100 protein-coding genes, 8 pseudogenes and 1 other annotated feature (2 of these 109 only partly in view) are annotated in these 115343 nt (G+C 32.8%); of the genes and pseudogenes, 52 read left to right on the top strand and 56 right to left on the bottom strand.

Features of this window, described 5'->3' with window-relative positions:
- Positions 1–494, top strand: the 3' portion of a protein-coding gene (locus tag MKY90_RS13545; protein WP_341091555.1) for an energy-coupling factor transporter transmembrane component T family protein. It extends 307 nt beyond the left edge of the window; only the last 494 of its 801 coding nucleotides appear in the window; its start codon lies beyond the left edge, outside the window; the stop codon is at positions 492–494.
- Between the two features lie 135 nt (positions 495–629).
- Positions 630–728 carry a YjcZ family sporulation protein gene (locus MKY90_RS13540; protein WP_000007808.1) on the top strand — a complete coding sequence of 33 codons (99 nt, stop codon included), beginning with the start codon at positions 630–632 and terminating at the stop codon, positions 726–728.
- Between the two features lie 99 nt (positions 729–827).
- On the opposite strand, the gene MKY90_RS13535 is transcribed toward MKY90_RS13540, so the two are convergent.
- Complete coding sequence (locus tag MKY90_RS13535) at positions 828–2147, bottom strand: sensor histidine kinase (RefSeq protein WP_341091553.1); 1320 nt, start codon at positions 2145–2147, stop codon at positions 828–830.
- A 46-nt stretch (positions 2148–2193) separates the two neighbouring features.
- Positions 2194–3076 (bottom strand): annotated as a pseudogene (locus tag MKY90_RS13530) (serine/threonine-protein kinase).
- 126 nt (positions 3077–3202) lie between these two features.
- On the opposite strand from MKY90_RS13530, the gene MKY90_RS13525 reads away from it, so the two are divergent.
- The 16 genes and pseudogenes from MKY90_RS13525 to MKY90_RS13450 all read left to right on the top strand — a co-directional run bounded on the left by MKY90_RS13525 (position 3203) and on the right by MKY90_RS13450 (position 18936).
- Positions 3203–3721 carry a GrpB family protein gene (locus MKY90_RS13525; protein ID WP_215599615.1) on the top strand — a complete coding sequence of 173 codons (519 nt, stop codon included), beginning with the start codon at positions 3203–3205 and terminating at the stop codon, positions 3719–3721.
- A 109-nt stretch (positions 3722–3830) separates the two neighbouring features.
- The gene (locus MKY90_RS13520; RefSeq protein WP_341091550.1) at positions 3831–4361 is read left to right on the top strand and encodes a hypothetical protein; all 531 of its coding nucleotides are present in this window, start codon (positions 3831–3833) and stop codon (positions 4359–4361) included.
- Positions 4362–4373: 12 nt separating this feature from the next.
- Positions 4374–5048, top strand: coding sequence for a response regulator transcription factor (locus MKY90_RS13515; RefSeq protein ID WP_002032425.1), 675 nt, complete (start codon positions 4374–4376; stop codon positions 5046–5048).
- Positions 5045–6463, top strand: a complete 1419-nt coding sequence (locus tag MKY90_RS13510) for a HAMP domain-containing histidine kinase (RefSeq protein ID WP_016101886.1) — start codon at positions 5045–5047, stop codon at positions 6461–6463. Before MKY90_RS13515 ends, MKY90_RS13510 begins: the two co-directional genes overlap by 4 nt.
- 147 nt (positions 6464–6610) lie before the next feature.
- Complete coding sequence (locus tag MKY90_RS13505) at positions 6611–7600, top strand: zinc-binding dehydrogenase (protein ID WP_002032421.1); 990 nt, start codon at positions 6611–6613, stop codon at positions 7598–7600.
- A gap of 273 nt (positions 7601–7873) precedes the next feature.
- Positions 7874–8473, top strand: coding sequence for an undecaprenyl-diphosphatase (locus MKY90_RS13500; protein ID WP_341091548.1), 600 nt, complete (start codon positions 7874–7876; stop codon positions 8471–8473).
- 237 nt (positions 8474–8710) lie between these two features.
- Positions 8711–10849: a penicillin-binding protein gene (locus MKY90_RS13495; protein WP_341091546.1), complete on the top strand. Its 2139-nt coding sequence runs from the start codon at positions 8711–8713 to the stop codon at positions 10847–10849.
- Between the two features lie 190 nt (positions 10850–11039).
- Positions 11040–11297, top strand: a binding site (T-box leader).
- 65 nt (positions 11298–11362) lie between these two features.
- Complete coding sequence (locus MKY90_RS13490; RefSeq protein WP_341091545.1) at positions 11363–12601, top strand: MFS transporter; 1239 nt, start codon at positions 11363–11365, stop codon at positions 12599–12601.
- 155 nt (positions 12602–12756) lie between these two features.
- Positions 12757–12918 (top strand): annotated as a pseudogene (locus tag MKY90_RS13485) (penicillin-binding protein); the annotation flags it as partial.
- Between the two features lie 68 nt (positions 12919–12986).
- A pseudogene (locus tag MKY90_RS13480) lies at positions 12987–13112 on the top strand (GNAT family N-acetyltransferase); the annotation flags it as partial.
- 121 nt (positions 13113–13233) lie between these two features.
- Positions 13234–13866, top strand: coding sequence for a VanZ family protein (locus MKY90_RS13475; RefSeq protein WP_078185854.1), 633 nt, complete (start codon positions 13234–13236; stop codon positions 13864–13866).
- 211 nt (positions 13867–14077) lie between these two features.
- Positions 14078–14545, top strand: coding sequence for a DUF1453 family protein (locus MKY90_RS13470; protein WP_215599620.1), 468 nt, complete (start codon positions 14078–14080; stop codon positions 14543–14545).
- A 79-nt stretch (positions 14546–14624) separates the two neighbouring features.
- On the top strand, positions 14625–15131 hold the full coding sequence (locus tag MKY90_RS13465; RefSeq protein WP_002141972.1) for a DUF3189 family protein: 507 nt from the start codon (positions 14625–14627) through the stop codon (positions 15129–15131).
- Between the two features lie 192 nt (positions 15132–15323).
- Positions 15324–16130 carry a DegV family protein gene (locus tag MKY90_RS13460; RefSeq protein WP_002141971.1) on the top strand — a complete coding sequence of 269 codons (807 nt, stop codon included), beginning with the start codon at positions 15324–15326 and terminating at the stop codon, positions 16128–16130.
- Between the two features lie 164 nt (positions 16131–16294).
- A complete protein-coding gene (locus MKY90_RS13455; RefSeq protein WP_087996206.1) occupies positions 16295–17518 on the top strand; it encodes a methyltransferase domain-containing protein in 1224 nt (407 codons plus the stop codon).
- Positions 17519–17631: 113 nt separating this feature from the next.
- Positions 17632–18936 carry an MFS transporter gene (locus MKY90_RS13450; RefSeq protein WP_078214393.1) on the top strand — a complete coding sequence of 435 codons (1305 nt, stop codon included), beginning with the start codon at positions 17632–17634 and terminating at the stop codon, positions 18934–18936.
- A gap of 50 nt (positions 18937–18986) precedes the next feature.
- Here the strand turns inward: MKY90_RS13450 and MKY90_RS13445 are convergent, their stop codons facing one another.
- Positions 18987–19685, bottom strand: a complete 699-nt coding sequence (locus MKY90_RS13445; protein WP_215599621.1) for a hypothetical protein — start codon at positions 19683–19685, stop codon at positions 18987–18989.
- 505 nt (positions 19686–20190) lie between these two features.
- Here MKY90_RS13445 and MKY90_RS13440 point away from each other — a divergent pair.
- Both MKY90_RS13440 and MKY90_RS13435 read left to right on the top strand, forming a co-directional pair.
- Positions 20191–20991 carry a GNAT family N-acetyltransferase gene (locus MKY90_RS13440; RefSeq protein ID WP_341091540.1) on the top strand — a complete coding sequence of 267 codons (801 nt, stop codon included), beginning with the start codon at positions 20191–20193 and terminating at the stop codon, positions 20989–20991.
- A gap of 46 nt (positions 20992–21037) precedes the next feature.
- Positions 21038–21913 (top strand): glycerophosphodiester phosphodiesterase, encoded by an 876-nt coding sequence (locus MKY90_RS13435; RefSeq protein ID WP_215599622.1) that lies wholly within the window; start codon positions 21038–21040, stop codon positions 21911–21913.
- 146 nt (positions 21914–22059) lie between these two features.
- Here MKY90_RS13435 and MKY90_RS13430 read toward each other — a convergent pair whose 3' ends face one another.
- Positions 22060–22527: a DUF2306 domain-containing protein gene (locus tag MKY90_RS13430; RefSeq protein WP_098168263.1), complete on the bottom strand. Its 468-nt coding sequence runs from the start codon at positions 22525–22527 to the stop codon at positions 22060–22062.
- A gap of 175 nt (positions 22528–22702) precedes the next feature.
- Here MKY90_RS13430 and MKY90_RS13425 point away from each other — a divergent pair, with 175 nt between their 5' ends.
- Positions 22703–23233, top strand: coding sequence for a DUF4269 domain-containing protein (locus MKY90_RS13425; RefSeq protein WP_215599623.1), 531 nt, complete (start codon positions 22703–22705; stop codon positions 23231–23233).
- A 45-nt stretch (positions 23234–23278) separates the two neighbouring features.
- Here the strand turns inward: MKY90_RS13425 and pdxR (MKY90_RS13420) are convergent, their stop codons facing one another.
- Positions 23279–24712 (bottom strand): MocR-like pyridoxine biosynthesis transcription factor PdxR, encoded by a 1434-nt coding sequence (pdxR, locus tag MKY90_RS13420; RefSeq protein ID WP_215599624.1) that lies wholly within the window; start codon positions 24710–24712, stop codon positions 23279–23281.
- Positions 24713–24864: 152 nt separating this feature from the next.
- Between pdxR (MKY90_RS13420) and MKY90_RS13415 the strand changes: the two genes are divergently transcribed.
- The 15 genes and pseudogenes from MKY90_RS13415 (at position 24865) to MKY90_RS13345 (ending at position 35521) form a co-directional block, all read left to right on the top strand.
- Entirely contained in the window at positions 24865–25776 is a 912-nt protein-coding gene (locus MKY90_RS13415; RefSeq protein WP_078214396.1) for a DMT family transporter, read from the top strand.
- 283 nt (positions 25777–26059) lie between these two features.
- Positions 26060–26983: a nucleoside hydrolase gene (locus MKY90_RS13410; RefSeq protein ID WP_002127616.1), complete on the top strand. Its 924-nt coding sequence runs from the start codon at positions 26060–26062 to the stop codon at positions 26981–26983.
- A 77-nt stretch (positions 26984–27060) separates the two neighbouring features.
- Positions 27061–27525, top strand: a complete 465-nt coding sequence (locus tag MKY90_RS13405; protein ID WP_002168287.1) for a GNAT family N-acetyltransferase — start codon at positions 27061–27063, stop codon at positions 27523–27525.
- A gap of 183 nt (positions 27526–27708) precedes the next feature.
- Complete coding sequence (locus tag MKY90_RS13400) at positions 27709–28278, top strand: DUF4256 domain-containing protein (protein ID WP_000665071.1); 570 nt, start codon at positions 27709–27711, stop codon at positions 28276–28278.
- A gap of 235 nt (positions 28279–28513) precedes the next feature.
- Positions 28514–28615: pseudogene (locus MKY90_RS13395) on the top strand (cytochrome C biogenesis protein); the annotation flags it as partial.
- A 35-nt stretch (positions 28616–28650) separates the two neighbouring features.
- Complete coding sequence (locus MKY90_RS13390; RefSeq protein ID WP_002032390.1) at positions 28651–29097, top strand: NUDIX domain-containing protein; 447 nt, start codon at positions 28651–28653, stop codon at positions 29095–29097.
- A gap of 199 nt (positions 29098–29296) precedes the next feature.
- Positions 29297–29572 (top strand): heterocycloanthracin/sonorensin family bacteriocin, encoded by a 276-nt coding sequence (locus tag MKY90_RS13385; protein WP_002032388.1) that lies wholly within the window; start codon positions 29297–29299, stop codon positions 29570–29572.
- Between the two features lie 113 nt (positions 29573–29685).
- Positions 29686–30714 carry a serine hydrolase domain-containing protein gene (locus MKY90_RS13380; RefSeq protein ID WP_098168260.1) on the top strand — a complete coding sequence of 343 codons (1029 nt, stop codon included), beginning with the start codon at positions 29686–29688 and terminating at the stop codon, positions 30712–30714.
- A gap of 31 nt (positions 30715–30745) precedes the next feature.
- Entirely contained in the window at positions 30746–30889 is a 144-nt protein-coding gene (locus tag MKY90_RS13375) for a hypothetical protein (protein WP_002013225.1), read from the top strand.
- A gap of 278 nt (positions 30890–31167) precedes the next feature.
- A complete protein-coding gene (locus MKY90_RS13370; RefSeq protein ID WP_002032385.1) occupies positions 31168–32376 on the top strand; it encodes an L-lactate MFS transporter in 1209 nt (402 codons plus the stop codon).
- A gap of 179 nt (positions 32377–32555) precedes the next feature.
- Positions 32556–32975 carry a GNAT family N-acetyltransferase gene (locus MKY90_RS13365; protein WP_215599626.1) on the top strand — a complete coding sequence of 140 codons (420 nt, stop codon included), beginning with the start codon at positions 32556–32558 and terminating at the stop codon, positions 32973–32975.
- 180 nt (positions 32976–33155) lie between these two features.
- A complete protein-coding gene (locus tag MKY90_RS13360; RefSeq protein WP_002085308.1) occupies positions 33156–33599 on the top strand; it encodes an NUDIX hydrolase in 444 nt (147 codons plus the stop codon).
- Positions 33600–33629: 30 nt separating this feature from the next.
- Positions 33630–34760 carry a DNA polymerase III subunit beta gene (gene dnaN, locus MKY90_RS13355; protein WP_341091533.1) on the top strand — a complete coding sequence of 377 codons (1131 nt, stop codon included), beginning with the start codon at positions 33630–33632 and terminating at the stop codon, positions 34758–34760.
- A gap of 22 nt (positions 34761–34782) precedes the next feature.
- On the top strand, positions 34783–35280 hold the full coding sequence (locus MKY90_RS13350) for an NUDIX hydrolase (RefSeq protein WP_098168257.1): 498 nt from the start codon (positions 34783–34785) through the stop codon (positions 35278–35280).
- Positions 35281–35389: 109 nt separating this feature from the next.
- Positions 35390–35521 (top strand): hypothetical protein, encoded by a 132-nt coding sequence (locus MKY90_RS13345; RefSeq protein ID WP_265325026.1) that lies wholly within the window; start codon positions 35390–35392, stop codon positions 35519–35521.
- Positions 35522–35579: 58 nt separating this feature from the next.
- On the opposite strand, the gene MKY90_RS13340 is transcribed toward MKY90_RS13345, so the two are convergent.
- Positions 35580–36542: an MBL fold metallo-hydrolase gene (locus tag MKY90_RS13340; protein ID WP_078185844.1), complete on the bottom strand. Its 963-nt coding sequence runs from the start codon at positions 36540–36542 to the stop codon at positions 35580–35582.
- Between the two features lie 629 nt (positions 36543–37171).
- On the opposite strand from MKY90_RS13340, the pseudogene MKY90_RS13335 reads away from it, so the two are divergent.
- Both MKY90_RS13335 and MKY90_RS13330 read left to right on the top strand, forming a co-directional pair.
- Positions 37172–38013: pseudogene (locus tag MKY90_RS13335) on the top strand (hypothetical protein).
- 140 nt (positions 38014–38153) lie between these two features.
- Positions 38154–38549, top strand: a complete 396-nt coding sequence (locus MKY90_RS13330) for a RidA family protein (protein WP_215599628.1) — start codon at positions 38154–38156, stop codon at positions 38547–38549.
- A 710-nt stretch (positions 38550–39259) separates the two neighbouring features.
- On the opposite strand, the gene MKY90_RS13325 is transcribed toward MKY90_RS13330, so the two are convergent.
- The 6 genes and pseudogenes from MKY90_RS13325 to MKY90_RS13300 form a co-directional block, all read right to left on the bottom strand.
- Positions 39260–40075 carry a YwqG family protein gene (locus MKY90_RS13325; RefSeq protein ID WP_078179059.1) on the bottom strand — a complete coding sequence of 272 codons (816 nt, stop codon included), beginning with the start codon at positions 40073–40075 and terminating at the stop codon, positions 39260–39262.
- Positions 40076–40153: 78 nt separating this feature from the next.
- Entirely contained in the window at positions 40154–40561 is a 408-nt protein-coding gene (locus MKY90_RS13320) for a DnaJ family domain-containing protein (RefSeq protein ID WP_050000460.1), read from the bottom strand.
- A gap of 78 nt (positions 40562–40639) precedes the next feature.
- A pseudogene (locus tag MKY90_RS13315) lies at positions 40640–41415 on the bottom strand (alpha/beta hydrolase).
- Positions 41416–41502: 87 nt separating this feature from the next.
- The gene (locus tag MKY90_RS13310; protein WP_078179061.1) at positions 41503–41865 is read right to left on the bottom strand and encodes a hypothetical protein; all 363 of its coding nucleotides are present in this window, start codon (positions 41863–41865) and stop codon (positions 41503–41505) included.
- A 270-nt stretch (positions 41866–42135) separates the two neighbouring features.
- Entirely contained in the window at positions 42136–42507 is a 372-nt protein-coding gene (locus MKY90_RS13305; RefSeq protein ID WP_078179062.1) for a YxiJ-like family protein, read from the bottom strand.
- 12 nt (positions 42508–42519) lie between these two features.
- Entirely contained in the window at positions 42520–43371 is an 852-nt protein-coding gene (locus MKY90_RS13300) for a patatin-like phospholipase family protein (protein ID WP_078179063.1), read from the bottom strand.
- Positions 43372–43550: 179 nt separating this feature from the next.
- Here MKY90_RS13300 and MKY90_RS13295 point away from each other — a divergent pair, with 179 nt between their 5' ends.
- Entirely contained in the window at positions 43551–43928 is a 378-nt protein-coding gene (locus tag MKY90_RS13295; protein ID WP_002065713.1) for a PH domain-containing protein, read from the top strand.
- A 121-nt stretch (positions 43929–44049) separates the two neighbouring features.
- On the opposite strand, the gene MKY90_RS13290 is transcribed toward MKY90_RS13295, so the two are convergent.
- The 5 genes from MKY90_RS13290 to MKY90_RS13270 form a co-directional block, all read right to left on the bottom strand.
- Positions 44050–44574 carry a GNAT family N-acetyltransferase gene (locus MKY90_RS13290; protein WP_445661549.1) on the bottom strand — a complete coding sequence of 175 codons (525 nt, stop codon included), beginning with the start codon at positions 44572–44574 and terminating at the stop codon, positions 44050–44052.
- Positions 44514–45035 carry a YfiT family bacillithiol transferase gene (locus tag MKY90_RS13285; protein ID WP_002013255.1) on the bottom strand — a complete coding sequence of 174 codons (522 nt, stop codon included), beginning with the start codon at positions 45033–45035 and terminating at the stop codon, positions 44514–44516. The genes MKY90_RS13290 and MKY90_RS13285 overlap by 61 nt, the downstream gene beginning before the upstream one ends.
- 23 nt (positions 45036–45058) lie before the next feature.
- Complete coding sequence (locus MKY90_RS13280; protein ID WP_050000463.1) at positions 45059–45580, bottom strand: GNAT family N-acetyltransferase; 522 nt, start codon at positions 45578–45580, stop codon at positions 45059–45061.
- A gap of 63 nt (positions 45581–45643) precedes the next feature.
- Positions 45644–46966, bottom strand: a complete 1323-nt coding sequence (locus MKY90_RS13275) for an FAD-dependent oxidoreductase (protein ID WP_002013257.1) — start codon at positions 46964–46966, stop codon at positions 45644–45646.
- 80 nt (positions 46967–47046) lie between these two features.
- Complete coding sequence (locus MKY90_RS13270; protein ID WP_002013258.1) at positions 47047–47826, bottom strand: undecaprenyl-diphosphate phosphatase; 780 nt, start codon at positions 47824–47826, stop codon at positions 47047–47049.
- 159 nt (positions 47827–47985) lie between these two features.
- Here MKY90_RS13270 and MKY90_RS13265 point away from each other — a divergent pair, with 159 nt between their 5' ends.
- Positions 47986–48192, top strand: coding sequence for a hypothetical protein (locus MKY90_RS13265; protein ID WP_016127054.1), 207 nt, complete (start codon positions 47986–47988; stop codon positions 48190–48192).
- A 126-nt stretch (positions 48193–48318) separates the two neighbouring features.
- Here the strand turns inward: MKY90_RS13265 and MKY90_RS13260 are convergent, their stop codons facing one another.
- The 8 genes from MKY90_RS13260 to MKY90_RS13225 all read right to left on the bottom strand — a co-directional run bounded on the left by MKY90_RS13260 (position 48319) and on the right by MKY90_RS13225 (position 58969).
- Positions 48319–48699, bottom strand: coding sequence for a nucleotide excision repair endonuclease (locus MKY90_RS13260; RefSeq protein WP_002013261.1), 381 nt, complete (start codon positions 48697–48699; stop codon positions 48319–48321).
- 77 nt (positions 48700–48776) lie between these two features.
- A complete protein-coding gene (locus MKY90_RS13255; RefSeq protein ID WP_016127053.1) occupies positions 48777–49340 on the bottom strand; it encodes a GNAT family N-acetyltransferase in 564 nt (187 codons plus the stop codon).
- Between the two features lie 68 nt (positions 49341–49408).
- Positions 49409–49981: a hypothetical protein gene (locus tag MKY90_RS13250; RefSeq protein ID WP_016127052.1), complete on the bottom strand. Its 573-nt coding sequence runs from the start codon at positions 49979–49981 to the stop codon at positions 49409–49411.
- 197 nt (positions 49982–50178) lie between these two features.
- Positions 50179–51609, bottom strand: coding sequence for a PQQ-dependent sugar dehydrogenase (locus MKY90_RS13245; RefSeq protein ID WP_016127051.1), 1431 nt, complete (start codon positions 51607–51609; stop codon positions 50179–50181).
- A 91-nt stretch (positions 51610–51700) separates the two neighbouring features.
- Positions 51701–53419, bottom strand: coding sequence for an alpha-keto acid decarboxylase family protein (locus MKY90_RS13240; protein WP_341091526.1), 1719 nt, complete (start codon positions 53417–53419; stop codon positions 51701–51703).
- A 744-nt stretch (positions 53420–54163) separates the two neighbouring features.
- Positions 54164–54358 (bottom strand): hypothetical protein, encoded by a 195-nt coding sequence (locus MKY90_RS13235; RefSeq protein WP_002099904.1) that lies wholly within the window; start codon positions 54356–54358, stop codon positions 54164–54166.
- Between the two features lie 493 nt (positions 54359–54851).
- Positions 54852–56726, bottom strand: a complete 1875-nt coding sequence (locus MKY90_RS13230; protein ID WP_002165711.1) for an ABC transporter ATP-binding protein — start codon at positions 56724–56726, stop codon at positions 54852–54854.
- Positions 56723–58969, bottom strand: a complete 2247-nt coding sequence (locus MKY90_RS13225) for an ABC transporter ATP-binding protein (protein WP_078422418.1) — start codon at positions 58967–58969, stop codon at positions 56723–56725. Before MKY90_RS13225 ends, MKY90_RS13230 begins: the two co-directional genes overlap by 4 nt.
- A 368-nt stretch (positions 58970–59337) precedes the next feature.
- Between MKY90_RS13225 and pssA the strand changes: the two genes are divergently transcribed.
- On the top strand, positions 59338–59829 hold the full coding sequence (gene pssA / locus MKY90_RS13220; RefSeq protein ID WP_002085344.1) for a CDP-diacylglycerol--serine O-phosphatidyltransferase: 492 nt from the start codon (positions 59338–59340) through the stop codon (positions 59827–59829).
- A 446-nt stretch (positions 59830–60275) separates the two neighbouring features.
- On the opposite strand, the gene MKY90_RS13215 is transcribed toward pssA, so the two are convergent.
- The 5 genes from MKY90_RS13215 to MKY90_RS13195 form a co-directional block, all read right to left on the bottom strand.
- Complete coding sequence (locus tag MKY90_RS13215; RefSeq protein WP_002168304.1) at positions 60276–61391, bottom strand: NAD(P)/FAD-dependent oxidoreductase; 1116 nt, start codon at positions 61389–61391, stop codon at positions 60276–60278.
- A gap of 126 nt (positions 61392–61517) precedes the next feature.
- Positions 61518–62171: a YdeI/OmpD-associated family protein gene (locus tag MKY90_RS13210; RefSeq protein ID WP_002085348.1), complete on the bottom strand. Its 654-nt coding sequence runs from the start codon at positions 62169–62171 to the stop codon at positions 61518–61520.
- 331 nt (positions 62172–62502) lie between these two features.
- On the bottom strand, positions 62503–63270 hold the full coding sequence (locus MKY90_RS13205) for an arylamine N-acetyltransferase family protein (protein WP_016127048.1): 768 nt from the start codon (positions 63268–63270) through the stop codon (positions 62503–62505).
- Positions 63271–63460: 190 nt separating this feature from the next.
- Positions 63461–63829 (bottom strand): DUF4180 domain-containing protein, encoded by a 369-nt coding sequence (locus tag MKY90_RS13200; RefSeq protein ID WP_002127579.1) that lies wholly within the window; start codon positions 63827–63829, stop codon positions 63461–63463.
- Positions 63830–64000: 171 nt separating this feature from the next.
- Entirely contained in the window at positions 64001–64678 is a 678-nt protein-coding gene (locus MKY90_RS13195; protein ID WP_002168307.1) for an HAD family hydrolase, read from the bottom strand.
- 463 nt (positions 64679–65141) lie between these two features.
- On the opposite strand from MKY90_RS13195, the gene MKY90_RS13190 reads away from it, so the two are divergent.
- Both MKY90_RS13190 and MKY90_RS13185 read left to right on the top strand, forming a co-directional pair.
- On the top strand, positions 65142–65807 hold the full coding sequence (locus MKY90_RS13190; RefSeq protein ID WP_000800741.1) for a response regulator transcription factor: 666 nt from the start codon (positions 65142–65144) through the stop codon (positions 65805–65807).
- Entirely contained in the window at positions 65800–67272 is a 1473-nt protein-coding gene (locus MKY90_RS13185) for a sensor histidine kinase (RefSeq protein ID WP_002168308.1), read from the top strand. The genes MKY90_RS13190 and MKY90_RS13185 overlap by 8 nt, the downstream gene beginning before the upstream one ends.
- Before the next feature lie 68 nt (positions 67273–67340).
- Here the strand turns inward: MKY90_RS13185 and MKY90_RS13180 are convergent, their stop codons facing one another.
- The gene (locus tag MKY90_RS13180; RefSeq protein WP_341093255.1) at positions 67341–68633 is read right to left on the bottom strand and encodes a hypothetical protein; all 1293 of its coding nucleotides are present in this window, start codon (positions 68631–68633) and stop codon (positions 67341–67343) included.
- 469 nt (positions 68634–69102) lie between these two features.
- On the opposite strand from MKY90_RS13180, the gene bla reads away from it, so the two are divergent.
- Positions 69103–70038, top strand: a complete 936-nt coding sequence (gene bla, locus MKY90_RS13175) for a class A beta-lactamase (RefSeq protein WP_341091522.1) — start codon at positions 69103–69105, stop codon at positions 70036–70038.
- A gap of 229 nt (positions 70039–70267) precedes the next feature.
- Here bla and MKY90_RS13170 read toward each other — a convergent pair whose 3' ends face one another.
- The 5 genes from MKY90_RS13170 to MKY90_RS13150 form a co-directional block, all read right to left on the bottom strand.
- A complete protein-coding gene (locus tag MKY90_RS13170; RefSeq protein ID WP_000739710.1) occupies positions 70268–71428 on the bottom strand; it encodes a Ger(x)C family spore germination protein in 1161 nt (386 codons plus the stop codon).
- Entirely contained in the window at positions 71415–72893 is a 1479-nt protein-coding gene (locus MKY90_RS13165) for a spore germination protein (protein WP_078203277.1), read from the bottom strand. The genes MKY90_RS13170 and MKY90_RS13165 overlap by 14 nt, the downstream gene beginning before the upstream one ends.
- Before the next feature lie 56 nt (positions 72894–72949).
- Positions 72950–74029, bottom strand: a complete 1080-nt coding sequence (locus tag MKY90_RS13160; protein ID WP_033706854.1) for an endospore germination permease — start codon at positions 74027–74029, stop codon at positions 72950–72952.
- A gap of 441 nt (positions 74030–74470) precedes the next feature.
- A complete protein-coding gene (locus MKY90_RS13155; protein WP_003189466.1) occupies positions 74471–75148 on the bottom strand; it encodes an ABC transporter ATP-binding protein in 678 nt (225 codons plus the stop codon).
- A gap of 11 nt (positions 75149–75159) precedes the next feature.
- Complete coding sequence (locus MKY90_RS13150; protein ID WP_341091521.1) at positions 75160–76590, bottom strand: ABC transporter permease; 1431 nt, start codon at positions 76588–76590, stop codon at positions 75160–75162.
- A gap of 513 nt (positions 76591–77103) precedes the next feature.
- On the opposite strand from MKY90_RS13150, the gene MKY90_RS13145 reads away from it, so the two are divergent.
- The 3 genes from MKY90_RS13145 (at position 77104) to MKY90_RS13135 (ending at position 80767) form a co-directional block, all read left to right on the top strand.
- Complete coding sequence (locus MKY90_RS13145) at positions 77104–77565, top strand: GNAT family N-acetyltransferase (RefSeq protein WP_002032325.1); 462 nt, start codon at positions 77104–77106, stop codon at positions 77563–77565.
- A gap of 394 nt (positions 77566–77959) precedes the next feature.
- Positions 77960–78961 carry an alpha/beta hydrolase gene (locus MKY90_RS13140; RefSeq protein WP_050000471.1) on the top strand — a complete coding sequence of 334 codons (1002 nt, stop codon included), beginning with the start codon at positions 77960–77962 and terminating at the stop codon, positions 78959–78961.
- An 849-nt stretch (positions 78962–79810) separates the two neighbouring features.
- Complete coding sequence (locus MKY90_RS13135) at positions 79811–80767, top strand: alpha/beta hydrolase (protein WP_002127565.1); 957 nt, start codon at positions 79811–79813, stop codon at positions 80765–80767.
- 88 nt (positions 80768–80855) lie between these two features.
- On the opposite strand, the gene MKY90_RS13130 is transcribed toward MKY90_RS13135, so the two are convergent.
- The 7 genes from MKY90_RS13130 to MKY90_RS13100 form a co-directional block, all read right to left on the bottom strand.
- Positions 80856–82310, bottom strand: a complete 1455-nt coding sequence (locus tag MKY90_RS13130) for a pyridoxal phosphate-dependent decarboxylase family protein (protein ID WP_002127563.1) — start codon at positions 82308–82310, stop codon at positions 80856–80858.
- Positions 82311–82365: 55 nt separating this feature from the next.
- Positions 82366–89376, bottom strand: coding sequence for an amino acid adenylation domain-containing protein (locus tag MKY90_RS13125; protein WP_341091519.1), 7011 nt, complete (start codon positions 89374–89376; stop codon positions 82366–82368).
- A gap of 32 nt (positions 89377–89408) precedes the next feature.
- Positions 89409–90386: a SagB/ThcOx family dehydrogenase gene (locus tag MKY90_RS13120; RefSeq protein ID WP_016101928.1), complete on the bottom strand. Its 978-nt coding sequence runs from the start codon at positions 90384–90386 to the stop codon at positions 89409–89411.
- A gap of 870 nt (positions 90387–91256) precedes the next feature.
- Entirely contained in the window at positions 91257–93827 is a 2571-nt protein-coding gene (gene pulA, locus MKY90_RS13115; RefSeq protein ID WP_002127557.1) for a type I pullulanase, read from the bottom strand.
- Positions 93828–94343: 516 nt separating this feature from the next.
- On the bottom strand, positions 94344–96047 hold the full coding sequence (locus tag MKY90_RS13110; RefSeq protein ID WP_016127039.1) for a M4 family metallopeptidase: 1704 nt from the start codon (positions 96045–96047) through the stop codon (positions 94344–94346).
- Between the two features lie 686 nt (positions 96048–96733).
- Complete coding sequence (locus tag MKY90_RS13105; protein WP_002032306.1) at positions 96734–98680, bottom strand: bifunctional metallophosphatase/5'-nucleotidase; 1947 nt, start codon at positions 98678–98680, stop codon at positions 96734–96736.
- Positions 98681–99236: 556 nt separating this feature from the next.
- Positions 99237–99752, bottom strand: a complete 516-nt coding sequence (locus MKY90_RS13100; protein ID WP_078179238.1) for a DinB family protein — start codon at positions 99750–99752, stop codon at positions 99237–99239.
- A gap of 536 nt (positions 99753–100288) precedes the next feature.
- Between MKY90_RS13100 and secY the strand changes: the two genes are divergently transcribed.
- A complete protein-coding gene (gene secY / locus MKY90_RS13095) occupies positions 100289–101593 on the top strand; it encodes a preprotein translocase subunit SecY (protein ID WP_002069884.1) in 1305 nt (434 codons plus the stop codon).
- 98 nt (positions 101594–101691) lie between these two features.
- Here secY and MKY90_RS13090 read toward each other — a convergent pair whose 3' ends face one another.
- The 4 genes from MKY90_RS13090 to MKY90_RS13075 all read right to left on the bottom strand — a co-directional run bounded on the left by MKY90_RS13090 (position 101692) and on the right by MKY90_RS13075 (position 105073).
- Positions 101692–101922 carry a hypothetical protein gene (locus MKY90_RS13090; protein ID WP_016101932.1) on the bottom strand — a complete coding sequence of 77 codons (231 nt, stop codon included), beginning with the start codon at positions 101920–101922 and terminating at the stop codon, positions 101692–101694.
- A 162-nt stretch (positions 101923–102084) separates the two neighbouring features.
- Positions 102085–102750: a TetR/AcrR family transcriptional regulator gene (locus tag MKY90_RS13085; RefSeq protein WP_341091516.1), complete on the bottom strand. Its 666-nt coding sequence runs from the start codon at positions 102748–102750 to the stop codon at positions 102085–102087.
- Between the two features lie 24 nt (positions 102751–102774).
- A complete protein-coding gene (locus MKY90_RS13080) occupies positions 102775–103938 on the bottom strand; it encodes an FAD-dependent oxidoreductase (RefSeq protein WP_016101933.1) in 1164 nt (387 codons plus the stop codon).
- 217 nt (positions 103939–104155) lie between these two features.
- Entirely contained in the window at positions 104156–105073 is a 918-nt protein-coding gene (locus MKY90_RS13075; protein WP_016101934.1) for a DMT family transporter, read from the bottom strand.
- A 148-nt stretch (positions 105074–105221) separates the two neighbouring features.
- Here MKY90_RS13075 and pdxR (MKY90_RS13070) point away from each other — a divergent pair, with 148 nt between their 5' ends.
- Complete coding sequence (gene pdxR, locus MKY90_RS13070; RefSeq protein ID WP_016127035.1) at positions 105222–106661, top strand: MocR-like pyridoxine biosynthesis transcription factor PdxR; 1440 nt, start codon at positions 105222–105224, stop codon at positions 106659–106661.
- 348 nt (positions 106662–107009) lie between these two features.
- On the opposite strand, the gene MKY90_RS13065 is transcribed toward pdxR (MKY90_RS13070), so the two are convergent.
- The 4 genes and pseudogenes from MKY90_RS13065 to MKY90_RS13050 form a co-directional block, all read right to left on the bottom strand.
- Positions 107010–107432: a DUF3995 domain-containing protein gene (locus tag MKY90_RS13065; RefSeq protein ID WP_002136501.1), complete on the bottom strand. Its 423-nt coding sequence runs from the start codon at positions 107430–107432 to the stop codon at positions 107010–107012.
- Between the two features lie 158 nt (positions 107433–107590).
- Positions 107591–108124 (bottom strand): TetR/AcrR family transcriptional regulator, encoded by a 534-nt coding sequence (locus MKY90_RS13060; RefSeq protein ID WP_002013313.1) that lies wholly within the window; start codon positions 108122–108124, stop codon positions 107591–107593.
- A gap of 228 nt (positions 108125–108352) precedes the next feature.
- Entirely contained in the window at positions 108353–108850 is a 498-nt protein-coding gene (locus tag MKY90_RS13055; protein ID WP_002085380.1) for a DUF421 domain-containing protein, read from the bottom strand.
- A pseudogene (locus MKY90_RS13050) lies at positions 108834–109106 on the bottom strand (hypothetical protein). The gene MKY90_RS13055 and the pseudogene MKY90_RS13050 overlap by 17 nt, the downstream one beginning before the upstream one ends.
- A gap of 127 nt (positions 109107–109233) precedes the next feature.
- On the opposite strand from MKY90_RS13050, the pseudogene MKY90_RS13045 reads away from it, so the two are divergent.
- Positions 109234–109481, top strand: a pseudogene (locus MKY90_RS13045) (hypothetical protein).
- A gap of 35 nt (positions 109482–109516) precedes the next feature.
- Here the strand turns inward: MKY90_RS13045 and MKY90_RS13040 are convergent.
- Positions 109517–109720, bottom strand: coding sequence for a hypothetical protein (locus MKY90_RS13040; RefSeq protein ID WP_000290880.1), 204 nt, complete (start codon positions 109718–109720; stop codon positions 109517–109519).
- A gap of 397 nt (positions 109721–110117) precedes the next feature.
- Between MKY90_RS13040 and MKY90_RS13035 the strand changes: the two genes are divergently transcribed.
- Positions 110118–110771 (top strand): CPBP family intramembrane glutamic endopeptidase, encoded by a 654-nt coding sequence (locus tag MKY90_RS13035; RefSeq protein ID WP_033729412.1) that lies wholly within the window; start codon positions 110118–110120, stop codon positions 110769–110771.
- Between the two features lie 82 nt (positions 110772–110853).
- Here MKY90_RS13035 and MKY90_RS13030 read toward each other — a convergent pair whose 3' ends face one another.
- From MKY90_RS13030 to MKY90_RS13015, 4 genes are all read right to left on the bottom strand, one after another.
- Positions 110854–111732 (bottom strand): SDR family oxidoreductase, encoded by an 879-nt coding sequence (locus MKY90_RS13030; protein ID WP_002168316.1) that lies wholly within the window; start codon positions 111730–111732, stop codon positions 110854–110856.
- Between the two features lie 142 nt (positions 111733–111874).
- Positions 111875–112636: a glycosyltransferase gene (locus MKY90_RS13025; protein ID WP_050000476.1), complete on the bottom strand. Its 762-nt coding sequence runs from the start codon at positions 112634–112636 to the stop codon at positions 111875–111877.
- 256 nt (positions 112637–112892) lie between these two features.
- Positions 112893–113309 (bottom strand): VOC family protein, encoded by a 417-nt coding sequence (locus MKY90_RS13020; RefSeq protein ID WP_050000477.1) that lies wholly within the window; start codon positions 113307–113309, stop codon positions 112893–112895.
- 242 nt (positions 113310–113551) lie between these two features.
- The gene (locus MKY90_RS13015; RefSeq protein ID WP_215599639.1) at positions 113552–114922 is read right to left on the bottom strand and encodes an aminotransferase-like domain-containing protein; all 1371 of its coding nucleotides are present in this window, start codon (positions 114920–114922) and stop codon (positions 113552–113554) included.
- 124 nt (positions 114923–115046) lie between these two features.
- On the opposite strand from MKY90_RS13015, the gene MKY90_RS13010 reads away from it, so the two are divergent.
- Positions 115047–115343, top strand: the 5' portion of a protein-coding gene (locus tag MKY90_RS13010) for a DMT family transporter (RefSeq protein WP_078179127.1). It continues 642 nt past the right edge of the window; the window shows 297 of its 939 coding nt (coding positions 1–297); it begins with the start codon at positions 115047–115049; the stop codon falls past the right edge of the window.

The raw sequence follows: 115343 nt of genomic DNA, 5'->3' as shown, positions 1-115343 counted from the left end.
CTTTATTTTATGCAGCTACACTTTCATTGAAATATTTTACGTTATTACCATTTACACTTCTTTTTATTTATACAACCCATCCAAGTGAATTTGTAAGCAGCTTAAATAAATTTGCTATTCCTTATAAAATTACATATGCAATAAATATTGCACTGCGTTATATACCAAGTATTCAATCTGAATATATAATCATTAGACACGCGCAGGAAGCAAGAGGCGTACCTTTTGAAAAAGGAGAAGCGAGCTTGTGGATTCGTATGAAAAACCGTGTTTTAATTTTTTGGCCACTTATTATTCATTCATTAGAAAGGATTGATACTGTTTCAAATGCAATGGATTTAAGAGGTTTTGGAAAAAAGGATAAACGAACGTGGTACTATGCAAAAAACGCACAAAAGGAGGATTACATCACACTTTTTGTTTGTATTATCATTTTGATTATTGCAGTTTACTTAAAGCTGAATGTATTCCAAAGCTTCTGGTACCCATTTTAAAGCACTCTCAATAGAGTGCTTTTACTAATTTTTATGAAGACATGCTCAAAAAAGGGAGATATACATAATGTATAATACGAACCAGTTAAAATGATCAACTACCTATCAGTTTTCAAACCAAAAGGAGGAAAAAATATGAGTTTCGGCGGTTCTTGTGGTTTTGGTGGAGGTTTCGCTTTATTAGTTGTGTTATTTATTTTATTAATTATTGTTGGATGTAGCTGTTGGAGCTAAGGGTACTAATTTCTAATTAGTCTCTTCTAAATGTAAATTAAAAAAACATAGCAGATACTTTTTGTATCGAAATAAAAAAGGAGCCATTATGCTCCTTTTTTATTTATTATGCAACGTGCTCTCATTATTATATTTTGGGAATGTAATAGTTAAAGTAGTTCCTTTATTAACGATACTTCGGATTTTTAAACTGCCTCGCATCGTTTCAATAATTTTAACAGCAACCATCGTTCCTAAACCCGTACCTTTCGTTTTTGTACTAAAATATGGTTCGCCAAATCGATTAATTTGCTCTTGCGACATTCCAACTCCACTATCTTGAATCCTTATTATGACCTTATTATTGCTAACAGTTGCAGAAATAATTAGATTACCGCCACATGGCATTGCTTCTATACTGTTTTTTATTAAATTTAAAAAACATTGATGGAAGTGCTGTGTATTACCAATAATTGTTCCCTCTGAGAACTCTTTTGTAATATTAATAGTATTCATGTTACAAAAAGGCAACATCATATTAATAACTCGATTTAACTCGTGCTCCACTGAAATATGATCTAGTTTTTCTGAAGCCGGTTTGGCAAAAGTTAAGTAATCATCAATAATTGCTTGTGCACGATTTAACTCTTCAAGAATATGTTCAATATACTCATCTTTGGATTGTTGAGTTATATTAGGTGTTTTTAAAAGTTGTGTAAATCCTTTTACAACAGTCAATGGATTCCTTACTTCATGTGAAATACTTGCAGCGAGTTGGCTGACAATCTCCATTTTTTCAACTTTTATTAATTTTGATCGCATAAATATTGCATCTTTTAAAACCTCATTAAAATAGACCATAAATAATATTAAAATAGTTGGTAATAGAATGAAATAAATAATGTACAAATTATTCACTTCAAAATCTGATAGAGTTAAAACAATTACTGTTGTAAATATTGCAAGGAAAAAAGTTAAAAACATAGATGAAGTTACTTTTATTTTCCTATTGTATGTATTAAATTTTGAGGATGCGAATGCTGTAATTATTAACATCGTTCCATAAACAATGATTGTTAACAGGCTAAAACCATAAAACATAAAACGTATTATTAATAAAATCATGAGTAATGCAATACCGACTGGAAATCCACCATAAAGTGTACCAATTAAAAAGGGGATTTGTCTTAAATCGTGAATATAATTTTCATCCATATAGATGGGATACCGCATACATAAAATTAGTGGGATACTCGTACAAAGAATGATAAGTAGTTTCTTATATTTCTTCCCGAAGTACCCACTATCATAAATAAAATAAAAAACAAATATACTGCTTAAAATATAAAGAAGATTATTTAAAACATTTTGATTAATGTAAACAAAGTTCATAATACATGCCCCGTTATCCTGAATTTCAATCCCATATTTATTATACATTATAAAAGTACAAGTTTTACATGTACTTTTACAATGTATTTAGTTTTTATAGATTTTCAGTGTTATAGGCTTTTAACCATGCATTATTAAAATCTTCCATTGACGCATAGCGCTCACTACGATTTTCATTTACAGCACGGTATGCTACTTCATATAAGCCTGCACTAGCTTCCCATTTCATAAAGGAACGATCTTGCCCGCCACCTAATAGTGCGAAAGCCATAGCCCCCATATTAAATACATTAGTTTTCCCGTCTATCATAGCATTAAGTTGAAACTCTTCAGGTGACATAAAACGAGATGACCCCCACATTCGTCCCATCTTATTTACATACGGTTTGTTACTGTATAAATCTATATCACAAATTTTTGTTTCATTAGTTTTAAAGTTGTACAAAATACTACCGTCATAAAAATCAATAGCTACATAGTTTTTGTGTTCAACGTAAGTATGGAAATTAAAAATAGAATTTAATGAAACTAGCCTATTTTTAACGGATAATTTTTTATATTTATAAAATGGTGAGTTAGGATCATTATATTTTGCTGGGGGTGGGGAAACTCCAGTGCGGGTGGAGACATTCACCGTCAAACCAATCAAAAATTAAAACATATCCATGTTGTACAGGGTAGTGATCAATTAAACTTATAAGAGAAACGTGTTTTAATTCATTGTATATAGTAACTGAGCTTTTTAATCTTTGTATAGCTTCATTTGTAGAAGCATTATATGCGAGTGTTTGTGCCCCTGCATATTTTATAAAGTTCTTTTTCCCATTCTTTTCAACACCAAAACTTATATTACCGGAATCTTGTTGGTCAAAAACCGCAAATACTGTACCTAGTTTTGTAAGCCAATCAAAATTATGATGTTTTTTTAGTTGGAATGTTATAGTATCTAACTGGATTTTAACTGGAATATCTTTCATAATTCACCTCAAATTTAATATAATTAAGTTGTCCATTACAGTATTCGACATATTTTGTGAAACCCCTATATTTATAAACTTAAATTTTATAAATATAATAATATATAGTTATAAGGAGGAAAGCAAATGGATGGAAAAATCATAATTAAACCGTACCAACAATATTGGCATACAGAGTTTTTAAATGAAAAAAATAAACTTGTGCCGTTACTCCATGAAGAAATTATTGCTATTGAACATATAGGAAGCACAGCCGTAGAAGGGTTAGGGGCTAAACCTCTTATTGATATGATGATCGGCGTAACAAATTTACAAATTACCGAAAATTGGAGGGAAGCCCTAGAAGAAATTGGCTATGAATATGTTCCTAAAAACACACCTAATTGGCGTTTTTTTAGAAAAGGTAAATGGAGAGCTGGTACCCACCATTTACATGTTTATATTTATAATAACGAGGAATGGAGGAACAACCTTTTATTTCGAGACTTTCTAATAAATCATGAGTGGGCACGTGAAGAATATAGAGTATTAAAAGAGATGCTTGCTGCTGCATATCCTTTTGATCGTGTTTCATATACAAATGCAAAAGCACCGTTTATTTGCAACATATTAGAATTGGCCAAAAAGGAGATAAATAAAATATAAGTAGTTTGCAGATTCTCATTTTATTTTAATCTTTCTCTCATGTTATTCTCTCTTTTACTTGATACACTGCTGATTATAGAGCTTTTGAGTCAAAAGGAGATTATATAAAATGGAGAAAATACTTAGAAATAAATATTTCCATATATATGTTAAAATAATCGGTATTACTATTATTGTTTGTAGTGTAGAGTTGCTATTTATTAATGTTTTGTACGGGAATGTATTAAATGTACAATGGCTAAATAAGAAATTAGGTTCTTTAGGTGAATACGGGGTAATTATAGCTGCATCATTATGGTTCTTACGTCATATAGGGTTATTTTTAAAGAAGAAACATATTCACAGATTTAAAATAATTAAAGAGCTATATCTTTTTATAAAACATTTTCACGTATTAATTGGATACGCTGTAATAGCTGTTGCGACTACTCACGGTGTTTACTTTTTAATAAAAGGAAGTCGGCATATTATGCTAGTATACAGTGGTATATTTTCTCTTTTAACCTTAATAGCATTAGGGATTGCGGGATTTGTTTTACAACAAACTAATAAGAAAACGAAATTGATAATGTATCGAAAAACACATCAAATCGTTGCAATTATATTCGGAATAGAATTACTTATTCATTTAATCGTATAGGAGGAAGTATCGTTGCAACATATACTAATTATTGAGGATGAGGAAAGCTTAGCAGATTTTTTAGAATTAGAATTAAAGTATGAAGGATATATAGTAGATATACAACTTGATGGAAGAAAGGGATTAGAAGCAGCACTTGAAAAGAATTACGATCTCATATTACTTGATTTAATGTTACCAGGATTAAACGGACTGGAAGTATGTCGTCGACTAAGAGCAACTAAAAGTACACCTATTATTATGTTGACTGCTCGTGATAGTATTATGGACCGTGTGACAGGGTTAGATAGTGGAGCTGATGATTATCTTCCAAAACCGTTTGCAATTGAAGAACTTTTAGCACGTATGAGAGTGATTTTTAGGAGAGAAGAAAATACAGAGCAAAAGCACGCATCATTTCTTTCGTTTAAAGATCTACAGCTTCAGATTGAATCTCGAACTATAACTAAAGGAAATGAAGAAATTGAACTTACAAATAAAGAATTCGAGCTACTGCTTATGTTTATGAAAAATATTAATCGAGTTCTTACCCGTGATATTTTACTGGACCAAGTATGGGGATATGATGCAATGGTTGAGACAAATATAGTCGATGTGTATGTTCGTTATTTACGTAATAAGTTACATAGTGTGGATAAGGAGGAGTATATCCAAACAGTTCGCGGTGCTGGATATATAATGAAATGATAAAAAACATTGTGCACCGAATTCGAAATTTACCTATAAAGTGGAAATTAACACTTTGGTCCACTACACTAGTATTCATTTTGTTTATTTTGTATAGCACGTTACAATTCATTGTAATTAATAAGTGGACTATAGATTATGAACAGAAACAAATAAACAGACAATTGACAGAAATAGCGGCATATTTTCAAGATAAAAACGAAACGCTCTCGAGCAAAACATTTGAAAATAGTAAAGAATTTCTAAATAATATGATTGATAAACATCAAATGATTCGTATTATCGGAAATGATGGAAAGCCCATTGTTACTGTTTCTCGAGATTTTAATGAAGCTTGGATAAAACCAAAACAGGTTACCCAAGATGAATCCTTAATAAAAAGACATATAGAAGATCGAATTTTAGTTGAGCGCATACCAATTCAAACAAAAAAATTCACGGGAACTATTGAACTTACGAAAAACTTAGAGACATTTGATCATTTATTAAAAATTATCTTAGTGGTAATGGTCTTTGCAGGGATATGTGGATTAGTGTTTAGTTTTTTAGGCGGAATACTTATAACGAAAAAGCTTTTATCAAGTGTTCAAAACATAACGGATACGATGAAGCGTATTAAGAAAAACGGACTAAATGAAAGAGTTCCAGTACGAGAAAATAATGATGAACTCGCAAAATTATCGATTCTTTTTAATGAAATGATGGATGAAGTGGAAACTTCTTTTACACAGCAAAAACAGTTTGTAGAAGACGCATCGCATGAATTAAGAACACCATTAACAATTATTCAAGGGCACTTATCAATGCTGAATCGATGGGGGAAAAATGATCCAGCTATATTGGATAAATCTCTTCAATCCAGTTTAAAAGAAGTAGATCGATTAAATAAATTAGTTTCAGAATTGCTAGAGCTATCAAGGGCTGAATCAGAACAGATACATCCAATAGCAGCTGAACGAGTCCATGTTAATAGCGTATTAAAACAAGTTACACAAAACTTTGCAGTACTGCAAACTGACTTTCAATTTGATATGAAATTGGATGCAGATGAAGCGTATGTTTCAATACCATCATCTTACTTAGAACAAATAATTATTATTGTAATGGATAATGCAGTGAAATATACAAAAGGAGCTAATAAGTATATTTGCATTGAATCAAGTATGCGGTCAGGAAAAATTAAAATCCGCATAATAGATCATGGAACAGGAATACCTGAAGCTGATTTACCATTTGTTCTTAACCGTTTTTATAGAGTTGATAAAGCGAGAAGCCGAAAACAAGGTGGAAATGGGCTAGGTTTATCAATTGCAAAAAGGCTTGTAGAAAAATATAACGGAGCTATTCAATTAGAGAGTAAAGAAAACGAAGGAACAATTGTTACAATTACATTTCCGGATACTACACATGAATAGTTAAAGGTAAAAAATTCTTTTTGAAAATACTCTTTAAAAGGAGGAATACATTTTGTATTTCCTCCTTTTTTGATGCTTAGTAATCAAATTATTTTATTTATTTCGATATTTAAAGTACATTGAAAGGATTAAGGGGGAGAATAATTAATGAAAGCTATTGTACATCAACATAAAAAAGGGTTAGAAGGTTTAGAATATAAATTATCACCGGAGATAACTCCTAATGTGGGGGAAGTTAAAGTGAAATTAAGAGCAGCAGGTTTAAATCATCGTGATTTATTTATAATGAATAATAGAAAAGAAATGGAACTACCATTAGTTTTAGGGTCAGATGGTGCAGGTATTGTTATAGAACTAGGAGAAGGAGTTTCAAATATTTCACTACATACCGAGGTTATTATTAACCCTAGTATTGGATGGAATAATACTCATGAAATACCAGAGTTACCTGAAGTACTAGGTGGACCAGCCGATGGAACGTTTGCTGAATATGTTATTGTACCAGCAGAAAATGTAGTGGAAAAGCCATCATATCTTACGTGGGAAGAATCTGGCGTTTTATCTTTATCGGCATTAACTGCATATAGAGCGCTTTTTACAAAAGGTAGATTAAAACCTGAAGAACATGTCCTAATTCCGGGAATCGGCGGTGGTGTAGCTACTTATGCTATGTTATTTGCTAAAGCAATTGGAGCAAAGGTGAGTGTTACTTCAAGGATAGAGGGAAAAAGAAAGGCTGCTGAAAAATATGGTGCAGACTTTTCTTTTAATAGTTCTGGTAATTGGGAAGAGTGCCTACATGGAGAAAAAGTGGATTTAATTATAGATAGTATAGGTCCGGCGACTTTCTTGAAATATTTTGATATATTAAAACCAAATGGAAGAATCGTTAACTTTGGTGCAAGTTCAGGAGATAAAATCGAATTACCGTTACGAGCATTATTTTATAATCAAATTGATATTATGGGAACATCAATGGGAAGCCGTGAAGAATTTAATGAGATGGTTCATTTTATAGAGAAACATAATATTAAACCAATTATTGATAAAGTATATCCATTAGAAGAAGCAATCCAAGCTTTAAATCGAATGCAGCAAGGAGAACAATTCGGTAATATTGCCCTTCGTATGGAATAAGAATATGATTTCGTAACTAATATATTTAAATGAATATGTTATGTATTATATTCATGCATAGAGTGTTCACCATACTATTTAAAATGGTTTACAACCTTTATACATATTTAGCTCGTGTAAATAGTTACGCCATTGTCAAATGAATAGTAGCAAAATGAGAATTAGATGAGAAAAGTTTAAGTCCATTTTCATATTGATGTTGTATACTGTGTAAATCAAGAACACTTGTATCTTTATTTAAAGTACAATGAGTAATAATAAGGAGAGAGTAATATGAATTACACAGTATTTCAATGGATTAATAACTTTGCTGGATCATCCAAGCTATTAGATACGCTAATGATCGCTATTACAAATAGTGCTGCATATGTAGCAATACTATTTATGCTTATCCTATGGTTCAATAATGGAAAGAAAGAGAATGCAATTAGAAAACAATATACAGTGTTATATACGGCACTTTCAGTTAGTATTGCATTATTAGTAAATGTTCTTATACATGCGGTATATTACCATCCGCGTCCTTTTATAACACATCATGTAAATCAATTAGTACCGCATGCAGCAGATTCATCATTTGTAAGTGATCATTCTGTACTCGTATTTTCGATTGCTTTCGTATTTATTCTTAGAGGAGAAAAACTTAAATATATCGCGTTAATATGGGCAATATTAGTCGGTGTATCACGCATGTACGTAGGCGTTCATTATCCTCTAGATATACTTGGTGCTGCGTTCTTAACATTTATTACAAGTGGATTAGTAATGCAAAGTGCACGTATATTTGAACCGTTAGTTCGTTTTATTTTCAAAATGTATGCACTAGTAGCAAAACGAGTTCCTTTTTTAGCGAAATATAACCATATAGCTTAATAAAAAGAACCTACAAAAAGTAGGTTCTTTTTATTTGAAAATTCTTAAATTTCACTTACCGTATTTTATATTAAAAAACATAGAATTAATAAAAAACAAATAGCAACAGAACTGGTTTTCTTATTGTTATAGAGGAATTAGTAAAAAAACTTCGAAAAATATAGTATCTACTATATTAAAGAACATATTTAGTAGCGCATCTTCGCATTAATGCATTGTAAAGGAAAGGAGATTAGTATGCATAAACTTCAAACGAATAAAGGCGCTCGATATATGATGATTGCTTTTATTGTTTTGTTTCTTACTATGCTTTTACGTATATTTTATATTCAAGCAGTAGGAGTCGTGCATAATGTTAATGTAAAGGATCTTGCGAAGGAACAACAAAACAAAAATGGAGTTTTAGAGGCAAATCGCGGGACAATTTATGATCAAAACGGTAAAGTATTAGTCCAAGACTCAACGACATATCGCATCGTTGTAAACCTAAAAGGAAAAGATAAATTAAAAGATAAAGAAGACACCGCACAACGTTTAGCAGATGCGCTTGAAGTTGATAAAGAGGAGATCATGAAAAATTTTCACGAAGGACGTACGCAAGTTGAAATTGGTAAAATTGGACGTAACTTATCTAGAGAAGCGAAGGAAGAGATTAATAATTTGAAAATACCAGGTGTATCTTTCACAACAGAAAAAGCCAGAGTATACCCAAATGAAGATTTCGCCTCGTATATACTTGGTTTTGCAAGACCAGACGATAAAGGTAATGCGGTGGGGAAGTTTGGGCTTGAAGAAAGTTTGGATAAATATTTGCGCTCTACAAATGGTAATGTTTCATATGTAGGTTCAAGAAAAGGAATCCCACTTACAAATGATATAGGAAAAGTAGAACCTGCTAAAAATGGAAATAACGTATACCTTACGCTTGATAAACAAATTAATAGTTTTTTAGAAGACGCGATGAATAAAGCGGCGCAACACTATGACCCTTCTATGTTAGTAGGAATTATTGCAGATCCAAAAACAGGTAAGATTTTAGCAATGTCTAGTAAGCCTAGTTATAATCCTAACAAGGGAGACATTGAATATTTTTTAAACGATCCAATTGCGAATGCATTCGAACCAGGGTCTACAATGAAAGTTTTTACATTAGCTTCTGCAATTAATGAAGGTGTATATAACGGGAAAGAATATTTCCAATCAGGAAAATACGCAGTTGGTTCAGCAGAGATTAAAGATCATAATGGCGGCTATGGATGGGGCTCAATTACATTTGATGAAGGGTTTGAACGGTCATCGAACGTTGCTTTTTCTATTTTAGAAGACCAGTTACTGAAACCAAATAAATTCAAGCAATATATGAATAAATTTGGTTTCAATCAAAAAACAGGGATAGATTTACCTGGAGAAAGTAAAAATACATTATTGTTAAATACTCAAATTCAACAAGTTACTACTTCTTTCGGCCAAGGCTCAACTGTAACTCCTATTCAAATCGTACAAGCGGCCACAGCTATAGCAAATGACGGGAAAATGATGCAACCTTATATTGTTGATAAGGTTGTAAATCCAACAAATAAACAAGTTATTATGGAAAATCAACCTAAAGAAATAGGGAATCCGATTAAAAAAGAAACTGCAGAAGAGGTAAGGAACTTAATGGAGCGAGTTATTACTTCATCAAAAGGAACGGGAACGATGTATAAAATTGATGGCTATCCGATTGGTGGTAAAACAGGGACAGCGCAAATTCCGAATCCTGAAAATGGACGATATATGGAAGGGAAAGATAATTATATTTTTTCATTCTTAGGAATGGCTCCAATTGATGATCCACAATTAGTCGTATATTTAGCCATTAAGCAACCTAAATTAAAGGGGAATGAATACGGTGCTCAGCCTCTTGCTGAAATTTTTAAACCAGTTATGAAAAATAGTCTAGAATATTTAAAAGTGAAACCATATACAGAAAAGCAAATGGCAGATGCAACAAAGCAATCTGAAATAAAAGTACAAAATTATGTAAATCAAACGATGGATACTGTAAAAAACATTGCAGAAAAAGAGAAACTTCAGCCGGTATTATTAGGAGAAGGAAAGATAATAAAACAATATCCACAGACTGGCGAGGTAATGAGTGAAGGAGATCGTATATTTCTAGTAGGAAATAATATAAAAATGCCTAACCTAAAAGGTTGGTCAATGCGTGATGTTATGTATTTCTCTAAGTTGTTGAAATTAGATTTAAAAACAACAGGTACAGGGTATGTAACGAGTCAAAGCATTGAAAAGGGACAATATATACAAGAAGGTGATACTTTAAAACTAGATTTGGAACCTCCTCTAGAACCATTAGCAGAAGCGAGTACAAATTAATATCGAATTTTGTAAGAGTCTATAGTATAATAGGCTCTTTTTGTTAGAGTTACATGCAATTTCACGTACCGTATTTTTTAATAAATAAAAAATCAAGTTACAAAATTATAAAGGCTGCTCACTTTTAAAAAAACTGATTATTCTTTTTAATCATTTACAATATAAAACCTATGTGATAATATGGAAAAAACCAAATGCAGTGAAGAGAATAGTAAATAAAATGAATTTTTCACAGAGAGCTCCATTTAGCTGAAAAGGAGCAAAAATTCTTTATTGAATCAAGCCTCTGAGCAGCACATCGGAACCTTTTAAAAGTGGATGGTGTGACGGGAGCTCCCGTTATAGAGCTAAGGTATAAGCATGAAAATAGTGCAGTACCTGATAAGGTTAATATGGCGACATATTAACAAACTAGGGTGGCACCGCGATGATAAATCTCGTCCCTAAGACTTTAAGTCTTGGGGGTGGGATTTTTTTATTGTTTTAAAACAATTTAGAAAGTGGGTGCCTAAAGTGAAAAAATTACTTAAAGATTGGAAATATCCTTTATTACTATTGTCCGGAGTTGGTATCGCGAATTTAGGTGCATGGATTTATTTAATCGCACTGAATGTACTTGTCTATAATATGGGTGGCTCAGCCTTAGCTGTCGCTACTTTATATGTGATAAAACCATTAGCCACTTTATTTACAAACGCTTGGTCAGGAAGTATGATAGATCGTTTAAATAAACGAAAGTTAATGATTCACCTCGATATATATCGAGTAGTATTTATCGCTATTTTACCCTTGGTTCCATCCCTTTGGATTATCTATCTCTTAGTATTTTTTATAAGCATGGCCAGTGCGATTTATGAACCAACTGCTATGACATATATGACGAAATTAATTCCAGTAGAGCAAAGACAACGTTTCAACTCACTACGTAGTTTAATAGGATCTGGTGCATTTTTAATTGGTCCAGCAGTAGCGGGGATATTATTAATAACTGGTACACCAGAGTTTGCTATATATATGAATGCTATAGCATTTCTGTTATCAGGGTTCATTACATTACTTTTACCTAATCTTGATAAAAAAGACGATTCTAATACATCCAATGATAAATTTTCACTAACTGTATTAAAGAAAGATTGGAACATAGTTTTAAATTTTAGTAAAAAATCTATGTATATTGTTTGTGTTTACTTCTTATTTCAAGGGATGATGGTTTTAGCTACCGCTATAGATTCACTTGAACTATCGTTTGCGAAAGAAGTTTTATTGTTAACAGATAGTGAGTATGGCTTCCTAGTTAGTATCGCTGGAGCGGGTTTTATTTTAGGAGCCATAACAAATACAATTTTATCAAAAAAATTAGCACCTTCATTTCTAATTGGGATAGGATCATTATTCATTGCAATCGGATATTTGATTTATGCTTTTTCAAGTGAGTTTTTAATAGCTGCTATCGGATTCTTTATTCTATCTTTCTCTATGGCATATGCAAATACAGGATTTTACACATTTTATCAAAATAACGTTCCGGTTCATATGATGGGACGAATCGGGAGTATATACGGGCTCATTATAGCTGTTTTAACAATTTTTATAACGATTCTGTTCGGCGTTGCAACTCAATTCACTTCTATGCAACTTGTGGTCATTGTAGGAGTACTGGTAATGCTACTTATTACTATCATATTGTGCGTGTTTACCTTATTACCATCGCAGTCTAAGATATATTCCGCTGAATCAATAAAATCGAAATAGTTACCTTGATTTTTATTTGAAACTAAAGGGTGGGTGAATAGGAGGTTTCTTTACCCTATATATGGAAAAATAATAAGGGGAAAGAACAATACCAATAAACAAGGGTGGTTATTATGATAAAAACAAAAGATCAAATAGAGAAAATTGTAAAATAAATACATCAGAATATAGATTTTTCTGGGGTAGTCTTAATAAAAAAAGATGATGATATTATCTATGAAAATTCATTTGGATATGCTAACCGAAGTGAATGTATAAACAATACACTACAAACAAGGTTTGGAATTGCCTCAGGATGCAAATTATTTACTGCTATCATAAAGGGGCAGGACCTGAAAAACTAATGGTAGAGATAGAAGGAGCTTTTTAATTACATGGATATAAAATTAGTGCATATAAAAAAGAAGACGAAATAGGCTAGGTACGTTGCCGTGCGTTATCTTTTTTAGATACAGCATATTATGACAATGTACTTAGAGAGAAAGAAAAATATGAAAATCCCGCAATTGAAGGCTTTTCTTTAATGAATTTACAATAATATAAAGATGCATTATTCCGTATGACAAAACCATCCTGCGAAAAGTCCTATAGAATAGAAGCGAATAATTAAGATAAAGGGATGTGTTAGCGATTTGCATATGATTAACGGTAGTTTATTTATTATTTTTGGGGTTATCTGTTATTTATTTGTCCGAAGTATATTAATTGGGTTCAAAAATAAAAAGCATGTGAATTGGTGGAAAGAATTAATTAGTTTTCTATTTGCAGTATACATTTGTATGGTTGTTGCAGTAACCTTATTCCCTTTACCAATCGGGTTTCCTTCTAGTGTTGAAAATCTTAATCGGTCAGTCAATATTATTCCTTTTGCATCAATTATTAAAGATATCGGTCAAATAGGGAGTGCTTATGATGGTGATGTCCTATTTATGATTGGTCTAATCGTAAGAAATGTAGGCGGGAATGTTTTATTATTAATGCCTTTAGGGTTTTTAGCACCACTTATATGGAATAAATTCAAAAAAGTTAAAAATACTATTTTATTAGGTTTTATCATATCGGTTAGTATAGAATTGTTACAATTAATCGAGTCATTAGTTAGTGGAGGGGGACGTATTACCGATATTGATGATGTAATCTGTAACGTTCTAGGTTCTATAATTGGATATTCCATTTATAAAATCACTTTAAAATTAGCTGCTACATTTAACATTCAAGTATTAGATAAAACTAACTCTAAAGGTGTAGAATTTATTGATAAATAAAAGTTTAAACCAGTTTAGGAATGTACTAATAAATCTACTAAAGACGTATGAGTAAAAAGTACGTCTTTTTACTTTTATAAATTATGCTTAAGGCTGATGGGAGATCACATTCCATATTATACAAATTAAAGTAGCTATCGTATTTCAAGTATGATATGAACAGAGACGAATATAATTTTCAAAGGTAAACAAGTATATAGGAGGACTCTAAATGGATATTCTATTTGTTATTCTACTTGTTATTCTTATAATTGTATTAATTCAAGGTAAGGAATACAAAGTGAATATTAATCGTATTTGGCTCATTCCGGCTTTGCTGTGCTTTGTAACAATCCAGTCCATTATTCATATGGGACAATTTAATATATTGCAAGGACTTCTCTTCGTTGCAATGCTTGGAATTGGATTGGGTCTTGGAGTTATTAGGGGAAAAGCTTTAACATTTCGATTAGATAGTGAAACAGGTCATGTATTACGAAAAGGAAATTGGTTAAGTACAATTATTCTCCTTGTTATTTTAGGTGCAAAGGTTTTGATTAAGCAAAGTATGTTTCCTGGCAGTACTCACCACACATTAATGGTTGTAACGAATGCCTTTTTATGTATTACATTAGGTACCGTAATTAGTAGACGCTATTATATTTGGAAAAAATATAATGAATTAACACAAAAAGCGTAAATACATTCGTCCCTTGTTTAACAACGCTGTGAACGGTAATACTAAATAATATTGAACTTTTACAACAAGGGATGATAATATGATATTCATTTACACAGATTTCGGTGGAACGCATTCAACTGCACTCGCTGCAGCTTATCATTTAAATAAATTACCAACAGATCGTAAGTTAACGAAAGAAGAAATATTAAATGTAGATTACTTTAATAAATTGAAAACAGAGGATATGGGAAAGATTATTTTTCATGGACAAGATGAATATGAAAATCCTGTATATACAATTGGGTGCGGGGCATCCAAAGTCGTTGTACCTGCGATGAAGCATTTAGGAGAGATTCTGCAAAAACATTATCATAGCCATGAAAAGATTATCTTTTCTAATACATCACCAACAGTTCCTTTACCAATGACTTTCGGTGGTCTGTTTTCTAGAAGGTTCCACATCGACTTTATCGGCGTACCATTACTCGTATGGGGAGCAAAACTTAGCTGTGATAACATACAAAGGCTTGTTAATTATACGAAAGAAGCTGGCCGATTGACGAATGATTATGTTGTAATTTTAGATAACGAAACATTTAAGTAATGTTAAAAGAAGGCCGGGAAATTTTGTGGTTTTCTTTTTTTTGATAAATAGACAAAAAACATTCACATTTATTATTACATCTACTATAGCCAAAATAATAAAGTCCTGTTACTATTACAGGGGATATTCTCTTTTCGTAAGATAAATATATAGAAAAGTCAGAAAAGAGGAACAGAATAAGGGAGGAACAACATGAAGCGTGTTGCTTGGTTTACTGATAGTACAACTGCGAGTTTTACAACAGATGGTGATAACTTTGTTATCCCAATTGAAGTTATTATTGATGGAGTGTCTTATAAGGATTGTGAAGAAGGAGTTCATAAACGTCTTTATGAAGCGTTAAATGATGGAAGAACAGTTACTACTTCGCAACCTAACATAGGGGAAATGGTAGAATTATTTACTAAATGCAAAGAAGAATATGAAGAAGGCTTTGCAGTTGCTATTAGCGGAAAAGTAAGTGGGACCTATCAAAATATGAAGCTAGCTGCTGATATGGCAGGTTTCCCTTTAACTGTATTAGATAGTGAAACGACAAGTTATCCAATGGATGAACTTTTGAGAAAAGCTAAAACGTTATACAATGATGGTATGACTTTACAAGATATACATAAAACATTAGTAGATGAAAAAAGAAGGCCTTTTTATGTATTTCCAAAAAGCTTAAAAGGTTTATATGCAAGTGGTCGAGTAAAGGGAGTTCAATTTTTACTTGGAAGTTTATTAAGTGTCAACTTAATCTTGGAAGTAAAGGGCGGAGAACTTTTACTTGAAAAGAAAGTACGTAAAATCCAAAAATGTAGAGAATACATTAAAAATGAGCTTGAAAAAGAATTACCAAAAGTACTTCATATGTTCTATGCTAACGATAAAGATGGAGCTGAAGAATGGATTTTAGATATTAAACAAGCATTCCCTGAAATGGATTTCAAGCTTTATCCATTGCCAATTTCATTTGCTGTACATGCAGGTGAAGGTACAATAGCAATTAGTTATTAAGAGGAAAACCCGTGAATAATTCGCGGGTTTTTTATTTTTTTCTACAACAAATATGAAGTATCCATTGAATCTACCCCATACTAGATAATTATGTATAGATAAAAGGATTTCCTACTATTAGAAAAGAAGTATTTATAAACAAATACTAAAATGGTAGTGATATTATGAAAATCGGTAAATTTGGAGAAAAAAATAATTTAAGTATAGATGCGATTAGACATTATATGGATCTCGGGCTAATTATCCCCGAAAAGAAGGGTGGCCATTATTTTTTTGATGAGTATTGTCAAAAAGATGTAGAGCTTATATTAGAGTACAAATGTCTAGGATTTAGTTTGAATGAAATTAAAGAACTTTTTCTTTATAAAAGTTTAGCAAAATCTATAAATTATGAAAAAGATACTTTTTACCAATCTTTATTTAAATTGAAATATGAAAAGGTGGAACATGAAATAAAAAATTTAAAGGAAAGAAGAGATAAATTAAAGGCAGCGTTAAATGATTTATCTATAACAACTCAGATTTCTAATTCAATTTTAGGGATAGATTTAAGGGTACTTAATTTTCTTACATGTTTTAAGTGTAGCGGGAATTTAATTCTTCAAGATGGAATTATTAATAGCAATCAAATTACGGAGGGGAAATTAACTTGTAATTGCGGCGAAGAGTATGTTATTAATTCAGGGATTTTAACAGCAGGTAAATCGTTTGAAACGTCTGACAGGGCTTCTTTTGAAGATCCTATTTCAAATTATATCCATGAAACTGATTCTTCTTATTTGGAGAATATACATAGAGTAGGAGAATGGGCGAAAAAGAAACTAAAACAACTAGATTTAAATGACAAGGTAATACTTGATATAGGATCAGGTCTTGGATTCTTTTTACGAAATATTTATGAAGAGCTGCCAGAGGATTGCTTATATATTGCTGTTGATCGAGATTTGAATAAACTTCTATTTTTAAAAGATGTAATTGAAAGAAGAAATTCCAAAAGAAACATTCTTTTTATTTGCGCTGATTTTTTAAGTATACCTATTCAGAATCATTCTGTTGATATTGTAATTGATCAGTCTGGTACAAGTAATTACAGTTTTGAGCATGAAAATTTTTTATTACATGAATTAAATTCCCTTTTAAAACCTGATTGTTATTTATTAAGTTCATTTATTTTATTTAAAAATTTCAGCATAAATAGCCAAATTACAACTAGATTTCGAGATAATTTTACGTCTTCAAAAGTGAAGAGAGAAATCCAAAAGCTACAGTTTAATTCCATAGATGAAAGAACTTCAGAATATATAGAACGAGGAGGAAAATACGAGGATTTCTTTGTTCAAGGAGAAGAAATTTATACATATTCATTTTTCGGAAAAAGATGGGGTTAACCCCATCTTTTTTAATTTTTCTTTTAAAAGTTTTTAATACTAGCATATTGATATTGGGTTGACCCGAGAACTTACACTATACGTAATACAAAGTTAAGTGGGAGGGAAAAGTTATGGAGCGTTTACGAATACATTTACAAAATGAAAAAAGCAATCAAGAACTAAGAAATATTTGTCTCTATGTAATTGGGAAAACAGTATCAATATTTGGTAGCTCTATTTATAGTTTTGCATTAGGATTATATGTTTTACAAATAACCGGATCAGCATTAAATTTCGCAATTACACTCATTTTAGGAACGATTCCAATGATTGTTATGAATCCATTTGCCGGCGTAATCGCAGATAAGGTTGATAAAAAGAAGCTGGTTATTTGTATGGATCTACTAAATGGATGCTTATTAATTGCTGTTTATATAGTAAGCAGCAATTATGGATTAAACTTATTCATCATTTATGCTACTACCTTTCTTATGTCGGTATTTACAACATTCTTCGGAATAGGATTAGAAGCCGCAAAACCAAATATCGTCTCTAAAGAGAAGCTAATGAGTATTAACTCTATAAGTAAAATTATCGATTCTGTATCTTTGATTCTCGGTCCTATGTTAGGTGGCATCATTTTTGCTGTATTAGATATAAAAACTTTTATAATTATAAATGGTATTTCATTTATTCTTTCGGGCATATCCATATTGTTTATTCACTTTAAATTGTTCGAGTACAACATAAAAGATGGATGTTCAAAAAGAGAAATTAATTTTATTAAAGATATAAAAGAGGCGTTTTCTTACTTAATTGAAAGGGAAAGCTTAAAAAATACGTTTCGTATTTTAACTGTACTTAATTTCTTCCTAGGTTTTGCTGTAATCGTCCCATTACCATACATAATAAACACAGTTCTCAATCTTAGTTCGAAGCAATTTGGCATGATTCATGGGACTTTTCCAGTAGGAATGATAGTTGGTGCAATATTAGTAAAAAAGATAACTGATCGTTTTTCTTATTCCTATCTTTTAAAAAAATCAAGTTTTATGTTGGCAATTTTTATGATAATTTCAGGGATTCCAATTTCATTCAAAAGTATTGAAGTAGATAATTTTGTATACGTTACTACGTATTGCATTATTATGTTCTTTTTAGGGCTAATGATAGCACTAATTGATATTCCTTTAACTTATTTCATGCAAAAAGAGATTCCCGATGAATATAGGGGAAGAGTGCTCAGTATTGGATTAAGTATAGGTAAAATGATGCAGCCAATAGCACTAGCATTATCGGGTCTATTATTAAATTATATTCCAGCCTACATGCTTCCAATTGCAGGAGGGATAGTATTTCTTATTTTAAATAAAGCTTACTCAAATAAGTTGAATTTAGAAATTCATTCAAAAGATTATAGTGTTTTGCGTAGCTAAGTGATATTGTTAAATGTTTAAAAAGCACAGGAACATCATCCTGTGCTTTTCTATCGTAATTCAGCTGTCTTTCTAATGACAATCTTATCAATATCATCATCTTCTTCACCAATAAATAACCCGCGCTCTTTTAAATATGTTTCAAAGTATAAATCTGCTTCTGCACGTTCATCATATGGCTTTACAGATAGAACGAAACCTAATTTATTTTGCTCCTCTAAATGAGAAGTGGAGATGTAAGCCGGTACATTGTGGCGTAAAAAGAGCTCTTTAACAGGAATGATCATATCTTTCATTAACTTCGTTAACATACCCATTTCAAACTCAAAATTAAAGCGATCTATACTAGATAAATCCGCGAATACTACACCAATAAAACCTGTATTAAATACTTCTTGATATTCTACTTCTTCGTTACCGTAAAAATTCTTTTCGATTAAATAATTTATAAAGTAAGCAACGCCATCACTTTGTTCAAACGGTTTTGTTGAAAGAACAAAGCCGATTTTCTTTTGTTTATGTAAATACACACATGACATGTGTGCGGATATATTATGTTCTTTAAATAATGCACTCGTTGCCCCAGATAGACCATCTAGTACGTGATGAACAATTTGAAGTTTTTTACGAGCGAAATAATAGGATTTCTTTTGTAACTCCAATGTATCAATAAAGACAGAGCCGATAAAGCCTGTATTTGAAATAATAGGTGTTTGCTTTTTTCTTCCTCTGCGCTTTGCTTGAGTCATTGTTGAAATCATCCCTTCATGTACAAATAAATTAAAAGAACGTTTGTTCGTATATTTATATTTTACTATTAAAACGCACTAAAGTAAAGGGTTTTTGACGAAAAAACAATAAAAAAGACACCTATAAAAGGTGCCTTAAACGTTGCAGGGAAGAGGTTTCATCCCATTATTTATATTAAGATACAGATACAATCTCTTCTGTATCTTCTACATCTAAATGACAGTCCATAGTACGAACATCTTGATCTTCATGACTTCCGAAATAAATAGTAATTTTCATATGTATCGCTCCTTTATTCTAGGAATACCTAAAATAATTACTAGTAATGTTAATATTTATTATATACCACTTTTTTCATTCCGACAACGTTATATCATTTTTAATTCTTTTAGGGCGCAAAGAGTGATTTATAGAGATATTTTTATAGAAATAGGTACATTTCTTATATGATATATTTAATACTGAAGGATTCGAATACGAATTTTTATGAAAGGAGCAAAATGAATGAATTATAAACAGTTACTAATAGACAATTTTACATATAAAACCTCATATATTGCGCGGCAGGTAAATGGAATGGATGTAAAAGAAACGAAGGATTACATTACTGTCGACTGCGGATTACCTGCAGATACATTTAATATTATCACACTACTAAATAGTAATGTAACGGAAGGAATCGAGAAATTATATAAGGAGGTAGAATACTATAATCAAAAGAAATTTCCAATGAGTGTTTGGTTTTGGGATGATAAGCAAGAACAGACTATAAAAAGCGAATTAATCAAACTTGGTTTAAAAGAAGCTGAAAAGAATATCGCGATGGTAGCAGAATTAAAAACAATTCATCCAAGAATAAACATGCCAGTAGGTTTTACGATACAAAAAGCATCTTCTTCAGGACAAATCAAAAAGTTTGGAGAAACGTTTGCTAATCTATTTGGTACATCAGAGGAAGGTAAAAATGTACAAGCATACTATAATCAAATTTCTTCTTTAAATTTATGGAATAGCGATAATATGAAACTATACTTAGGTCTTTATAAAGGTGAGGTAGTATCTGTTGGCTCTTTAGTATGTACGAAAGATAGTGTCGGTATTTATGATATAGCGACTAAAGAAGAAATGAGAGGAAAAGGTTTTGGCTCTACTATGTTTAATTTCCTGCTGCAAGAAGCAAAACAATTAAAAAATACGTATTGTGTATTACAAGCTTCACCTGATGGAATAAATATTTATAAAAAATCCGGCTTTCAAGTTGTAGGACAAATGACTGTTTTTGAAAATCGGCATTTATTTGAGTAAATCATCCAAGTCAAATTGTTTTAAATATAGGAGTTAACATACCGTTATGAAAAAAACATCTATAATTACAATCATTTGTTTCTTCACAGTAATAAGCATCTTTGTTTTTCAACAAGTAAATGAACATAATTATATAAAAGCTACTAATCAATCAAATCATATAAAAAACATTGCGCATAGAGGTGCTTCTGCATATGCACCAGAACATACAATAGTGGCTTATACATTAGGACAACAATTAAAAGGTGACTATATAGAAATAGATCTCCAAATGACAAAAGATGGACATTTAATAGCTATGCATGATGAAACATTAAACCGTACAACAAACGGTACTGGTTTTGTAAAAGATCATACATTAGATGAAATAAAACAACTGAATGCAGGTTCTTTTTTCAATAAAAAGCATCCAAATTTAGCAAAGAAAGAATTTGAAGATACTAAAGTTCCAATATTAGAAGAGATTATTGAAACGTTTGGACATAATGCTAATTATTATATCGAAACAAAATCACCAGATGAATATCCTGGAATGGAGGAAAAACTATTAGAAATTATTAATCTCTACCAAATAAATGATAAAGTTATTATTCAATCATTTAGTGAAGAAAGTCTGCGAAAGATTCACAGTTTAAATGATAATATACCGTTAGTACAATTATTATCATTTAAAAAAGCAGTTCAATTAACAGACTCAGAAATAGAAAAGTATAAAACATACTGCATAGGTCTTGGTATGAATTATAAATATATTGATGCAGCCTACGTAAAAAAAATAAAGAATTATGGATTAGAAGTTCATCCATTTACAGTAAATAATGAAAAAGATATGAAAAAGTTACTTTCTTGGGGCATCGACGGGATGTTTACTAATTATCCGGATCGTTTACATTCAGTATTAGATTTGAAAAGTCATAATTAAAAAGTATTATTCTTAAGGGAGTAATAAACAAAAAAGAATCCAATAAACATATTGGATTCTTTTTTAGTTCTATACGCCAAACTTGATATAATACAATATTGATTATTATTTTTCATAAGTTTTGTCAGAAAGTAATCAAAATGTAATTAATTTTTCCTTTCTTTTTTATATTTTTTTGATACACTGGCTACGAGAGGAATACCGATTATAGTAGGTAAGAACCAAAACCATATTGGTGGAAGTAGATTTAAAATAGGGATATACATACCAATGTTTACTAAAAGTGCGGTAACTGCACCAATATAAGAGCCTAACATACCTCTAATATGGTGTTGCAACCAATTTCTCCATCGTTTTTTTCTTGCGAGATATCCGTAAATCGCAAATGAATAGGAGATAATTGCTACATAAAATAAATATGCGATTTTATCCCAGTTTAAAATAGACAATATAATTGCAGTAAGGGTTATGACAACATAGGACGCATGGTATATTTCGCCCCATTCCGTATGTTTTCCTTTCTTTTTTTGAGCAACCATCGCTACAATACCAGTAATTAAACATATAGTTCCAAATAATATGTGTATGGTCAAAAGAATGTTGAAAATGCTCATAAAAGTTCCTCCTTTTTTATTTTTATAGTATTGCAGTATAGGAGAAAAGTTGAACAATATAGTTAGTTCGCCTTAATATATTGAAATAAAGGTACTCCTAGAACAAAATGGAATGATTAAATTTTTTCTCAAATTTAGTGAGACGAGTATTACGTTAAATGAAGGAGAGACTTCTATGTTTACATCTATTACATATTTACAATCTGGGAATGATAAGCAACAAAAAGTTTACGAAGTTATTAATAAACTAAACATAATAGAGGATTTAGCTTTATATAGCCCTGTACTTTGCGGGACAATCCCTATTAGAGTTGATACCCTTCATTCTGACTTAGACATTGTAATGGAAGTACATAATTATGATTTTTTTGAACAGGAAATTAGATCATTGTATGGCTCATACGAAGGATTTGAAATGAAAAAGAAAATCATTAAAAATATCTTAACAATAAAGGTGAATTTTCAATTTGAAGGTTTTGAATTTGAATTATTTGCTCAACCGCGGCCAGTACGTAACCAAAATGCATATAAACATATGATAGTGGAGCACATGCTATTAATGCAGCACCCACACATTAGAGAAGAAGTAATTGAATTAAAAGAACAAGGGTTAAAAACAGAACCGGCTTTTGCTCAAGTATTAAACATTGGCGGTGATCCCTATAAAGAACTTATTTTATTAGGACAGGAAATGAGATTATGGTAAAAAAGGCACACAAAAAATCCTCTTTTTATAAAGAGGATTTTTTTATTATGCCATTAACTTACGAATCAAATTACTTAATATAATAATACCTTGAGTAATTTGTTCAGGGGAAGAATACCCATAAGATAAACGTATAAACTGATCTGATTCTTCCTCATAAATACGTCCCGGGTTAAAAAGAACTCCCTTTGATTGAGCCTCTGAAAATAGTTTTTTCATCGAAATGTTAGGCACTACCCTTAGCCATATAAAAAATCCACCACTAGGAATATCCCATGTAGTAATGTCAGCGCAGTACGTATTTAGTGCTTGTATCATTATTCGTCTTCGTTTTTTTAGGTGAATCCTTACGTTCGCTACGTGATCCTCATAAAACCCTTTACTTAACCATTCTGCAGCAACTCTTTGAGATAAAGAACTTGACCCATAGTCAGTTTGCATTTTTATGTCTGATAATCTCTCAATAACAGGCTCTGGTCCGATAATCCAACCAATCCTAAGTCCTGGGCTAAGTGTTTTAGATAGACTACCGATATATAAAACATGTCCATATTTATCCATCGACTTTAAAGGAGGGGGCGGTAGTTCATCCATCCATAACTCACGGTAAATATCATCTTCAATGATAGGCAATTGTTCTTTTTCGCATATTCTTAGTATTTCTTTTCGTCGATCCTTGGACATTAATACACCCGTCGGATTTTGAAAACAAGGAATCGAATATAAAATATTTTTCTTTTGACTATAATTAATTTTTCTTAACAAATCATTAGGGATAATTCCATGTTGATCCATCTGTATTCCAGAAAGGTGAATATTAGCCGATTGAAATACGTGAAGAGAATATAAGTAAGAAGGTCGTTCAAGTAAAACAGTTGACTCTCTATGTAAAAGACCGATTGATATTAATTGTAATGCCTGTAATGCACCAGAGACTATTAATATAGAGCTTGGTGATGTATTTATTCCAAATGATTTTACATAATTACTTATTGCTTCACGTAAAGGGAGATATCCTTTTTGTTCTTCATATCCGAAATAATCTAGTTCCTCACATACGTTACGCATAATGAATTGCATAGTTTCTAACGGGAAAAGATGAGGTGCAAGTTCTCCTTTACTAAGATGAATCAATTTTTTATTTGCTTCTGCTTCATTTATTTCTCGTACCATTAACTTGCTTGGTTTATGAATACCAGACTTTACATATTCACTCCAATCGGGCGGGGGATTGGTGGCTAATAATGACCATGTATTATTCGTTACAATTGTTCCTGACCCGATTTTTCCTTGAATTAAGCCATCTGCCATAAGTTCTTCTAGTGCAATTATTACAGTACTACGATTTACATGAAATAATTTCGCTAACTGCCGCTGGCTAGGAACCTTACTTCCAATCGGCCATTCTCCGTATTCAATTTTTTCTTTCATATAGTCTATTATCTGCCGATATTTAGGCAGTTTTTTATCAGTAGACATATTAAAAACTCCCTCATTCATTTTAAAAATGCAAAGTGGTTGGTTTTTTCGAGGATTAACTGGTTGAAGACATTGTATCAACTATTAAATATGATGAAAAGAAATAATTGGTAATTAGAAAATGGCTGGTTTATTGGAGAGGGAGAGAATATATGCATAATAAAAAATGGGATTTTCGTATTGTATGTGCTCACGCTTTTACGATTCTTATATGGGGAACAGCTTTTCCAGGAATTCGGATGGGGCTTGAAGCTTACACCCCTGAACACCTTACTTTGCTACGATTATTAATCGCTTCTTTGATTCTTTTTCTGTTTTCACTTATATACAAGTTACGTTTACCTGATTTGAAAGATATTCCAGTCATTTTTATAGTTGGTGCTCTTGGATTTACAATTTATCATATTGCACTGAACTACGGTGAAAAGAGTGTGAATGCTGGACCTGCTAGTTTAATTGTATCAGTAACACCTATATTAACGGCAATTCTTGCTTCTATTTTTTTGAATGAAAGAATGAAATTAAATGGTTGGATCGGTGGTGTAATTAGTTTTGTAGGAATTGCTTTTTTATCGTTAAGTCAAGGAGATTCCATTCAATTGAATAGTGGGGGATTACTAATATTATTGGCGGCAATTTCAGAAAGTCTATTTTTCGTTTTTCAAAGGCCATACTTAAAAAAGTACGGTTTCTTGCCATTTACAATATATACAATTTGGTCTGGTACTGTATTTATGCTTATTTTTTTGCCAGGGATTTATCAAGAAATCGTAACAGCTCCTATAGAAATTACTTTGAGTGTTATATATTTAGGTGTGTTCCCGACAGTACTGCCGTATATTGCATTAGCATATATTACATCCCATGCCAGTGCTTCTGAGGCAACAAGTTCTCTATATTTAACACCAGTAACTGCATGTATTATCGCTTGGATATGGTTAGGTGAGGTGCCAACCTTTGTTTCGATAATTGGAGGGGGAATTACTATACTTGGAGTTGTGATTGCTCATTTAACATTTAATAAAGATGATTATAAGCAAATTGAGAGTGAAAAGGTATGGTAAGACATCCCTACGAGTATTTGCAATTTGAATGCAAAATTTCGGATTAATAACAGGTTTTCAATTCTATAAATATAGTGAAAAAAATCTATATTAAAATCAGTTAGTCCAATATTTGTACGAGATTTAATTAAACTGGTAGATTATTTATCTGCAAAAGAACTAGCATAATGCTAGTTCTTTTTTATCAATACATTACTCACCATTAATATTTGCTTAGAACTGTATAGATTTAATTTTTTTCCACATATACATAATTATCTTACCTATGAAAGGAGTGCATTTCTTGGAGAAGGTTTTATTTTTTGGAGACCCAGGTATTGATGATTCGTTTGCAATTATGTATGGCTTACTGCATCCTGAAATTGAAATTGTTGGTATCGTAACTGGATATGGAAATGTTGAACATATACATGCCGCTCATAATGCCGCATATATTTTACAGTTAGCAAACAGACAAGATATTCCTGTAATTAGCGGTGCAACAGGCCCACTTACAAATGAAATTACAACGTATTACCCTGAAATCCATGGACCAGAAGGATTAGGGCCCATCCATGTACCGGAAAGTGTGTTATCTATTCCTATATACAATTTCGGTAGTATTGCTGCGATTCTTGTAAAGTATGGAGAAGATTTAACAATTGTCGATGTAGGAAGATCTACCTCGTTAGCGATTGCTTTTAATTTATGGAACGAATTGATGTTAAATATAAAAGGAATTTATTTTATGGGTGGTGTCTTTTTAGAAGCAGGGAATGTTACTCCATTAGCAGAGGCAAACGTGTACGGAGATCCTATAGCAAGTCAAATTGTATTTCAGCAAGCGAAAAATATAACGTTATTCCCTTTAAATGTAACAAATAAAACGGTTTTAACCCCAAGTGTATTTACTTACATTTTAGTTAATACACAAAATCCATTTAAGTCGATTATGAAACCCATGTACGATTATTATTTATCAGCATACCAAAAACTCAATCCATCTATTGAAGGGCCATTATTACACGATGTACTTGCTATAAGCGGTTTAGTGAATCCTACATTTTTAAATTATACATCCCGAAAAGTGACTGTGGATATATGTGGCGAAACGAAGGGACAAACTTTTGCTGATTTTCGCCCACACTCTAAATCTGAAGGGGCGCGTATAGCGTTACAATTAGATGAGGAAAAATTTATTCAGGATTTTATGAAAATCATGTTATAAGTTGATGTCGAAAAAGGGAATCATTTCACTCCGTTGAATATAAAAGATAAATTCTCTTTTTAAAGGAGCTTAAAATAGTGAACGTTCAATTAAAAATTGTTACGAGAGAAAATTGGGAAGACGCATTAAAGTTACGAGTTAAAGAAAATCAAATCCATCTTGTTCCCGCAGTGGCAGTATCACTTGCTAAAGTATACATAAAACCAGATGGTGAAAATGTCGAATATATTCCATTCGCTATATATGATGGTGACCTTATAGTTGGTTTTATTATGCATGCTTTTGTACGAGAGTCAACAGATATGTATTGGATTAACGGATTTATCATTGATGAAAAAGAGCAAGGAAAAGGATATGGAAAAGCAGCATTACAGGAAATCATTAACTTAATAAAAAATAACTTTAAAGAGTGTGAGGAAATTAGATTAACTGTCCATAAAGATAATATTTCTGCAAAGAAACTATATGAATGTTATGATTTTAAACCATTAGGAAATGTATATGACGGTGAGGAAGTATATCGCTTATTGTTGTTGAAATAAAGATGTACTGTTTTGAAACAATAAGTTGTTCCGTTAAAGGGTCATATTGCGGAGAATTGGTTGTACTAATTCATATAAATTATCGCAAACTCAATTCACGCAATTATTTAAACATTTTATTATAAAACAGTATTTATATATACTTAAACTATCATTAATAAAAACATCAATGGAGGAACTAATATGAAAGAAAGCAATAAAAAAGAGTTGTCACTAGAGCAACGTGAAGAATTACTACAAACATTGAAAGATCGTTTTGAGAATAATATGAACCGTCATAAAGGTTTAGAATGGGCTAATGTTCAAGAAAGGCTGGATGCTAATACTGAAAAGTTGTGGTCGCTCAACGAAATGGAACGAACTGGTGGCGAACCTGATGTTGTTGATTTTGGTAAAGAAAAAGGCGAATATATTTTTTATGATTGTTCAGCAGAAAGTCCTAAAGGTCGTAGAAGTGTTTGTTACGATCTTGAAGCGCTAGAATCAAGAAAGAAACATAAACCAGAAAATAACGCTATTGATATGGCAACTGCCATGGGTATTGAACTATTAACGGAAGAAGAATATCGTACATTACATAATCTTGAAAATTTCGATATGAAGACGTCGAGTTGGGTGCAAACACCTTCTGATATTAGAGAACTTGGCGGTGCCCTTTTTTGCGATTATCGCTTTGGACACGTCTTTGTGTATCACAATGGGGCAGAATCTTACTATGCCGCAAGAGGTTTTCGTGGTTCGTTAAGAGTCTAAAATTTGTACAGGCAGGTAAATTTGAAGTAGAGAATAGATTTGCTTAGGGAATAGTAGTGATTGCATACTTTAGCTACGGCTTCGATTTTGAGGCCGCAAAGAATAGGGCTAATCAAACCTTATTGTAAAAGAATGAATCAACTAAAAATATTAAGAGTATGTTTTGATAATTTTCTTCATAAACATACTCTTTTTTAGAATCATTTATCAAAATTATTAGTTTTAATTAACGTATAAACGAGAACTTGTAAAAGGTACTCTTGCAATTATTAATGAAATTCACTCATATGAAACACCTATGATTTATATTATCCTACTTTTAAATGAAAATTTTTGAGCAAGTATAAAGTGAATGATTAGGAGGAATACAAAATGAAAAGTAAATTCCATCATATTGTACGAGCTATCATGATAAAAGATGAAAAATTACTAGTTGCTGAATACATAGGACATCACTATTTTTTACCCGGTGGTCATGTTGAAATTGGGGAATCAGCAGAGAATGCACTAATAAGAGAGTTACGAGAAGAACTTGGAGTAACTTGCAGTATAAAACAATTTTTAGGCGTCATAGAAAATCAATGGCAAGCCAAAGAAACCCTCCACCATGAAATTAACCACATTTTTGAAATAGATTCAAATGAGTTAAAATCCGATTTCACTCCAATATCTAAAGAGTCCCATTTAGCATTTCACTGGATTGATTTTAATAAAGAAAATATAAATTCCTATACAATAATGCCGACACCTTCAGTAAAAGAATTACTAGAAAGAAAATTAAGTGATGAACTATTAACTTGCTGGATTAGCAACTTTTAATTGTCTCTATTTATATTAATTCCGTCCACTAAAAGAATATAAAGAAAATAGGCTCATAAACAAGGTACATCACCTAGTGTAAAGTCATATTTTGTTGATGTACGCATTTAGTCTATAGCCTTATTTCTACGTTATTTTTAAAAGTAAATAAACTCGAAAATTTGGACGGAATTTACATTTGTAAATGGAGGGTTTCATAATGAATGAGTTTCAACAAGAACTACAAGCGTTAAACCTTAATGCTTATCAACCTGGTAATGTTGTGTATTGGGATCAGCAACAAAATCAATATCCATATTACTACATTCAAGACGATGCACGTCGTTGTGGTGGATGCGGTGGCGGCGGACGTTGCGGCGGTTGTGGTGGTCGTTGTGGTGGTTGTGGCGGCGGACGTTGCGGCGGTTGCGTAGGTTGTGTAGGCTGTGTTGGTTGTTTCAGCTGTTCTAATTGCTGGAACTGGTGGATTATTTAAGTACTATAGATCAATAATATTTCACATGAAAGAAAAGTGCAGATGCAAAGTTATAATGTATTGAAACTTTTCTTTCATGCTGTTATTTTTATATGTTTTAGGGGGATATTTATTTGTACAAATATGAAAAATTAATTTCATGGGTAGAAAACATTAAAGAGACAAATCAAAGTTCTACGGCAGCACTTTGTATTATGAAAGATAATAAGATTGTGCTAGAGCATTATAGTGGAACTCATTCAAATACTCCTACTAGTAAAAAAGTAACCATATCTTCACAGTTCAATGTCGCTTCCGCAAGAAAAAGCTATTTAGGATTAATGGTAGCTTATGCTGTTTATGAGGGGAAAATAAAATCTCTTAATGACGAGGCAGTAAATTATTTTAAAGAATATGATCCTTCATTACTTGGAAAGACAACGATAAGACATTTAGTAACTCATTCACACGGTTTAAATGAAACCGATGATGGGACAGCTTTTCGTGAATTTGAGCCGGGACAAGCTTGGGCGTACAGAGATATTAATGTAAGAATGGTGACGCAGCTTATTTATCACTTGTATAACAAAAGTTTTCCTGAACTATTAAAGGAGCGTGTATTCATACCTGCTGACTTCAAGGAAACTGGATGGAGAATAAAACAAGATGATAATTTAGTTAAGGTTGTTGTAAATCCAGATGAAGATGCAATAAGTAGTGTTGGTGCAGTAGATGACGGCTCCGAGAAAAATCTTTTTGTCTCTGCGAGAGAATTTGCATTTTGGGGTAACCTGCATTTAAATAAAGGGTTTTTAAATGGTAAACAAATTGTGCCAAAAGAAGTTATAGCACTTGCTACGAGCTTACAAAGTCCAGAGTATACAAATAAAGAACTACCTCAAAACGGGTTGTTTTGGTTCGTTCAAAATGAACCTGCTTTATTTAGCGAACTTGGTGAGCGAGTTCCTAAAGGTTCCTATCAAATATTAGGAATTACAGGACCAACGATATTAGTCATTCCAGAATATAATGTCGTCGTTGCTAAAATGTACAATAAAAGATACAACTATGGTGGGGATAATTATTTATATTATTTACGTGAATTTAGCAATTTAGTCGCTGATACATTTAGTAGCAGTAAAAATACTATGGTTAGGGTATAACTACTCCTATAATAAAAAGGAGTGAACTTTAATGAAAAATGAAGTGAATAAAAATAAAAAGCAAAATATAAAGGATGTAAACACAGAACAAAACGCGATTTATAGCGATCCGAAAGATGCAGCTAATATGCAAACTGTACCGCAGCCGAAAGACTTTGAGGAAATTGAATATTAATTTTCTCTCCGACTTATTTATGAAAGAAAAATACGTCTTAAGTCTCATCACTTTCAGCAAATTATTTGATAACATATATACATAAGCATTCGAAAATGTCTTATCTTAACAAAGCTTTCTTTAAATGCTGTATATAACCTACAAAAAGGCACTTCTTGATGAAGTGTCTTTTTGTGTAAGCTAACTCAATTTCCATTTTCCGTACAGTATCTTGCAATTTATCATGGATATACTAACTGTGAAAATTCATGTCATGATAAAAGAAGGGGACAGTTAGTATGAAACAAACATCTATAAATCCATTGCTAATTGTTCTAGGTACAATCATTGTTCAAATTGGCCTAGGAACAATTTACACATGGAGTTTATTTAATCAACCCCTTGTAAGTAAGTTTGGATGGAACCTCAATTCAGTCGCGATCACGTTCTCAATTACGAGTTTTTCTTTATCATTCTCAACTCTATTTGCAGGAAAGCTACAACAAAAATTTGGACTTCGTAAACTTATCGCTACTGCAGGAATTGTTTTAGGGCTCGGTTTAATACTTAGTTCACAAGTTTCCTCATTACCATTACTTTATTTATTAGCCGGTGTTGTCGTTGGATACGCTGATGGAACAGCATATATTACATCACTATCTAATTTAATTAAATGGTTTCCAAACCGTAAAGGACTTATTTCTGGTATATCTGTTTCGGCATATGGAATGGGAAGCTTAATCTTTAGATATATAAACGGAAATCTTATCAACAGTCTTGGAGTATCACAAGCATTTTTATATTGGGGTATTATCGTCTTACTATTAGTGTTGATAGGATCATTCTTCTTACGTGAAGCAATTGTAAGTAACACTGCAACTGAAACATTACACAATGATTATACACCGCGTGAAATGATGAAAACAAAACAAGTATATCTCTTATTTTTCATGTTATTCACATCATGTATGGGCGGACTTTATTTAATCGGTATGGTAAAAGACATCGGGGTGCAGCTCGTTGGTCTTAGTGCAGCGACTGCCGCTAATGCCGTCGCAATGATCGCAATCTTTAATACAATAGGTAGAATTATTCTTGGAACGTTATCAGATAAAATAGGTCGATTAAAAATCGTCTCTGCTACATTTATTATTATTGGATTGTCCGTCTTCACTTTAAGTTTTATTCCACTAAATTACGGGATTTATTTTGCTTGTGTAGCAAGTGTTGCCTTTTGCTTTGGTGGTAACATCACTATCTTCCCAGCAATTGTGGGAGACTTCTTCGGATTAAAAAACCATAGTACAAACTACGGGATTGTTTACCAAGGTTTCGGATTTGGTGCACTTGCAGGATCATTCATTGGAGCACTACTTGGCGGATTTCAGCCAACCTTCATTACAATCGGTGTTCTATGTGTTATATCTTTCGTTATCTCTATAGTAATCCGTCCTCCAAATGCAGAAAAGAAGAAGGAAATCAAATCGTTAAATCGAAAAATAGCTTAATGCTAAGAAAGAGTCCTTATACTAGGGCTCTTTTTCATTACAGCATAATGTATAAACAATGGATGCCATTCAAAAAATCTAATTTTGTCCCTGTACTTACTACATAACTAACATTAAAGAAGATAGGAAATTGCGATTATTAAATTGAATAAATAATGTAAAGGGGCGTGATAGTTAAAATGCAAATAGTAAAGCAATGGGTACAAGAAGATAGTGATTACATAAGAGAAAAAGTAATTGAATATAACCAAAAACAACTTTCAAATGAAGAAAAAACACCTTCAGAAAAGATTAGTTTTATAGTGAAGAATGAAAAAGAAGAAATAGTAGGAGGGATAACGGCAATCACATTTTGGCACCATGTATATGTTGACTTCCTATGGGTTGCTGAAGAATACAGGCATGAAGGTTATGGAAGCAATTTAATGAATCTTATTGAAGAATTTGCAATTAAAAAAGAATGTAGGCTAATCAAATTAGATACTTTTAGTTTCCAAGCCCCTGATTTTTATAAGAAGCATGGATATAAAGTGATAGGGGTAAGTGAAGATTATCCTAAAGGGCATAATCATTACTATTTAGAAAAAGGTTATAAATGAATCATTAAAGAGTGTATTATGATTAATCTTTTTCAAAATATGCTCTTTTCTTTTGTGTGTCTATGAACACGATATCGTTTCGTATTAGTTATTTACTCAAATTACTTTTTATGAATCAAAACAATTTAATGATAGAATAAAATAAAGACAGAAAATTTTCACCATTCAAGGGGGTTACATATGAAAAAAGTAAATGTTACATACGCACTTCTATATGATGAAACTCATGAAAAGCTATTAATGGTTAAAAACAAAGGGGAAAATGGTTCTTATTACACTTTACCAGGTGGAGCAGTTAAATTCGGAGAAACGTTAGAAGAGGCAGCAATTCGTGAAGTGAAAGAAGAAACAGGGCTAGACATATCCGTAAAAGGGGTTTGTTCCATTAGTGAAGCCTTTTTTGAGGAGAGAGGACATCATGCAATCTTCTTTAATTTTTTAGGAGAAATAACCGGAGGGGAAATCTGTATATCACGGCCAAAAGAGATTGAGGAGATTACCTGGATGGAATTAGATTCAGCAGAACCTTATTTACGTATACCAGAACACTTAAAAAGCCTTTTACAAAAGAAAGAAACAGTTCCTTATATTTTTAATGGAACTATTATTCATCAATCTTCATAAAGATAGTATTTCATTTAAGGCGGGGGAAAAATGGAGTTTATCGTTAATCACAAACAATTTACACAAGCTCTTTCAGAAGTAAGTAAAGCTATCTCAACAAAAACTTTAATTCCTATATTATCCGGAAAAAAGATAACAGCAGATCAATCTGGAATTACTTTAATCGCAAGTAATTCGAATATTTTCATTGAAAAATTTATACCTATTTCAATTGAAGGTGTACAAATTACAACTATTTTAAAAGCAGGAAGTATTGTTGTACCAGCAAAGTATTTCATTGAAATTATTAAGAAAATGCCAAGTGATATTTTAATAAAAAGCATGAATGAGCAGTTGATTACAATTCAATCAGATGAAATTACTTTAAACTTAAATGGATTCTCGGCAAATGAATTTCCTAATGTACCATTTTTAGACGCACATACAGAAATACAAGTAGAAACGGAACAGCTGATTGAGGTATTCAAACAAACTGTCTTTGCAACTGCTAAAAATGAATCTAGACCCGTTCTTACTGGCGTACATTTCGTTATTGATCATAACAAATTAATTTGTGCTGCTACTGATTCGCACAGACTGGCTTTACGTGAAATACCCATTTCTTCACATGCGAAACTAAATTGCATTGTACCAAGTTCCACTATTAGTGAACTACTAAAATTAATGAACAGTAATTCAAATTTAGTATACATATATCTTTCAGAGAGTCACATTATTTTTAAATTCGGTACAATTACGTTGTATTCAAGACTTATTGAAGGAAAATACCCTAATATATCCGGCCTAATTCCAAATGAATCCCAAACGGTTATTAATATAGATAGAAAAAAGATTTTACAAGGTGTAGATCGGTCAAGTTTATTGGCTAGTGAATGGGCAAACAACAACGTTAACTTAGAAATCATCGACGAATGCACAATACAAATCTCTTCTAATGCTTCTCAGATTGGTAAAATATCCGAGACACAACAAATAGATGCGATTCACGGTGAAAAGCAATTAAATATATCTTTCGACGGACGATATATGGTCGATACTTTAAAAGCAATAAAAGAAGATAGAGTTACTTTAAGTTTTGGTGGTTCCATGAGACCGATATTAATTGAAGCAGGTGAACAATCTACAGCAGTATATTTAATATCGCCTGTTAGAACTTATTAAGAACAAAGGAAGGAATTAAATTATGTACAAGCACACTTTATGTTTTATAAAAAGAAATGAAGAAATACTTATGTTAAATAGAGAATATGATCCTGTAAAAGGATTATGGAACGGTGTAGGAGGGAAGATAGAAAAAGGAGAAACACCGTTAGAAAATGCAATTCGTGAAATAAAAGAAGAAACAAATATAGATGTTGAACAAAATCAAATTCAATTTAAAGGCATTATTAAATGGGAGGATTCCTCATATTCTGGTGGCATGTATGTCTATTTAGTAAAGCTACTTAATGAATTTACATATCACACTCCAAAAAAAGTCTCAGAAGGAATTCTAGATTGGAAAGAGGTATCTTGGATTCTAAGTGACTATAATTACGGCGTAGGAGAGATGATACCTAAATTTTTAACTGAAGTACTTTATAATGAATTAATATTAGAGCATTCTTGCGTTTTATCAAATCATAAATTAGTAGAGTATAAAAATAAAGAATTAGCTAAGCAGACCAGCATAGTAAAGTAGTAATTAGGGGAGATTAGTATGTAATAGAAGGAGGAGCTCATGAAAAAAAGAAATCAATTATTTTGGATATATATAACTAGTCTCTAGCGAAAAAGATACTCTTACTCAAGTGAAAAAAGCTCCCAATATCCCATCTGCCATTCAAGATTCAAACGATATGGAAGACCCTACAGGATATTGGACAACAGAAAAGATGAAAAATGCAATTCCAGTAGATAAAACAAAGAATATTAATAGATGAGTCATAAATGAATAAAAAGCGAACCATCAATATTAAATTGGTTCGCTTTTTATTATACTTACACTTCTCGCCACCAAGCAGCCGTAGGATAATCTTTAGATTGTAACGCAATAGCTTCACCGATTTGTGGCGTTGCAATATTAACCCCTAAACGATTTGCTTCTTTCGTAACACGTTCAATAGGATCACTCCATTCGTGTAACGCTAACGTAAAAGCACCCCAATGAATAGGAACGAGCAATTCTCCTTTAACGTCAATATGAGCTTGTACTGTTTCTTCTGGCAACATATGAATAGCAGACCATCTCGTATCGTACTGCCCGCATTCCATTAAAGTAAGATCGAATGGACCATAATTCTCACCAATTTCCTTAAAGTGAGGAGCATAACCACTATCACCACTAAAGAAGACTTTAGTTTCTTGACCAAGAATAAGCCATGAACACCATAACGAACGATCTTTATCTGTCATACTTCGTCCAGAGAAATGCCTTGCAGGAGCGCAAACTAACTTAATATTATCAAACGTAATTTCATCCCACCAATTATGTTCACTAATTTTATTAGGTGAAACACCCCATTTCATAAGATAACGCGCAACTCCAATCGGGACATAAAAATGCTTCGCATGATCTTTTAACCGCATAATACTTTTGTAATTTAAATGATCATAGTGATTATGAGAAATGATAATCGCATCAATTTCTTGAAGTTCATCATGTTCTAAAGAAAAAGCACCACTATACCGCTTACTATTAAACACAGGAAATGGGGAAGAGGCATCTCCAAACATAGGGTCTAATAACAATTTTTTACCTTCTATTTTCAAAAGAGAAGCAGAGTGCCCAAACCATGTCACACTCTCTAAAGATTCATTATTTTTATTCGATAAAACAATAGGTAAATTCTTTACAGGACGTAGCTTTGTTTTCATTTTAAAGTAATCAGTCATTAAACCGATAATATCTTTCGGATTAAAACTTACATCAGTCGGAATTTGATTCATATATTTCTTTTTCATTAGTTCTCCTTTTTACGTTTAACAATATACGTATGTTGTTATTGTAGCTAATTGTAGTTTAAACGAAATCATTTTACCTTTCATCTTAAATGCAGTACATTTAATAAATTCTTCAAATTTATTATTTATATATAAAAAATAGAATTCATTTAGCAGCAGCTAAAACTAATATTATGTATTTGTGAATTGTTTTGTTTAAGTACATTCTTTCTTATAAACAACAAAGACCGTATGTTTCTTTATATGTTATAGAAGCAGATAGGTAACTAATTATCCACAGGAAGGAGAGTCTATAAATGCTAGAAGAAAGAAAAAAGAAGTCTAAATGTAAACTATTAAATATCAATAATTAAATATAGAATTCTAGATAACCTTAGTATAGGTATCAACATAGCTATACTAAGGTTTTTTATTTGAAATCATTAAAGGATACTAATTTTTATTTATAGAACATAGTAAATACATAGGTTTTACAATTAAATTACTAAAAAAGAAGGTATTTTAAAATGCTTGCTAATTATACTCCGGAGAAAATACTTAAAACAACTTATGAGACAAAAATGATTTCATAAGTTGACAATTATCCAACTTTAAAAATAAGCGGAACAAACCTTCAATATTTACTTGTAATGCTCCATCTGGGCATAGAATCAAATACTATAAAAACGAAGCTAAATTGGACTAACGAGGAATTCGAAAAACAAATTAAAACTGCACTTAACATAATTGAAAAGCATTCTAATCAAATTGATGCTATGTCTAAAAGAATCGAGACATTTAATCATTTACCTAAAGAATCGTATAGTCTTTTACTATATAGTGGTGTGTTATTAGATTTTGGACAAATAATTAACATTGAGGAAAACTATTTAGAAACAGAACGGCCTTTGAGAAACAATAAAAGATATTATTATGCGATTATAGAACAAGAACAAACAGACAAAGAGTCCTTTGGAATGTATGGTAATACGTATTTGGATTTAGGGGAATATCAAATTGGTCTTTATGGAAACACTCGATATACAACTTTGAATTTAATAACTGCGAATAAAGAAACGTTTGAAGAATATTTTCACGATGCTATTACTGATATTAATTATACAAAAAACAATTAGTTAAAAATTTTGTAGCAGTAGATAGACAAGTAGACTTAAATTCAAATGTATTATACGAAAAATTAGGCTTATATAAAAATCCGCAATGAATTATCCCAGTGTTTAAAGCTAAAGATTTATCTATACTTAACGAAATCGCGAACACAATCAGTAAAGATTTGATCTTATTATGTAAAGAAAATGAGAAACCTTTAAAAGAATACTTTGCAAGCAGCAGATACGCAAAAGAAATAACTTACGAAGAATTTTTTATTTGGTGGTATCACTTTTTCTATACAAAAATAACTGAAGAATTAATAAAACAAGGCATAATTAGTATCAGCACTCAAGAAAATCAAACATATATAATCTATTAAATACCTAATTTTATAAATATAAGCAGCGTATTATAACTCCACATATGTAGCAGAAGGATATGTGAAAAATCATTTGTAAAATAGATATTCATCTAAAATCAAACATGAAGAAAACACGATATAAATAGGGGAGATGCACCTTGCAAAAGAAATTTATTAACCCGGAAACTATGCCAGCAACTTTTGGATACTCACATATTGTTGAGGTTAGTAACGCTACACGGACAATTTACATATCAGGACAAGTAGCGATTAATGTTGATGGTCATATAGTTGGGAATGGAGATTTAGGTACACAAACGCGCCAAGTATTTGAAAATATTAAAATAGCATTAGAAGCTTCAGACTTAAATTTTAATGATGTAGTAAAATTAACATTTTTCTTGACGGACATTTCTCAAATGGCCATTGTTAGAGATATTCGAGATCAATACATCAACACAAACAATCCACCAGCAAGTTCAGCTGTAGAAGTTAACAAATTGATTAACAATAAATTATTAATCGAAATCGAAGCAATTGCTGTAGCAAACTAATTTCAAAAACTTATTCTTAATCATATCAACGCAATTCGTTCACTTTAAACGAATTGCGTTTTTTATTAACTAAAATATAAATTATACACGGAAACATTCTTATCAATAACACAACATAAATAACTTAAAAAACAAATAACCACACAATCTACAACACATTATGAACCCAATTAAAAAGGGGAGACTAATAACCATAACTAACATATAATAAGTTTATTACTTTTTACTAGTTAACATAATATATATTATACGAAGTTATATAGAGTAAGTGTTTATCTGTATCAAAAACCAAGTAAACTATACTTAATGAGACGAAACGGGGATTTTTAATGAGATTCACATAAAATCTTATCTAAATGAATTTCTACAGTTTTTATCGTTTATTTCGCTATAAATTAATCACAGCAAATCTTAATCGATTAATTATCGTTTAACGAATCAAAAATAATTTTGATTAGCACGGAATTTTTTTATGCGAAATAAATTTTTCTATACAAATGATAAATTTCATTTTATGTTTTGCTTTATAGATTTATTGCTAATTACATATGTTTTATTATTTTATATTTTTGTTGTTATTTCTTTTATTTACGCTTGACTTTCATTGTATTCTTCATTCTAGTTAACATAACGTTTATTTTTAACGTAAAGAAATCCTCCTCACCTTCAGGAAGATTTCTTTTGCTAGCTAGTAATCCATTTATCTATTTTTAGTAACAATCCCAATTGTAAATAACATTGGAAAAATCTAGATTTAATAAATCGTCTTTCTTTATAAAGAAATTAGCAACACCAGAATCTCCCCACATAATATTTAATGAATCATCTGTATCGATTTGCAGCAATAATATATCATGTTGCTGGTATTTTTCTTCCCATTCCCTTGGATCTGTCTGTGTGAAAAATGGATAACCACCAATTTTATGCCCTTGATCTTTACATAAATCATCATACAGTTCGCCTAATTCTGTATTATTTTCTTCATCAACAATTTCTTCCCAATCAATTTCCTCACTAAACATCTTTTCAAATCGATAATCCCTTGATGTTACGGGCTGATAACCCAATTCAAACTTTAATTTCGCTGCTTCAGGTATGATAAAGTCCTCTAATTCTGAAGTGTTTAAATAACTAAAATCAGTAATAACCTTATTTAAATCTTCTATAATTGTAGAATGATAAATAATTCGAAAGTCTTTTTGGATTGTTGGATGATCAAAATCTGCTCCGTAAAGCTCATCTTCAGCACTTACGAAAAATTGTAGCATACCCTTTTGAGGCATATATTCAACATGCGGCATTTCTTCAAAGCTTAGCTGCGCAAGTAACATCATAGGTTGTCCATTTGAATCTTTAGGATGCTCTTGATCTATAGGTAAATACGGATAACCACCAAATTTACTCTCAAAAAGCGTTGTCTCTGCTAATGTTCCAGACGCTTTAATATAAGGTTTCACACTTTCTTCTAAAATACTACGATACTGCTCTAGTTCTTTCGGAATTTGAAGTTGATACGTATTCTTCATTACATTTACCTCCCCTTAATAATGAATTGAAAATGCCCTACTTAATTATATAGCAACAGATAACTTCATTGAAAATCGTTAAATATCCGTTTTAACCCTCATTTTTTGCGCACTTGGCGGACAAAGTAAATTATGTTCTGAGACCTTTTTATTAATAGTTGTAATTAACATAGCTGCTTCTACATTATCCGTTAGTTCTTTTAAATTTTCTTTTAGATGATCTATTTCCTTTGAAAGTTCAATCCACCTAGACAAAACATGATTATTTTTCAAAGTTCTATAAAGTTGCTTGTCAGGATTATACGAAAGATCTTTATCAAGATTAAGAGGTTTCCCTTTCCCAGGTAAATCATTAAACGCTCCTGTCTTTTCTGCCTGTTTAACGATAGAGCTAATATGATCCTCATACGTGAACGACCAAACTTTTTCATCTTTAACTAAAATTTCTTGTTTTTTAAGTTTTTTATCTAGCTCATCTTGATTCATAGATTCTCTCTCCTTTTTATTTTATAGTGTGGTTTTTGTATATTTTAATGCTTTCAACCCATCAAATAACTTTTCTCGTCACCAAACACCGTCATGACCACCTTGAAACTCTTCATAAGTAATTTGGTATCCTTTTTCTTTTAAAGCTTTATACAGGCGTCTATTAGCCGTTAAAAGAGGTTTGTTTTCAAGTTCTCCTGCTGCTATGTAAAAATGAGGTTGACTCGTATTAGAATCTATAGATGAAATTTGATTTTCAATCCAAGGAATTTGATTTTCATAACCATCCTTTTTCCAATGCACGGATCCAGACATTGACAACACGTTTCCGAAAACATGTGGATTTTGAAGCGCTGCATAAAAAGCTGCTAAGCCACCAAGACTTAAACCAGCAATTGTTGTATGATTCTTTTCTTGATATACGTGATACCTAGCTTGAATCCATGGAAGTAGTTCCTCCGTTAAAAATGTATTCATTTTATCGTTATAAGTTAGCTCTTCTAGTCGATCAACGGGTTCTATTGCAACAGCAATACAAGATGGGATTTCTTTTTCGTATATTAAATAATTGAGTGTTCTTGCGATTGAAAGGTTATTAATGAATGAATTCCCATGTAGTTGATTTACAGACAGATCCCAACCAGGAAAACTACCGAATACATAAACGTTTTCAGTTTTTTGATCCCCTAACCATATATACGTTATAAGCTTATACTGATTTTCTACAGGACATTGTTCTATTAGTGGCGTATTATTTGACTTTATTTCATGCAAAAAAGTATAAATTGCTTCTCGTTTCCTTTTTTTAATTGATTATTAAGCTCCTCTAACTTAGGACTAATTATTGAAGTCACCCATCTGCCTCCTTTGTATTTCTTTCTTTTCACTAGATTGCTTTTATAAAATTTAGGATTAGTATGTTATGTATTTAGATGAGTTATTTATTTAGAAGGTTTATCAATTGCCTGAATAGAAAGTTCCAACGCTTTTATTCTTCTTTCTAAAAGTGTTCTTTGAGGACTACCAGCCTTAGACTTATCATAGGCTCTCTCAATTGATGGAAGCAAACCAGCAAGGATATTACAAGCTTCTGCTAACTCTTCTTGGCTATACCGATGACTTTCTTGATTCCACACGTTCTCTAACACTGCTAGCCCTATACAAACGGCTTTAAGCCTTTTTTTCACTAAGGTAGTATTTGCTCCCTTTTGAGTCATCTGTGAAAAAGCATTTTCAAGTTTACGAATTGTCGATTGTAAAGATTTTATTGATTCCAATTTATCTATATTTGACACGTTTTCCATGTTACTATTGTTCCTCCTGGCTTAACTTATTTAATACTGGATATAATAAGTACTTGATTTCACTCGAAATATTTTATCATAAATAACTAACTATATTCGAATTGGATAATGGATTAAAGGAAAACGGTATCTAAACGCCTCTCCCTCCTTTACATCATTCTATATGTACTTCTTTCTTCGTATTAGAATCCCTATATAAACAAGGTATTAAAATTGTATTTTTTATGAACAAAAAAACGCACAAGCAGCATAACTTGTACGTTTTTATTTTTATTCAGTAAGATAATACAGTAATAGTTTCCGGGCCTTCTCATAATTCATGAAATCTCTATACAAAATGGGATACTTCACAATTTCTGTTTCTATAAAACGATATTGCGGAAACCATTCAAAAAACGATTTCTTTAGCCACTTTATTTGATCAAACACAATCTCCTTTTCGTTGTTATTAAGTATGTAACTTAAAGTACCTGCTGTATGCATCCAATAATAATTTAAATCAGCGCTTATGCAATCATCTTCTGTAAACATATTATTAAAATCTTTTCGTATTTTTCGAAGGTCACAATTCGGAATCGGTTTAAGCAGCGGACTATGCATTTTCTGCAATTCATTAAAAATAACCTTTTTACCTAATAGCAACTTTCCACCCCTTTATTTCTCTATCCAATTTAATAATTTTTCATAATGATATTGAGCATCTGTATAGCCAAGATTATATAGGTTAACAAGTTTCTCTTTATTTCTTTCTATTCCGCTTATAGGAAGCTGTGCGCTTGGCTGAATTACATAAAAATTATCTTTTTGTTCGTTGTGATTCATATAAGATACAGTTTCATTATAAAAACGATAATGTTCTACTAAATGCTCTGCGATTTTTGGATATCTTCTATATAAAATTTTAGCTAGTCCAGAAAATTTATTACGCTGCTTCTCGTATCCTTCTGGCTTTGTCATTATAACAACGTTTTTTAAATAACCATCATTTTGCGCTTTAAAAACTGGAATAGGATCTAAAATTCCTCCATCTAACAATTTTCGATTATCATATTCTACAGCAGGTGCTATAAACGGCACAGAGCTTGATGCACGAATAATTTTTAAAATATCATTTCCATGTTCTGTTTTATTATAATAAACTGCCTGTCCTGATTCACAATCAGTCGTTCCGATTACAAACTGTTCATTTGAATTTAGGAATGTTTGAAAATCAAACGGTACAATTTTGTTTGGTACTTCATCAAATAAAAAATCCATTCCAAATAATTCACGTTTTTGAATTAAGTTTCGATAAGATATATATCTGTGATCTGCTACTAGCTCTGTATTCACTTTTTTATTTCTTCCTTTTTGACGTGACAAATATGTTGCTCCCATACACGCTCCGGCGGATACACCGACTACATACGGAAAGAATAAGTCCCTTTCCATAAAATATTCGAGTACTCCTGCAGTATATAATCCTTTCATTCCGCCGCCTTCTAATACTAAACCGATATTTTTCATGCTATATCCCTCTACTTCTGTTTTCTTAATTATATGTTAGCACAAGATTTTAGGATGAGGTTATATAAATTGGTTGCAATAATAACAAAAAACTATTGAAGCAATGTCATAATCTATTAGCCATTCGCATGGTACAATATAAGAAACTCATTCCACATATTATAAAGGAGGAATTTCATATGGGTTTATTTAGTGGTATTTTAGGAAATGCATCAAGTGCGAGTACAGAAAGCGTTGAACGTGATTTAGAAAAGATTATGCTAGACGATGAGAAAGTTGAGCATGCTTATAAATTAATTCGTGATTTAATCGTATTTACAAATCGTCGTCTTATTTTAGTAGATAAACAAGGAATATCAGGTAAAAAAACAGAGTATCATTCTATTCCTTATAAAAGCATTACACAATTTAGCATTGAAACAGCTGGGCATTTTGATTTAGATGCAGAGCTTAAAATTTGGGTATCTAGTATGGATGATCCAATTACGAAAGAATTTAAAGGTGACGATAGTATTTTAAGCATTCAAAAAGCGTTAGTAACATATACGACGAAATAACGCCTTTCCGTATATTTATTCATTATCGAAATTACTAACCCGAGTATTTTGGAAGAATATGCGTTGTTTTTGTATATTCAATCTAAAATAACATGAAAAGGTAAAGCGTATTTCAAATGCTTTACCTTTCTTTTTTGTAATAAATAAGTGTAGTTTTATCATTTAATTTCTTTATTACTTCTGTTCTTTTATACCCCATTTTTTCGTATAGAAAACAATTTCTTTCTTCTTCTAAAATCGTAGCAAGTTCAAAACTCCGTGCTTCTGGAAACATCTCTTCAATTAAAATAAGTACCTTCTTAGCGATTCCTTTCCCTTGATAGATTGGATGAATGAACATTGGACTGATCCAAAATTTATAAGGTCTTTCTTTTTGGGATATACATATCGCTCCAACAAGGTTCGAATCTATTATCATCTTATAAAAGTTGTTGTTCGGATTATTTATTCTTAAAATAGTTTTTTCAATAGATTCATTTGCTGGATTTGTTTCATAGTCTTTATATTTATTTAATAAAGGACTAAATGAGTCTATTTGCATTTGAAATAAAACTGCTGCATCAATTTCTGTCGCCTTCTCTAATGTTACCAATTTAAACGCTCTCTTAAAGAAGTAATATGAGCTGTATGATGACGACCGTGCCATGCATATAGTCCAATTGCAGCAGCAAGTTTTGTTTCTCCTGATTCAGGATGATTAAATGTCTTTTCTAAATCTGCCGGTTCTAAAGAATATAATAAGTTAATCCATCTTTTATGTAATGAATCTAGCATTACAAGTGAAACATCTACTGGTAATTTCGAGTCAGGTAGCTCTGCCCATTTTTCTTCTTTGTACGGTTTAATAGTTGGATTCTTTTCTGTCAGTGCTAATTTAAAGCGTATGTAGCTATTCATATGACTATCAACAACATGATGAACAACTTGGCGAACAGTCCATCCACCGACGCGATACGGTGTATCTAACTGCTTCTGATCTAAATCTTTTATCGCTCTTGCTAGTTCATTAGGTAAATCCTCTATTTCTTGAATCCATTTATCAATTATTTCTTCTGTAATAGTTCCTACGTAAGTAAATTGACCTATTGGATAACGTAAATCCTTCATGTACATGTCCCTCCCTATTATTTTTAACCCTTAGTAGTCCTCCAAATATAATGTACGAAATTTACGTTTTCTCCGTTTAAATCTACAGTAGTTGTCTCCGCTTGCTTTTCACGAGAAAATCCGTTCTTTTCTAATACAATTTGTGAAGCTATGTTATTTGTTGTTGTCATAGCATGTATTTCATTAATTTCATAGACTCTTGCTTGAGCCAAAATCAATTTTACAGATGATGCTGCAACTCCTTTTTTAGTAAACTTCTCTCCAACTCGGTAGCCTAACGACCCAATTCGTTTTTCCTTATCTACATCAACTAAATTGATACGTCCTACAATTTCTTTTTCTGTATTACGTATGAGATGAAAATAAGAAATCCCCTCAGTTTGTTCTTTTAATAGTTCGTCAAGTTGCTTTTGAAAGTATTCATACACGTAATAATTAGAGCCACGACTTGGTACCATTGTTTCAAAAAATGATTTGTTCGTGAGTTCAAAATTAAATAAATCTTCAGCGTCTTGATTCTTTAATTGTTCTATGTATATTTCCATCCCGTTTACCCCTTCTTGATTTACTAACTGTTATACATTCTTTTTTAAACGATAATTTTCCTGCTATTTCTTTCGTCTGAGTAATACAGTAAGTAATACTCTAGGATGAAAAAGATGAAATGGACTACGAATTAAGTTCATAACTCTGACTAACCGAATATAAATATCAGAATCACTTGCAGAAAGTTGATATATTTGTTTCGTATACCATTGCTGAAATTTTTGTTTCGTAGTTAATTCTTTCTGTAACTTAGGATGACGTGCTATCTCCGTTGTGGTCATTTCCCAAGGTGTTTTGATAATCATAGCAGTCTTCCTATAAAACTCTCGAGTTAATGTTTTATCAAGCCTTTTTCTCCCTTGAAGAATTAGTTGCAATTGGTGAGCTTCCATAGCTGCAACTGAAACACCTTGTCCGAAAACTGGATCAAAACGACAATGCGCATCTCCAACTACTAACAATCCTTCAGGCAAATTATTAACTAGATCAAATCGCCTGCGTACTTGATATGGAATTTTGTACGTTTTTATATCGGTAATCGCCTCAGATTTGTTTAGAAACTCTGTAACATTAGTGATTGATAGGTTTTCAGCAAAATCATAAAATTCATCATCTGTTTGCGGTGCTTTTTCATTCGCATATCCACTAAAAGTAACAAAATAACGATCATCTTCAATCGTTTGAATTAGAACACCATAAGGATTCTCAGGAAAACTTGGAGACATAAGCATATTACAGCAGTCTAATTTCTCTTTTTCTTTGAGCCTAAACATTCTAGTTGCGTAAAACAAATCAATTCTTACTTTCTCTTCTTGTACTTCGAAATTGTATTCTTGTAACCAATCTATACTTTTCGAACCAAATCCACTTGCATCAACAACAAGATCTGCATGAAATTCTTCTTTCATTCCTGTTTTCAAACATTTAGCTGTTATTCCATAGACTTTATTAAGTTTGTTATCTACTAGTAATCCTTCAACCAACATTTCATACTTCGAAGTAACATTTGAAACTTGTTCAATTCGTTTTTGAATATGCGATTCTAACAGCAGACGACTTTGTTGAATCATATTTATTTCGCCTTTGAAAGGCTGCTTCCATAGGCCGAACTGATGCCATTTTAAATCGCGAGTAAAGTTATTTACGATGCTACCTGCTTCAATTAATTCATTAGTAATGTTAGGAAACAACTCCTCAAGTGCTTCTTCGCCGCCTTTTAATAACACATGCGGATGATTACTTTGCGGAACTCTTTTTCGCGGACCATTTCCATCCCATTCTTCACCAGCTTCTACAATGATTACTTCTTCAAACGTATTTGATAAAGCCTTTGCGGCGAGTTTTCCTGCGATACTTCCACCAATAACAATAGCCTTAGTAAACATTTTTTCCCCCTTAATGAAAAGAGATCCTGTCGTGTATGAATGGAACAGGATCTTAACTAATAATTCCTTGATAATTATATTTAAAACACCTGTGTGAATTGCAACATTAAAATTAAAATACCTAATCCCCATACGTAATACGCGAATACTTTTAAAGAATGACGTTTTAAATATTGAATCATCCATGAAACTGCTATGTAACCAAAGAACGCTGCTGATAATGTTCCGACAATTAGTGATGTACTAGAAATAGATTCAGCTTTCCCTTGAAAAACATCTGCAAATTGCAAGATGATAGCTCCGACAATAGCTGGTGTTGATAATAAAAAGGAAAAGTACGCCGCTGTTTCGCGGTCTAACTTTCTCCATAATGCAGCGACAATTGTCATTCCAGAACGGGAAATTGCTGGAAATATAGCTACTGCTTGAAATGAACCAATTATGAATGCATCTTTATATGTAATATCATTCATTTTTTTACGACCGTTCTTTTGTTTATCGGCCATATAAAGAAATAAACCCGTCACTAAAAACTCCCAACCTATTGTTATACCTGTTTTTGAAATATCTTCAAAAAAGTCTTTAAATAATAAGCCGATTACAACCGCAGGTATCGTCCCGACAATAAGTAATAGCATAAGCTTTGAAAATGGATTTTTTATTAAATAAATAAATTCTTTTCTATAATAAATAAACACCGCAAGTAACGTCCCTATATGCAGCATCGTATCTAAAAACAAACCTGCCTCATCTAACTGAAAAATATGTCGCCCTAAATATAGGTGACCTGTACTGCTTATAGGTAAAAACTCTGTCAGCCCTTGAATAATTCCTAAAATAAAAGCTTCTAGCCAATTCATGATGATCTCCTTTCTCATTTGCTTGTACCAATATATGATGCTTTAATTTTTGTTATGAAAGAAAATATATTTCTCTTGGGGATTTACTTTAACCTTTATTTAGAAGTTATGGATTGCGATAAATATGGATATATATATGTAAAAAAAAGGAGGGTTTACATGGAGAAACACACAAAATTAGGCAACATATTACTTTGGATTGGACCAATTCTTGTGTTCTTAGGCTTATGTATGACAAATGTAATTACAGACATACCTTTCTTCGAAGGAAAGCATAAAACTTTTGGAATTATTATGTTATTTATAGGGGTACTTTGTTTAATTACCGCTCATTACTTTAAAATACGAAAAAATTCTGCCGATTAAATAATCTATTCCCTTATAAGGAGGAACAAATGCGAGGAAAATCATTACGGACAAAAATTACAAAGCTATATAAATAAAAACAATCCTAGTGTATGTACTAGGATTGTTTCATTTCGCTAATGTTGTTTATTTATAAAACACTTTATCAACGTTATATTTCGCTTTGTACTTATTAATGATGTATGTTTCGTAAATTTCTCTTTCAGTTGGATCTTCTACGATACATGCATCGATACGGTATACTTCATCACGATTATTTTTGATTGGTGAAACATTATCTTCAAAATGCTTTTTAATACGTTGTCTAATTTTACGAGCTTTACCTACGAAAAGAAGTTCGTCATTAATATTGTAAAACATAAAAATGCCGCCTTTATCTCTAGGGAACAAGTGGAAATCGATAAAACCGTTAATTGGAGTAATTAATGGCTCGTCTCCTTTAATAACTTGGTTACGTTCAGTAATTGAAACATCAGCTTCAGGAATATTAATTTTAATCAAGTTCATTCACGTCCTCTTTTATTATAAAGATAAATAATAGCATAAGTATGTAAGAAAAGCTATGTTAAGAGAGATATTTCATTTTATAATTCAAATATTATAGGTATATCATGTAAACTTTTTTTCCAAATCATATGATCGTTTGATTCGCCCCAATAATCCTTCAGCACATAACTAGGTTTTCCAAACTTTTTTGTCCATATACTTTGTGCTTTTTTGTATCCACTATCTAAACAGCATTCGATTATTCCTCTGCTAAGTAATGTAAGATACATTGTATTTAGTAGTAAACTCCCTATACCTTTTCTTTGATACTCCGGAAGTATAAATACAGTTCCTATTTCATACAAATCCTTAAGTACACCGTCTGTACAACTATTAATCAATGCACTTGCTGGACCGATTTCAATCGTTCCAATGATTTTATCGTTACTTGTATCTATTGCTAATAAAAAGTAACGACTTTCTCCATTACTATCAAAATCATTTTTTAAATATTTCTTTTTCGAGTTAATTTCATTTTCTATGTCATCTAATAGATGTGATAACCCTTCGTTTTTAAATGTATTAGTAATAACAAGACGAAAAAACAAATGTAATTCATCTAAATCATTCGAATTCGGCCTTCTAATTTCAATGTTATACATGGCTTACATCTCCAATTTTTAAAAATATATGAGAAAGTGTATTTGTTCAAAAAGATTTTATGCAATTGCTAAGACCATACTTTATATACTCTATTCATTATTATTCTACACAACTCTGCATAGATCCAGCAGTATAAAAAACTCAGTATAAATATTAATGTAATAACTTTTATATCCATAGTCGTATGAATAGTAGGACCAAGTACAGGAAAACGGAAGATATCGAGAATGATCATAATTCCTATAAGTAGACATATCGCTGAAAAGGAAATTACCCAAATCCTCCTCTTGAATTGTAAAAAGGATACTCCTAACGCTACACCTAATAAGCCTGTAGTAAAGGGAAAGACAATTAGTTCACTTGGCTCAATAATGAATAATAGGAAAATAGTAAGAATATAAGAAAGTACTCCCTCACGAATAGAATAACAAATAGCCAGAAAAATCGGTAGCGTCGCGAAAGGACTAATAAATAACCCAATTCCAGGGATTAAGTTCCCCGCAGATTGAAAAATAGCAGCAAATGAACCGAGTAATGCTGTAATGACTAACCTACTTGCAGGCGTCACCTTTCTTTTATGAACAAAATTCACATCCTGCTCTATCATCCATTGATACCAATAGCTTCTAAAGCGATTCATCAAATTCCCCCTAAAGAGACTTAATTCACCACTTTCTATTTTTATTCAAATACTTATTGGTTATGTTTTACTTTCTGCTTGTTAGGAATCACTATACAATAGATGTTTATCCATAGAAGGTTTTTTAAGAGGCGCTAAGTCGTGCGTTTGAAAAAGTATGAATTCCATATATTTTTAGACTAAGAGTTTATACCGTATCATGGAACAATTTCAAAAATAGTACCTTTGTTAAATTCAGTTACTTTCATAGAACCATAAACTCCTAAATATAATCTAGTTTGATCTAAGTTTGTTCCTAAACTAACATAATAAGCTGCTTGAGTCCCAAAATCATAAGTGGTTTCAATAACATGAAAATCATTACGTTTCCCGTCTAGAGCTGCTCTAGTAAAAGCTAACACTCCCTTTACTGGAGATTGAAATTCTTCTTTCTTAGCAAGATCAGTAAACACGATACTACCAGTTAAACTAGGAATTGTAGTTCCCATATATGGTTGTACTCCTGTAAGTGAGGTTCCTCCAAACTTATCTGCTCTGGAATCTTTATGAAAATAACTAATTAGGGGCTGTATGCGCCTCACTGATGTTTCTATTGTTTCATTATAATAAGCCATTGTTCTCTCATCCAAAGTAGGATTCTCAGAACAGTGCCTTATAAAAGAAGTAGGAAATTCTCCTTCCCATCCTCGCCAACCAAAATTAATAAATCCATCTTGATTGGGAGTGGATCTCATTAAATGCGTTTGAACAAGTTCGGTAACCGGTATGGGTTTATAATAAACAAACGAAAAAATAGACTCTACAATATCCTGCCCGACATTTCCAGCATATTTGATATATTGATTATAAAACCTTTGAAATGAAATACCTGTTATATTCCGAACTCCTTTCGCAATTACTGTAAGTGTTTCTTGTATAGATAAAGGAAACTCATTAAAGCGTGTAACTACTGGAGGGTTATTTATGAATGTATTTTTACTTACATCAATTTCAATTATTTTGCCCGCTATTTCTAAATCATCCTGGCTTAAATTAAATGGATCATAACCCGATCCACCATCTCCATTTGTAAAAACAAGTTTTCCACTCTCAGGTGAAAAGTTTAAACTATTGACTCCGTTATGATTAAAAAAGGGCCTTCTTATGTTAAGTAATGTCCGTCGTTTTTGAGGTTGACTATGTGATTGTAAAATCCATTCCTCAACCGTATCAATATGATCATATTGAGTATCTCTATTTACCCACTTTAAGTTTAAAGTTTTCGGATCACACGGATTAGGTTTAAAAGGTTCAGAAAGGGCACCCGGACCTTGAGTGCCAGCTACTGAATAATGAAGGTAAAATAAACCGTTTTGATAAAATTGTGGATGAAACGCTAGTCCTAGCAATCCTCGTTCATCATAACCGCTACTAGAGACACCTTCTTCAAACGTGCCTAATTTGATAATTCGCGGGCGAATATCTAAAAAAGTCCTTATAACTCCGTCTCCTATGTAAAAGATTTCTCCTACCTGGGTTGCAATAAATAACCTTTCAATTGAGTCACCTGGTAGTATAGTTGTTTTCAAAACAGTAGGTAAATTGAACTTACTTGCAATGGGTCGTAAACTAACCTTAACTTTTGTCAACTTACTTTACACCCCTTTAATTGCGTTTTATTAAAAGAATATGATTAGAACTGTTCAATTAGTATCCAATTAGGGACTAGGGAATTGGATACTAGTTCTGACTGCGCTGCTTTTCCTGCTTCTCCATATAACTACGCATCCGTCGCATATATTCAGGTGCGTCCATTCGATTCCCTGCGATCATTTCAATAATACAGAGTCTTTTGGCGCTTTCCTTTTCAGCATGGATTATAGCCTGATCAAGCTCTCCATAGGTCCGGACCGTAACGGTAAACGCGTTACCTCCAAAAGCTTCGGCTAGCTTGGTGTAAGACCATTGAGGGATTTCGTTGTACTTTTGATCCTCTGTTTTGACATTTAAATATCTCTCGATTGTATAACCATCGTTGTTCAAAACAAAGATTATAGGCTTGCAGCCGTAATAGAGCATAGAACTGATTTCCTGTGCCGTTAGCTGCAGGGCACCGTCACCTGTAAACACCAATACTCGGCGTTCCGGCGCGGCCATAATAGCACCTAACGCCGAAGGGATTGCGTAACCGATAGACTGCCATCCACCTTGTCCAATATATGTTACATTGCCCGGCAGTCTGACCTCTCCCATTCCATAATAAAGCGTTCCGGTCTCGGCGATTACAATATCCTCCTCTTTCAGCATGCGCTGAAAACGTGGATAATAGCCGTCCGCCATTAGAGGTCCGTCGGCAATAGTTGTGAATTGCTCATAAGGGAATGACAATTTTTTTGTCAAACCTTTGCCTGTATAACTCAACTTCTGCACAGCAAGTAGCATGTCGGCTGCAAGAACATTCGGATATTCCGCCTCAGCGATTTTAACTATATCTGGTTGAATATTGACAGTTATCAGTGGGTTCAGCTTTGCGGTAAAACTTGCGGTGTTTGTATCCGCCCATACCATACCAATCGCAATGATACAATCTGCATTCTCCACTGTACTTTGGACTTCAGTCCTCCCGAAAGAGCCTAAATACATTCCGATATAATTTGGATGGTTCTCGTCGAATCCGCCCTTCCCGTACATCATCGTTACAACAGGCACATTCATTGCATCGGCTAGCTGCCGAGTCGCTGTCTGAAGGCCGAATCGCATCGTTTTCACATCCACCAAGATAACTGGTCGGTGGGAACGTTCCAAAAGCAGACGGACATTATTCACTGCAGCCTGAAGGGTATTCGGGTTGGATGTTGGACGTGGTGGTGCCGGTTCTGTCCAGACTTTAATCGGCTTGCTCACTAAATCATTAGCCACAACCAGGTATACCGGCTTTTTCTTTTCCTTAGCAATGCGAATCGCAGTCTGAATCTCAATCTTGGCATTTTCTGGTGTAAGCACGGCAGTATAAGCCGTTATCTGCTCATACACCTTGCGAAAGATGTCAAAATTTCCATCCATTAAGGTGTGGTGCATCAGCTTATGCTCTTTTTGATCCTTCTCAGGAGGGGCACCCACAATGTGTATTATTGGCACATGCTCGCTGTTGGCTCCCGCTATCGCATTGCATGCACTGAGCTCCCCGACCCCAAATGTCGTAATAAGAGCCGATATTCCTTTGATTCTTGCATAGCCATCTGCAGCGTAGCCCGAGTTTAGTTCATTTCGTCCTTCTATAAAACGGATGCCGTTATAACATTCCAAAGTATCAAGAAGTGTAAAATTATAGTCCCCTGCGACACCAAAAATTTCGGTTATGCCCTCCAGTTTCAGGCAATCGAACAAATACTGGCCAACCGTTTTTTGATCAGGTCCCCTTTGTAAACCAAAGCTGCCCGTATTAATCATGTTGTCCATCGCTTGCTCACTCCTTATCTATTTCTTTGGCTTGTTCTATTTTATAGTACCCTTTTTGATAATTCCCTTTAATTAAACCGGTTATCCGTTGTGCAACAATTAATGGAGAAGAAATAATCATTATCTCTGGAGAAAGTCATAAAACAGGAGAAGGAGAAGAAATACTAAAACATTACAGAATTTACGATACGGGAAAGCCCACGCAGGACTTTAGTCCGTCTTTAGACGTGGGATGAAAGCATCGTTTGTACATAGCAAAACATGGTATACTTTATTCATAGTCATGCAAAAGACGTAAAAACATTTGAGAACCTACAATCTGTACGGTATGGTAACAGTACCGTAGCCCACGAACCTATATGGTCTGTTGTGGGAGTGGTGATGACACACCGCAATCTTGCACGTCAACGATGCCAGAAATGGGCTTCGCCTTTGGCCTTTGGTAGCAAGAATCCCGCTGACGTTAGTCAGCTGGCCCCTTTAGGGGTGGGAGTGTCAAACTGGACAAGATTCCTTACATCGGTGAAATCACCTCTGGTCAAAAGAATGTATTAATTAATACTCTAATGCTTTCTTTAACTCTTCTCGATCACTTTTAGCCCACTTTGTTTTACGGTGAAGATTTTTGTACAACCATATATTACAACTACATTCTTCGTATTTTATATATTATCAATAAAGAGTTCAGAAAACCCATAAATAAAAAAACGAGTGCTGTGAAGAAACGCACTCATTGAAAGAAATTTACCAATCTCGACGATTATCGCAATCACAGTCACGATCATGATTACGTCTACGACGACATTCATCACAATCACAGTCGCGGTCACGTCTACAACGACGGTTATCACAATCTCTATGTCTGCGTCTGCAAAACATTAAATCATCCCAAAATCTATCACAATCTCGGAAACGTCTGAAATTACCATTACATCCCATAAATATAATTACCTCCTCTTAACTTTAGGATTCATCATATTCTATGCTAAAAAACAAAAATAGCTTGTTTACTAGCCTGCTTTCTGCATTTTAAAGTAATAATATTATTATCTAATCTTTAAGTTTCAAATCTATTTCATCCCTTAACAACAAACAAGACGCTAAACCGATCACGGCAGCGCCTAAAACAGTAAATATAAATTTAATCAAAAATCATTTATCCTCGCATTTACTTATTCCTTTACTTCCATAGCTCATTCATGAGGTCAGCTGTATTACTAGGAACGCTATATTTCTCATTCTTTTGCTTAGCCTTTTTCTTCAGCCTTTTCTCTTCTTGAAAAGCTTGCAAATATCATGCTCCTCACTCTGTTTTGCAAATGTCTAGCTTACTTTTAAAAACTTTGTAACAGAACCTTAAAAATGATAAAAACCCACGAAGAAAATGCATTTTCTTCGTGGGTTTAGTTATTTAAATGGACTTTCACCTAACTCAAGAAGCATCCGCACCTTCAAACTGACTATTATAAAGCGAAGCATAGAAACCATCAGCTTTCAATAACTCTTCATGATTACCTTGTTCTACAATATCTCCGTCTTTCATGACAAGGATTAAATCTGCATCACGTATTGTTGATAATCTATGAGCGATAATGAAGCTTGTTCTACCTTCCATAAGGTTTTCCATCGCTTTTTGAATCAGTACTTCTGTACGAGTGTCAATGGAGCTTGTTGCTTCATCGAGTATTAATATTTTCGGATCCGCTATAAGGGCACGTGCAATTGTTAGTAGTTGCTTTTGTCCTTGGGATACGTTGCTTGCTTCTTCGTTTAGTTCCATTTGATATTTATTTGGTAATGTTTTTACGAAGTTGTGAACGTGAGCTGCTTTCGCTGCTTCAATTACTTCTTCGTCTGTAGCATCGAGTCTACCGTAACGTATATTTTCCATGATGGAGCCGTTAAATAGCCAAGTGTCTTGAAGTACCATACCAAACATGTTGCGCAGGTCTTCTCGCGTGAAGTCTTTTATATCGTGACCGTCGATACATATTGCACCGCTGTTTATGTCATAGAAACGCATTAATAGTTTTACAATCGTTGTTTTACCAGCTCCGGTTGGTCCGACGATTGCTACCTTTTGTCCAGGTTTAATGTTAGATGAGAAATTATTGATGATGATTTTATCTGGATTGTATCCAAATTGAACATCTTGGAAGGTAACTTCTCCTTGAACTTTTTGCAGCTTCACTGGATTTTCTGCTTCTGGCACTTCCTCTTCTTCTTCTAAAAATTCGAAGACTCTTTCTGCAGCAGCTGCAGTAGATTGAAGTACGTTCGCGATTTGTGCTACTTGAGCGATTGGTTGCGTAAAGCTTCTAACATATTGCACAAAGGCTAAAATGTCTCCAACTGCGATGGTTCTCTTTACCGCAAGCCACCCGCCTAAAATAGATACAGCGACGTAACCGATATTACCGATAAATGTCATAATCGGCATCATCATTCCAGATAAAAATTGAGATTTCCATGCGGAATGGTAAAGGGTATCATTTACCTTTTCGAATTTTTTCACTTCTTCTTCTTCTTTGTTGAAGGCTTTTACGATATTGTGACCACTATAAATTTCTTCGACCTGACCGTTTACGTGTCCTAAATATTCTTGCTGGGATTTGAAGTATTTTTGTGATCGTTTTACGACTGCCATGATGAGAATCATCGATACTGGCAATATTAAAAGCGCCACTAATGTCATTTGCCAGCTGATTGATAACATCATGATAAGTACACCGATGATTGTAATAACGGATGTGATGATTTGCGACATACTTTGGTTTAAAGTTTGGCTCACCGTATCTACGTCATTTGTAATTCTCGATAATACTTCGCCGTGCGTTGTTTTATCAAAGTATTTCAGCGGCATACGGTTAATTTTTTCATCGATTTCTTTTCTGAAGTTATAAGATACTTTTTGAGCTACTCCAGAAATAATGTACCCCTGGATAATACCAAACACAGTGCTCAGTATATATAATCCAAGGAGTAAAATGACAATGTTTCCGATATAGGTAAAATCAATGGCCGCACCGGGTGCTCCTGATACTTTGCTTACGAGTCCTTCGAAAAGTTTTGTTGTCGCGTTTCCTAAAATTTTTGGACCAACGATTGTAAAGGCTGCACTGCCGATTGCGAAAAGGATAACGATTAAGATTGATAATTTATAGGGCTTCAAGTATTGAAGGAGTTTATTCATCGTTCCTTTGAAGTTTTTTGCTTTCTCAATCTTTCTCATGCCGCCGCCCATAGGACCGCCACCGCCAGGACCAGGGCCGCTTTGTTTTCTATTTTCTATTTTTCTATCACTCATGATGACAACTCCTCTCTTGAAAGTTGTGATAAAGCAATTTGCTTATAAACTTCACAGTTTTCCATAAGCTCTTCATGAGTACCAGTTCCAATTATTTTTCCTTCGTCAAGTACAATAATCTTATCGGCATTCATGATTGTACTGATTCTTTGGGCAATAAGTAAAATAGTACTTCCTGTAATCTCATTGTTTAAAGCTCTGCGCAATGCTGCGTCTGTCTTAAAGTCAAGAGCTGAGAAACTATCATCGAATATGAAGATTTCCGATTTTTTCGTAAGAGCACGCGCAATAGAAAGTCTTTGTTTTTGACCACCGGAAACGTTCGTACCACCTTGTGATATTTCTGTGCGGAAGCTTTCAGGTTTCGCGTTAATAAATTCCATAGCTTGCGCGATTTCCGCCGCTTTTTTGAGTTCTTCTTCAGTCGCTTCTTTTTTACCATATTTCAAATTACTCTCGATTGTACCCGAGAAGAGAACTCCTTTTTGCGGTACATAACCAATTTTCTCTCTTAATTCCTTCTGAGATACTTCTCTAATATCCGTGCCATCTATTAATATTTGGCCACTTGTGACATCGTAAAAGCGTGGAATTAAGTTGATTAATGTTGATTTACCACTACCTGTACTTCCGATGAAAGCTGTCGTTTCACCAGGTTTTGCAGTAAAGGTGATATTGGAAAGCACATCTTCTTCTGCACCTGGGTATCTAAAGCCAACATTTTTAAATTCAACGTAACCTTTCTTGTCTGAAGCAAATGTTTTCGGCTCTTTTACATCACTAATGGTAATGTCAGTATCTAAAACTTCTGCGATACGTTGTGCGGAAACTGAAGCACGTGGAACCATAATAGATACCATTGAAATCATTAAGAAGGCCATGATGATTTGCATTGTATATTGCATAAATGCCATCAAATCACCAACTTGCATATGTCCCATATCCACTTGGTGTGATCCAACCCAAATAATAAGTACAGTAACGGCATTCATGATAAACATCATCATTGGCATCATAAATGACATTAAACGGCTTACAAATAAATTTGTTTTTGTTAAATCTTGATTTCCTTTTTCAAATTTCTTTTCTTCATGTTTTTGAGTATTAAAAGCACGAATAACTAGCATACCGGTTAAAGATTCACGAGTGATTAAGTTAATTTTATCTACTAACTTTTGGATACGCTTAAACTTAGGAATCGCGATGCTAAATAAACCAATGACTAGGCTTAAAATCGCAATTACCGCAACTGCGATAATCCATCCCATTGAAAGGTCTGTAGTAAGTACTTTAATAATGCCGCCGATACCTAAAATTGGTGCATAGAATACAATGCGAAGCATCATAACCATAAGTGTTTGAACTTGTTGGATATCATTTGTACTTCTTGTGATTAGAGATGCAGTGGAAAACTTATCAAACTCCGCATTCGAGAAGTTTGTAACTTTCCGGAATACTTTCTTTCTAAGGTCTCTGCCGAGTCCTGCAGCTACTTTTGCAGCAAGTAAACTCACGATAACGGTAGCTGCCATACTTACTAAGGATAAAAGTAGCATTTTCCCGCCGGAAGTAAGGATGAAATTGGATTGAAGCTTATCTATATTGATACCGATCTTTTTATACTCATTCTCAATGAATGAAACGGCTGATTGCGTTACCATGCTGCCTGGCATATTCTTAAACTTTTCATCTGCCTTTTCTTTCATTGCATTGATTTGATCTTGAGGAAGTTTCGCAATGATTGCAAAAGGATCTGAATTTGGCGGAAGTTTCGCTGGTGTGTTGTTGTCACCTGTCGCAGCAGGAGAGAAAGCAGATGAGCCACCTTTTTCAATTCCTTGTGTAATTAACATTGGTTTCCCAAAGATATCGTTAAGTTCGTTAATTATTTTTTTATCTTCTGTATGTAACTTATAAAGTGGCTCTTTATCAAGCTGCGGATAATCTTTTAAGTCATTTTTTAGTTCACTTTGAGAGAGGTTGTTCTTATCTAAAAGCACATAGTTGTCAGCAACTTTTTTCTTCTCATTTTCATTCATAAAGAGCGTAAGTTTATCCATTTCACTTTTACGAATAACCTCAGGTACTGCATTTTCTACACCTTTTTGTTGAATCCCTACATTGACAATGTTAGACATGTAGTCTGGCAGTGATAAATCGCATACTGCCTGTACAGTTAAAAGACATACAACTGCAATGATGGAAGCAATAAATGGTTTTAAATGTTTGATGATCTTTAACATTTAGTTCATCTCTCCATTTTCTTTGTCTAATTTTTTTAGTTTTTACTCCGCTTCTCTCCTTTATTCTTCGTATTCTCAGTAATTCATTCTAGCAGCTCTTTACGTATTTTCGACTACAGATTAATTTTATGACTATATGAAGATATGATGCACCGAAAATAGGCTCTTTTTTTCAAAAACGTTTTTTATATTCGGCAAATTAGCAGTAATAGACTTACCTTTGATCAAACATGTTTATAAACCAACATAACGTACAGGAAATCGACTTTTCTCTTGTCGAAATTTACTTAGCATACAGTGGTCATATATTTTCAAGAATAACGGAAGAATATATAGAAAATGCTACGATCAACTTAGGGGGGACAACCTTGTTCAATCAAATAGTAAAAGCTGTACCCAATTTATTTACGATTGGAAATTTATTGTGCGGTGTTTTTTCAATTACCATGAATATGAGTGACTATTTGGAAGTAGCCTCCATTTTTATTTTCTTTTCAGCTGTTTTAGATCTCCTTGATGGAAGAATTGCGAGAAAATTAAAAGTGAACAGTGAGTTTGGTGTACAATTGGATTCCTTAGCTGATATTGTTAGTTTCGGAGTTGCTCCTGCACTTTTATTTCATTCGATAGCAACACCATCTATTTTAACTTCTTTGGCATTTATCCTTTTCCCAACGATGGGTGCTTTAAGATTAGCTAAATTTAGTGTAAAACCAACCATTGGATATTTTAAGGGATTACCTATTCCAGCTGCTGGATTACCATTGGCCGGTATGGGATTGTTTTCATATAGCAATGCATGGATTACATTAATCCTCGCTCTCTTAATGGTAAGTCCAATTAGGTTTAAAAAACTTTAATTGGGATCCCGTCTATCGCTTTAATTTCATTTGTGGAACGTTTCGCTAATATCCATCAAGTTGAGGGTTTCGATGTTATTCATCATTTTACGAATGCAGCGATGGGACAGACTTTAAAGAGCTTACCTATTGTAATTGCTCATAATAGATTGTGAAATTGAATAGCCTCCAGTTTTTGGGGCTATTGTTTATATTTCTGATATGTATTTCCGCCTCTATATTGAACGAATCAATCTTTCTTCTCTAATACCTCAAACGATAAAAATGCACTTCGTTGCTATAAAGGGCAAAAAATTTTCGTTTTGTGGATTATCTATTTTCTTAGCTTGGTAACGATGTGGTGGTACCCCTTGTTTAAAAGAACTCCTACCTCCCAAAATACTTAGTTACGCCCAAATAACATAACAAAAAGATTAGGAAATCACTCCTAATCTTTTTGTTTATTACTATTCCATTGCCCCAGCAACATCATAATCATTTAAATCTAATTCAATCGGTTGCCCTAACGCAAGTTTCGCAAGTTCTGATCCTAAGTATGGACCTGCTGTTAATCCTGAAGCACCTAATCCGTTTGCAATGAGTATGCCTTCAAAATTAGGGAGTGGGCCAATAACAGGTAAGAATCCTGGCGTAAATGGCCTGAAGCCAACTCTAGTTTCAAGCATTGTACCATCTTCTAAACCAGGCGCTACTGTTAACGCTTTATGGAATACTTCATGTAAACCACCAGCTGTTACACGGTGATCGAAACCAGTATCATTCTCATGCGTTGCACCAATTACGACATGGCCATTGTCAAATGTTAAAATATATTGATCGTTCGGCGGCATAACAACTGGCATATTTTCTGTTGCTGTATTTTCAATTTGCAAATGAACAATTTGTCCTTTTTGGAACGTAACTAAGAAATTAATTCCTAATGGATTCAAGATTTCGTTCGCCCATGCGCCTGCAGTTACCATTACCTTTTCCGCTACAATTGTTTCGTCATTTACTTTAACTCCCGTAATATGATTCCCTTCACGGACTAATACTGCATCACCTTTTATGAAAGTTGCACCATGTTTTTTCGCAGCGCTTATTAATGCGTTGCGTAATAATCTTCCATTTACTCGTGCAGCGCCACTAATATGAACAGAACTATATTCTTCCGATAATGCTGGGAATAATTTTTTCGTTTCTTCAGCTGATAAGCGAGTGATTTCACCAATCTCTGGTGCATCTTCACGGCGTTTATACGCTCGCTCTTCCATTTGATCTAGTTTTTTCTCATCAGTATGTAAACTAATTGCACCTACACGGTTGTAACCTGTATCCGTTTCACCGTCTTCTTCTAATTGTTGGATTAACGAAGAATAGTAACGTGCACCGCCCTTAACGATTTTATACCACGCTTTATTACGACGCTGTGAAAGCCACGGACAGACAATACCTGCTGCTGCATCAGTTGCTTGACCTAAATCTTGACGATCTACAATAGTAACCTTCGCACCAGCCTTAGCAAGATGATAGGCAGTAGATGCCCCTAAAATTCCAGATCCAACTACAATATACGATTTCATTTCAAACACCTTTTCTCTTTTGCTAATTATTTAAATATAAGAACATACTTTAGTATACTGAAAGGAATCCTTTTTTCAATGTGCAAAGTGTAATTAATTGTTGCATCATTGTGACGTTCCTAATCATTATTTTTTCTTCTTACGGAATAATTCAATTGTTTTATAGCCTTGTGAAAGGATTTCAATCATTTTCTCAAGACGTTTATCGCGTGTTTTTTCTTGTTTCACAGAAAATAAATTACGTGCCCAATCTTTTTGATAACCAGGAGTTAAACTTTGATAAAACTTAAGTTCAGCTGGATGATTAGCCAATAATGCTTCAACATCTTGAATACGGTCTGCATAATCAGCAACACATTGACTCGCTGCAGGTGTTTTCTTCGCTTTTTTCTTTTCACGTTTTAAACCTACAACTGTAAAGACATCATCCATACTTACCATTCGCGCAAATTTAATTTCGCTTTCCCCCACATATCCATCATCTCCAACGTTTAATGCCGGAAACATCTCATCACGGTGAATAAACGTACTGTAACGAGCATTACCTTTTTTCGGATATGCGAAAAACACGTAACCTTTTTCAATTAGTAATTCTTCATTACTAATAATAAAATTCGTTTGTTTCACCATTTCATCAAGTGTTTCAACAAAAATAAAAATAGCATCATGTTCTTTTGAGAATGAGGTTTCTTTACCTGTGAAAATGTCATAATCACTTGGTTCGTTAATTACGACCATATTTGTATACTTATTTAGTTTCAATTTATCAATAACTGACATTATAATCTTCCTTTGCATCCAATATTCATTTTATATACTTCTTTATACTGTTCTAGTGTATTATATCTATTAAGAAAATTAAACTTGAAATCGTATCATTCTGTTTCAATAGACCATAATTTTTTACTATAAGTAGTGGTTTTATGCCGTATGTAATCCGAGATGAAGGGCTAGTTTTGCAAGGAGATAATCTTTCATACATATGAAGAAGCTGAGGAAACGTTAAAAACGTTAACTATACCGCAGTTTCCGAAACATATTAGACGAAAACCATTTAAACCAAAAATAATAAAAATAGCCGATTCTGAATAAGAACCGGCTATTTTTATATTCACAACTCAATAGCAAATAAAGTATATAAAAGCTCTTTATATTGATTTTCTGTAATTTCACGCTTCGTTTTTTCTCCATAAATAATTTCAGTTAAAATAGTATTCGTTAATGAGACATGGCCAAAGTTCGTCAATTTTACTGCAATGGGTCCTTTATTGAAAATAGATTTCTCATCTTCTATCACTCTTCTTTGAACATCGTTTACTACTGTCTCATCAATAATATGTTTATAAAAAGCATGACAAACTTTCCATTCTCCATCAACATCTATTCTTTCTAGAACATAGTTTCCTTTACTCGTATCTTTTTGTCTTACTCGATACGAACCGTTTTTAGAAGAAACAAGTTCGCCAGTAAACGGTACTGGCACAAGAGGTACTAATGAAGCAATACCTACATCAATTAAGTACCTTACGTTTTCGTAATTTAAAATAATTGTTATATGCCCATCTTCAAGTGCCCAAGCGTTTATATCATTTTTATATACGGTACCTAGTGCGAGTTGTACATCATAACCACTATCTTTTAAAAAATAGTAAAAAAGAGTATTTAATTCATAACAAAGCCCACCTCGAGAACTAGTTAAAATTTTCTCTTGTAAGTTTTTCATAGAAATTGTATTCGCATTACTTGCTATTACATTTAAATTCTCAAACGGGATTGTGTGGGCAAATACAAAGAGTATTGTACTTAATTCTTCAAATTTTATTTCAGTACGTTTTTCAAGGTTTAATCTTGTGAAAAGTTGATCTTGTAACTTTGTCATATTCAGCACCCCTTAATAAGTTATAAATTAAAATAATATATGCTGATTGTAAATTTGAAGGGATATAGTAACAATGTACATTTGCAGTTACTGTACCGGTACAAAATTTAAATTTGAAAAACATATTTATATAAAAATACAAATAAGAGGCACCTTCACGGATGCCTCTTTCGAATTACATTTTATATCTTTATTTCAATGAGCTTAATTTTTCAATTGCTTGTTGCTCAGTTGCTAAGAAAAAAATATCCTTACCTTTATTACATTCATAAATGAAATCTTTTAGGCTTTTACTAGTGTACATAGAAAAATCCCCGATGATAGCAATTTTCACGCTGTAATTAATAAACTTTTGAAGAATATCACCCGCAAGACGTGTTTTTAAGTCAAAGAAACTTTCACTTATTAATGATTTATTGATAGCAATCCGCTTTGAATCCGCTTCATATTGAACTGTTGCCATGAGATCTAATGCAGATTGAACGTCGGATATTAATACTGTATCGTTTCTGACGACGGCAATATTTATTCCGCCAATTACTACTTTCTTTATTTCCATAGTCTCACCCCTCTATAATTTATAAAGTATATATTAAACATGCTGTGTAGATCTTCATTAACACACATAAATGATTTGCCCCTGGCTCGATAACCTCTATTTCATCGTAAATAAATATTGTTTTAAAACTTCTCATACGGTCAATGAAATTAAGGGTAATCTATCTTTTTACTATTTTTGGAAATTTATCTCTCCACAATAACTTAATAAATTATCAAAAGAAGTAATCTCGGCATATGGTTTAGTATCGGTATTATTCTTAATCATATTAGGATTGAACCATATGCCCTTTATATTTGCATTTTGACAACCAGCAATATCCTTTTCTAAGTCATCTCCAACAAATAGTACATCTTCTGATTGTACATTTAGCTTATTTAATGCTAATTCAAATATGAGTTTGTCAGGTTTACTAAATCCCGCTTCTTCAGAAATAATGATTGTATCAAAATAACGATTCAAATTCGTGTTAATTATTTTTTCTTTTTGCCTCTGAGTTGAGCCATTTGTTATAATTCCAACTTTAATATGTGACTTTATAGTATTTATGATATTAATAGTTTTTTGGTTTATAGAAAAACATTTCGGGAAATTATTATTCCAAAAGTCTTGAATGCAATTGCGTGGTAATCTATATTTCGGTGGGAATTCATCAAAAAACGATTCCAAAACCTTTACTTTATCACTATGACCATAGCTTTTTTTATCATATCCCTTGAATTTCTGTAACATTTCGTTTTTTACTGCATGTTGTTCAACATCCCCATAAAACTCCTCTAAAATAATGGAAAACAGTTTATCTACTGCCTTATCCCTATCAAGTAACGTATCATCTAAATCAAATAGCATAGCTTTATAACTCCTCAAATAATTTCACAACCTTTCTCACATGATTTAAATAATCCCTTGTTCGCACCTTAGGCCTTTACTAAATTAGCAAAAAAACTACAAAGTTTGTGGCGTACGCTCTAGAATTTCGCTGGCCTCTTTTATATTTAAATTCATCTCCCTTTCCCCTTCTAGTAAAGTATCGAAAGTATATTATCAAACAGTTAAAAAAAACTACATACAATTTACATTATTATACATTATTTTTTTGTAAATATTAATCGTTCAGCTTTTTATATGATAAGTTTTTTCAAGCACACAAATATTTCTCCATAAAAAAGGAATATGGGTAATAATCCTTTTTTACGGAGAATACACAATCTTGAAAAGGGAGTTAATACGTTAAACGTCCTATGAAGTTTCCTACTGTATCTCCACATAAACTCCAGATAGTAAGGCTATAATGACTACCAGAGGTGATATTATGAAAAACTATCATATTCTCGTGGTAGAAGACGATCAAGAAATTCAGGAATTAATTAAACAATTTTTAATGACACAACAGTATACAGTTGTAGTTGCATCAGATGGATTAGAGGGTATGACACAATTTAATAAGCAATCCTTTGATTTAATTCTTCTAGATGTAATGATGCCCAATCTTAATGGATTTGAAGTATCCAAGATGATTCGAAGTCAGTCAAACGTACCAATTATTATGCTAACTGCATTGGAAGAAGAGGAAGATCAAATGAAAGGGTTCGATCTTGGAATCGATGATTATATAACAAAACCCTTTTCGTTTCATGTTTTGATTAGACGAGTCGAAGCTGTACTTAGAAGAAGTTATGATAAAAATGTAAATAATCATTTGGTATTTAAAGAAGTGCGTATCGATGTTGATGCATATAGAGTATATGTAAATGACGTTGAAATTTTATTAACGACAAAAGAGTTTGAAATTCTACAACTACTATTTCAAAATGAGAGAAAAGTACTCACAAGAGAAAATATCGTAGAAAAAGTTTGGGGGTACGATTATTTTGGAGAAACACGAATAATTGATACACATATTAAAAACCTACGTAAAAAGTTAGCTATCCCTTATATTAAAACAATAAAGGGTATTGGTTATAAAATTGATGAATAGTATTGTGAAAATCATGAAGATGAAGCAAATTACTTATAAACTCTTTATGACTACCTCTCTCATTTTGTTATCCTTTGCAGTATTGATTTATTTAACTTTATACTTCTTTCTCCCTACGTTTTATGAGCAATACAAAACAGATCAACTTCAAACAGGGATAAAAGAAATCATTGATAAATCTAAAGATCTTACGTTTCAAGATGCGATACCACTTTTTGATGAATATGCAAAAAAAAATAATGCGATGCTTTATCTTCAAAATAATGAGGGAATAATTAAATACTCTCCTTCATTTTCTTTTACTCAAAATGGTTCGCAAACAACAGTAGTTACTAGAGCCACACGGTTCGAGAATGCAGGTACCCTTAGCAATTCATATAACGTTACGAAACCAATTCAATTCCAAGATGGTAGTTTAACGCTTATAGTCTTTGCTACATTTCAACCAATTGATGAAGCTTCACAGGTTTTAGTACGCTTTCTCCCCTATATTAGTATCATTGTACTCATAATTGGTGTAGGGAGTGCTTATTTCTATTCCAGGTTTATTACAAAACCACTTATTTATATTAATGAGGGTGCACAAAAGATGGCAAATTTAGATTTCTCCGAAAAAATTGAGGTTCGCTCTACAGATGAGTTAGGAGAATTATCTAATAGTTTGAATGACATGTCTATTAACTTACAACAAGCTATGTTTGATTTAAAAAAAGCAAATCAACAATTAAAAAATGATATTGAAAAAGAACGAGAAATAGAAACAAAACGCAGAGAGTTTTTTGCGATTGTAGCACATGAATTAAAGACCCCTCTTACTGTAATGAAAGGATACTTAGAAGGGATGATATACAATATTGGCCCTTATCAAAATCGTGATCAATATTTAAAGAAAAATCATCAAATTATTGAAAGTATGGAACAATTAGTTCGTGAAATTTTAAGCATGTCGAAATTAGAACAACACACCTTTAAACTAAAAGTAGAAGAAGTTAATCTTTCGAAGTTAATAGATACAATCACAAAAGATCTCGAATTTTTTGCTTCTCAAAAAAGCATCCAAATAATAAAAGAAATTGATTCTGATCTTTCTGTTTATACAGATCGTGTTCTTTTTGAAAAAGCATGTAAAAATATTATCCATAATGCGGTTATGTATTCACCACATAATGAAAAAGTCTATATAAAGTTAAGTGAGGATTCTAAACAAGGTCAAATCAAAATGCAAATTATGAATACAGGTGTCAATATTAAAGAAGAGGATATACAACAAATTTTCAAACCATTTTATCGAATTGAAAAATCAAGGAATCGAAATACTGGAGGAAGTGGTTTGGGGCTATATATTGTTAAACAAATTCTTGAAACGTTAGATATAAAGTATTCTATAAAGAATATGGAACGTAGTGTACAATTTAGCATGAACATTCCATTATCTAAACAAAAAACAAACAAACTCCCCTCTTAGTAGGACGAGTTTGTTTGTTTTTTGTTTGTTTGTTGTAATTTTAGTATTGATATTTTTCGAGTTACTTTTTAAGCAATATTGGGATTAGCTTTTTTACCAATCCACATACCTAAGCCCACCATGCCAAGCCAACAGCAAATTGCTAACATAAACATCAATCGTTGTACGGATAACCCTTCAATCTGCATTTGACCCTTCCCAACAATTGTTTGGAAAAGTTGCGACCATTCGACATCGTAAAACACCCCTACTCCCACAATCACAATCAATGTAAAAAATTGTAAAAATATATTCCCCATATTTCTCCATGTTGTGTAAATGAGTAAAGAAAGCTCTCTATGTGTAGCATTCACCATATATACTTTCATATTATTTTGAGAAGAAATACTATTAATGGCATAGCTTCCAAATGTAACGCTAAGGACTATAAATATTGGAGAATAAAACCCGAATATCATGATTAAAGTACTTACTAAAAACAAATGGATTGGATTAACTTTCTTAGCAGCTTTGATATCTAAAAATAGGGACATCAAAATCCCTAATAGGTATGGTCCAACTACAATGAAAATACAGGTTAACATGTTATAGAAAGTAAAACTATAAAAAATACCCATCAAAAATAAATATCCATTTCCTAATCCAAGTAAAAATGATTCTGCCTTTAAGCGAATTGGTAAAGAAGATGAAAGTTTATGAAAGAACTTTCCTTTCAACAAACTCAAAAACATGAAACAAATAAGCGCTATAGAAAGTAGAAAAAAATAAAAAATATATTGTTCATTATTTATGTTACGACTTGTTCGAATCAAAAGAATAAGCATTGAGACAAAAAGAAACTTTCCTACAACCGATACGATGGAGATAGGTAAAAGCCCTTTGGCTAACTCTGTTCTCGGCATTTTTTTTATAGCAAAAAGGATACTGATTAAACAAATCCCATATATGCATGTTATCAGCGGCGGCGATAAAAAACTAATCGCTAACAATACGATTATTAGTAAAAGAAAAACGATACCAATAATAATCGCTTGTTGATTTTTATTATAAACCTTTCCCCCGCCTTCCACATGTAGAAACAATAAAGTACTCGTCATGGTAGAAATTGTACTAACTGCAAAACCAGAAAATAACGCACTTATTTCTAGCCATCTTGAACTCCATCCAAAGAAAGTAACACTAAGTAATGATACTATCAGAATAGAAACAGTCCAATATAAGGAGCGGTGAATCCCAGCCTTATTCACAATAGGTATCCAGATAAACACACCCGTCATATAAGTTGTATAAAACAGGATTGATGGCCAGTATCCCTCAAAGCCTTTCGAAATCTGTAATCCATAAACAATGTAAATAAGCATGGGTGTACAGATAGTCGTTATTAGTAGACTAAATGTAGTTATACTTTGCACCACAAGTCTTTTTTGCTTTGTCGTATGTATCGTATAACACCTCACTTAAAATGAAATCAGTAGTTGTTATTACTTATTCTGTCCGGAACGAGGTTGTTATATATGCGCAATCCAATTGAAATTCCCATTACGAGGTAAACTCAATCTAAATCCACATCAAATTAAGTGGCGTGCAAAAAAGGTGGATTTTGTGATTTTTATAAATAAAATTAATGGATATATTCAAAACCTTAATCATAAATGGAACAAATGTGTTACTTAGATTGTCTATTACGTATAAAAAAGGTGCTTTTGGTAGTTCTCTCATTTTGTAATGCAAGAAACACAAGATGAGTGCTATCCTGTGCATTTGTTAATTGTATAGGTATGTAAAATACCTATACAAAATCCATATATTCTTGAAAGAGGTTGAAAATGTATGATAGTTTCAAAGAAGTTTTTTCACATCGCACATTATAAAAAGATGCTCCCTGTAGTATTACTTTCATGTGCAACGCTTATAGGCTGTTCCAATAGTAATATTCAATCCGCACCACCGAAACAAACCAAACAAGAAAATACAAGTAATCATTCTTTTGTAAAGCTGGAAAAAGAATATGATGCTAAACTTGGTATTTATGCATTAGACATAGGTACGAATCAAACCGTTACTTATCGTTCAGATGAACGGTTTGCATACGCATCTACCCACAAAGCTCTTGCTGTGGGAGCACTGTTACAAAAGAAATCAATAGAAGATTTAGATCAAAGAATTAAGTATACTAGCAAAGATCTTGTGAATTACAATCCAATTACTGAAAAATATGTAGATACAGGTATGACTCTGAAAGAGCTTGCGGATGCTTCCATTCGATATAGCGATAATACTGCACAAAATCTTATTCTTAAACAATTAGGTGGGCCAAGTGAATTCAAAAAATCACTGAGAGAAATAGGAGATACTGTCACAAATCCTGAACGTTTTGAACCAGAATTAAACGAAGTGCAGCCAGGAGACACTCGTGATACTAGTACCCCAAAGGCATTAGCTACTAGTCTTCAAGCATACGCGCTAGGCGATATACTTTCAGTTGAGAAACGGAACTTTTTAATAGATTTGATGAAAAGAAATACTACGGGGGACAACTTAATTCGTGCTGGAGTTCCAGGAGAATGGGAAGTAGCCGATAAGACCGGCTCTGGGTCTTATGGAACAAGGAATGATATTGCAATCATTTGGCCACCAAATAAAAAGCCAATTATTCTTGCGATACTTTCTAATCATGCGAAAGAAGATACGAAATACGATGATAAACTTATTGCAAATGCAACTAAAATAGTGTTAGACGCTTTAAAAGTAACAAATAAATCATAGTAATGAATTTAAGCTGCTCCTACTTTACGGCACATTTAGTTTTAAAGACTAGTACTTATCTAAACGCTAAGAAGTGTAAGCGTATTTTCAGACAACGAAGGAGGTAAAAGCCTCCTTCTGCTCCTAATCGAACTCTCATCCCATTCCGCCACCACATCGTAGTGGTCTTTCGCGTTCGAATCTCCTATTTAGAGTTAATATTTTACATTTCCTTTCATCTTCAACCATTCTAATGCTCAATCATATTACGCATATTTTTAGATTTTCCATTTGTAGCTATATTAATCGAGACATTTAAATCTAATTCTTTATTTTGAAGGGGTATCCCCCCCTCTTTTTTATATTGTTTCCACAATTTAGAATTCTGCCGATATAAGGAATGTGATAACTGATACGTGTCAATCCCTCTTTCGATTCCTTTTCGGTACGTTTTTTTAATTTCTTTTTCAACTTGGTCCTCTGCAATTTTTTTAATATCATTTACAGGCATAGAATTTATTAATTGAAAAATATCAGCATCGAAATGGATGTTCATAAGCATACGTAACTTTCCATTTTTAATAAAATGCTTTGTATCTATCTTTGGATTTTTTAATACTATATGTCCAATGATTTTCTTGTTAAATTTTAATAGTAATGGAGCTCGTTTAGTATTTTCATCCGTCCATCGAACCCCAGCAATATCATGGCTGTTTAAATGATTTATATAGGATTTATCGTTTATAAAACCATAACCACTAAATTTTAACATTGGAAATGATGTATGTCCTTTTTTCCAATATGTTTTAGTCGTAGCTAAGAATGGAATGCGAGTTGTCATCCCAGGTTCATAATAATTTCTTTGGAATTTATATAAAGGTAAAGGATCTATTATTGTATATTGCTTGGTTATCTCTTTTGGTAAATTAATGATTGTATATAATTGAGAAATATTTAATATATTATTGTTCGCTAATATATTTTCTAAAGGCTCCTTAGTTCCAAATATCCACATAGTATCTCGAAATTGAAAAAACCGAGAAAAAAAATCATTAAATTGATTTAAGTCACCATGTTTTAGAAATCTCTCTGTTACAACAATTGTTTTGAGATGCTCCCATGAGATTTCTTGTTGAGCACCCTTATAAAAATCAAATGCTGCCTCATCTAAAATGGGGCCTTTTCCCTTTCCGATATAGGCCTGGCTGTAATTACGGGTAGTGCTCCCTTCTTGTTTAGCTATGTTAGAAAAATTAATAAATTGCGGACGGATGATATAGTTATTATCTTTAAAATCGATACCTAGACTATTTATATACAAAACGTGATGCAACTCTCTTTGATCCCAACACCCTGTTAGAAACGTACACATCATAAAAAGAAATATAACTATTCTTTTATTTTTCTTCATCGGTACTCTCTCTTTTCCTTGTATTATCTTGCGTATGCAATTCTTTAGGTCTTTTTTTCATATACGTGAAAGGAAGTCTAAATGTGGCTGCTAGCATACTTTTAAACACAGGGGGTGAATATGGTGTAAAGAATGGAACTCCAAAAGAGCGTAAATTTACTACATGTATCACCATCACAAGGACACAAAAGATAAATCCTACTATGCCTAATAAAGAAGATACTAAGAATACTACATACCGCAATATACTTATTATTCCTGTTACTGACTGATTAGTTAAAGCAAATGTCGAAACAACCGAGATTGCTATTATAATGACCATAGATGCTGAAACAATTCCTGCACTAATAGCAGCTTGTCCAATAATTAATCCCCCTACAACAGATAATGTTTGACCGAATACGGCAGGAACACGCAATCCTGCTTGTCTCAAAATTTCAAATAAGGTCATCATAATTATCCCCTCTAAAGGAGCTGGAAAAGGAATCCCTTCTCTTGATAAGCTTAATGTAGCTAGCAACGTATAGGGAATCTGATCTGGATGATATGTAATTAGTGCTATCCAAATTCCTGGAAGAAATATAGAAATTGCTATCCCCAAAAGACTTACAAGTCGTACAAAGCTACCGAATATGTAGAAAAGATCTTGATCTTCAGATGTATTCACAAAAAAAGGAAATGTAACTGGTGCAATTGTCGCTGTTGGTGACCCTTCAACCAGTAAAATAAAACGCCCATATAGCAAACAATTCACAGTATAATCAGGGCGCCCTGTATATTCAACTAAAGGAAATACACTAAATTGATTGTTTGTGATTAACTCTTCAATTTGTGCACTTGAAACAACCCCGTCTATTTTAAGTTGTCTTAATTTTAATCGAACTTGATTAATGATATCTTGGGATGCGACATCTTTTAAATACAGGAGTGCTACTTTAGTTTGTGTTCTTTCTCCAATAATAAATTCTTCATAACTAAGAGAACTCGTTTTTAGTCTTTTTCTAATTAATCCTATATTTGTGTTTAACTCTTCAACAAATCCATCACGTCCACCACGAATGGTCATCTCTGTATTTGTTTGTTCAACCGATCTGGTAGGTATTTGAGCAATATCAACTATATATCCATGTTTAGATTCTTCAAAAATAATAAGGAGGTTACCTTCAAATATAATCTGAGAGATAGTTTCATTCGAATTTACCATATCTAATTTCTTTACTGATAACTGGGGAATTAATGTTGAGAGGTTAAACTCTTCTATTGAATTACTTGAAAGCTCTTTGCAAACATGGGATGATGTGGCTTGTTTTAATTTTGTATTGTCAATTAAGTTTTGACAATACATAAACAATACTGAATTCCTTTTTTCTTTCTCATCCAATTCACGCTTTATTACTTTTACATCGTTGCATCCTTCAAACCACTCTAGTATTATCTTCTCATTTATTTCTACTTGTTTGTTCATCTACGTTGTCTCCTTCAAACTCAGCAACCTTATATAAAATACATCTCCATACTCTTTTAAGAGCTTTTCTTAAATTTAGCAACCCATACAAACACTATTAGTAAGATAGAAAACAAAAATAGCCCTAAAGCTGAAACTGGTAAAATAATTTGAGATACAAACCAATAGAAACTAGAGTCACTGATGGGTAGTATACTTATTAATAAAATACATGAAAGTATTGCAAACATAATCCCATTTCTCGTTTTTCGATTTGTAATTGATAACAAATCTGGTATAAGAAAAACAACAAGTGATAGACGAATAAAGATCCCTACAAGCCACTGATACACGGAGAGAAAGTCTAAATTTTCAATATACCTTCCTATTGACACAAGTCTCCATTCTTCAAATGCTGGATATCGTTGGTTTGCTGCTACGAAAGGTCCAAATTCTATAATAGCTGCCATAACTGGGCCTATTGTGATACCGATAATAACCATTCCCAAAGCGATCAGTTGATATAATTTGACTTTTGAACAAATGTGATGCTGTAAGAAAAGAATAAAAATCAACTCTAAAAATCCTGCTGCAGGATAAACCATTCCCTTAAATACTGGCTTCATTCCATTTTCCATCATTGGCTGAAGTAAAGAATAATCTTTATGCGGAACATTTGCAAACATTACAAAAAAACCAAGTAGGAATACAATAGGTAACAAAACACCTGTTGTAAGTGCAATAGATTGAATTCCTCTTGTAGCATTATAGAGACAAATCATTGAAAAAAGTATTCCTAATACAAAGTGAGGTGTTTCTGGTAAATAAAAAGAGAAAAAGGTTAATGTTTCTTTTAGTGCAACGACACCAATTGTTATTAAATAAATCACAACTATGAATATGATTGGATATACACTGAGTTTCCCAAAATTATTTTTTAACCACGAAAACAAGTGTTCATTTTTTATGTTTCTATATATGATGAATATTAATGAAATCCAAATCAAGTATATAATGCTTACTAATATGATAGAGATCCACGAATCTCTACCTGAGGTATCTAATAACATAGGAATCATAATGACATGATTAATTATCCCAATACTACCAATGAGTATCATAGAAACTTGAAATAAAGTAATTGTTTGCTTAGTCATACATACCACCATATTTTGTAATGAATAAATATTACATAGTATAACTGATACATTGCATCTTTATTCCAAATGGTTAGTGCTTAGAGCCATGGACAATTAAACGCTCTTATTTATAAAATCTATCACATGAGATGTAAGCTAGTTCCTTTTTACAGATAAATAATTAAACGGGACAGTATTTAGATCATACACCTAAATACTGTCCCGTTTTTTATACGCAATTCTTCAATGATATAGTAAACCGATCATAACAAAAAGAACCTGTAGAATATACTACAAGTTCTTTTTCAAAAATTGTTAAAAAGGGAATAACAAACTATCTTAACATTCAATACAGGGAGACCATTTTAATTATGGCTTGGTTATATTGTATATCAAATATAAATATTTGAAGAAACTAATTTCGAAAATTATGTGAATTAAAAAACTAGGGTGTTTATATTAAATTTCGTTTACTACCAACTTCTTCTTACTTAAATAGACTGCACGGTCTGATTTTTTAGCAACTTCCTGTGAGTGCGTCACAACAATAATACATTTATTTTCTTTATGTGCAAGTTCTTGAAACAGTTCTATTATATCCATTGCCGTTTCTTCGTCGAGGTTTCCTGTCGGCTCATCCGCAATCAGTAAATCAACATTACAAGATAACGCTCGAGCGATTGCAACACGCTGCTGTTGCCCGCCACTTAGTTGCAGAACATTTCGTTTCGCTTCTACTTCTGTAAGTCCTACTTTCTCTAATAATTCTAATGCCCTTGCCGTTTTATTTTGCACTTTAACACCTGTAATTTCCATTGCTGTTAAGACATTTTGAAGAGCACTCATATAGGTAATCAAATTATAAGATTGGAAAATTACCGATACATTTTGATTACGGTACCGATCCAAACCAATTTTTCGAATATCCTTTCCATTAAATAGTACATAACCATTTTTAGGTATATCTAGCCCACAACCTAAGCTAAGCGTAGTGGTTTTACCAGATCCGGATGGTCCTAGAATCGTGTAGAAATGTCCTTTTTGAAAAGAAAAGTTAACATTTTCTAGTATCGCTACTTTTTTTCCGTTACTTTCATAATAATAATCTAAGTTTTTAAATTGTAAAATCGTCTCCATATCGAGCCTCCTTATTCATCTTTTAAAAGAATTTGTTTTGGATTCAGGCGTAGAATAGATAATGCTGGAAGAAGCGTTGCTAATATAGCAATAGCTAGTCCAATCCCCCCCATTTTCCCTACATCTTCGCCTGTTACACTTACATTAATTTTATCAATTGGATCCTCTTTTTGATTTTGTACAGTTCCACCAGGTCCAGCTACCATTACAGTTCCATTTTGTGAGGTGTTTGTTTCTTCTCCTGCTGTAGCAATTTCACTCAAAAGTAAATTATTCCCTATGAATTGAGAAATTTTTGCTCCTGTTGTTATGGATAATCCAAATGCTAAAATAGCGATACATACTACTTCTACTACGAACTGCGCCATCAGTTTCCACTTTTTCTCTCCAATGGACAATAGAATCCCCATTTCCTTACGACGTGCTTTAATCGATAACATAATGATTAACCCTAAAATAATCGCACCTGCAATTGATACAATATAAATAATCATTTGAGAAGTTGATGAGATATTTTCGATAGGCCCAATCATTTGTTTGTACAACGAATCATGTGCATCTAATTTATAATAATTAAAATCAATATCAGATTTTTTTGCTTCTTCTTTAAATGCTTCAATGTTTTGTGGATCTTTCAAGAAATACACGACTTGAATGCTACTTATACCTTGATCTATTTCTAATTTTTTCATAGTTGAATGCGGCATATATAGTTTATTAGCTGGATCCATTATAGGAGGAGCTTGTTGCCCCATTGCTTGCTCATTCGTTTCGTAAATACCGATAATTTCAACCTCCAGGGTTTCCTTCTTATCCCCTGATTGCACTTTAACTTTGTCTCCTACTTTCAAGTTGTTTAATTCCGCTAATCGTTTTTCCATTAAAGCTACATTCTGATCTTTCATCTGTTCTGTAATTGGTTTCCCATCAATGATTTTACTTTTTCCATTCTTAAAGCTTTCTTGTAATGCAGTTTTGCGAACTCCCTCAATCATAAAAGAAGAATTCATATCTATTTCTGTACCGGAGCCTGAACCGCCTCGTACAGCCGCCATTCCCACCTTACCTTTTCCTTCTTCTTCTCCTTCTGAAGCTCCTACTAGTTTAAGTCCGTCAGAAATTCCGAGAGTGCTAGTTATGTAATTATAGTCTTTTACATACTTTGACTTCGCTAATTGATCTGCTTCTTTTGTATTAAGCTTCGGTGGATTAGGCATCTCTCCAGTTTCCCTAGCTTGTTGACCTAATTTGTCAAAATCAAGACTTAAAGTAACATCTGCACCGAGTTTTTTTCTTGCTGCATCAGCAGCTTTTTTTGATGCATTTTGGATTGTGAATCCTGCCAACACTAAATTTGTAACAATTAGGAAAACCGCCATCAAAATTAATGATGTTCCTACTCTTTTTTTCATACTGAGAATTGCTCGTTTCATAAAGTTCATTTTTTCTTACCTCCTTGATAACTTGTATTCTATATAGGTTATCTAGAGTCTATATGGAGCTAATCGGTAGTTTATCTAGAGATATAAGGAGTTTATGTGTAGTTATTCATTGACCTGGTCAAGAAAGACCTGAACACATATTCAAAAACGTAATCGTTTTTGAATATTGGCAAGGAAGTTATGGCTTTAGATAGCATTGAATGAGAGCATACAAATCCATGCTTATTACGTAATTTCTATACAACAAATAAAAACCACCCTATTTGAATGGTTCTATGTGTGCTTGTTAAATATGAAAATTCATTAAAGAATATGGAGGTTTTTTGAAGTTGGTCGGATTTTCTAATAATAATATTGTGTTAAAAAGCCTAAATTATAATTTTATAAGTTAGGCTTTTATGCTATCTATAAGAAAAAGTTATAGAGACTCATAATATTTTATAATTTAACCTATTATATTTAAACAAGTAAAATAAAAGTAACAAGTGCATACATTAAGGAGGTTTTTTGATAGTGACAGAAACTATAACATTTAGGATTGCAACGGCAGATGATTTAGATGAAATTGTAAAAATGCTTGCTGATGATGTTTTAGGAAATAAAAGAGAGCGCTATGAAACACCACTCCCTGATAGTTATATAAGAGCATTTCATGCTATTGATTGTGATCCAAATAACGAGTTGATTGTAGCGTGTGATGGGACGGAGATTGTCGGTATTCAACAAATTACATTTACGCCTTACATTGTACGTCAAGGGGGTTGGAGAGCTACAATTGAGGGTGTACGGACAGCCTCATCAAAACGTGGTAAAGGTATAGGAAGTAAACTTATTAAATGGGCTATTCAACGTGCTAAATTACGGGGATGTCATTTAGTACAGTTAACAACAGATAAAGAACGACAAGAAGCTTTACACTTTTATAAGAAATTAGGTTTTAAAGATTCTCATGAAGGATTAAAACTCTTTCTCTAATGAATATAGCTATTTATATACCAAAAAGACGTATATTGTAAGGTTAATTAACTATAGGCTTCGAAAATTATGGTAACTATCACTGTATTAAATATACAAATTGACACATTGTCTTTCATATAAATTACGTCACTTCAAAAGGTGTACCTTTTGATACGAAAATAAGCAAGTTAATGTTCTCTTTTATGAATGAGAATATTAACTTGCTTTTTAGGTTTTTGTAAAAGATATTTATAGTTTTATTTTATTGATAGCTTTATAATATAATATACAAATTTCCCACCTGTTTTATAATTCAAGCATCTACTATTAGGAAAAGAGAATATTTTACAATTAATTTACAGCATAAATTTTGTCCATCTTTTAGACGATATGTATTTTGGAGGAGGTTAATTTGATTTTTTCAAAACTCATTGATCGATACGCCTTGTATGATTTGCACAAAAAAAGAAGTGTAAAGTTTCAGTATACTTCTCTTTCTAACACCTCACTATATATAAAGGACATAGAATTTTTTTATAAAGTAAAACCATCTCATATTCATTTTAACATTAAGCATTTAAAACAAGAAAAGGAATACATGGTTGGACAATTCAAATATAAAAGCTCAGTTCAATCTGGTGATTCACGCAACGATTCTGTCACTGGAGAATTATTTTTACATAAAAATGAAGATGCACCTCATGTCATCTTTGTTCACGGTTGGAGAATGGATTCTAACGAACGTGTAAAAAAAATATTCCACGACCATATGACCAACTTGAAGTGGAATATGTATTATTTCACTTTACCATATCATTTTGACAGAAAACCGAACCAATCCCTATACAGTGGAGAGTACATGGTAAGTGCCAATGTTGAACGAACTGTAGAAGCAACTAGACAAGCGGTAGCTGATTTACGAACTTTGATCAAATGGATAAAAGAAAATAAAAATGGTCCCTTGATTTTAATAGGAATCAGTTTAGGTGGAGTTATTACTAACTTAACATCTCTTGTTGAACCAGAAATTGATGTGTTAGCATCCATTTTCTACGCGAATCGACTCTCATATTCAATTTGGAAGACAAATCCAGGTAAATTTATTAGAGAAGATTTGGAACATCATGGTGTTACGTATGATGATTTAATAGCTTATTGGAAAATCACTGAACCGAGTCAAGCGTTACCAAAAGTAAAAAAAGAAAATATTTTATTAATTTCAGGTAAGCACGATCTATATGTGCACTCTGAGGATACGGACTATTTGTGGGAATCCTGGGAAAGACCTACGCGATATATTTATACATGCGGACATGCCGGGATTGTTCTTAAACGTAAAAAAATTGCAACTGATACTATCAATTTTATTCAGAATCGATTGAACTCCTCACACTTCCCCAAAGACATACCTTAAAGTGAGGGATTACTAAGTATAGAATCTTATACTTGTAATCTTTCATTTTATACCAAGTTCATTTCATATGGAAAAGGGTTCCTCATCATTTTCACCAGGGGCTTATTTTTATAAAAAGAAATTATTGTTGTTTACCCTTTATATGCAATATTACATATAAAAATCTTTAATTGTTCTGTTATAATTTTAAGAGTAAATTATTCATCCATTAATTTACACCATCCATATCTACAGTTATGGAAACCCTAATTACATATAAAAAAGAGAAGAACTTTGGTGAGTTCTTCTCTTTTTTATATTTTTTTAAGATTACTATCCAAAGTAATTATTGCAATTACTTTAAGCTGGCTTTTGAATTATAAATTCTGATTTTCATACTTCTTCATGAGTCTAGATAAGAAAAAAGAATCTACTCCTTTTCTAGCCAAATAAAAGGAATTTTTTTAAACAGTTATTTTAATTTGTACTGTTTTCCTATATTAATGCCTGCCCATGAGTATTTCCCTGAATTATATATTAAGGAATGAAAATGGATTAATTCTTTCCGAGTATGAATTCGAATAGGTATCACTTGCAATATGTCATTAAAATAAAAAGGATTATCACTTGGTTTAATTAGAAGACTAAGTGTACATAAATACAACGACATGAAAACACTTTGCTCCTAAATCCACTACTTGTATTATTGGTTGCGTGAAACTCCTTCTTGAGAAAGGCTTTAATTTCCGAATATTCTGTTGACTGTTATCGCATATCCAATTTACAATTTAATTGTGATATTTTTTCACAATTAAACTACTTAGAATACACTTCATTTATTCGAAAACAATTACAAATAGAGGTGCTAAAATGAAAACAAGAGTAAATCCAGAGTTATTACAAGGGTTAGAGATGTTTCCAAATCTCGATTTACACCCGGAAAACTTGCAATCAATCAGAGAAGGAATAGCTCAAATGAGACCACCTACCGTTGTTGATGAATCCCTTTCGTTAACAGATGAAGTCATTGTTGGACCTGATGATAATCCGTTACCATTAAGAATTTATCGTCCAAAATCAAATAATGAACCTTTACCTGTCTTATTATGGATACATGGTGGTGGTTATATCTTAGGGTCTATAGATGATAACGATGATACTTGTATGAGGTTTGCAAAAGAAGCTGGCTGTGTTGTCGTGTCTGTAGACTACCGCTTAGCACCTGAACACCCTTACCCAGCACCAATTGAGGATTGTTATTCAGCTTTAAAATGGATTGCTGATAATGCGAAGTCATTAAACATTGATTCGAATCGAATTGGGGTTGCAGGAGTAAGCGCTGGAGGTGGACTAACAGCAGCATTATCATTATTAGCCCGAGATCGAAAATATCCTTCAATTTGTTTACAGATGCCACTCTATCCAATGATTGATGACCGAAATAATACACCTTCAGCGAATGAAATTAAAGAAGGATTTGTTTGGAATCAAAAGGCAAATGAAGCCGGTTGGAAAATGTATTTAGGAGAAATGTATGGAACAGATCAAATCCCTGTCTATGCAGCGCCTTCTCGAGCAGAGGATTATAGTGATTTACCATATACTTACACATTTGTTGGTCAATTAGATCCATTCCGCAGTGAAACATTAACCTATGTAAGCAAACTAGCGCAAGCTGGTGTTGATGTCGAGTTTCATTTATATCCAAATGCCTATCACTGGTTTGAAGGGTTAAATCCAAATGCCGATGTATCTATTTACGCTGTAAACGAAATGGTACAAGCAGTAAAGACTGGTTTCAAAAGAGTCTCTAAGGTTGAGGCTTAATCCCTTTACAAGAAAAACACTCGTAAATAGTATAATAGCCGATTCTCATTAAGAATCGGCTATTAATATGTAAAATTCACCTAATATATCAAGGTTGAGAAACAGATATAAGATGTTTAGGCGATGTGTTTATTTCCTCTGCCAACGCCTTAATGCTCATCATGATTTGAAGTATTTCTTCTAATGTTGTCCTCGGGTTGATAGAGCAAAGTCGAATTACTACTTTTTCTTTTAATTTAGTCGTACTTAGCATAGCAAATCCTCTTTGATTAATTTCTTCCACCAGTTTTTTGTTTATTTCATGAATTGTTTCTGTAGACGTTCGCTTACAAGGAATATAACGAAAAGTAACAATTCCTAATTGGGCAGGTGTTACTACTTCCCAATCTTTTTCTTTCCTTAAAAACTCTTCAACTTGTTCAGCCAACATAATGCCATGATCTATTGCCTCACGAAAAGCTGTGACTCCAAATGCTTTAAAAGAAAGCCATACCTTTAATGCCCTAAATCTACGAGAAAGTTCAATTCCACGCTCCCCAAAATTCACTTTTTCTTCTATATTAGTTTCCGTATCCTTAATATACTCTGGGATCATACGGAACGTTTTACTTAAATATTGGCTATTGCGAATGAGTACACAACCAACATCATAAGGCTGAAAAAGCCATTTATGCGGGTCTAACGTCAAAGAATCAGCACGATGAATTCCTCTTAACACCTCCCTTCCTTTTTCACTGAGAATTGCTGCAGCCCCATAAGCACCATCCGCGTGTAGCCATACATCTTCATCACCACATAGATCAGCCAATTCATCGAGGGAGTCCACCGCTCCGCAATTCGTTGTCCCTGCATTAGCAATAACACAAAATGGTTTTTTCCCTTTTAATCGATCTTCTTTTATTTGCTTTCTTAAAGTACTAACTGAAATTCTTAAATCTTCATCTGTTTCAATTCGGCAAATTTGATGATGTTTAAAACCTAATACTTTAAGTGCTCGATCTACAGAAAAATGAGTTTGGTTAGAAAAATACACAACCGCATTTTCTATGTCATTATTCAGCTTGACCTGTCTCGCTACAGTAAGTGCAGTCAAATTAGCCATGGAACCGCCACTGACAAATAGCCCTTCAGCTGAATCAGGGAATCCTAGCATTGATTTTAACCAGTTGATTGTCGTTAATTCAATTTGTTCAGCACCTGCACCTACTATCCAAGCTGTAGGAAATACATTAAACCCACTTGCTAAAAAATCTGCTATTACACCAACATAATTATTAGGACCTGGCACAAAAGCCATAAAATGAGGATGATCCACATGAGTAATTTGATTAAACACATTGTTATTAAGAAAATGAAGTAACTCTTTTGGATTGGATCCGTTTTCTGGAATCGTTTCAATTAGCTTGTCTCTAAAAATATTACTATCAATCGTTTCCGAAACTGGTTTACTTTTTAAATGATTCATATGATCAACAATCAAGTCCACCGCTTGATATCCTAACTGACGCATCTCTTCGGCTGATAACTGCAAGTTTTTTGTCATTTGGTTTACTCCTATTCTATTTAAAAAGGCGAGTTCTTGCTCGCCTTTTCATTTTTTATAATTTGTAATCACCGATTGCCTGTATTGGATTTTGAAGAATCATGTTGATTAACTGATGGATGTGATTCAATATTTCCTGTATTTTCTCCGCTTCATATACGGTTTGATCATATCCAAACTTTATTGTAAGTTTCTCTTCAGGGAAGCACATAATTCCATACTTTACATGAGGCTCATCAACAACTTCGTAATCTGTGATGGCAAAATTTCTGTTTTCATTTGAAGAAAAGATAGCTGAGTTAGTCGGATAGTTTTCAAAAACCCACAGATGGTCAGTCAACTCAGTTTTTAATTCACTTTGTTTTTGTATATCAACAAATGAATAGTATGCATACTCATTACATTTCAATGTTTCTAGTTGTACTTTTTGCAGGAAGTCCACAAAAGATTGCGTTTCTGTCCATGCTAGTCGGATAGGCAAAATATTTGTGAACAGACCGAACATATTTTCAATCCCTTCTACTTCGGGAGGTCTGACTGATACTAGATTAGGTAATACTACTTCTCTCATTCCGTTGTATTTGCCAAGCAATATTCCCCATACAGCTAGTAATGCCGAATTCATAGTTATATTGTTTTTAGTTACAAATGTCTGTAACTGATTAGTCAAATCCTTATCTAATGTTAAATCCATAAATGTGAAATTTAACCCTTCACTTTGAGTTGGTACTTTCTTTTTAGGAATACTAATTTTCCGATTGTATCCTGATAAATAATCCCGCCAAAAATGACGTGCTTTCTCATGATCTCGTGCTACAGTCCAATCTATGAATGTCTCAAAAGGTTTCACTATAGGTAACTCTGCCGTAGTTCCCGCATTTATTGTTTCATAGAGCTGGAATAATTCGTCTATCAAAATGCTGACGCTCCAACCATCACATAATAGATGATGGGAACTCCAAACCACCTTATGCTCGTTAATTTCTAGTTGGAATATACAAAGACGGGTCATGAGTTCATCATTTTTGAATCCTTGACTTAAATTTTCATTCATCCACTGGTCTAGGAATTCTTGCTGTTCTTGTTTCGTCATCTCAATCAAGTTTTTTATCTCTGAAATCATTTGAACATCATGTAGAACAGCTTGCCAAGGTTGTGCTTGTTCATCTTGCACAATTATCGTTCTTAAAGAGTCATGACGATCAACTAATTGTTGGAAACACTGAATAAAGAGATTAATATCCAGCTCCCCCTCAAGTGCCCAAATTGTTTGTTCGAAATATGCATTTGTATCAGGTTCAGTCGCAGCATGTTCATAAATAACTTCCTGGAAAGGTGCCAATGGGTAAATACGTTCTATTTTTATTTCTGGCATTTTTTCTTGTATTTTGATAAGTGTATGTTGATTAAGTTGTTTATCTTTAACATTTAGTACTGTAACTTTATTATCGTTCATTTTGTTTACATCACTTGTTTGCGAATTTGGAAGATGATCAAGCTTTTTAACAAATTGAACCATGTCTCCTAATATAGGAAATGAAAATAAATTTTTTGGCTCCAGCTCAAATCCTTGTCTATACAGTCTGACGGAAACTTGAATCGCTTTTATCGAATCTCCACCTAAGGCAAAGAAATGATCATTTACTCCAATCCGATTTACTTTGAGTACTTCTTGCCAAACACTAGTTAATATTTTTTCCATTTCCGTTTTTGGAGCAATAAATACTTCATTTGTTTGTTTCTCCGGAGTAGGGAGCGCTTTTCTATCTAATTTCCCGTTTGGAGTCAAGGGCAATTGTTCCAAATAAACAAAATAAGAAGGAATCATGTAACCTGGCAAGTGATCTCGCAAATGCTTTCGAAGTTCTGTTGTGCTAATATTTTTCTCAGTTACCACATATGCGACTAAAAATTTTATACCATACTCATCTGTCTGATCAATCACTACTGCATGTTCGACTTGTTTGTAAGTGAGAAGACAATGGGCGATTTCTTCTAACTCTACTCGATATCCTTGAATTTTGACTTGATAATCTTGGCGGCCTAAAAATTCAATATATCCCTCAGGATGCATTTTTCCACAGTCTCCTGTCTTGTAAATAAGACCAAAATCAGGATGTGATACAAATGCTTCATTTGTTTTCTGTTCATCATTTAAATATCCTTTAGCAAGGCCCACTCCCCCGATATATAAATCTCCAATTACACCAACAGGGCACATTTTCTTTTCATAGTTCAACACATAATACGTTTGGTTTGCCAAAGGAATCCCGTATGGAATACTTTTCCAATGCGATTCCACCTGTTTGACCGGATAATAAATTGACCAAATCGATGCTTCTGTTGCTCCTCCGAGTGAAACTACTTCCGCAATCGGAAAATGTCGTTTTATTTTTTCTGGTAAAGAAAGTGGAATCCAATCTCCACTATGTAAAACTAAACGCAAGGAAGAATGTTCAAAATGAGAACCTACTTGATCTAATGCCAAATCCATAATTGCAGGTACTGTATTCCAAATTGTAATTCCTCTACGTTCGACAGTACGGATTAATTCTTGCATGTCTCTTGGGTCACGAATCATTACCAAGATTGCACCTGTGCTTAACGTTCCGAAAATATCGTATACAGATAAGTCAAAACACATAGAAGAAATACCAATAATACGATCATCTTCATTTACCTGATATTTTTGATTAATATCTTGAATGGTATTTGCAACCGCTTGGTGAGTAATAATTACTCCTTTCGGTTTTCCTGTACTTCCTGAAGTGTAGATAATATAGGCAAGATCTTCCGGACCAGCAATAGCAGGCATATCTTCTGTTGTGTATAATGACAAGCGGTTTTCTGCATAAAGACTAGGTTCTAATAAAAGTTTGCATGAGCTATTTTCTAAAATATATGTTTGGCGATCTGAAGGATGGTCGGGATCAATCGGAACATAAGCGGCACCTGCTTTTAAAATACCTATCATATTAACAATTGTGTCAACTCGTCTTTGTGCTAAAAGACCAACCTTGTCACCTAGACCAATTCCTTGTTCTTTTAAAAAGTGCGCAACTTGATTGGAGCGCTTATGAAGCTCCGAGTATGTTAAGTAGTCTTGTTCAAAAACTACTGCTACTTCATCCGGTGTACGTTTTACTTGGTCTGTAAATAATTGATTTAAAGTAGTCGACGGTATTTTTTCTGTTGTCTCATTGTATTGCTCAATTAAAGCATGGTCTAACTCTTTCATCTGCAAAGATGTTACGTCACTTTGTTTCACTAATTGTTCCAATAAGTCAACAAATTGGTGAAACATCGCTTCTATCACATCAACATCAAACAATTCTTCAACATAGTTCCAGCTAATTAATAACTCTCCATTTTTTTCAATTACCACATTATCCAAATGCACTTGTGGAGTCCGAGCATGAATATGGCGAAGTGAACCAAGTTGTTCCCAAGCAAAAGCCCCCGCACCTGCTAGCATCGAGGTGAAAACAATTGGCATAACTGCTTTTGGCGTCATTTGATGATATCGAGTAAAATCTCGAATGAAATTAACTCCATCGTAATGGCGATGTTCGAGACCATCTAATAAAGTAGATTGCGTTTCTTTTACTCTAGTAAAGAAAGATTGATCTGGATTCACATCAACATCCAACAAGATGAGTGAAGTGAAATCTCCCACAATTTGCTCTACTTCTTCATGAACAGGATAACGGTTAAATACAGTCAAATTAATTGCCAATCGACGTTGATTACTCCAATATGCCAATACATCACTATATATTGTACAAAGCAGAGCCGAAGGAGTTACTTCTTTCTCTTGTGCTAACTTTCGTAGCTTTGTCCATATTTCATTGTCCAGGATCTTATTAAGTGATTGGAACTTAGGAATAGCAATCTCTGCCGGATCCTTTTTTAACAGCAAAGAAGGCGCAAACGGAAAGTCAGGAAGCTTACTTGTCCAATAATCTTTTGCTGTTTTATATTCTGTACTTTGTTCCAGTTCATCATAGATAAACATGTAATCTTGAAAATCAAAAGATAGAGGTTCTAACCTTTGCTCTGGTTTATAATAATAATGAAACAAATCCTGTCCAACGATGTTCATGCTTGCTCCGTCCATTAATAAAGCATCGTATCGAAAACATAATAAATACGTGTCTTCTTTTAAAAGAAAGGCTTTTAATTCAAACAAAGGCCATTGCCCTAAAGGAAATACATGATTAGTCATTCGAGAACGTTCTTCTTGTAAGCGAGCATTTTGATTCCTATCATCTAAATCTATGAGACTTACTATTTCAATCTCGTAATCAGGAACGCTTTGTAATATTTGCTGTTCTCCCTCTGGTAAAATTACAGCTCGTAACATCGGATGACGTTGAATTACCTTTTGAAAACTTTTTGAAAGACGATTGATATTCAATTCTGTTTCATATTCAAAATAAGTTTGAGGTGAAATACCACTTAATTCAAACTGTGAATTCCGTCCTAACATGTACGCTGTCTGAACCTCTGTTAAGGGAAATGGCTTAGACAAATCTTTAACATGGGTTGGTCTATTTTCAAAGTTTTCCGTTTTATGCTCTAACTTTACACAAGTACTAAGTTGAGCAATCGTGGGATGCTTAAAAAAATCTGTTGTACTTATTTTTAAGCAGTCTTTTCTTAATAGATTAATTACCTGAAGTGCTTTAATCGATTCTCCTTTTAAAGCAAAAAAATTATCATGAATACCGATTCCCTCAATCTCCATAACTTTTTCCCATGCATGCACCAATTTTTGTTCAATTTCATTGCGCGGGGCAACGTATGGAATTGATACATAATCTGTTTGTGTTATATCTAATAACCTTTTCCTATCTACTTTCCCATTTGGATTCAACGGAATCTCTTCCACCTGAATCATTTTTTCAGGAATCATAAACTCAGGTAATTTATCACTTAAATATTTTCTGATTTCATCAAAAGAGACCTTATTATCCGATACATAGTACGCAGCTAATAATTTCCTATTTCCATATACTTGATCAACAACGATAGCTTGGTTTATTTCTGGATATTCCCTTAACTGGCTTTCGATCTCTCTTAATTCAATCCGATATCCCCGAATTTTTACTTGATGATCCATTCGACCTAGATATTCAAGTTCTCCATTAGGCAACCAACGAACGAGATCACCCGTATGATACATCATTTCTCCTGCCGTAAAGGGACTCGGTACAAACTTTTCATCTGTCAGTTTAGATTTCCCAAGATACCCTCGTGCTACCGCCACGCCACCAATGCAGAGTTCACCCGGAATTCCAAATGGTTTTAATTGACCATACTTATTCAATATATAGGAATGATAATTCGGGTTGGGACTTCCAATCGTAACTTCTTTGGCAGAGCTCAAATCCTTTACTGTTGCACAAATGGTTGTTTCTGTAGGACCATAAATATTTAAAATTGTCGCTTCACTGATGCATCGAATTTTTTCAACCAAATCAATGGAAAATGCTTCTCCTGCTAACAAAATAGATTTTAAATCTTTTAGAAAATTTGCCCCTTCTGGATCACTCAAAATCACTTCCATTCGCGATGGCGTTGATTCCCATAAATCCACCTTATGTTCTTTGACCAAATAAGCTAATTCTTTTGTTGCGAACTGATCCTCTGTAGCAATAACTACTTTCGAACCTTGTGTTAAAGGCAGACATATTTCTAACAAGGAGATATCAAAAGATACACTAGCAAGAAACAAGAATGACTGATTATCTTTTACTTTTTCTCTCATTACACTTAAAAAATGGACAAGAGATTTCTGTTCTACCATTACCCCTTTTGGATTCCCTGTCGATCCCGATGTGTAAATAACATAAGCTAAATCATTAGGATAACTTTCTCGAACTAAATTACTTTCCTCACCTTGGAAGAGATATTCCTCATCAAGATACAGCACTTCACCCGCAAATTGCGGCAATTCTACTTCTGTTCGCTTGCTCAGTAAACATTTCGCTTGACTATCTTGTAACATATATTCAATTCGTTCATTTGGATAGTTAGGATCGATTGGTAAATACGCTGCTCCTGCTTTTAAAATCCCCACCATGCCAATGATCATTTCCAATGACCGATCTACCATAACCCCAATAATACTTTCTTTGGAAACACCTTTACTTTGAAGAATAGAGGCCAATTGATTTGCTTTCTTATTCAATTCTCTATATGTCAAAGATTGATCATTACAAACAACAGCAATTTGATCTGGGGTTTTTAACACTTGTTCCTCAAACAAATTTTGAAATGATTGAGACAATTCTATGTCCGCCTGACCTTGATTCAATTCTTCTAGCAACTCTTTCTCTTCTTCTGAAATGATACAAATATCTTTCACAGCCAAATTCGAATTTGTTGACACTTGCTTTAAAACATAAAGATATGAATTTGCAAACTGTTGCAAAGAAGAGAATGAATGAGACTTGAAAGAAATTTGAATTTCAAATTCATTATGTATTTCATTCCATTTTCTTTGTATCCAGATGGCTAAATTATTCTCTGCATATTCTTCTATCAAATTTTTATTATGTAATCCTTCCATCCCAATAACAATTTGAAAAGGAGTTAAATGGTGTTTCGCTAATAATTCAGAGAGTGGATAACTCTGATTGTCATACCCGAATAAAGTCGTTTGTTCAATCTGATTTACTACTTGTTTAAAGCTGTGATGCGGATAGATTTCACTTCCTAAAGGAATCAACTTATTAAGATTCTCGCTTTGTTCAATATTCTTTTCAATTACAGGAATACCAATAGTAATCCTTTCTTGATCTGTATAGTGTGCCAAACAAATCCTTAACGCGGCCTGTAACCAGCTAAATAATAATAAATCTTGAGACTTAATTACTTTTTGTATACTTTTACTAAACTCTACATTCATTATGACTTGAACGTGCTCGCAAGGATTTTCTTTATTTAGTTGGTAACCGCTATTAAATACAGAAAAATCGAGAACCTCGGAAGATAACTGCTCTTTCCAAAACGCCTCTACCCCTTTATTTTCATGAATCGAACTTCGATCTTTAATGTGCATTTTTATCTTTATCCCCCTAATATTCATTTCATCTATTCGTTAATTTTCAAGCCAACTTCAAGCCCATGGAGAAATACTTGATGGTTATCCAAACATAAAAATTGCTGAATCTCTTCAAATTTCATATGACCAACTGAACAAACGCCTAAATTCAATGTCTCAGCCACCATATTTAAGGTAGCAGTGATAATACCAGACTCAATACAAGCAAATAAATATCCATCTGAACCGTATTTCGGGATGGAAGCGTTCGCATTATAAACCAAATAAACTGAAAAGGCAGACTGAGTAAATAAATCTTGGTTAATTAACTCATGATCACTTTTGATTACTTGATCAATATTATTTACAATCACAAGACAGTTTTTTGCTGGGTTATAATAATAAAACCCAGCTTTCATACCTTCTATACGTTTTGGTTTTATATAAATAAAGATATCAATAGGGTAGAGTCCGCCTGCACTTGCGTAATGATAGTATATATGTTCTTTCCTAACCTGTTTTAGAGTTGATATGAATTGGGAAAATTCTAAAAAACTAATATGTTTTTTCATATCAAATTGGCGACAAGACCTACGTTCCTTGATTATAGTGGGTAACTCATTTGTTGTTTCAAGTTGAATTTCGGTTGACCGCACAGCATGGTGTGTTCGATTCAATTGTTCACTCATATACTTATCTAAATCTTCTTTAGAAAAGCGAATCTGGTTGCTATATGGATTCGGAAAAATCTTTTCTTGTGTGGAAAATACTTCTCTTGGGTGTAATATGTTACTTACTAACACACGATTTTTTATCATAAGCTCTACTGTTTTTTGTGTCTCTTCTACATTTCCTAATGAAAAGTGCTCTACTAGTTCACTAATTTTCACACCTTTTTGAGTAAAAAAATAAAACTCAGGAAACCACTCAGACAAAACGCCTGTAAATCTTGTTTCTCCTATCAAAATTTCATTATGCAACTTCTCCCAATGCTTAATAGGAGACCAGTAATAAATTTGCTCGCTCATATAACCCTCCATAAACGTTTTACTTATTTTTAAAATACAATTTTCTAATCTACAAAAATAGTCCTTAGATTCTGCCCTTTGTTTCATAGTGATTATAAATACATGTACTTCAACGTAACTTGAGAATAATGAAATAACTTTTTCTTCATTGAAATTTTTTATTTCGTCATAAAAAATGATTTTTTATTAGACATTTTACATCCTTTCCCATAGTATTCCTATAAGGTATAAATCATTTGGAACATTGAGAATTTCCATGTATTTTCAATGTGAAATTATTGTAATGGATTGGAAAGCAGATGGAAATAGTTATTAAACAAAATAATATTGAGAAAGTTTTATTTGTTATAGCGATAAAATTTTCTAATGAGATTTATTACAAATAGATTAAGAAAAGAATTTGAAATTTTTCTTTAGAAGTTAGTGTAAATATGCACATACTATTACATACAAGTGAGTTACTAACATATCGTATTTAAAATAGAGAAAAGACACCATTTTAGGTGTCTTTTCTCTATTTTAATTCCATATACTTTTACGCCTTTGTTATTTTTCGAACGATTTGTAGGAATTAATATAACTCGAACATCTAGCTCGTTAGATGTTCGAATGTATATTAAAAATTATATAAATTAAGAATGTATTTCAGATAATTTTATAAATAAATACAAAGATACCTCCTCCCCTACTGTTACAATAGCAATAATCTCTTGTCTATTTCCGTTATTAAATTGTAATATAATTACAGTATGTGAAATTATACTACATTAACTTTAAAAGCGAAGTGAAAACAACCTTCACTTCGCTTTTTTCATTTGTAATCCCTATTCAATTTGCTCAATTCAGTATATACTTTCACATTATTTGCTTTTATTTAATCGGTTTCTCTGTTTTTAAAACTAGTGAACTTAATGCAGGAACTTTAATTTTATTGTCATGGACAACGTAAAGTGTTTTACTTCCCGCCTGATTCTCGTTTACTAGCACTTTCCATGGACCTTTCGATGGAAGTGTTATGTCAACGGCTTCCCTATTTGCATTGTGGGCCACCATAAAGTATTCGCTTTTATTCCCACTTCCCTTTCCATCTATTGTATAAGCTACAACATTTTTGGGAACATCGATAAAAGCTACATACTTTTTAATTTGCTCTGCAGAAGTCATACGAAAAGCTGGGTATTTTTTTCGTAAATCTATTAAGCCCTTCATATACTCTACTTCATTATTAAATGCTGCACGGCGTAACCAATCCATCTGGTTAATAGAATCAGGAGATTTGTAACTATTATGATCACCATATTTTGTGCGCATAAACTCTTGTCCTGCATGTAAGAATGGAATACCTTGTGATGTTAATAAAATAGAAGAAGATAATTTATGCATTTGTTTTCGCATTTCTTCACTGTCACCTGAATTAGTCAACTCAAGTTTATCCCATAAAGTATGATTGTCATGTGCTTCCACATAAGTTAGCACCTGCTCCGGATCTTGATAAGTAGACGAATTTGTATCATAGTCAATACCGGCTGTAATGCCTTTTTTAATACGGTCTTCCATGTTTTGCTTTCCATTTACAAAACCATTTTCTTTCTCCTCAAATACACTACCTTTCAATCCATCACGAATATTATCGTTAAAATGAGCAATCCCTTTCATTTTCTCCGCATTTTTTTGATTTGCTTTCAATTCAGCTGCAAGAGGTGTATTTAAATCCCAGCCTTCTCCATGCAGAATAATAGAAGGATCAATTTGATTAACAGCTTTACGTATCTCATTCATCGTTTCATAATCATGAATACCCATTAAATCAAAACGGAACCCATCTAAATTGTATTCTTTTGCCCAGTATGTGACGGAATCTACCATAAATTTTCTCATCATCTTTCGTTCTGAAGCGGTATCATTCCCTACTCCAGTTCCATTTGCTAATGTTCCGTCTTCATTGTAACGATAATAGTAACCTGGAACTAACTTATGAAAATTTGATTCAGCGGCATTATACATATGGTTATATACTACGTCCATCACAACACGAAGATTATTATCATGCAATGTTTGAATCATTTGCTTTAATTCAGTTATTCGAACAGTTGGCTCAAAAGGATTTGTAGAATAGGAGCCCTCTGGGACGTTGAAATTTTTCGGGTCATATCCCCAGTTATATTGTGGTTCATTTAAATTCTCTTCATTTACTGAAGCATAATCAAATATCGGTAAAAACTGAACGTGAGTAACACCAAGATCTTTCATATGATCAAGTCCTGTTTTTACACCTTCAGGCCCTTTTGTTCCTTTTTCTGTTACACCTAAATATTTTCCTTTTTGCTTAATACCACTTTCAGGTTGGATGGAAAGATCGCGTACATGCAATTCATAAATAATAGCATCTTCCGGATTTTTAAATTTCGGTTTTTTGTTTGCTTTCCATTTTTTCGGATTTGTTTCTTCTAAATCAACAACTGCACCTTTATCTCCATTTACAGAAGCAGCACGCACATACGGATCAACCGCTTCAGTCCACTTATCCCCAATTTTCACCTTATACGTATAAAAGAGACCTTTTTGGTTCCCTTTAAGTTCTGCTTTCCAAGTTCCCTTTTCACCTTGTTGCATGTTTATTTCAGTACCTATTTTATCGCTCCATTTTTTATATGTAACTAACTTCGCTTCACTCGCAGTAGGAGCCCATAAACGGAACTTTGTATGTTGCGGAGTATATATATTCCCTAAATCATTACCACCATAATAAAATAAATTATCAAATTCCTCGCTACGAATGACTTTACCGATTTCAGTATTCGCATCAGCTAAGTTTGCTATTTTAACTTTGTATGTTTGTTTTAAATCAATTTTCTGTTCCGTAATTATTTTAACCTTATTAGTAATATCTCCACTATTTTTATCATAAGGACTAATTCCCTTAATTTTAACGCCTTCAATTTCAATTTTCTGTTCCTTACTATTAAACGGAACATTAGTCGTTACAGTAATTTCATTAAAACTATCAATAGTAGCTTTTTGAATTGAGAGATCCGAAGAAGGCTTAGAATCATATACTTTTTCATCACCCGAAAGGATCCATACTTCAGCACGACCATCCCTTATATTTTCAACCCAGTGATCACCTCCATCTTTTTCCCATTCATTGGTACGAACTATAAACCCTACACGATTATAGTCACCATCTATTTTTATCTTAGCGTATTTTCCAAATTCATCTTCACCAGTAAATTCATAAGATTTACCGTTTGCATTTTCTCCCCATACCCAAAGATTCCAGTCTTTTGTATTTCCAGATTTCTCTTTGTAATGAATGATAACTTCAGTTGTTTTCGAATTTGAAACTGCCTTCACACTCTGAAAAGAGAAAACAGATGATAACATAACGATTATGGTAAGTAATAAAAACGATTTGTTAATTAATTTTTTTGTAATTTGCACCCCATACACCCTTTCTTTAAATATTACGAACAATTTATTATGCTCATACTACGAAACACGGTTTAAATTAATCTAGGAGTCTCTTTTACTTCACCTCCATATTGGCTATTTTTACGTATGTATTTCAATGATCTTTTATACGAAAATCAAATATAAGATGGAAACAACCCTTACGAAAACGTTTGCATTAAAACTCAAAAAAATAGATTTGTTTATTCCTTCTTATATTTGTAAATACTAAAAGATCAGGGAAATCATTTTAAAGCAATCGTTTGTTATCGCTTTCATTTTATAGCACTTACTATTAAAAGGTCAATATATTATTAATTTTCTGTTTTTATATCCTTGAAATCTTATATATTTGTCGTAACTTATTGAAGATAGATGCCTGATTATTGCTTAGTAATTTTATTTTCACTAATACATTGCTACGTAAAAAATCAGCTAATATCCTTAAAATGACATTAGCTGATTTTCATAATGTATTAATATATGAATGAAAACTATATTTCTAACTTACTTAATTTTTGCTGCATCAAATGCTTTTTGCACTGCTTGAACTTCAGCTGTATTCGCCCCATATTTATTAGTTGCCACTCGAATACATGCTGATTTCAATTCTTTGAAATTAGATGTCATGTTTAATTCATCTGTATTTGCATAATAGAAAATATCAAACATTTTATCTTCACCAATTCCTTTAACAGTTACTCCGTTATGAGTTCCACCTTTTGCAATGAGATACGCAACTTTATTAATAATACTTGAATTAAAATGAACGCCGCCTTGATCCCATCCATTAAAATCGTTAAATTCACTGTAATCATCTGGATAAGGTACTCCAAGTGAAGATGGAACAGAAGCTGGGTTTTCCATATCACGGAAAACAGATCCAGTTTGTTCTCCCATTGTCCAGTTAAAGCTTCCATTATTTACGTATTTCTCAATAGATGTTCCCATAATATCAGATAGCGCTTCATTAATCGCACCAGGTTCACCGTAATATTCAAGATTAGATTCGCTAGAAGTAACAGCATGTGTAAATTCATGTCCAGCTACGTCATATGCCTTGACAATAGGATCGCCATATACAAGCATACTTCCATTATTAGCACTTAATGCATTTTGCCAATTTTTCGGATCGTTCGTATCTTCAGAATCCCAAGCATGTACAACTGAAACTACCTTTTGTCCCTTATTATCAAAACTATTACGCTTATATTTATCTTTATAAAAATCAAATACCTTTGTTGCTAAATAATGAGCACTTACTGCTTTTGGATCGTTAAATGTTGTTGAAGTGCTGGTTGCTAGTGTACCAGGATAATAGCTTTCTTCTTTAGTAATATCTCTGTAATTCACATCATATGTTTCAATTCCTTGCCCTCTTGTATAATCAGCAAGTGCATATTTACCATTACTTTGTTTAGAAATACCAAATGAACGAGATATACCTAAATCATCTTTTCCTGTTCCAGTTAATGATGTAAGACTACTTTTTTTACTTTCCTTTAAAGCTCCAACTAGTTTTTCACTTGCTTTTAAGTTAGATTCTTGTACCATATTTTTTAACATATCACCATTTTGTGCATTTACTAAATAAGTTCCAGAAACATAGTTTGGTGTTGCCGCTTCAAATGTAACTTGATATGCATTGCTAGCTTGTCCATTATTTTCATCAACAAAAATAACTTCCTTAACTTCTGGCTCAGAAATAAACTTGATATCGTTCCCGTATTTCGTATAAATATATTGTTTCGCTTCATCTTTTGATAGATTAATAGGCTTTTTCAATTCTTCTTGTTTTAAATTTTGCGCGCTATCGCCTGAAACACTTTTAATAACACCGTTATTATCTACGTGTGCAGTTAATTGATGGCCATATACTTCTTTTCCTTCGTATGTTTGCTGCATACGCACAAGTGTTGTTCCATCATACGAACCACGTTTTTGAAGAACTTTATAATCTACTCCTGTTTCTCCATTGACTTGATTTGGAGAAAGAGCTTGTTCAGCTTTCTCCTTAAGAGCATCTTTTACTACATTCTCTGGTGTTTTTTGTGACGGTTGTGTAAGTTCACCTGAACGGAATGAGTCCTCCTGAATTTGAACTTGAAGTTGATCTGTTTCCTCTGCATGACCTATTCCGTATGGTGCCACAGCTGTTAAAGCTAATCCTGTTGTTAATGCTACTTTAGTTAATGTCTTTGTGTTTTTCATTTTTTCACCTCGTATAATTTTTGAAATAGAAAGCTTGTACAAAGTATACTGTCTATTTATGTCGAAAAAAAGAGAAAATACAAAATTTATGTAATATTATGCAAAATTACATATATGTGGTCGATAAAATAAAAAATGAGCCCTTTTAGGTGCTCATCCAATTGGTTAGTCGTTAATTATCTATATTCATTCTAATCAAAGTACACTTATATCTTATTAACAACATAAAAAACCACTCTTTACTATTTTAAGAATAGTAGATAAATACTTTAGTGAGGCAACGCATATACAAGTTAGATTTTTCAATATAATTTTGTTATTTATGTCTATAGCTGCATGGATTGTAACGTTTTGAGACTGCTGAAGTCTTATATGAGTTTCAGGCTTTTTTATCTTGTCAAAAATATCTTTCAAAGATATTTTTGTCTCCCCATTTAAATATAGAAAAGGACATATCTATTGCATGTTATTAACTTAAGGTATGTTCTTTTAAAGCATATTATAAATATACATAGTGAGAAATGAAACAATAATTATTCAAATGAAAAATCCCCTAAATTTTTAAAGCGATTCAGGGGATTTTTTACCGATGATTCTCTATATTTCCATACCGATCACAAACTTTTTTAGGATAATGGTATGTCCAAGTTTAATAGTTTTTTGCACGAGAGCCATCTTTTTTATATTTATTTAATTATCCTACTAAGTTTTTTGTAAAATTCACCTTTTCTTTTTACATGATTAAACTGATTTGGATTAATATTAGCTTTTTGTGAGAGTGCTACAATCTCTTCTTTTGTAATTGAATCTTTAGTATTTATAGATGCTATATTTGTATATTTTCCATCTTCTGTTTTTGGGATTTCTAAAATCCCTTTATTTACAAGATCAACTACAGCCTTATGCTCTGAAGAATGTGTATCTACACCAGTAATTTTCCAATTATGCATAACTTTTGGCGTGTATACACCGTTCTTTACCTCTTTTAAATATGTAATAGCAAGGTTACGAATGGTTCCACCTGTTTCTCCGAATGCATTCTCTTGTTTAGATGACCAAGTTTGTTCAAATTTACGTCCCTCTAAAGCTCCCCCTTTTGCCTGAAGAGCCTCCATTCTATACGCATTCATTCCTAGCGTCATAACATCGCTCATTTTGATTGGTTTATTTGTACGAATAGAGCGTAAATTTGTAATTCTACTACCATATGGTTTTGTTAAGTCAATTTCGTATTTTACGCCTCCAAAGAAATCGTTCGTACTGTATTTAGACGCACGACGATTTTTATCAAAGCTAACTGTTACATCTCCGGCACGAGATGAGTTAAAATATCCTGCTGCCCATTCCATATAGTCTTTCAAATCTTTTCCAGTTATCTTATATACTGTAATTTCTCCCAAAGCATATTGATAATTATAAGCAATATCTTTCTTCTTTATAGGACCTATATCCAAACGGGCATAATCATTATCAATTTGATGGGCTACTACATCCGCCTTACTGTAATGGAGCATGACTTCATGAAAGAAATCTGATAAAGGTGTCTCTTGAATCTGCACACTTGGAATACCCTTTATTTCATTTTCAGGAACAAGGTTTCTACCCTTTAATTGGGCGACTACAACATTTGCATCTCCTCTCGCATACTCATGAAAAGGTGTTAGTGTTTCTTCAAGTGTAGAATCAGATAATACTGTAGTTCCATCAGCATTTTTTACAGGTATAGCGGTAGCTGTTTTATCTTTTAAAACAAGCTTCCCATCTTGCTTTGTAAAAGTAAGGTCAATACGTGAAATATGCGTTCCGTATTTATCTGGTTCTGTAATAATTACGCCATTTACAACTTCTTTTTTTACAAGTTTATGCATATGAGCCGCAAAAATAGCGCTTAGTTCCGGACAAGCATTCGCAATATCTTGAACACCAGTACCTGGGATTCCATTCTCATTTTCTAGTCCCATATGCATAACCCCTACCATTACATCTACTTTATCTTCTAATTCTTTAATAGCCTTTTTTGTCTCTTCTACTGGATTTTTCACTACTAAACCATCCAAATGATCTGTCCCTTTTTCAAAATCACTAATCATTGGTGTATTCATACCAATAATCCCGACTTTAATTCCACCTTTTTCAACAATCGTATATGCAGGAAGAAAACGCTCTCCATTTTCCTTATAAATATTTCCTGCTAACGTCTTTCCCTTGTATTGCTCACTAACTTTTTTCAATGTATCTAATCCAAAGTTGAATTCATGATTTCCAAATGCCCAGGCGTCATATCCCATTGTATTCATTGCTACCATCATTGGCGATTGTGGCTTATCGTTGAATAATTCTACTGAGTTTCCTTGAATTGTATCCCCGGCATCTACTAATATGGTATTTGGATTTTCTTGACGTACCTTCTTTATAACCGTATAAAGCTGCGTCAAACTTCCACTCATATTTGCTCCATCAAGCGCATAATCCCAAGGCATAAATCTACCATGAATATCTGCAGTACCTAACAATGTAATATTAACATTAGATTCCTCAGCCTTAGAAATAGCTGGTTTGACTGTTACTGCTGTTACAAGAAGCATAAGAATAATAAAATTGCATACATAGTTCTTCCATTTCATTTTTTGCATAATAACAATATTTCTCCCCTTTTTGTACTGTCATAAAGTTGCTTGAACTTTAAAAATGTAACTTATTATTCAGAGAAATTCAACTATAAAAGATAATTTTGTAGTTGGTTTTGCTGTGAAAATATAGAGAATAAAATGCATATATCCCCTAACAGAATAGTATTTTATCATTTTCTAATAAAATACTTCTTCCTCCAACGTGTGAAGGGCGCTAAACCAACGGTAGATGTATATGTACTTTCAAAATTTTGGACATGCAACTCATTTTCGGATTTTATTTCTAATTTTTTCCTTCTATATGAAAATACTGAGATCACTTCCAAAAATAATAACCCCGCTCTTCATTTAAGACGGGGTTACACTTATACAGCAAATCGGATTCAGATTTTTTTCAAATGTTCGTTTCCTCTTCAGGAGTAAAATCTGCTAGTTTCGTATTTTTTTCTGCTTATTGGTTGCTTTCAACTAAATTCATCATAATTTTAATCAGGACTTGTATTTTATCACTCGAACCCTTGATGCTATCCCAAATCGCTCAATAAATAGATAATGATTTTTACTTTTCAACTCCACAAAGCAATTTTATCTCTTTAATTTGTTCTATATGACGCTGTTCATGCAAATAGATCAGTTCTATCCACTGATCAAGAAGTAATTCTCCAAGAGCTGGATGCGTCACTGATTTTTTCGCTAATATAGATTCATCTTCTATTGTACTCAGGAAACGCATCAATTCTTTTCTAGAGTCGTTTAACAAATCAACCATTTGCTGCACTTCAAATGGTTCTATACTTGGTTCAATCATTTCTGGGGCTATAAATTTTATCGATCTATCTAATAAAATAGTGTGAATTTCTTTACGCTCATTTAAGATACTATCCATCTTTTTTAATCCCGATGAAATAACTGTTATAACTCTCTCATCTAATAAAACTAAGTGATGACAAACTTTTGCTATACTCCATTTATCCTTATCTGGTTTCCTATTAAATTGAGCATCACTTAACAAAGTAATTTCCTCAAATAATTGATTTCTAGTTTCATAAAACGTGTCATTTACAAATGTATTCATGTGAATTCTCCTTTCGCTAGAACCTACATACTTAAATTCCTACGCTAGAAATATTCTCTATGGAAAAAAGATTTTCCTTCACTATTATTCCAATCCAATCTTTTCTTTCTTTAGTAGGTTCTCTAATTCATGCTGAAATGTATGAGTTCTCTCAACATCCTTGAAGATTTCCTTGAGGTTATTATGCGCTACAGCTACATCATAATACTTTCAACGGAATCCTTTCAATATAACTACATAAAACGTTCCTAATTATCAATCTAGCATTAAATATATGTAAAAAATCAACCTATTCATTCATTTTTAATGCTTATGTATGTACATTTGTTAATTTATTAGTTATATTATGGGTATTGAATGATTACGAAAAGTTAATAAATCGCTTGTATAACACCTTATATTTTTATATCCGTGAAAACTACAAAATGTATAAAATTCCATTTGTCAAATGAATTTAATGCGGAAGGAGGTTTGTGGTTACTTCATCGGGATATAATAATCAGTTTTGAACTGATAAAAATATAGGAGGCGACATAATGTTTCGTACGATTTCAAATTTCATGAGAGTAGCTGAGATAAGAAACAAAATTCTTTTTACACTAGCGATGCTAATTGTTTTTCGAATTGGCACGTTTATTCCAGTTCCTCATACTAACGCAGAGGTATTAAAAGTACAAGATCAAGCCAACGTTTTAGGCATGCTGAACGTATTTGGCGGAGGAGCACTGCAACACTTCTCAATCTTTGCTGTAGGTATCACACCATATATTACAGCTTCTATCATTGTACAATTACTACAAATGGACGTTGTACCTAAATTTACAGAATGGGCAAAGCAAGGAGAAATGGGCCGTAAGAAATCAGCTCAATTTACTCGCTACTTTACAATCATTCTCGCATTCATACAATCCATTGGGATGTCTTATGGTTTTAATAATATAGCAGGTGGACAATTAATTACAGATCAAAGCTGGACTACATACTTATTTATTGCGACAGTTTTAACTGCTGGTACTGCATTTTTACTTTGGTTAGGTGAACAAATTACCGCTAATGGCGTTGGTAATGGAATCTCAATGATTATCTTCGCAGGACTTGTTGCGGCGATTCCGAATGTCGCTAATCAAATTTATTTGCAACAATTCCAAAACGCAGGCGATCAGTTATTTATGCACATAATAAAAATGGTTTTAATTGGACTCGTAATTTTAGCGATAGTTGTTGGTGTTATTTACATTCAACAAGCTGTTCGAAAAATACCGATTCAATATGCAAAAGCTGTTTCAGGAAACAATCAATATCAAGGAGCAAAAAATACTCATTTACCTCTTAAAGTAAATAGTGCAGGTGTAATTCCTGTTATCTTTGCTTCAGCCTTTTTAATGACGCCGCGTACAATTGCGCAGCTCTTCCCTGATTCAAGCGTATCTAAATGGATAATTGCGAATCTTGATTTTGCACATCCATTTGGAATGACACTATATGTGGGTCTTATCGTTGCCTTCACATATTTCTACGCGTTTATTCAAGTAAATCCTGAACAAATGGCTGAGAATTTGAAAAAGCAAAACGGATATGTCCCGGGTATTCGCCCAGGTAAATCTACAGAACAGTATGTAACAAAAATTTTATACCGTTTAACATTTATCGGTGCGATTTTCTTAGGAGCAATTTCAATATTACCACTTGTATTTACAAAAATCGCTACATTACCACCATCTGCTCAAATCGGTGGTACAAGTTTACTAATCATCGTAGGTGTTGCATTAGAAACGATGAAGACGTTAGAAAGTCAACTTGTGAAGCGTCATTATAAAGGTTTTATAAAAAAAGTGAATTAATTACAAAAACACACTAGGATATAAAGACCTAGTGTGTTTTTTATTCTATAAAAATAAAACCCTCATTTTCTCGCTTCATATTTTTATCTTTATTTTAATTACCATAAAAGTAGCTCCTTTCTCTCACCTTCAATATATCCCTCGGTGGTTATAAAAAGTCTCAGCATGAATTTATCTATAATTAAATAGTCTGGTACAAAATCTTTTAATGTTATTACTTGCTTTCTAACAATTCTTTTGTCACCTTTTATTCCAAAAACTTTAGCTTCTAAATAATCAATTTCACCTAAAAATAAATCTATCCTTTGATATATAGGGATTCCAACCAATCCTTTAACTTCTGGTTATATTGTGTAAGTTGTCTATTACTATCGTATAAAAAGAGATTTTGAAATTCATTAACAATGTAGTTTGTAGAAACAGGTATCATATTTTTCTTTCAAAAAAAACAGAGTGCCGCTCAACTAGCTCTCTGTTTTAAACTAATTATATTATTGCGTATGTAAAATACCTTGCAAAACAACTTCTAATCCCCAGCGGAATCGTTCTTCTCCACCAGATAACATATTTTCTTTTAGACTTACAATCATTGGATACCTTGCTGTATCTAAAGCCTCATACGAAGCACGAATTGGGTCAAGAGTGGTACCTTTTTCTTTGCGAGCTGTTTGTTCATATGCGACCGAAGCAGCATATAACAGTAAAATATCTACTCCCCATGCTGATGCTCTTGCATTAACTCCACCTTCATGTAATTGACACAAAATCTGTTCAGTAAGGGCTAAAGAATTTGGCCCAATTGGAATTGTCATTAAAGCTAATTCTGCCATTCCAGAAGAGTCGAATAAAATTCGAAAATATGAATGTACAAGTGTAAATAGTTCTTTTTTCCATGGTTCATTTTTCTCATCTGTTATTTCAATTTTCCCTAGACCATAATCTAATACATACGCTCTTAATTCATCAGCATTTTTTACGTATACATATAAAGAAGACGGACCTGTATCTAATACTTTTGCAATTTTACGCATACTAAGGCCAGAAATACCTTCAGACTCTAATAGGTCATAAGCAGTCTTAACAATGATTTCCTTACTTAACGGTTCTTTTGCTGGTCGTAAACGACGACTAGTAATTGTATTCGTTTGCTCTTCCATAGTTCTCCTTTAGTAAATATATTTTTATTGTTGCTCATGAAGTTGATTCATAAGATTATACATTTTCATAGTAGCATCCTCCGAGAAACAAATCTCAAGATTATCATTTGACACTTCAGCGGATTGAGAAGAATAATCGTACATTTTTTCTTCGTAATTTTCAATTGCCTCGTTCAAATTATCATGTTTTACAATAGATAATGCAAGTTCTGCCGCATCACGCATCGCTAGATTCACACCTTCTCCAGCAAATGGAGACATTAAATGTGCAGCATCACCAATTAAAGTAACACCAGGCTTACTTTTCCAAGTTAGTCCAACAGGTAACATATAAATTCGTCTAGGAAAAATCGCACCATCTGCACATCTAATATAATTTTTAAGTGTTTCATCCCAGTCTTCGAAATATTGTAGAAGTTGATGTTTTGCTTCTTCTAAATTTTTAAATGGAATTCCACAATTATCAAGCCATTTTTTATCTGTTCTAAAACTTAAATACACGCGAATACTGTCATCTCCATTTAATTGCGCAAGAATTCCTTTATGCTCCGCAAGTGCAAATACTTTGCCACGTCGATTAAATTTCGCCATCTGAGGATGATTTTTCGTTACATTTTTCAAATTCAATTCTACCATGCTAATACCAGTATATTGCGGTATAGAATTTGTGACAAGTGGACGAATTCGAGAGAAGGCACCATCTGCTGCTACCACTAAATCAACAGTGTCTACATGTCCATTTTCAAAATGAAGTTCATGTATACCATTTTCTACAGGAATGGCTTTTGTTAAGTTATAGCCCCAATGTATACATTGCGGATCAACAGAATTTAAAAGTAACTCACGTAAAGTGCCTCGATCAATTTCTGGACGATCTCCGCAATTAGGATCCGCTACTTCATCTAAATATATTTTCCCGTTCTTATCACATAAACGAAAATCTTCTCCCTCATATCTAGCAAGTTCATTAAATTGTTCTAACAATCCTGCTTCTTTAAGCGCCTCTTGTCCGGAATCATGATGAATATCTAATGAACCTCCTTGTTGCCGAATCCATGGTGATGTTTCTCTTTCATATACGACACATTTTAAACCATGTTTCTGTAATATACGAGCTAATGTTAAACCTCCTGGTCCAGCACCTATAATTGCAATACGTTTTTCTCCTTTATTTTTTCTTTCCATCATTTATCACACCTTATATTTTATTGAATTACTTGTTTTATTTATAACATAACGTACACTGTTCGTAAAGTACATCGTTCGTTAATTACTAAGCAAATTATGTTAAACTTAATGTGTAAAAATAAAAAGCATGTTACAAGTCAGTAGTAACATGCTTTTTAAGTTGATAAAGTAATAAACTTTTATTAACTTAATAGTCCAATGATTCCATTTGTATTATTTACATTTCTTTCTTCAATAACTTCCCTTGCTTAAAATAAACGCCCAGCGTAGAACGATTTGCTAAAAATACACCAATCAAGATTAAACAAGCACCAATTCCCATTGCAGGATTTAATGGTTCTCCTAATACAAAATAACCTACAATAACAGCAATTAACGGGGATACATATAACCACGTCGATGGAAATACTGGATTTGTTTTTGATAAAAGCCAGTAATATAAACCGTGTCCACCGATAGATCCTACAAATATAAGATATAAAATTGGCCATTGTACATTCCAAGATGTTAATACAGCTAAATTCGGCTGTTCCATTACAACAGATACAATTAATAGCAAAACTCCTCCATAAAACATTTGAATGCCGTTAATGAGAAATGGTGATACGTTAGGTAAATCTGAAAGTATCTCTTTAGAACGAATCGAACCTATTCCATAAAACAACTCTCCTACTAATATAACAAGGCATGCAATACTCCATATGAAAGTAAGTTCTTGATGCATGCCAGGTAAAGATATAAACAAAACTCCTGTAAGTGCTATAACTAAAGCAACAAGTTGTTCTTTTTGCAGTTTTGTTTTGTTTCGCCTTGATTGTAATAGCAAAATCATCATTGGGGCTGTTGCAGATAGAACTGCAGCTAATCCAGAAGAAATATATTGTTCAGCCCAGTAAAGGGTCGCGAATGTCATAAATGTTAAACAAAAACCAGCATATATAATACGTTTCGATAATAAGTAAGGCATAATATCCTTTCGCTTTAATTTAAAAATAATAATGAGAATAAGGCCCGCCAAAAAGAAACGAATTCCAGCTGAAAATAATGGTGGTGCCCCCGCTTCTATTCCAATTTTTATCGTTAAAAATGTCGTTCCAAAAATAATACATACTAAAATATAATTTAAAATGACCATTTTCCTTCCTCCTTTTTACTCTTGAAATGAGTATAGAGGATATGGTGTATAACAGTGTATCCGAGCATATAACAGTTGAATAAAAATATAGTTGATTGTCAGACTATTTTTCGCTTTAATTAAATTAAAAAGAAAAACAGGTGATTCTATGAAGATAGTACTACGTAAAGAATCCAACATACCATATTACCAACAAATATATATGCAAATTGTTGAGAGAATTCAAAGCGGGATGCTTTCGCATGGCGATTACCTCCCTTCTTTACGTTCTATGGCCGATGATTTGCAAATTAGTTTATTAACTGTTCGTAAAGCTTATAAACAGTTAGAAACGAAAAGTTATATACGAATTGAACAAGGAAAAGGTGCCTATATACATAAACGTGTGAACAAAGATTTCAAACCAATTCCATATCAATGGCAACAAACGAAATCCATTAATGTTATGCGTTCTCAATATGTAATGAACCAACATCGTAAATATTTTGATTTTTCACAGGCTGTCCTTTATCCACGTTTATTACCAAATCCGTTTCTTTCAGATGAAATGCACAAATTACTTAATAAGGATCAAATGATACTGGCAACATACGGACCTGTTCAAGGTGACAAAGAACTTAGAGTGGAAATAACAAACTACTTAAAAGAACACCAACAAGTAGTTACAGATCCATCTCAATTATTAATTACAAGTGGTGCCCAGCAAGGAATTGATTTAATCGCCCAAACATTATTAAAGCCTGGAGACATAGTGTTAGTAGAAAGTCCGTGTTATGGAGCGGCGCTTGATGTATTTGTTAATAAAGGAGTTCAAATTATCCCTGTTAGTCTTGATAACAACGGCATTCGCTCAGATCTAATCGATGATATTTGTCAAAGAAAGAATCCTGTTTTGTTATATGTGAATCCTACTTTTCAGAATCCAACGGGCACAGTAATGAGTAAAGAAAGAAGAATGGAACTTGTAGAACTAGCAGAGCTTTATCAATTTTTCATTTTAGAGGATGATTCTTTCGGAGAGATATATTTTGAGGATTTTAAAATTCCCCCTCCAATAAAAAGCTTTGATACAAATGGTCATGTTATATATTTAAAAGGGTTTAGTAAAACGTTAGCACCAGGTCTTCGCATCGCGGCACTTGCAGCTGAAGGTCCTATCTTTGAATGGTTATACGCCGTGAAGGCTTCGATGGATATTGGTAGTCCCTTATTGACACAAAAAGCACTACTTCCTTTTTTACGAGCGGAACGAATGAAAAATCATTTAGAAAAATTACGGACTGCTTTACAAATTAGACGCGATTTAACAATTGATATATTATCTCCATTAAAAGAATTAGAATTCGAAATACCTAATGGAGGATTTAACTTATGGGTTACACTCCCTCAGTCAATCGATCCTTTTACATTATTACAAAAAGCGAATGAAGTTGATGTTTCTTTTTTACCCGGCACAGCTTGTCTGATAAACCATGAAACTCAATATAATCATTTGCGAATTAGTTATTCAATGTTAAATGAAAAAGATATGTTGATTGGATTAGAAAGATTACATGATACAATTGCCAAGTTTAAATCAATGATTTAAACTCCAAAACAACAACTAACCTCTTATTCACACAATAAAAAACCAACACTTTAAAATTTTATTAAAAGTCAAGATATAAGCTGAACCTATTATTAATAGTGAATTCTTATCTAATGTCATACATTATATGTATAAAAATTAAAAGGATAGAAGAGCTTGAATAAATTCGCCCTATCTATCCTCTTTTTAAACACAAATGACTAATCATAGCGGACTTCGCTGTCAACAGAACCTGTATTGCTGTATTGCTCTATTGCTATGTTCAAACTTCTTTTTATTACTACTTGTTCAATAAGAGGTGTTTTCTTCCTGCATAAAATTTATTTTATAGGGAATTCATTATACTTATTAAAACAACAACATGATATAGACAAAACCAAAGAATAAACATAATGGACTATAGAACCAAGTGTCATATCTAGCAAACTGAGAATGCTTAATTTTTTTGAAAAATCCAACAAACTTAAAATCACCAATTGCCCTAACAATGAAAACTAAAGCACAGACAATACTTCCGATTTTAGATAAACTATTTGCTTCGAACCCCTGCAAATAACCTACTTGAACAACAATAATGACACTAGCTAATAGAATAAGAATGGCTACGAATAATGTTCCCCATATTCTCGGAGTAAAAGCAGGCTTATGTTCTCCCTCTTTTACTGGGATAACAGCAGCAGAACCCCATCGACCTCCAAAAGCCCAATAAATATGCAAAAAACTGATAAACCACAGAAGCCCCACAGCTACTACTATTAATAGTAATTTCATTTATTCGCCCCCAATTTCGTAACTTCAAAGATAACATACACTAACGTATGTTATAGTGAAAATTTTGTCCCTTCAGGTTTTATAACCATATTAGGGACATTTATTATCGAATAATCAATTATGCCTCAGCATAATTGCGTCCGGAAGCTTTACTTTTTTCAGTGGATGTTTGGACATCCGCTGAAAGAAGTTAAAAGCTCAACCATTTTATCAATATCAAAATTAAGATTTGCTTCAAACCTTGTCATCCATCCTACATACGTTAAATAGGCAAGTCTCGCTCGATCAATTGATTCAGTTTCGTCTACGCCCATTTTTTGATACAATTTTGCAACACAAGAAATTCTTTGTTCTTCTATATCTACTAAACGTGTTGCCACAACAGGATCGTATTTAGCCCAAGCATAAATACCATTCTCAATTTTTTTATCTCGATTAAAACTAATCTGTAATAGCTGTTCTAAAGAGGCATCCTGTTGCTCCATACTTTGAACAATCAGCTTTGTTGCATGTACTTCCCAAAAGTCGAGCATAGAATCTAAAAGCTCTTGATGGTCACGAAAATAGTGATAGAAGCTTCCTTTGCTTATTTTTAGCAATCGAGCAAGTGCTTCAATGCGAACTTTATGTATACCTTCATTAGCTAATTGTTGTAATCCTACTTTTATCCAGTCTTCTCTCGTTAATTGCATATTATCTCCCCAATAAAATACGGTAGCGTATGTTTTACGTTAGATTACTACTATTCTCATTTTTTGTCAATTATTCATTCTGTTTATTTTTATGAACTGTAATGTTGTTGTTAATCGTAATATTGATCGTCATCACCCTCGGTAAATTAGATAACACGAAAGTCCCTTCAGGATTACTGAAGGGACTTTTACACGTTTGTGAAAAGTGCCTTTATGTACAGTCTAAAACTATTTTTTCAGATTGCATTGCTCTAGAAGCTTTTCTAGCATTTCCAAAGTAACTGGTTGTGCCTTAGTAGTTAGTTGATACCCAATCCGTCCATTCGTTTCTACAGTTGCTTGTTGTAAATTCTTGATTTCATGTATACCTTTTTCTCTCAGATGCATAAATAATTGTTGTTCTGACATTTTCGCGCGTAATAAATTCTTTTTTAAGATTTCTCCGTTTTCTATAACAATAATGCTATTTCCATTTAGAAACTTTTCTACTTTTCGCGATTTCAATTCAAAAAAATGAATAATAAGTAAAACACCCGCAAAAATAAACGCAGCAAAAATAGATGGGCCTACTTTCCTACTTAAAATAGGTTCTACAATAATACGTCCTATAGAAACCACAATAATAATTTCAGCTCTCGTCATTTGGCTAACAGATTTACTACCTGTCAATTTTAAAACAATGATTCCAGTGAGGATTAAAATAATGCTTTCAAAAAGTATATTCATTACAGCCCAATCCTTTAATAGTGAATGTTACTAGTATTCCCATTAAAGGATTTTTATGATATTTTAAAGTATCCATTCACTTTACGTGCCTTATTCTTTGAAGCACCTCTCTCCCAGCTAGTAATGGTAAAGCATCAACTTTCTTCATTGCTTCTACTTGTGATTCGTTACGAATCATTGCATACACAGTATGACCTTCTTTTATTAGCATTGGTATTAAAGAACGTGCTGTTGCACCTGCCACAAAAATTTCCATATGTGTTTCTTCTTATTTTGAATATCATAATTGAGACGAGACATATATAAGCTATGTACAATAATCAATATGAAAGATTCATCTAAAATTAAAGCTATAATGTTGGCTAGCAACCAATAGTGATAACATGATAATTGAATTTGATGGATATGGAATTAATGAGTATGTTATTGGTCATAACTGTTCTATCAGTAAGTTAAAAAAATGTATTTTAACGTAAAAAATGAAGAGTTATCTAATGAGGAGCTTATAAATTTATTTTGTGTACGTTATCATTTTGAAAACATTCCAAAATCATTACAAGAAGACATTAAGACCGATGTCGTCATTGACTTAGATTTAGATACGGACTATATTTATATCCCTAATAGATAACAATAACCCAGTAAACTAAAATGGTTTAATGTAACTTACGATTCAGACAAGAATTTAATAAAATAAGTAATTGCCCAAATAGAAGTCGCGAATTGAGTGACAAAATACATTGTCCATTCGAAAGAAGTCAGTTTTCTCTCTCGTTTAATCTTCTTTAAGTATCTGTAAAATATTAATGTACTCAAAAACATAAGTAATAAAGAGAATTGTTGTAAATCATCGACTATACGTACCGCCATAGACTCCATCACCCTCCTATACAAAATATAGACTATACTTTAAGGATATCATTTTTTGGTAATGATTCCCTATATATTTAATGAAGTTAAAAAATGTTTTATGCGATATATGTGTACAGATAATAAAGTTGTTTAATTTTGTTCTTAGAAATACATTAATCGCCTACTCATAAATTTGATGGGCGATTATTATTTTTGTTTAATAATTGCTTTATTTCAATCACGACATTAATAATAGGTTTTGGTCTAAATGATTCTTGCAAGGAATCTCCTAATCTTGGACTTACTGATTTGGAAAAATAAAATTATTATGATCGTCTCAATTACCATTATTTTGGAGAACAATGTGCTATTATATATTCGTAATCAATGAAATAATAAGAAAGAAGGGGTAGTTGTGGAAACAAAGATTATAGAAACAGAGAAGAAAATTGATTCGAAATCCCTTTTGGCTTTGGGATTATTAATTATTTCCGGGATTGTATATCAACTTTTCGCAGTGTTAGGAGATAATATACCTGAAGTATTGAGGATGATTTTTGAAGCTTTATGGAATCTTGTATTATGTGGAATTATAGGATACTATTTTTTAGGAAAAATATCATTAGAGCAATTTAAACATTTTAATTTCAAGACATTACTTTGGGGTTTGCCTTTAACAATTATCGTAGGTATGGCTTCCAACTTAATATTCAGTTACATTTTTGAACCTGCAACTAAAAATTCCGTTGCTGAAGTAATAAGTATTTCTATGATTTTATTCCGTGTACCCTTTATGTTAATGGGTGAAGAGTTGATTTGCACTAATATAATTATCGCATTACAAAAATTAGGATTAAAATTTGGCACGGCATCATTAATATGTAGTTTGTTGTTCGCTTTGTGGCATATTCCAGCTTATGGTTTTGTGCCAATGCAGTTATTAATAACTATAATCCCAATTAGATTAGCACTAAATTATATATGGAAAAATTCAAAAAGTATTTGGGTAAGTTGGATTTGTCACTTTATTTTTGACTGTATTTCATTTGTACCAATGCTTTTTAAATAACCATTTTATTTTTAAAAGGACTTTATTATTTGCGTATTGTATAAAGAACTAGAGCACTCAGCTATTGAGTGCTCTAAAAACATTAATTTTGATTCAAAACATTCTCCTCAAAATATTTCCCCCAATCTGGGCGTCTTCCATCCATATCTGTAAATCCATACTCTCTTCCTAATTCCCATGAACTTAACGCTCGTCCCGTTTTTTCATGAACATTTGGATCACTTGCTAAAGCTGCTACTGCTCTTCCAACAAAGAAAGGAGTTTCTGATGCGATAAAATGAGGGTCTTGTTTAGCTCCTTCTCGCCAATTCTCCTCTGTTACACCAAATATATCTAACATCGCTTCTGAACGAAGGAATCCTGGACTAACTGCGACAGCTGTAATATTGTGTTGTTCTAAATCTTTCGCCATAGCTTCTGCTAAATGAATTGTTGAGACTTTTGCTAAACTATAGTACAAATTACCTCGATATTGATAATCGACTCCATCTGTAATTTCAATAACAAGTCCCATTTTATTTTTCACCATTAATGGTACACCGTAATGGCTTGTCATTATATGAGAATGAACAGCTCTTTGTTGCATAAGTAGTCCGTTATGTAGGTTGTGTTCCCAGAAAGGTTTCTCCCATTCTGTTAAAGGATCGCCGCCCCAAACATCGTTTACTAAAATATCAAGCTGTCCATTTTGTTCGTCTTGAATCTTTGTAAATAATGCTTTAATATCTTCTTCTACCGTATGATCAACACGAACTGCGATTCCTTTTCCGCCTTGCTTTGTAACAAGCTCTGCCGTTTCTTCAATCGTTTCAGTTCTTCCCATACAGGATAAATTCCCTTTTGTACTTCTTCCTGTTACATATACAGTTGCACCGGCTTCACCAAGCATCATCGCAATACCTCTTCCAGCACCTCTTGTTGCCCCGGCTACAACTGCTATTTTACCTTGTAATGGTTTCATGTGATTCTCCTTAGTTGCTATGATCAAGTTTAATTAGTTAGAGTAATACATTTTAAAGTAAATTTACCACAAACTCAACTTGCAGTTATTTATCTTGATTCACCAGTTCATTTGAGGGTGATTTGTTTAGGAATCTTCACAGTTACCTTTCTTGGTTATCATAATATGTTTTATCTGCGTATTTTTTATCCTTTCCTTTTAGATAAGCTAAGATTACTTTTGGATTTTTAAGTAAAGCCCAGTCTCCATATTTATCAAATCTTCTGCATGAAGTTATCATTCCATTTTTAATTGTACCGAATTTCTTATTATTTTGCTTTCCCCATTCTTTTAATCGTTTAGCGAAATCTGCATCTTCGGCCATAAGCATGTTTTCATTAAATCCGTTGATTGCCATAAAGTCTTTTCTATAGCACCAAAAAATCCCTACAGATATAGCTCCATACTTAAAAAGTAAGGGGATTATTATTAACATTGCGGAAACGAATATTCCTAAAGACATCCTTTCAAACTTCCCAGTTACCCCACCACCAATGTATTTACCTGAAGCTAAATATTTGTCTACATTAGACAACATAAACTCTGTCATTTGGGTATCAGCATCTATAGTAATGATTATTTCTCCACTAGCTATTTTGGCCCCTGCATTTCGGATTTTGGATAAGTTTTTATCGTTATTTTTTAATGTAATACAGTTATAAGACTTTGCTATTTCTTCTGTGTTATCTGTGCAGCGATTTAAAACAACTATGACTTCAGTTTGATCTTTATATGCCTCTGATGCCTTTGCAATTGAATCCAAACATTTTTTAATGTACTTTTCTTCATTGTGTGCAGGGATTATAATAGAAAACTTCACATCTTTTTTTAAATTTACTCCTGAAAATTCGTTTGTTTCAGTCATAATATTCCCCCTTATTTTATAAAGTAAATATCTACTATATATATTAATAGTTATTAGGTTGTATTATAGAAACTGAAGGTAGACTGTTATTTAAGAGCTTACTCTCGAGTATTTTTTATTATATATCTTGGATTTACTTTACGTTTACGAACCTAAAACAAGCATAACCCCGTTCTGTTTTTAAGAAAGGGGTAAAATAATATGAATTAAATTTGATTAGCATTGCACCCTATACCTTGTAGTGCAACAGCGATGTTCACGCTTTTTTGTTCGAAATCAGCACATCTAAATAGTGCTGATTGTACATAATGCCTAATATGTTTCCGAAGGGATCAACTACGGAAGCGGTGATGAATCCCACGCCGCGCTCTGTAGGTGCCTCATACTCTTTCGCTCCCATAGACATCAGCTTATTGAAAGTTGCTGTTACATCATCAACATGCCAATACACGATAGCACCAGCTGGACCGGTCACTGTACCAACTGGCGCATAACGGCTATCGATTAAACCTAGCTCATATTGGTAGTCTTCAATGCGAAATTCGGCATATCCTGGGCGTTCAAAGTATGGTTCGCTTCCTAATAGCTCAGCGTACCACTTTTTTGCAGCTGCTAGATCATCTGTCCAAAAACTAACTGTAGTTAGTCCTCGTAATGTTTGTGTATCGCTCATAATCGATTCCCTCCATAATGTTGAGTAATACTTCCTCCTACTAAACGATATAACATCTTCTGAACTACCTTTAATTTACTTACAAATACCCCATTCTCTTATTTTTATTCAAGAAAACGACCTTTTAATGGTATATCATGAATGGAACGATTTTTTTGTAATTAAACATTATTATTGTGACTCAACCAGAGCGGTACATACAAACAAGGCTATTCTATTCAAAGCAAGCCCCCTCATAAGCATTATTCTTTTTTAAACTGAAAATCCACACGGTTCATTCGTTTTATTTCCTCAATTACTTTGCCAATCCCTTCTTCAATCTTTTCTTCTTTTACATTAGATACATTTAACTTTAACAATCTCTCTTTATGAAAGTTACTTAAATAATTTTTATTAATAGAATCTATGCTTAGTTGACTCTTGCTTAAATTTTTAATAAGTGTATCCGTAACTATGTTTCTTTTCAACTGTAAACACGTGTGTATTCCAATTGAATCTACAGATCTATAAGTAAACAAACGTGGGTTTTCATTTTGAACATCTTCTACTACTTCCGCTAGTTTTTTTGACCTATTGTAGTAAGTTGCTTTTATTTTATGTTTATGCCGATCAAACATTCCGCTCTTTATGTAAATTTCTAAAGCAGCTTGCGAAATCATAGGACTATCGATATCTAATATCTTCTTATACTTATAAAAGGCATCTGCAATAGATTGTGGGATGACTGCAACACCGACTCGTAAACCTGGAAAGATGATCTTCGAATAACTTTTTAAATATATAACATGATTACAATTATCTTGGCTGTAAAACGGATCTACTTTTGAATCAGTTTCTAAATCTGCTAAATAGTCGTCTTCCACTATAAATACATTATATTTCTTCGCAAGTTGAATAATCTTTTCTCTCTCTTTTTTAGAATACGAAGTTCCAAGTGGATGGTGAAACCTTGGTATTGTATAAAAGAATTTAATTTTTTCTGTTCGGAATATCTTCTCTAGTTCATTTAAATCTATCCCTTCATGTGTACGCTTTATTCCGATCACAGAGATCTTATTTATTTCTACATATTCAATATATAAATGATAACTTGGCTGCTCAATTAGTATCATTTCGTTTTCATTCGGAAATGGTATTGAAGTTAATATAGCAAGCGCCTGCTGCACACCTGACGTTATAAATATATTATCTTCCTTTGTGAAAACTTGATAGTTTGCTAACTGTTTTTGCACAACCGAAATTAAAGATGGTAACCCTTTCGGTGTTCCGTATATAAACAAATCATTCTTATAGGTATCAATCGCTTTATTAATGCAATGCTGAAAATCTAAGTATGGAAAAACATCTGGATCTGGGGCCGAAGAAGCGAAATCAATAATCTCGTTACTTTCTACGTAACTTCCAGATTTCTTAACAACATAGTATCCACTTTGAGGTACAGAATAAATAATATGACGCTTTTCCAATTCATGCAGCGCTCGTATTACAGTCCCCTTATTACATTCATATTGTGTAACAAGCGACCGTATAGATGGTAATTTCTTTCCTTCTTTTATCTCACCATTTTGAATCATACTTTCTAAGTCGTTCAAAACATGTAAATATTTATACATCATTACACCTCCTATTTTTTTGTACCGGTACAGTTTGTATTTGTTCACATTGTAGCACTAGATCAGAAGGATTACTATGTACGTATACTGGCCAGTAAGAAATCAACTACTATGAGGTGGAATTATGACAAATACAACAAAAGCATATATATCAGCATTACTCTATTCATTTATTATTGGGTTTTCATTTATGTTTGTGAAACTAGCACTAACCATTACGAGTCCTCTTGATACTCTGGCTCACCGTTTTACAGTTGCCTTCATAGCAGCAACCATTCCGGTTATTTTCGGTTTTGTAAAGTTAAATATATCATTTAAAAACATACTTACACTTTTACCACTCGCAATATTTTATCCAGCATTGTTCTTTGCTTTCCAAGCATTTGGCTTAGTATATACAAGTTCATCTGAAGCTGGAATT

The organism is Bacillus sp. FSL P2-0099 (assembly GCF_038007445.1).
Taxonomy (GTDB): Bacteria; Bacillota; Bacilli; order Bacillales; family Bacillaceae_G; genus Bacillus_A; species Bacillus_A mycoides.
The sequence above is the reverse complement of the archived record's forward strand: the minus strand, read 5'-3'. Positions and strand labels throughout refer to the sequence as shown.

What these genes read in the sequence shown, in the direction of transcription:
- MKY90_RS13080 (WP_016101933.1), bottom strand. Translation starts at nt 103,938, where the DNA reads ATGATGGAAAGAAAAAATAAAGGAGAAAAACGTATTGCAATTATAGGT.
- MKY90_RS13440 (WP_341091540.1), top strand. Translation starts at nt 20,191, where the DNA reads ATGAATTATAAACAGTTACTAATAGACAATTTTACATATAAAACCTCA.
- MKY90_RS13320 (WP_050000460.1), bottom strand. Translation starts at nt 40,561, where the DNA reads ATGAATCAAGATGAGCTAGATAAAAAACTTAAAAAACAAGAAATTTTA.
- MKY90_RS13020 (WP_050000477.1), bottom strand. Translation starts at nt 113,309, where the DNA reads ATGAGCGATACACAAACATTACGAGGACTAACTACAGTTAGTTTTTGG.
- MKY90_RS13100 (WP_078179238.1), bottom strand. Translation starts at nt 99,752, where the DNA reads ATGAATACATTTGTAAATGACACGTTTTATGAAACTAGAAATCAATTA.
- MKY90_RS13435 (WP_215599622.1), top strand. Translation starts at nt 21,038, where the DNA reads ATGAAAAAAACATCTATAATTACAATCATTTGTTTCTTCACAGTAATA.
- MKY90_RS13285 (WP_002013255.1), bottom strand. Translation starts at nt 45,035, where the DNA reads ATGAAGGATTTACGTTATCCAATAGGTCAATTTACTTACGTAGGAACT.
- MKY90_RS13325 (WP_078179059.1), bottom strand. Translation starts at nt 40,075, where the DNA reads ATGAAGAATACGTATCAACTTCAAATTCCGAAAGAACTAGAGCAGTAT.
- MKY90_RS13075 (WP_016101934.1), bottom strand. Translation starts at nt 105,073, where the DNA reads ATGGTCATTTTAAATTATATTTTAGTATGTATTATTTTTGGAACGACA.
- MKY90_RS13450 (WP_078214393.1), top strand. Translation starts at nt 17,632, where the DNA reads ATGGAGCGTTTACGAATACATTTACAAAATGAAAAAAGCAATCAAGAA.
- MKY90_RS13170 (WP_000739710.1), bottom strand. Translation starts at nt 71,428, where the DNA reads ATGAAGAAAAATAAAAGAATAGTTATATTTCTTTTTATGATGTGTACG.
- MKY90_RS13190 (WP_000800741.1), top strand. Translation starts at nt 65,142, where the DNA reads ATGAAAAACTATCATATTCTCGTGGTAGAAGACGATCAAGAAATTCAG.
- MKY90_RS13015 (WP_215599639.1), bottom strand. Translation starts at nt 114,922, where the DNA reads ATGTATAAATATTTACATGTTTTGAACGACTTAGAAAGTATGATTCAA.
- MKY90_RS13350 (WP_098168257.1), top strand. Translation starts at nt 34,783, where the DNA reads ATGTACAAGCACACTTTATGTTTTATAAAAAGAAATGAAGAAATACTT.
- MKY90_RS13340 (WP_078185844.1), bottom strand. Translation starts at nt 36,542, where the DNA reads ATGAAAAAGAAATATATGAATCAAATTCCGACTGATGTAAGTTTTAAT.
- MKY90_RS13105 (WP_002032306.1), bottom strand. Translation starts at nt 98,680, where the DNA reads ATGCAAAAAATGAAATGGAAGAACTATGTATGCAATTTTATTATTCTT.
- MKY90_RS13025 (WP_050000476.1), bottom strand. Translation starts at nt 112,636, where the DNA reads ATGACTGAAACAAACGAATTTTCAGGAGTAAATTTAAAAAAAGATGTG.
- MKY90_RS13260 (WP_002013261.1), bottom strand. Translation starts at nt 48,699, where the DNA reads ATGAACTTGATTAAAATTAATATTCCTGAAGCTGATGTTTCAATTACT.
- MKY90_RS13060 (WP_002013313.1), bottom strand. Translation starts at nt 108,124, where the DNA reads ATGCAATTAACGAGAGAAGACTGGATAAAAGTAGGATTACAACAATTA.
- MKY90_RS13230 (WP_002165711.1), bottom strand. Translation starts at nt 56,726, where the DNA reads ATGAGTGATAGAAAAATAGAAAATAGAAAACAAAGCGGCCCTGGTCCT.
- MKY90_RS13280 (WP_050000463.1), bottom strand. Translation starts at nt 45,580, where the DNA reads ATGGAAATATACATAGAACAATTAAAGAATCAAGACGCTGAAGATTTA.
- MKY90_RS13205 (WP_016127048.1), bottom strand. Translation starts at nt 63,270, where the DNA reads ATGACAAAGTTACAAGATCAACTTTTCACAAGATTAAACCTTGAAAAA.
- MKY90_RS13375 (WP_002013225.1), top strand. Translation starts at nt 30,746, where the DNA reads ATGAAAAATGAAGTGAATAAAAATAAAAAGCAAAATATAAAGGATGTA.
- MKY90_RS13295 (WP_002065713.1), top strand. Translation starts at nt 43,551, where the DNA reads ATGGGTTTATTTAGTGGTATTTTAGGAAATGCATCAAGTGCGAGTACA.
- MKY90_RS13510 (WP_016101886.1), top strand. Translation starts at nt 5,045, where the DNA reads ATGATAAAAAACATTGTGCACCGAATTCGAAATTTACCTATAAAGTGG.
- MKY90_RS13460 (WP_002141971.1), top strand. Translation starts at nt 15,324, where the DNA reads ATGAAGCGTGTTGCTTGGTTTACTGATAGTACAACTGCGAGTTTTACA.
- MKY90_RS13120 (WP_016101928.1), bottom strand. Translation starts at nt 90,386, where the DNA reads ATGAGCGAGCAAATTTATTACTGGTCTCCTATTAAGCATTGGGAGAAG.
- MKY90_RS13125 (WP_341091519.1), bottom strand. Translation starts at nt 89,376, where the DNA reads ATGCACATTAAAGATCGAAGTTCGATTCATGAAAATAAAGGGGTAGAG.
- MKY90_RS13150 (WP_341091521.1), bottom strand. Translation starts at nt 76,590, where the DNA reads ATGAACTTTATGAAACGAGCAATTCTCAGTATGAAAAAAAGAGTAGGA.
- MKY90_RS13520 (WP_341091550.1), top strand. Translation starts at nt 3,831, where the DNA reads ATGGAGAAAATACTTAGAAATAAATATTTCCATATATATGTTAAAATA.
- MKY90_RS13250 (WP_016127052.1), bottom strand. Translation starts at nt 49,981, where the DNA reads ATGAATCGCTTTAGAAGCTATTGGTATCAATGGATGATAGAGCAGGAT.
- MKY90_RS13225 (WP_078422418.1), bottom strand. Translation starts at nt 58,969, where the DNA reads ATGTTAAAGATCATCAAACATTTAAAACCATTTATTGCTTCCATCATT.
- MKY90_RS13415 (WP_078214396.1), top strand. Translation starts at nt 24,865, where the DNA reads ATGCATAATAAAAAATGGGATTTTCGTATTGTATGTGCTCACGCTTTT.
- MKY90_RS13130 (WP_002127563.1), bottom strand. Translation starts at nt 82,310, where the DNA reads ATGACAAAAAACTTGCAGTTATCAGCCGAAGAGATGCGTCAGTTAGGA.
- MKY90_RS13275 (WP_002013257.1), bottom strand. Translation starts at nt 46,966, where the DNA reads ATGTTTACTAAGGCTATTGTTATTGGTGGAAGTATCGCAGGAAAACTC.
- MKY90_RS13030 (WP_002168316.1), bottom strand. Translation starts at nt 111,732, where the DNA reads ATGAAACCATTACAAGGTAAAATAGCAGTTGTAGCCGGGGCAACAAGA.
- bla (WP_341091522.1), top strand. Translation starts at nt 69,103, where the DNA reads ATGATAGTTTCAAAGAAGTTTTTTCACATCGCACATTATAAAAAGATG.
- MKY90_RS13465 (WP_002141972.1), top strand. Translation starts at nt 14,625, where the DNA reads ATGATATTCATTTACACAGATTTCGGTGGAACGCATTCAACTGCACTC.
- MKY90_RS13535 (WP_341091553.1), bottom strand. Translation starts at nt 2,147, where the DNA reads ATGTATAATAAATATGGGATTGAAATTCAGGATAACGGGGCATGTATT.
- MKY90_RS13390 (WP_002032390.1), top strand. Translation starts at nt 28,651, where the DNA reads ATGAAAAGTAAATTCCATCATATTGTACGAGCTATCATGATAAAAGAT.
- MKY90_RS13160 (WP_033706854.1), bottom strand. Translation starts at nt 74,029, where the DNA reads ATGACTAAGCAAACAATTACTTTATTTCAAGTTTCTATGATACTCATT.
- MKY90_RS13240 (WP_341091526.1), bottom strand. Translation starts at nt 53,419, where the DNA reads ATGGACAACATGATTAATACGGGCAGCTTTGGTTTACAAAGGGGACCT.
- MKY90_RS13215 (WP_002168304.1), bottom strand. Translation starts at nt 61,391, where the DNA reads ATGAAATCGTATATTGTAGTTGGATCTGGAATTTTAGGGGCATCTACT.
- MKY90_RS13110 (WP_016127039.1), bottom strand. Translation starts at nt 96,047, where the DNA reads ATGAAAAACACAAAGACATTAACTAAAGTAGCATTAACAACAGGATTA.
- MKY90_RS13425 (WP_215599623.1), top strand. Translation starts at nt 22,703, where the DNA reads ATGTTTACATCTATTACATATTTACAATCTGGGAATGATAAGCAACAA.
- MKY90_RS13180 (WP_341093255.1), bottom strand. Translation starts at nt 68,633, where the DNA reads ATGCTTATTTACATTGTTTATGGATTACAGATTTCGAAAGGCTTTGAG.
- MKY90_RS13455 (WP_087996206.1), top strand. Translation starts at nt 16,295, where the DNA reads ATGAAAATCGGTAAATTTGGAGAAAAAAATAATTTAAGTATAGATGCG.
- MKY90_RS13155 (WP_003189466.1), bottom strand. Translation starts at nt 75,148, where the DNA reads ATGGAGACGATTTTACAATTTAAAAACTTAGATTATTATTATGAAAGT.
- secY (WP_002069884.1), top strand. Translation starts at nt 100,289, where the DNA reads ATGTTTCGTACGATTTCAAATTTCATGAGAGTAGCTGAGATAAGAAAC.
- MKY90_RS13135 (WP_002127565.1), top strand. Translation starts at nt 79,811, where the DNA reads ATGAAAACAAGAGTAAATCCAGAGTTATTACAAGGGTTAGAGATGTTT.
- MKY90_RS13400 (WP_000665071.1), top strand. Translation starts at nt 27,709, where the DNA reads ATGAAAGAAAGCAATAAAAAAGAGTTGTCACTAGAGCAACGTGAAGAA.
- MKY90_RS13040 (WP_000290880.1), bottom strand. Translation starts at nt 109,720, where the DNA reads ATGGCGGTACGTATAGTCGATGATTTACAACAATTCTCTTTATTACTT.
- MKY90_RS13165 (WP_078203277.1), bottom strand. Translation starts at nt 72,893, where the DNA reads ATGAACAAACAAGTAGAAATAAATGAGAAGATAATACTAGAGTGGTTT.
- MKY90_RS13310 (WP_078179061.1), bottom strand. Translation starts at nt 41,865, where the DNA reads ATGGAAAACGTGTCAAATATAGATAAATTGGAATCAATAAAATCTTTA.
- MKY90_RS13430 (WP_098168263.1), bottom strand. Translation starts at nt 22,527, where the DNA reads ATGAGCATTTTCAACATTCTTTTGACCATACACATATTATTTGGAACT.
- MKY90_RS13200 (WP_002127579.1), bottom strand. Translation starts at nt 63,829, where the DNA reads ATGGAAATAAAGAAAGTAGTAATTGGCGGAATAAATATTGCCGTCGTC.
- MKY90_RS13370 (WP_002032385.1), top strand. Translation starts at nt 31,168, where the DNA reads ATGAAACAAACATCTATAAATCCATTGCTAATTGTTCTAGGTACAATC.
- MKY90_RS13255 (WP_016127053.1), bottom strand. Translation starts at nt 49,340, where the DNA reads ATGTATAACATTGAAATTAGAAGGCCGAATTCGAATGATTTAGATGAA.
- MKY90_RS13300 (WP_078179063.1), bottom strand. Translation starts at nt 43,371, where the DNA reads ATGAAAAATATCGGTTTAGTATTAGAAGGCGGCGGAATGAAAGGATTA.
- MKY90_RS13085 (WP_341091516.1), bottom strand. Translation starts at nt 102,750, where the DNA reads ATGGAAGAGCAAACGAATACAATTACTAGTCGTCGTTTACGACCAGCA.
- MKY90_RS13195 (WP_002168307.1), bottom strand. Translation starts at nt 64,678, where the DNA reads ATGCTATTTGATTTAGATGATACGTTACTTGATAGGGATAAGGCAGTA.
- MKY90_RS13360 (WP_002085308.1), top strand. Translation starts at nt 33,156, where the DNA reads ATGAAAAAAGTAAATGTTACATACGCACTTCTATATGATGAAACTCAT.
- dnaN (WP_341091533.1), top strand. Translation starts at nt 33,630, where the DNA reads ATGGAGTTTATCGTTAATCACAAACAATTTACACAAGCTCTTTCAGAA.
- MKY90_RS13065 (WP_002136501.1), bottom strand. Translation starts at nt 107,432, where the DNA reads ATGAAATTACTATTAATAGTAGTAGCTGTGGGGCTTCTGTGGTTTATC.
- MKY90_RS13235 (WP_002099904.1), bottom strand. Translation starts at nt 54,358, where the DNA reads ATGGGATGTAATGGTAATTTCAGACGTTTCCGAGATTGTGATAGATTT.
- MKY90_RS13055 (WP_002085380.1), bottom strand. Translation starts at nt 108,850, where the DNA reads ATGAATATACTTTTTGAAAGCATTATTTTAATCCTCACTGGAATCATT.
- MKY90_RS13265 (WP_016127054.1), top strand. Translation starts at nt 47,986, where the DNA reads ATGGAGAAACACACAAAATTAGGCAACATATTACTTTGGATTGGACCA.
- MKY90_RS13505 (WP_002032421.1), top strand. Translation starts at nt 6,611, where the DNA reads ATGAAAGCTATTGTACATCAACATAAAAAAGGGTTAGAAGGTTTAGAA.
- MKY90_RS13365 (WP_215599626.1), top strand. Translation starts at nt 32,556, where the DNA reads ATGCAAATAGTAAAGCAATGGGTACAAGAAGATAGTGATTACATAAGA.
- MKY90_RS13445 (WP_215599621.1), bottom strand. Translation starts at nt 19,685, where the DNA reads ATGACTCAAGCAAAGCGCAGAGGAAGAAAAAAGCAAACACCTATTATT.
- MKY90_RS13290 (WP_445661549.1), bottom strand. Translation starts at nt 44,574, where the DNA reads ATGGCACGGTCGTCATCATACAGCTCATATTACTTCTTTAAGAGAGCG.
- pdxR (WP_215599624.1), bottom strand. Translation starts at nt 24,712, where the DNA reads ATGTCTACTGATAAAAAACTGCCTAAATATCGGCAGATAATAGACTAT.
- MKY90_RS13500 (WP_341091548.1), top strand. Translation starts at nt 7,874, where the DNA reads ATGAATTACACAGTATTTCAATGGATTAATAACTTTGCTGGATCATCC.
- MKY90_RS13495 (WP_341091546.1), top strand. Translation starts at nt 8,711, where the DNA reads ATGCATAAACTTCAAACGAATAAAGGCGCTCGATATATGATGATTGCT.
- MKY90_RS13185 (WP_002168308.1), top strand. Translation starts at nt 65,800, where the DNA reads ATGAATAGTATTGTGAAAATCATGAAGATGAAGCAAATTACTTATAAA.
- MKY90_RS13540 (WP_000007808.1), top strand. Translation starts at nt 630, where the DNA reads ATGAGTTTCGGCGGTTCTTGTGGTTTTGGTGGAGGTTTCGCTTTATTA.
- pdxR (WP_016127035.1), top strand. Translation starts at nt 105,222, where the DNA reads ATGAAGATAGTACTACGTAAAGAATCCAACATACCATATTACCAACAA.
- MKY90_RS13270 (WP_002013258.1), bottom strand. Translation starts at nt 47,826, where the DNA reads ATGAATTGGCTAGAAGCTTTTATTTTAGGAATTATTCAAGGGCTGACA.
- MKY90_RS13470 (WP_215599620.1), top strand. Translation starts at nt 14,078, where the DNA reads ATGGATATTCTATTTGTTATTCTACTTGTTATTCTTATAATTGTATTA.
- MKY90_RS13385 (WP_002032388.1), top strand. Translation starts at nt 29,297, where the DNA reads ATGAATGAGTTTCAACAAGAACTACAAGCGTTAAACCTTAATGCTTAT.
- MKY90_RS13525 (WP_215599615.1), top strand. Translation starts at nt 3,203, where the DNA reads ATGGATGGAAAAATCATAATTAAACCGTACCAACAATATTGGCATACA.
- MKY90_RS13210 (WP_002085348.1), bottom strand. Translation starts at nt 62,171, where the DNA reads ATGTCAGTTATTGATAAATTGAAACTAAATAAGTATACAAATATGGTC.